This is a genomic window from Cohnella pontilimi, assembly GCF_005049045.1.
GTDB classification, from domain to species: Bacteria; Bacillota; Bacilli; order Paenibacillales; family Paenibacillaceae; genus Cohnella; species Cohnella pontilimi.
In genome coordinates this window covers 403,309-518,651 of sequence record NZ_SUPK01000001.1, presented here as the reverse complement: position 1 = coordinate 518,651, position 115,343 = coordinate 403,309, and the positions used below count along the sequence as shown (strand labels likewise).

Below are 115,343 nucleotides of genomic sequence, written 5' to 3'. Positions count from 1 at the left end.
TGGATCTGATGCTGGAGGATCAGTCCAGCGGGTGGCGCCTGATCGATCGAATGAAGGCTGCCGAGGAACTGCGGAATGTGCCTGTCATCGTGTCCAGCGCTTTGGAAGAGCAGGACAAAGGGAGGGAAAGCGGCGTAGCCGGTTACTTGGTGAAGCCGTATCCACCCGGTAAGCTCGCGGAGATGCTCCTCCGGATTCTCGGGGAGACCGGCCCAAACGGCTCTTTAGAATAAGCCAAGCCGGCCGATCCTTTCGACGGCTTCGACCAGCCGTTCTTCCGGAGCGAGCAGCCCCAGCCTGACGTATCCTTCTCCGGCGGCTCCGAAGCCGCTGCCGGGAGCGACGACGACATCGGCCTGCTCGAGCAGCAGGTTGGCGAACGATATTGACGTGTAGCCTCCCGGAACCGGAAGCCAGCAGAAAAACGAGCCGGCCGGCTTGTCCGCTTTCCAGCCGATCCGCTCCAGCGCAACGAACAGGGCATCGCGACGGTGTTCATACGTCGCGACCAATTCCGCCACCGAGTTCTGCGGGCCGGTGAGCGCTTCGGCCGCCGCTTCTTGAATGCCGCCGAACAGGCTGCAATAGTAATGGTCCTGAATCAAATTCAACATCGACACGACTTCCCGGTTGCCGAGCGCAAAGCCTACGCGCCAGCCGGCCATGTTGTACGTTTTGGACATCGTGTAAAACTCGACTCCGACCTCTTTCGCGCCTGGCGTTTCCAAGAAGCTGACCGGGCGTTTGCCGTCAAAGCCGATGCCGCCGTAAGCGAAATCGCTCGCCACGACGATGCCGTGCTGCCGGGCGAACGCCACGGTTTCTTCGTAGAAGGCGGGAGTCGCCGTCGCCGACGTCGGATTGTTCGGGTAGTTGAGGAACATCAGCTTCGCTCGCCCCAGCTCTTCGCTAGGCAATTGGGAGTAATCCGGCAAAAAGCTGTTCTTCGCCAGCAGCGGCATAAAAACCATTTCGGCCTCCGCCATCGCGACGCCCGACCAGTAATCGGGATAACCGGGATCCGGCACGAGGCACACATCTCCGGGGTTCAGCAGGCACTGGCTGATTTCCACCAAGCCGGTTTTGCCGCCAAAGAGGATCGCTACTTCGGTTTCCGGATCCAACTCCACGCCATAGTCTTCGCCATATCGTTGCGCCACCGCTTGCTTGAGGAACGGAAAACCTCGAAACGGCGGGTATTTGTGATAAGCTGGATTCTCTGCGGCGCGCTGCAGAGATGCGACGATCGGAGCGGGAGTCGGCAGGTCGGGGTTGCCCTGACCCAGGTTAATGACGTCGCGTCCGAGCGCGATCCGTGCGTTCGCTTTGGCCACCAAGGTGGCGAAAAATTGTTCGGGGAGCTTCCGAAGACGCTCTGCGGGTAAGATCGGGAAACTCATGGTTCGGTCACGCTCCGTAAGAAAAAAGACTAGGATGAATGTAGCACAAAGCGGTGGCGACGGCAATGGAAAAGCCCCGGGAAGCCCGTGTTGCCGAGCGATGGCGGATGGAGTACGATGAGAGCATTCAGTCTGATCGATTCGGGAGATGATCGCGTGGCCCATTCACTGCGTCTTGCATTGATTCAAATGAACATCGAAGCCGGAAATCCGGAAAGCAATTTCGCGAAAATGGAACGCCGAATGGAAGAGGTCGTGGCGGGTGAGTTCAAGCCGGATGTGCTCGTGCTGCCGGAAATGTGGAATACCGGCTATGCGCTGGACCGGATCGGAGAACTTGCGGACCCGCGGGGGGAGCGAACGAAAGCGGTAGTCTCGGCGTTTTGCCGCAAGCACAGCGTTACGGTGGTCGCGGGTTCCGTCGCGGAGAAACGGGCGGAAGGCGTGACGAATACGATTCACGTATTTGACAGGAGCGGCACGGAGATTGCGGAATATTCAAAGATCCACTTGTTCCGGCTTATGAACGAGCACCAGCATCTCCTCGCAGGAGAACGGGAAGGACGGTTCGAGCTGGACGGTGTGCCGGCAGCGGCGATGATCTGTTATGACATCCGATTCCCGGAACTGGCGCGGAAACTGGCATTGGGAGGGGCCCAAATCTTGTTCGTGCCGGCCGAATGGCCGCACCCCCGTCTGCATCATTGGCGGACGCTGCTGCAGGCCCGCGCGATCGAGAATCAGATGTTCGTCGTTTCCTGCAACACGGTGGGCGAAAGCGGCGGCTCCAGTTTTTTCGGCCATTCGATGGTCATCGATCCGTGGGGGGAAGTGATCGCGGAGGCGGGAGAAGAAGAGACGATTTTGCGGGCGGAAATCGACATCTCGCTTGTGGAAGAAGTACGCGGCCGTATTCCGGTATTCGAAGATCGCCGTCCGAACTTGTACCTCTAAACGTCGAAACGGCCCAGGCGGCATCCGTGGATGCGCATTGGGCCGTTTATCGTATGCTTCAATCGAGCCAGCCGTTTCGTTCCGCGATCCCGATCGCGTCGATCCGGTTTTTGGAGAGCTCGGCTTTATTTCGGAAACTGCTCCGCATATCGCATGAAGGTTTCGATAAAGGCTTCCGCGGCGTTGGACAAGTAGCGGCCTTTGCGGTAGGCGATCACAAGCGTACGGGTGGGGCGGCCGGCCAAGGACAAAAACATGGGCGAGCGGCCATGCCAATCGCTGCGCGCAATCATCCGGGGCACGAAGGCGATGCCCATGCCGGCGGCAACCAACGCCTGCACCGTGTCGATGTTGCCGCTCTCGAACACGACGTTCGGCACGAAGCCGGCGTCCGAACAAAGCCGGGTGGCGATGGCGCGGAAGCCTTGCCCTTTTTTCAGCAAAATGAACGGCTCATCTCGCAAATCCTCGAGCGGAACGGGCTTTTTGCTGCCGGCAGCAAGCGGGTGGTCCGGCGGAACGGCCAAACAAATTTCCTCTTCAATGATCGGACGATAAGCCAGAGACGGTTCGGTGAGCGGCAAAGAAAGCAGGCTGACGTCTGTGCCTCCCGAGGCGGTGAGCTGTTCCAGCCGTTTGGTCGTTTCCTCCACCAATACGACCTCGATGTCCGGATACGCGTCGCGGAAAGCCGGCAGAACGTTCGGCAGGACATGGGAGCCCGTGATTTGCAGACTGCCCACGACGAGCCGTCCTTTGCGCAGATCGGCCATGTCTTCCATTTCGCGGCGAAGCTGTTCGGTCATATCCACGATTTCCTGCGCTTTGCCCACGAACACCGATCCGGCATGCGTCAGCTCGACGGAATTGGTGCTGCGTTTGAACAGCAGCACGCCCAGTTCCTTTTCCAATTTCGAGATTTGCTGGCTGAGCGACGGCTGGGCGATATGAAGCTTCTCCGCGGCGCGGGAGAAGTTGCGCTCGGCGGCGATTTGTATGGCGTATTGCAATTGTCGGAATTCCATAGACAGCACCCCTCATAGATCAGAACTATTAATATTATAGATATTATATCTTGGATCAATGAACGAGGAAATGCTATGATAAATCCAATTAATAAAGACCTTTTCGGGGTGAAAAACATGAGTAAACAAACGATGTTCGAGAAAATTTGGAACGATCACGTCATCATGGCGGAAGAGGGCAAGCCGAGCATTTTGTATATCGACCTGCACCTCGTTCACGAAGTGACGTCCCCGCAGGCGTTCGAGGGCCTGCGTCTGAGCGGCCGCAAAGTACGCCGTCCGGACCTGACGTTCGCGACGATGGACCACAACGTGCCGACGAAGGACCGCTTCAACATTGCGGATCCGATTTCGAAACAGCAGGTTGACACCTTGACGAAGAACGCCAATGAATTCGGCGTTAAGCTGTACGACCTCAATACCCTCGATCAAGGCGTCGTTCACGTGATGGGACCGGAGCTCGGTTTGACGGCTCCCGGCAAAACGATCGTTTGCGGCGACAGCCATACCTCCACGCACGGCGCGTTCGGAGCACTGGCATTCGGCATCGGGACGAGCGAAGTGGAGCACGTGCTGGCCACCCAATGTCTGCAGCAGGCGAAGCCGAAAACAATGGAAGTCCGTTTCGTCGGCAAGCGCCGTCCGGGCATTACGGCGAAAGACATGATCCTCGGTTTGATCGCCAAGTACGGCACGGACTTCGGAACCGGCTATGTAATGGAGTATACCGGGGAAGCCATTCGCGACTTGTCGATGGAAGAGCGCATGACGGTATGCAATATGTCCATTGAAGCGGGGGCCCGCGCGGGCTTGATCGCTCCGGACGAGAAGACTTACAACTATCTCCGCGGCCGTGAGTATGCGCCGCAGGGAGCCGAGTTCGACCGCGCCGTCGAGCGCTGGAACGCGCTTCGCACGGATGAAGGCGCCGTTTATGACAAAGTCGTGGATTTCGACGTCGATACGCTTGTACCGCAAGTAACCTGGGGTACCAGCCCGGGCATGGGCACCGATATTACGTCGAAAGTTCCGGTGCCGGAACAATTGCCGACCGAGAACGAGCGCAAGGCCGCAGCGGCTGCGCTGGAATACATGGGCCTGAAACCGGGCACTCCCATGACGGAAATTCCGATCGACTATGTGTTCATCGGATCTTGCACGAACGGACGGATTGAGGACCTTCGAGCGGCTGCCGCTGTCGCCAAAGGTTACACGGTCAATCCGAACGTCACCGCCATCGTCGTACCGGGCTCCGGCCGAGTGAAGCTGCAGGCGGAGAAGGAAGGCCTCGACAAAATTTTCACCGAAGCCGGATTTGAATGGCGCGACGCCGGATGCAGCATGTGTCTGGCGATGAACCCCGACGTTCTGCAGCCCGGACAGCGCTGCGCGTCGACCTCCAACCGTAACTTCGAAGGACGTCAAGGCCGCGGAGGCCGCACGCATCTGGTATCGCCGGCTATGGCCGCCGCTGCTGCCGTTGCCGGACGTTTCGTCGACGTACGCGAGTGGGAAATGAAATCCGAAGTAACGGCTTAAGAAAAGGAGGAAACCGAACATGCAGCCTTTTGTGAAAATGACGGGTCTCGTCGCGCCGGTCGACCGGGTGAATGTGGACACCGATGCCATTATTCCGAAACAATTTTTGAAGCGCATCGAGCGGAGCGGCTTCGGCCAATTCCTGTTTTTCGAATGGCGCTGGGATGAGAAGGGGAACGAAATTCCCGAATTCTCCCTGAATCAGCCGCGGTACCAAGGCGCCTCGGTACTGCTTTCCCGCGCCAATTTCGGATGCGGCTCTTCCCGCGAGCACGCGCCTTGGGCGATTTTGGACTACGGCTTCCGCTGCGTGATCGCCCCGTCGTTCGCGGACATTTTTTACAACAACTGCTTTAAAAACGGCATTTTGCCGATCAAGCTCACCGAAGAGCAAGTGGATGAACTGTTCCGGCGTACGGCCGCCAACGAAGGTTATCGTTTGACGGTCGACTTGGAGAGCAAAGTAATCTCCGACGATCAAGGGTTGAGCATTCCGTTCGACCTCGACGAGCACCGTCGTCAGTTCCTGCTGCAAGGCCTTGACGACATCGGCCTGACGCTGAAGCACGAAGAGGCCATCTCGGCATATGAAGCCAAGCGGGCGGCAGCGGGATATTAATCTATCATTTGATTCAAGCGTCATATTTTCGGGTATAAAACAGGCCTTTTGGCACCGAAACGGGAAAATTCGGGCCAAAAGGCCTTTTTTCCCTTTTCTATCGAAACTTTTGCTAGATTCTCACGTCTAAAAATTCGTGGACAAGCCGGAAAGACCGCCGACTTCCGGTACGGTCGACTTAACTCCAACCAACACCGAGGTGAAGCATGAAGAAGTGGATTTCCTTGTTGTCCGTCGCCGTCCTCATTTTATTTGCCAACGTCGGAGGCGCTGCAGCGGCAACTAAGCCGGCCCCGGAACCTAAGCTCTATTTGGACGGGAAGCTGTTAACCGCCAAGGCACCGCCGACCCTGTACAACAGTTCCATGCTGGTGCCGATTCGAATCGTGGCCGAGAATCTGGGTTACAAGGTGAGCTATGACGCCAAGAGCAAAGTGGTGTCTTTGCAGCAAAACTCTTCCTTGATCAAGATGACGGTGAACAACAAGAAAGCGACGGTCAACGGCAAATCCGTCGTGATGAACGAAGTGCCGATTATCCGGTCGGACACCACGCTCATTCCGATCAAATTCGTCGGAGAGCAGCTGGGCCTGCAAATTATTTGGGAAAGTTCGACCAAATCCGCATTTTTGTACACTCCCGCATCGGGCGTGAATACCGGAAGCGGTTCGGGTAACGGCGGTACGGGAGCCGATGCCGGAACAGATTCCGGTAACGTATCGGGCAACGGCGGCAACGGAACCCCGCCGGCAGACGGCGGATTGATCGGCGTCGTCGACCCTGCGGACGGCACGGGCACCAATGGCGGAACAACGCCCGTCGCCGCACAGGCGCATCTGCATCAAATTCGTTATGAGACCGATGCCGTCGTGCTCGGTTATGACGGAATCATCGCTCCGACGACCAACGTGCTGGCCGGTCCCGACCGGATCGTGGTCGATTTGCCGAATACGGAATTCGCGGCGGACTTCACGGCGGACAACGCTCCGGTTTTTGCGAACGGACTTCCGGGCGTCGGCCAAATCGCGGAGCTTGCGGTTGCCGGACATGAAGCGCTGCAAAAGATTCGTTTTTCGAACTACGCGGACAACCCCAAAACGGTTCGCGTCGTTCTCGACCTGAACCAACGGTGGAACTACCAGTTGGCCAACAATGCTTTGAGTGGAGAAATCCGGATCCAGCTCAGCAAACCGGAACCGAAAGACGGCCGTGTGACCATTGTTCTCGACGCCGGCCACGGAGGAAGCGACCCGGGGGCGCCAAGCGTAGTCGGACGGTGGGAGAAGGAATTCAACCTGATCATCGTCAAAAAAGTCAAAGCGCTGCTGGAGAACGATCCGAACATTAATCTCGTGCTCACTCGCGAGTCGGACGTTTATCCTACGCTCGACGACCGGGTGAATTTGGCCAATTCGTTAAATGCGGATTTGTTCCTTTCCGTGCACGCCAACAGCTACTATAAGGCAACGAATGGTACGGAAACGTACTATACACGTGCGGACAGCTTGGCATTTACGAAATTGCTGCACAAGAACGCGGTAGCCGCGACAGGCTTCAAAGATGGCGGAGTACGCACCGCAAATTTCAAAGTGATCAAGTACACGACGATGCCCGCTGCGCTGCTGGAAGTCGGCTATTTGTCCAACGATAACGACGGACCTAAGCTGTTTACGGAAGCTTTACAGGATCGGGTGGCGGCAGCCATCGCGACTTCCTTCAAGCAATACTTCAATTTGCCGTAATACCAACCGGCCCTCTTCGGGGGGCCGGCATATCTGTATCAGGGGAGAGAAACCGGTATGGAAACGAACGCTTCATTCAAAAGAACGGCGATGGTAATCGCGCTCGCGGCATTCGTGTGGACCGGAACGACTTGGTCCGCATCGGGCGTCTCGGCCGCCGCGCCCGTGTTCAGCGACGTGAAGGGTCACTGGGCGGAGAAAGACATGGTGAAGCTCGCGCTTCAAAACATCATTAAAGGCAACGAGGGCAAATTTCGGCCGAACGATTCGATCCGGAGGGAAGACGCGGTCATCGTTGCCTTGAAGTTCATGGGTTTGGCCGACAATATTTCCGTCGGCGGTTCCATCGCTTTCCCGTCGTCGTTTCAGGTCGACGACTATGCCAAGCCATACATAGTAGAAGCATTTAAGCAGAAGATTTTGTTGGCCGACGAAGAATATGCGCTCGCCAATCAGGAGAAGGGCAAGCCTTGGGGCAAAACGAACGCGTCCCGGGAATGGGTGGCCCGGTTGCTCGTTCGCGCCATCGGCAAAGAGTCGGCGGCCGCAGACAACGCCGGCAAAGCCACCGCTTTTTCCGATAACGCGAAAATGGAAGCGAATCTCCGCCCCTACGTGCTGACCGCCGTTGAGCAAGGGCTGGTCAGCGGGGTGACACCGACCACATTCGAGCCGAAATCGCCGATCACAAGAGCCGCGATCGCCAAGCTGTTCAGCAAGGCGGAATCCAAAATCAACGTCGCCTATTCCGGCCAAGTATATGGAACCTTACTCACTTCGGACAGCGGCAAATTGAGCCTGCTGCTCGATAATGGGACCATTGTGGATTATACGATTTCCGCATCCGCGATGATTACCCGCTTCGACTCGGACAAAGCGGTTCCCGCTGCAACATTGAAACCGTACAGTAAAACGATGCTGATTAAAGCGGAGGACGGATCCGTCGGATACGTCGAGCAGCTGGACAATCAAACGTACGTTACCACGTTGGAAGGAACGTTCAGCAAGCTGACGGCTACGACTTCCTCGGTATGGTTATCGGTAGACGATGGATTCAAAGATTACAAATACGACAAAAACTACGAACCCGTCGTGACCGACGCGCAAGGAAAGAAGATTGCGCTGGCGGACATCCCGGCAGACGCCCAGGTGACGCTGATCGTCGACAAGGTGCGTGCCGAGCCGAAGATTCTAGCCATTTCCGTGAAACAGTCCGTCGTCAATAAGAACGGCAGCGGAATCGTGACCGCTTGGAATCCGGCATCCGGAAGCCTGGAAGTGGCCGACACGTCTACATCCGAAACGACGAAGTTGACCGTTTCTCCGACCGCCACGTTTAAACAGGGAGACGTGTTCGTCAAAGCCGACCAGCTGAAAACCGGCGACATGATCTCCTACGAGGTGAAGTCGGGGGTCGTCGTCAGCGTTCAGATGGCCAAACCTGCTCAGACGACCGTCACCGGTACGTTCGACAGCTATGTGAAAGATCGGGATACGATTCTGTTTACCGTGAATGGCAGCTTGAGCGCCAAGTTCCTGGCTTCCGGCGCTGCCGTCCGGATCACCGGCATGCAGGATGCGACCGTCGCGGATCTGCAAAAGGGGGATACGGTCACCCTTACTTTGGACTCAGCCGACAAGGTGTCTCAAATTACGGTTACCGGCCGGAACGTGGAAACGATGATGGGCGCGACTGTCGCCGGTTATGTGGCTGGCACCAAGACGCTTTCGTTGATTGACGCGAGCGGCAAACCGCGCAATTTGATCCTGGTTCCGAATGTCCGATACGACTTAAACGGGCAGTCGCTTTCCGCCGAAACCGCGCTGCCGCTCATCACGGTGCCGGGTAAAAAGCTGATGGTGAGCTTTAGCGGTGAGAATGCGGTATACGTATCGATCGTGGCCAAATATACCGGTACGGTGCTGGAAAACAATACAACCGCCAAAACGCTGAAATTGCAGGTCGGCGCCAATACGGTCACGCTGCCGTACACATATCCTGTTGTGGAGATCTACGGACAAACCTCTTCTTCCTATACGCAAGTGAATGTCGGGGATCAAGTCAGCGCTTTGCTCAACGGCTCGCAGGATCAGGCCTCGGCCATTCAGGTGCACAAGCGCGCGCAATTTGAGGTCGTTTCGGTAGACGCTGCCGCACTCAAGCTTCGGGCCCAAAAAACCGGAACCTCCGTCGTGGAAGAATGGGTGCTCCCGTCCAACGTCGTGCTGCAGGACGAGAACGGCACCGCAAAGCCGCTCTCCCAGTTCTCCGCCGGCATGTTGGTGAACATCTCGTTCCAGGGCAAAACACCGAGCGTGATCAAAAACGCCAGGTTGGCATTCGGCAAAGTCGTTTCCGTAAACGCGTCGGCTTCTACCATCAATATAGAGCTGAGCAACGGAACGACCGTCACCAAGTCCGTGGGCGGATCTCCGGTTATTGTTCGGGATAACGTCTCGCTTGGCTCTCTTTCCGTGATCCAACCGGAAGACCGGGTAGAAATTCGTCAGGACGAGAACGACCGGATCTTCGTGGAGGTCATCCCCGTGCTTCGCAAATACTTCTGGAAATATAGCGCGGGGTCGCAATCGATCGATGTCAAAAGATCGACGCTGGACGAAAATTATACGTATGCGCTGCACGCGCAGGCGTATATCCATCAGGGCGCCGCGCTGCTGAATCCGACGGATTTGAAAGACGACGACGTCATTTCCCTCTATATTCTTCGAGGTAAAGTCGTGGAAATCGCGAAATAATGAACGCGCAAGAGGCCGCCTTCGGGCGGCTATTCTTTTTTGGGGGGAATATTGCCGGGTGGGCGAAGTTTCGTTAAACTTGGGAGGAACGATCAGGATAGGAGAGCCGAAAAAGCATGAATGCCATCAAGATGAGGCACATTTTGGACACGATTGCCGAAATGTTCCCGGATGCGAAGTGCGAGTTGAATCACCGCAACCCGTTCGAACTTGTCATTGCCGTATTGCTGTCGGCCCAATGCACGGACGAGACGGTGAACAAGGTGACCGCTTCGCTATTTGATAAATATAAGACGCCGCAAGACTATTTGAACGTGCCGCTGGAAGAGCTGGAGAACGATATCCGCAGGATCGGCCTGTTCCGCAATAAAGCGGCCAACATCCAGAAGCTGTGCCGTATTTTGCTGGACAAATACGAAGGAGAAGTGCCGCGGGAGCACGAAGCGCTCACCGAGCTGCCCGGCGTCGGGCGAAAGACAGCGAATGTCGTGATGTCGAATGCGTTCGATGTTCCGGCGATCGCCGTGGACACGCATGTCGAACGAGTTTCGAAGCGGCTTGGCGCCGCCAAGCCGGACGATTCCGTGCTGGAAGTCGAGAAGAAGCTGATGAAACTCGTCCCCCGCGACGAATGGACGATTACGCACCATCGGCTTATTTTTTTCGGCCGTTATCATTGCAAGGCGCAAAATCCGAAGTGCGAAGTGTGTCCGCTGCTGGATCATTGTAAGGAAGGCAAGGCCCGAATGAAAGCGGCATTGCGCAAAACACCTGTGAAAAAAACGAAAAGGAGCGCGACATCTTGAATCGACTCGATTGGACCGCTCCAGAGCAAAATAAAACCCCTCAACATACCGAATCCATGCGTTCGGCATTGGACAGAATGGCGGACTATGTCCAAGAGAGAGGCGACGCTGATCTCGCCGTCAAGTTTCGCGAACTCGAGGCCAAATTGGGCAAAGGCCTGCTGACGGTCGCTTTTTGCGGACATTTCTCGGCCGGCAAGTCGACGCTGGTGAACGCGCTGTGCGGTGCGTCGCTGCTGCCGTCGTCCCCGATCCCGACCAGCGCCAATGTCGTGACCGTCGTGAACGGGGAGCCGTCCGCACGGATGACGTTTCGTGACCGAAGCGGCAACGTATCGCTGGAGCGGGAAATTCCGGTGCAAGACTTGCACGGTTTTGCAATAGACGGAGAAGGTGTAGCTTCCATCGACGTTTCGTATCCGGTTTCGATTCTGGGAGACCGGATGGCGATCGTGGATACGCCGGGCGTCGATTCCACCGATTCGGCCCACCGGGCGGCGACGGAATCCGCCCTCCATCTCGCGGACGTCGTGTTCTACGTAACGGACTACAATCATGTCCTCTCGGACGTAAATTTCCGCTTTCTTCGAGCTTTGGCGGAATGGGATAAACCGACTTATGTGATCGTGAACCAAATCGATAAGCACCGGGAAGAGGAAGTCACGTTTGAAGCTTTCCGTGAAGGCCTCCAACAAGCGATGGAAACGTGGCGGATCGAACCGGCCGGATTTCTGTTTTTGTCGTTAAGGCAGCCGGACCACCCGTTGTCACAATGGGAAGAGCTGCTGTCTCTGCTGCGGAAGCTGCAGCCGATGCGCGAGGTGCTGACGGCCCGTTCGGCGGAACGGTCGGCCCGCTATTTGGCGGAGCAGTTCCGGGAAACGCTGTATGTGCGTAACCGGGAAGCGAGAGAGCTGCTGCAGGAGCAGCTGGGCGACGCCGCCGACACGTTGGCCGAGCTTGCCGCCCTGCGGGAGCAATTGAACCGTGAGCTAGAAGCCGTGAGTTCCTCATCGGCCAGAAAGCAGGACACCATCCGCGAGGAGCTTGAACGGCTGCTGTCCAACGCCAACCTCACGCCCGCGGAGACGAGAGACAAAGCGAGAGACGTGCTGGAGAGCTTGCAGCCCGGCTTCAAGGTCGGGTGGCTGGCCGGCGCGGCCAAAAACGAAGCGGAGCGGGAAAGGCGCCTTGCGTTTCTAACGGATGACGTGAACCGGCAAATTACGGCTCATGTGAACGGCCACGCCCGAGAGCTGCTTCGCCATGCGGCGCACGAAGCCGGCTGGGAAGGCGAGGCGATGGAAGCGTCCTTGGAGGAAGCGTTCGAGCCGGTATCTGCCGAATGGCTGCGCAGCCGGGTGAAGCCGGGCATGGGCGCCGACGGGCAAGCGACGCTGCAGTATGCTTCCGAGATCAGTTCCGACATCCGAAGTTATTATCGGAGACAGGCTTTGAAGTGGATGGAAGCGAACCTGGAACCGATGTGGGCGCCGGAACGGGAACGGATGGAAGCGGATTTGCGGCGGAAATTGGCCGAATTGTCCGTACGGGAGCAGGCGGCGGCCGCGCTTTACGAGCTGGAGGCAGCGGAAAGGGCGGAGACGGATCGTTTGCTTACCCTGCTGCCCGCGGATTCTGCAGCTGAATCCGCGGAGCTCCCGAAGCCGGCCGCACTTCAAACGCAACCGGTCTCCGGAATCCGTGCATCCGTCGAAGAAACTTCGATCGAACCAACTCCGCAGCGTCCGATTGCCGGGCCGGAGTTCCGGCTGGGCGCGTCAGGCGGGGCGGCCGAGCTGCTGGAGAGGGCCGCTCGAGTCCTATCGCCGCTGCCGGCGCTCGCGAAAACCGCCGACAGCCTGAAGGCCACGGCCGCCCGTTATCGGAACAAACGGTTCACGATCGCTTTGTTCGGGGCGTTCAGCGCGGGCAAATCGTCTTTCGCGAACGCCTTGGTCGGCGTGCCGGCGCTGCCGGTCTCGCCGAATCCGACGACGGCGACCATCAATCGCATTGTGGCACCGACTGAACAATTTCCGGACGGTTCGGCACTCGTGACGATGAAGACGAAGGAAGCGCTTCTGGATGATATTCGGTTTTCGCTGCGTCGTCTGGGAATTGCACAGACAAATATTGATTCGGCAGGGGATGCCGCAGGCGAACTTCTTTCCTTAGCCGGGAAAATGTCGCCGGATGAAGTGCATCCGCGGGGCAAGCCTCATTTGTCTTTTCTTCGCGCAGCGTTGGACGGCTGGTCCCGCTACGCGGAGCTGCTCGGCACCCGATTCCGGGCGGAAGGGGAAGATTACCGCCGGTACGCGGCGGAAGAACAAGCCTCCTGCTTTGTGGCGGAGATCGACTTATTCGTCGATTCGCCGTTGACGCGCGGAGGCGCCGTTCTCGTGGACACGCCAGGAGCGGACTCGATCAACGCCCGTCATACGGGCGTGGCCTTCGAGTACATCAAGAACGCCGACGCTGTTCTATTCGTGACATATTACAACCACGCGTTCACGGAAGCCGACCGGCAGTTTTTGAACCAGCTCGGCAGTGTGAAGGACGTATTCGAGCTTGATAAAATGTTTTTCGTGATCAACGCAGCCGATCTCGCGGCGTCGGAGAGCGAGCTGCAGGCGGTGAAGGATCACGTGGCGGGGCAGCTTCTCAAGCACGGGATCCGCAGCCCGCGGCTGTTCGGCGTATCCAGCCTGAACGGCTTGCAAGCAAAGCGGGCCGGAAATTCGGAATTGTTGGCATCGTCCGGCCTTGCCGCGTTCGAGCAATCGTTCCGCCGGTTCGCGGAATCCGAATTGGGCGGTCTGGCGACCGCCTCCGCCCGCAAGGAAGTGGAACGCGCCGGCAAACAGCTGGATGCCTGGCTGCAATCGGCTTCCGCGGATGCGGCAACACGCGAGGCACAGGCGAAGCAGCTGCTGCAGCAGGCGGAGCGTTGGCGGGAGCAAGAGGGGGCGGAGCTTCCGGCCGCCGCGGTTCAGCCGCTGCTGCAGGAAGCGGCCGAGCAGCTGTATCACCTAAGACAACGGGTGCGATACCGGTACACGGAACATTTTAAAACCGCTTTTCACCCATCCATCCTGCAGGACGACGGCCGGGATTTGAAAAAAATGCTCGCCGCCTGCTGGGACGATCTGAAGCGAAGCGTCGGCGAGGACTTGCTGCAGGAATTGCGCACCTCGGGCTTGAGACTGGAGCTTCTGCTCCGGCGCACCGTGGAAGAGAAAATCGCGGCTGCCGCTTCCACTTTGGCCGCGCAAGGTTTCATGGCCGAGACACCGGCCCTTCCCGCGATCGAGCTGCCTTATGTAGATCCGTTTGCAGATGGACCGCAGATGGAGATCAAACGGTTGTGGCAGTCGTTTAAGTCGCCGAAACACTTTTTCGAGAATGACGGCAGTACGGCGCTTCGCGACGAAACGGCCGATCTGTTGTTCCGCTTTGCGGATGAACGTCTGGACCGTTTGAAACGGCAGTGGGACGATAAAATCCAAGCTTGGCTGCAATCTTCCTTGACGATGGCGTATGCGGAACTCTCGCGCGATTTGGCATCCTATGCGCAAAGCTTGGGCGAGTCCATGTTCCGGCCGGAAGAGCGGCAGAAGCTGCTTGAGATCCAGGCGGAATGGCGAGACATCGCAACCGAAAAAACAGGCTGAGAAGCCGGTCGGTCAAATAGGTATTCAATCATGCTTTCTTCCTTCGAAATTGCGATGGAAGAAAGCTTTTTTTGTGGCAACTGCATCGATATTCCCGGATTGGAAGCAAATGAAGGATTTTCCGCGGCAAAGCCGACGATTTGGGAGAATTCGCTAGGTCGGCAGCTATTTTGAAGCGTTAATCCTGCTTTACAGGTAAATAAGCGATATTTACACGATTGCCGGAAGGAGCAAATGGGTTTAAACTCCCATGGTAAGCAGCGAGAGGAGGCCCGTTTTTTGGACATTTTTCGTGGTTTGAAGTCGTTTTACTGGCAAGACAAACCGTTTTTACTGGGTTCCGTGCTGGGGCTCGCAGCTGCGACGGCGCTCGGGTTGGTGTATCCGTTGCTGCTGCGCACCTTGATCGACGACATGATTCTGAAAGGCAAGTATGAAGGCGTGCTTCAGCTGGCCCTTCTGGCGGTCGGGATCGTCATCGTCAAAGCTATCTCCCAGTTTGTGTCGGGCTTCAGCGGCAGCAGACTGGGCAACAGGCTGGCGTATCGCATGCGCAACGCTTGTTATGCCAAGCTGCAGGAGTTATCCTTCTCCTTCTACGATACGGCGCGGACGGGCGATCTCATGTCCCGGCTCACCGCCGACATCGAAGGCATTCGCCAATTTCTCGGTTTCGGCTTGGCGCAGCTTTTAAACACGGTTTTTCTTGTTTTATTCGGCTTCGGCATGATGTTTTTCCTCGATTGGAAATTGACGCTGCTCATTGTGATCATTATTCCGGTTCTTTGCTTTGTGGCGATCCGGTTCGAACAGCAAATCCATCCCGTATTCCGCTCCATTCGCAGCGCTGTGGGCCGGCTGACGACCAGCGTTCAGGAAAACGTGACGGGTGTTCGCACGGTCAAATCGTTCGCGCGGGAGCCTTTCGAAGTAGACAAATTTTCTGTAAACAATACCGAATACAGCGAGCGGAACGTGGAAATCGCGGGCGTGTGGGCCCGGTATTTTCCGGCCATGGAGTTCATCGCCAACTTCAGCGTCGTGCTGCTGACGGTCGTCGGCGGCTGGCGGGTGATCGAAGGCCAGATGACGTTGGGCGATTTGGTCGCGATGTCCAGCATGCTGGGCATCATCGTAGCCCCGCTCTGGACGCTGGGCTTCATCATCAACAACTATACGATGTCCAAAGCGTCGGGGGAGCGGCTGCTCGAGCTGCTGAACCAGCCGGTGGCGGTCCGCAACGAGGAATCTTGCCTTATCCTGGACGATGAAGCGGTGAAAGGACATATCCGGTTTGATGATGTCAGCTTCCGGTACGCAAGCCGGGAAGATCAGCCGAGCGCATTGGCCGGATTTGATCTGGACGCTCCGCAAGGATCCGTGATCGGCATATTGGGCGGCACCGGTTCAGGCAAATCGACGGCGGTCGGCTTGCTGCTGAGAGCCTATGATGTGGGAGAAGGTTCCCTTACGCTGGACGGTGTGGACATCCGCCACTTGGAGCTTCAAAGTCTTCGCCGCCAAATCTCGATCGTATTCCAAGAGTCGTTCCTTTTCTCGACCACCATTAAAGAAAATATATCGTACGGCGTCCCGGAAGCCACGATGGAGGAGATCGTGGAAGCGGCCAAATTGGCGATGGCGGACGACTTCATCCGCGAGCTGCCGCAAGGCTACGATACGATTGTGGGCGAGCGGGGAATGGGACTGTCCGGCGGACAAAAACAGCGGATTGCGATCGCCCGCGCTTTTCTCCGCAATCCGAAAGTGCTCATTCTCGACGACTCGACCAGCGCGCTGGATATGGAAACGGAACAAGAAATTCAGCAGTCGCTGCGTCAGGTCATGAAGGGACGCACCACCTTCATCATCGCCCACCGGATCTCTTCGCTCCGCCATGCGGACGAGATTATCGTGCTCGACCGCGGCCGCATCGCACAGCGCGGCAAACACGAGAAGCTTCTCCGGCAGCCGGGCTTATATAGGGAAACCTACCGGATTCAATTCGCCGACCGTCCGGAGGAGCTGGATCAAGCTCCGCTTGACGCAGCGGCGGGCGCGGAAAGGAGAGTGACGGGATGAGCCGCCAATTCGTGTACCAAGACGACGAACTGATCGCCAAGCCGTTTAACTGGACGCAAATGGGCAGATTGCTGGGCTACGTCCGTCCGTATCGTAAGGGAGTCGCGAAGGTCGTTTTCGTCATGACCGCATTCGGTATGATCTCGCGTCTGGCGATCCCGCTGCTCATGAGCATCGCGATCGACCGGGCGATCCGTCCGAAAGACGGTCCGGGCAGCGTCAGCCTGCTGCTGTGGCTCGTCGCCGGCATGCTGTTTCTATACGGTCTTCGTTGGTGGGCGCAGCATTACACGATCCACCATACGAACGTGATCGGCCAGAAAGTCATTTTCGATCTGCGATCCGCGCTGTTCAAGCATATCCAGTCTCTCTCTTTCCGGTTTTTCGATAAAAGACCGGCAGGTTCCGTACTGGTAAGGGTCACCAATGACGTCAATTCGCTGCAGGATATGTTATCAAACGGCGTTGTAAACTCGGTCATCGATATCGCCCAACTGACGGGCATTACGATCATTTTGCTGGCGCTTAATTTCAAACTCGGCTTGGCCGTCATGATCACCGTGCCGATCATGTTTGTCGTATCCTCCTCGCTGCGCAAAAGAATTCGTCATGCGTGGCAGGTTGTGCGGATCAAGCAGTCGCGCATCAATGCCCACTTGAACGAATCGATACAGGGCATGAGAGTGACGCAGGCGTTCGCGCAGGAAAAAGAAAACATGTCGTTCTTCGACGGCATGAACAAGAGCAATATCCGTTCGTGGAACCGGGCTTCGGCCCTGAACCAGACGTTCGGCCCGGTGATCGAAGTGACGTCGGCGATCGGCACGCTGATCCTCATTTTATACGGTTCCTATTTGATCCAGTCGGGCATCATGACCGTCGGCGTATTGGTGGCGTTCGTATCTTATGTGGGCAGCTTCTGGGAGCCGATCACGAGACTCGGCATGATGTATTCGCAGGTGCTGATCTCCATGTCGTCGACGGAACGAATTTTCGAGTTTATGGATGAGAAGCCGGCCGTTCCGGAAAAGGAAAATGCACAGCGCATGCCTGATATACGCGGCGATGTGCGGCTGGAGAACATCACCTTCGGATACGAACTGGATCGTCCCGCGCTCAAGGGCATCGACCTCGACGTAAAAGCGGGTATGTCGGTCGCGCTGGTCGGGCATACGGGATCCGGCAAAAGTACGATCATTAACCTGTTGTGCCGTTTCTACGATACGATAGAGGGACGCGTGATGGTGGACGGCATCGACGTGCGTGACGTGACGCTGGAGAGCCTGCGCTCCCAGATCGGGATCGTGCTGCAGGATACGTTCATTTTCTCGGGTACGATCCGGGATAATATTCGCTACGGCCGTCCCGATGCCACGGATGCCGAAGTAGAAGCCGCCGCCCGGTCGGTGAGGGCGCATGACTTCATCATGCATTTGCCGGACGGCTACGATACGGAAGTGCAGGAGCGGGGCAATGCGCTGTCGGTCGGTCAGCGGCAGTTGATTTCGTTCGCACGTGCGCTGCTTGCGGATCCGAAAATCTTGATCCTGGACGAAGCGACCGCCAGCATCGATACGGAAACGGAGCTGCGCATTCAGGAAGCGCTCGGCACGCTGCTGGAAGGCCGCACCTCGTTCATCGTGGCGCACCGTTTGTCGACGATCCGGAATGCGGACCGCATCATCGTGCTGGATCACGGGGTCATCGTCGAAGAGGGCAATCACGAAGAACTGATGAAGCGCCCGGGCCACTACCGCAACCTGGTGGACGCGCAATACCGCTTTCTAAGCGCATAATTCATCCTTATACACCGCAAAAACCGTCCGGCTGTGCGATTTGGCGCACTCGGACGGTTTTTGCTTTCCTCCTTCGCAGCATTTGAAAAAGAACGAATGAAGAGTTATCGTGAAGAGAAAGCGGAAATTTACGTCTGTATAGGGAGAGAACGGGTCATGAAATCGACTTCCTGGTTATGGCGGGGACTCGGCATCACATCGTTGGTCTGTACCTTGCTCATGATGGCGGGTTTCGGCTGGGCCTTGAAAGATAACTGGTTCCCCCAAGCGGGCATGGCGGTTCCGAAATCCGCGCCGCCGCCTTCCGCTGCACCCGGGAGTCTCGCTTCCAAAAAAGAGCTGAAAATCGTCGCGATGGGAGACTCGCTGACCGTCGGTACGGGCGACGCAACGGGGAGCGGATACGTGAAAACGGCGGCGGACGGCCTTTCGAAAACGATGCATAAACCGGTTCGCGTATTGAACAATTTAGCCCTGAACGGGCTGCGGGCGGATCAGCTGCTGAAGCTCCTCGACGATAAAGGCTATCATAACGCGATCGTGCAGGCCGACATCGTATTTCTCACCATCGGCGCCAACGACCTTTTCCAAATCGCGCAAAACGGAGGATCGATGGCGCAAGGCGGAGATCTGTCCCCGGAACAATTGGAACGGCGGATGCCGGAAGTCCAAACGCGGTTAAAGGACGTCTGGGCCAAGCTTCGCGGCATGAATCCGGCAGCGAGAATCGTTTATGTCGGCTTATATAATCCGTTTTACGACAATCCGAACATGCAGCCGGCAAGCGATCTGCTGCAGGAGTGGAACCGGTTCGCGCACGGGCTGTCCGTCTCGGACGGCAACGCAACGGTCGTTCCGACTTACGATTTGTTCGAATCCGACATAGGCCGGTATTTATCGTCGGATCACTTTCACCCGAACGAGGCCGGTTACGCGAGAATTGCCGACCGGGTCGTACAGGCGCTTCAATAGACGGGAAGGAGACTGCCGCAGTGAGGGATCAGACGTCTCATCATCGGGAAACCGTCCTGTCGGTACAGGGCGTCAAAAAAAAGATCGGAGGCAAGCCGATCATTAAAGGTGTCTCCTTCGACGTGCGGGCCGGGGAAATTTTCGGCTTTCTCGGGCCGAACGGTTCGGGCAAAACAACAACCATCCGCATGCTGGTCGATTTGATCAAGCCGACGGAAGGGCGCATTCTTGTCTGCGGCGAAGACGTAAACCGCACGCCGGAACGCGCGCTTCGGCACGTCGGCTGCATCGTGGAAAATCCGGAGATGTACGGCTATTTGACCGGCTGGGAAAATCTCGAGCATTTTGCCCGCATGCAGGAAGGTATCACGCATGAACGAATCCGGGAAGTCGTGGAGACCGTCGGCATGGACATGCGGATTCACGACAAGGTGAAAACCTACTCGCTCGGCATGCGGCAGCGGCTGGGCATCGCGCAGGCGCTGCTCGGGAAGCCGAAGCTGCTCATTTTGGACGAGCCCACGAACGGCCTGGATCCGCTCGGCATCAAGGAGCTGCGGGAATTCATCCGGCAGCTGGCCGACGGCGGCATGAGCCTGTTCATCTCCAGCCATTTGCTGAGCGAGATTCAGCTCATGTGCGACAGGGTCGCCATCATCGCCCGCGGGGAAGTGATCGCTGTCGGCGATGTGGATGAGCTCGTTTCGCAAGCCGATACGTATACCGTATGGCAGCTGGACAAGCCGGAGGAAGGACACGCCATGCTGGCCGCCGATCCGGAAGTGCGCTTGGTGAAGGAAACCGAGCACCGGATCGATGAAGCGCTGCTGGCGGGCATGCCTGGGGCGATAATTACCGTCATGGACGAAGACCGCATTGCGGAGCGGGTGCGGCGGTTTGTGGAAGCGGGAATCGGCGTGCGGACGGTGCAGCGGGTCGCCCCTTCTTTGGAGGAGTTATTTTTACGGCTGACGGAGGGGGAGCGCATTGGCTAACTTGCTGAACCTGGTGCAGAACGAAACGATCAAGGTATGGAAAAAAAGGCGGTTTGCCGTCGTTCTCCTCATTCTGTTGATCCTAATTCCTGTATTCGTCTATGCGCAAATGAAAATCGCCCAAAACTCCGCGCAAAAATTCAAGGGCGATTGGCGAGCGGAGCTGCAGACGCAGATTACCGACAACACAAGGGCGCTCGGCAGCGACCGCATTCCGGAAGAGTGGAAAAAATGGCGGCGCGCGCTCGTGCAGCAGCTGCAATATTATCTCGACCACGACATTAACCCGCGTACCCCGAACGCCGTCACTTTCACACGCGGATTTATGGATAATGCGGTCACGCTTTTCATTCCGCTTATGGTGCTCGCGATCGCGTCCGATCTTGTGTCGTCCGAACGCTCTTCGGGGACGGTCAAAATGCTGCTCACCCGTCCGGTGCGGCGATGGCGGATTCTTTTGTCAAAGCTGGTTACGCTGACACTATACGTTTCCCTTATTATTGTGGCGACGGTCCTTCTTTGCTACTTGATCTCCGGCCTTGTTTTCGGTTACCGGGGATGGGGGGAGCCGGTCTTCATCGGGTTCCAGGTCTCCGGCGCCGACGTGAACACTTCCGGAGTCCATGCCGTTCCGCAGGTGATTTATGTCCTGATGCAGGCGGGCTTGGCCTGGTTCGCTTCGATGGTGGTGGCCATTTTGGCGCTGATGGTGTCCGTGCTCGTACGAAGCACGGCGGCCAGCTTCGTCACGATGATGGCGGCGATTATCGCCGGCGCGATTTTGACCAATATGGCCTCTTCGTGGCACAGCGCAAAATATTTATTTAACGTCAACCTCGAACTGACGTCTTATTTGCAAGGAACGCCGCCCCCGATTGAGGGTATGACGCTTGGCTTTTCGCTTGCGGTGCTTGCGGTTTGGGCCGCTGCGGGACTGGTCGTGTCTTTTGGCGTCTTTACGAAGCAAGACATCTTGAATTAGAATAAACGAATGATGCGTTAGCAGAATGGATGTTCGGGTGGCGGAAATGCGTGCTGTCATCCGATATCTCCATTCGGCGGCGCCAGACAGGAATTAAGGAGGTCCATCTGTGACCGAACAATTGGATCTGTTCGCGGAAAGCGCGGCGGCGGCGGGAACGGAATATAGCGCGGACGACATCCAGGTACTCGAAGGATTGACAGCGGTTCGCAAAAGACCGGGCATGTATATCGGCAGCACAAGCGCTTCGGGTCTTCACCACCTGGTGTGGGAGATCGTCGACAACGCGGTGGACGAGCATTTGGCCAAACATTGCTCCCGCATCGACGTCATTGTGCACGCGGATCAGTCTGTCACCGTGACCGACAACGGCCGAGGTATCCCGACCGGCATGCATAAATCCGGTATTCCCACACCTCAGGTGGTGTTCACGATTCTTCATGCCGGAGGCAAATTCGGCGGCGGCGGATACAAAAAATCCGGCGGACTGCACGGCGTAGGAGCATCGGTAACCAACGCGCTGTCGGAGTGGCTCGAAGTGGAAGTTTACCGTGACGGTAAAATACATAAAATGCGGTTCGAGACATGGGTCGACAACAAAGGGATCGAACACGTGGGAGAGCCTGTCACCGGACTGGAAGTGACCGGCAATACGGGGAAAACCGGTACCAAGGTGACGTTTAAGCCGGACGTGAAAGTTTTCCACGGCAACATCTCGCTCAACTATGACACTTTGGCCGAACGGCTGCAGGAAATCGCCTTTCTGAACTCCGGATTAAAGGTTACGCTCACGGATAAACGAAGCGGGAAACAGGATGAATTTTATTACGAGGGCGGAGCAAGCCAATTCGTACAATATTTGAATGAGGATAAGACCGTTCTTCATGACGTCGTTCATTTTACGGCGGAGAAAGACGACATTGAGGTGGAAGTCGCCCTTCAATATAACGACGGTTACACCGAAACGCTGGTCTCGTTCGTCAACGCCATCCCGACCCGCGGAGGCGGGACGCATGAGACCGGCTTCAAGACCGCATATACCCGCGTAATGAACGAATATGCACGAAAAACCGGACAGCTCAAGGAAAAAGAGAAAAACCTGGACGGCAACGACTTGCGCGAAGGTATGATGGCGGTTATTAACATCAAAATGGCGGACGTGGAATTTGTGGGCCAGACGAAGGACCAACTCGGCAGCGCATCGGCGCGCAGCGCGGTGGATGCCGTGGTCGCCGAGAAAATGGCGGTTTTTCTGGAGGAAAATCCGCAGGTGGGCGGCATGCTGATCCGCAAAGCCGTGCAAGCGTCCAAAGCCCGCGAAGCGGCCCGCAAAGCGCGCGAGGAAGTGCGCTCCGGCAAGAAGAAGAGCGAGAGCGCGAGCCTCGGCGGCAAGCTCACTCCCGCCCAATCGAAGGACTATACCCGCAACGAGCTGTTCATCGTGGAAGGCGACTCCGCGGGAGGGTCGGCCAAACAGGGCCGCGATTCGAAGTACCAGGCGATCTTGCCGCTCAAAGGAAAACCGATGAACCCCGAGAAGGCGAAGCTAATCGACATTCTGAAAAACGATGAATACAAGGCGATTATCGGGGCAATCGGCGCAGGGATTGGTTCAGAGTTCGACGTAGAAGAATGCAACTATTCCAAAATTATTATTATGACCGATGCCGATACGGACGGCGCGCACATTCAGGTACTGCTGCTCACGTTTTTCTACCGGTATATGAAGCCGTTGATCGACGCGGGCCGTGTGTTCATCGCGCAGCCTCCGTTATATAAAATAACGCGGAAATCCGGCAAACTGGAAACGATCCGGTACGCGTGGACGGATGAGCAGCTGCAGACCTATTTGAAAGAGTTTGGCAAAGGGGCCGAGCTGCAGCGTTACAAAGGACTCGGAGAGATGAACCCGGAACAGCTGTGGGAAACGACAATGAACTACGAAACCCGCACGCTGCTGCAGGTTCATATCGAAGACGCCGCCAAGGCGGAACGTCGGGTGTCCACGCTCATGGGCGACAAAGTCGACCCCCGCAAGCGTTGGATTATTGAAAATGTAGACTTCACTGAGTTCGAGGAATGAATTCCTTCGATCCATCTACCAAACCTTTTGCAAAGGCGTTTCTCCCATCCCCCTAAGTCCCCCTTCCCCGGAAGGGGGATTCCGAGGCGCTGCGCCCTCTGGACACCCGCAATGACAGCTTGGGGAGCATGAAAGACACTGTGTGGATCGAGTGACGTGCGGATTGAACTGTAAGGTTGGGGAAAGAGTTAATGGAGGGACATAATGAGTATACTGGAGAACTTCTTGCCGGCGTTTCTGGAAGAGGTTGTAGGAGACCGGTTCGGGCGGTATTCGAAATACATTATCCAAGACAGGGCTATTCCGGATGTGCGGGATGGCTTGAAGCCGGTTCAGCGCCGGATTCTGTATGCGATGTACGATGCCGGCAATACGCCGGACAAGCAGTACCGGAAATCCGCCAAAACGGTCGGCGACGTGATGGGCAACTATCATCCGCACGGCGACTCGTCCATTTATGAAGGCATGGTGCGGATGGCACAGCCTTGGAAAATGGCGCATCCGCTCGTGGACGGCCACGGCAATTGGGGATCCATGGACGACGATCCGGCTGCGGCCATGCGGTACACAGAGGCACGATTGTCTGCTATCGCGATGGAGCTGCTGCGCGATATCGAGAAACGTACGGTTCTTTTTAAAGACAATTTTGATAATTCCACCAAAGAACCTGTCGTGCTTCCGGCGCGTTACCCCAATCTGCTGGTAAATGGGGTCAGCGGCATTTCGTCCGGTTTTGCCACGGAAATCCCGACGCATAATCTGCGGGAAATCATCGATGCCTGTATTGCCGTCATGAATAAGCCGGACACCACGGTCTCCGAATTGATGGGGATCGTGAAAGGCCCGGACTTTCCGACCGGCGGCATCATCATGGGCGAAGAAGGCATCCGGGAAGCTTATGAGACCGGCAAAGGCCGCATCTATATCCGCGCCAAAACGGCCATCGAGGATGTGCGCGGCGGGAAGCAGCAAATCGTAATCACGGAAATTCCGTACCAGGTCGTGAAATCCAAGCTGACGCTCGCGATCGACAATCTCAGGCTCGAGAAGAAGGTCGAAGGCATTGCCGAAGTGCGAGACGAAAGCGGGCGACAAGGGCTGCGAATTGTGGTCGAGCTGAAGAAGGATGCGGATGCCGAAGGCATACTCGCCTTTTTGCTCAAAAAGACCGATCTTCAGACCACTTATAATTTCAACATGGTCGCGATCGTCAATAAAGCGCCGCGGCAGCTTGGCATCAAACAGATGCTGGACGCCTACATCGATCATCAGAAAGAAGTCGTCACCCACCGGACGAAGTACGATTTGGAGAAGGCGGAAGACCGCGCGCATGTTCTGGAAGGCCTGGTCAAGGCGCTGAACATTTTGGACGAAGTGATCGAGACGATTAAAGCCTCGAAAAACCGCCTAGACGCGCAAAACAACTTGGTCGCCAAATTCGGCTTCTCCGAGCGTCAAGCGGACGCCATTCTGACTTTGCAGCTGTACCGGCTGACGAATTTGGAGATTCACCAGCTGCAAAAAGAGCTGGACGAGGCCAACAAAAAAATCAATCAACTGCGCGCGATCCTCGAAAGCCCGCGCAAGCTGATGGGCGTCATCAAGGATGAGCTGACCGAAATCCGCGATAAATACGGCATCGACCGGCGTTCGGTCATTCAGGGCGAAGTGGAAGAGCTCAAGGTAAACCTTGAAGTGACCGTAGCGGCCGAAGACGTGCTAATCTCGATCAGCCGCGGCGGATACATCAAGCGGACAAGCCTGCTATCCTTCACCCGTTCCGGAGGCGAGCTCGAAAGCGCGGGCGTGAAGGAAGGCGACGTCATCCGGTGGAGTCTTGGGGTGAGCACGCTGGATCCGCTGCTGATTTTCACGCAGAAAGGGCAATATTATTTGCTCCCGGTGCATCAAATTCCTGAATTCAAATGGAAAGACACCGGCACGGCGATCGTGAACGTGCTGCCGATGGCGAAGGATGACCGCATCGTCTCCGTCATTCCCGTGAAGCCGGCAGAGCTCGCCCCGTCCGAAGGCCAAGCGTCGGAAGAGGCGCCGGTGCTCGTCTTCGTCACGAAGCGCGGTCAAGTGAAACGTACGCTGCTTAGAGATTATGCGACCAGCAGAAGCATGGCCATCGCGGCGTGTAAAGTGTCGGACGGCGACGAAGTGCTCACCGTGTTCCGTACGGACGCGTCCGGCGATCTGATGCTGGTCAGCGAGCTCGGCATGGGGATCCGTTTTGCGGAGAACGAAGTGAGCGTACAGGGCCGGGTAGCCGGCGGAGTTCGCGGCATCAACTTGAAGGAGCAAGACATGGTGGCCGCTGCGATGCAGGTTACGGGAGATGAAGGCGAGATACTCGTGCTCAGCGATCACGGATATGCCAAGCGCACGCTGCTGCTCGATTATCCGCTGCAGGGACGCGGCGGCAAAGGGATCCAGTCTTTCGAATTCAAGGAAGGCAAGCGGGTAAAGCCGAACGGCACGAAGCTCATTTCCGCTTTTCACGTTAAAGAAGCCGTCACCATATTAGGCGTGACGGCAGCGGGTACGCATATGGAGTTTGTTTCGGAAAACGCTCCGATCGACGACCGCCGCAGTCAAGGTAAGGCGGTGACCCAGACGGAGCGGGGAGACTTGCTCGCGGAAGCCTTCATCAAGCCGCTTCAATTGCCGTAAAGCTCAATCATACGGTCCGTTCTGCGGGTCCGTGCGGTCGATCCACCTTAACAGTAAATCCAATACGACCCACATGGGCACCGGTTCCTCGAGCCGGTCCAGCCACTGTGGGTCTTCTATTATCCCGGCATCTAATGCCATCTGTCCGATCATGCGAATCCGTTCATTCTGAGAAGCCATGATGATCGCCTCCTTACCGCACGTTGTTCCGGGTTTCTTCATGTTCTGCAACAGTATATGTCATGGGCTGTCGCCCGGTTCTTCTTTTTGCGGATTTATGTCGTAAATATTTAATTGCATTAAACTATCTTTCGACATGGCCCCTCGGTATAATGAAAGAGAAGGCAAGGTTCGGGAGGAGTGAAGGCAATCCGATGGACACGGCGGCGGAATTTGTGAAAATCTGGATGAAGCTTACGAAGGACTGGAACGCGCAGATGGAAGAGGAACTGGCGCCCGGTTTAACGGCCGGTCAGCTGGAAGTGCTGGAGCTGCTTCTTGCCAAGGAGCCGATGAAGCCTTCGGAGCTGCTTCCTTTTTTGCAAACGACTCCTGCTGCGATTACGACATTGCTGGACAGGATGGAGCGGAGCGGATTAGTGGAAAGAAAAAGGGATGAGTCCGACCGCAGAATCGTCTGGATTCATATGACCGATCAGGGACGTTCCGAGGTGGAGAGAGGATTGGCCGTTCGAAACGATGTGGCCAACCGGTCGCTGGACCGGATATCCGGTCATAACCGGAGGCTGCTTGTATATTTGATGAGCAAAGTGGCCGGCACCAGAGAGGGCGGGCAAGCCGAATCGGAGAAGCCGGACGGGCAGGACAAGGGTAAGAACAAGGAAAAAGGCGCATGATAGTAACGATAACGAAGGATGATTTGCCCCGCAGCGGTGAACGGCACCGTCTTACGGGGCATTTTATTTTCTGCCTAGATCAGTCGTTCTCCCACCGGCCGTAAATCCCGCAAGGCAGCACCAGACCGCTTTGGGTAATCGGCAGTCCGATTTCGCCGCAATCGAGCCGACCGCCGAATTTGCGGCCGATCGCCATGTGCAGCAAGTTATGCAATACCGTGGGAGAAAGTCCGGTCGTATAGGAATTCACGAGCACGAATAAGGGACGGTCGGACATGATTTCAACGCAGGATTCCAAGAAAGGGTACAAGTTTTCTTCCAGCTTCCACATTTCACCGTTCGGACCTCTGCCGTAGGAGGGCGGATCCATAATGATCGCCTCATATTGGCGTCCGCGACGCTGTTCGCGCTGCACGAACTTGAATACGTCGTCCGTAATATAGCGGATCGGCGCTTCCGCCAAGCCGGAGAGCTGCGCGTTTTCTTTCGCCCATTGGACCATGCCTTTGGCGGCGTCTACATGCACGACATCCGCTCCTGCCGCCGCAGAAGCCAGTGTCGCGCCTCCCGTATAGGCAAATAAGTTCAGCACACGGATGGGGCGCCCCGCGCTGCGGATTTTGTCCATCATCCAGCTCCAGTTGACGGCCTGCTCGGGGAACAAGCCGGTATGCTTGAAGCTGGTCGGACGGATATGAAACTTAAGAGGGCCGTAAGAGATGTTCCACCGGTCCGGAAGCGTGCGCCGAAAAGTCCAGTTGCCGCCTCCGGAGGAGCTGCGGTGATAGTGGCCGTCGGCTTGTTTCCAGCGGCCCGTTTCGGCCGCGAGCGGCCAAATGATCTGAGGGTCGGGCCGGCGCAGCACCACATCTCCCCAGCGTTCCAGCTTCTCGCCGGCGCCGGTGTCGATCAGTTCGTAATCTTGCCAATCTTTCGCCATTTGCATACTGTCGTTTCGTCCTTTGTCGTTAAATAAGTACGGAAGGGTCGTCCGAATCCGGGACGGCACCGGGTGAAAACCGGTAGCCGAAGCCGCGCACGGTCTGAATCCATTGCGGCCGGGAAGGGTCCGATTCCAGCTTTTTGCGCAGATTGCTGACATGCACCATGAGCGTGCGGGTATCGCCTATGCTGTCGGAATGCCACACGCGCCGGTATAGCTCATCCAAAGGGAATACCCGGTTCGGATGGCGCGCCAGTACGGCGAGCAGCTCGAATTCTTTGACGGAGAGCGGGATCCGTTCTCCACCGCGCCTCACTTCCGAACTGATAAAATCGATTTCCAACCCGGGAAAAGTCAGGTTCGGGACTTGTTCCTCCTGGTTTCTCTCCCGCATCCTGCGGCGCCGGATATGCGCCTGCACACGCGCGGCCAGCTGGCTGGGACTGAACGGCTTCGTGACGTAATCATCTCCGCCTTCGGACAAGCCGGTAATGATGTCCGCGTCTTCGCTTTTCGCGCTCAAGAACAAGATCGGGACGTCCGCGCAAGGGCCAGCACGCAATCTGCGGCATACTTCAATGCCATCGGGACGGCCGAGCAGAACGTCCAGTATGATCAAATCCGGCAGCAGTGTTTCCGCGCTGCGGAGTGCTTCTTCTCCGTTATCCGCCGTATGAACCGTAAAACCTTCTCTTTCGAGATAAAGCTTGATTAAATCGGTGATTTCCCGTTCGTCGTCGACAACCAGGATATCGGCTGACGGCCCCTTCACTAGCCTTCCCCCAAACCCATCTTTCTCAAAAGCTTCAATTCATTATAACGAAAGCGTTGACGTCCAAGCAATGCGCCGTTACAATGACCTTCGACAGAAGAGAGGCAGGGCGCGGTCAGGTTCCGCGGACAAGGAGAGTGGCTATGCCGTTCATGTGTTGGCGCAAGCTTTGGCTCGGATTGGTGCTCGCGATAGCTGCTGGTTTGCTGCTTTCGGGCTGTTCGGTCCATGAAACGAAGAAACCGCCGGAGGCGCGTAACGGAACGATCGATCTCACGGGGTGGGATTGGGCTCATGACCCCTTAGTTCCGCTGAGCGGCGAATGGCGGTTCCAATGGCAAGCCGAGCCGGACATACCTCTTAACGGAACGGAAACCACGATTCGGGTGCCGGGGATGTGGGGGGCCATGCAGGCGGGCGACGGACGTACGTATCCTGATGAAGGCGCGGCGGTTTACCGGCTGACGGTGCTCCATGGCAGTTTGAACGGCACGATGGCGATTCGCGTTCCGAATATATTGACGGCCTATGAACTGTACATCGACGGCAAGAAAGTATTCGGCCGGGGACAATATGGCAGGGACGCAGCGGCGAGCTCGCCTTATCAAACGCCGGGTGTCGTGCAGTTCGTCGTTAAGGACGGCCGCACCGAGCTTGAGCTGAAAATTTCCAATTTCGATCACCGCCGGGGCGGTATCCGCACGGAGTTCATCTTGGGGACGGCGGAGCGGATCGAACTGCTTGAAACGCGGCAGTCTTCCCAAGAGTTGATCGTGATCGGCGCGCTGATCATGATCGGTCTTTATCATATCGGATTATTTGTTTTGCGCAGGAAGGAAGCGGGCAATCTGTTTTTTGCCCTGCTTTGCCTGTTCATGGCGCTGCGTACGGGGGTCATCGGCGAAGGCTTTATCGTACGTTGGTTTCCGTCTCTGACCTGGGAATGGGGGACGCGGCTCGACTATATCGCTCTTGCGCTCAGCGCATGGTTTGGCTTCGCTTATTATCAAAGAATGTATCCTCACGAGATGAGGCGCTTTTGGGTACATGTCTCCGGATCGGTTGCGCTTGGACTATGTGCCGTCACGGTTGCTTTTCCGCCGTTGAAATTCACGTCCTGGCTGATCTATTATCAAGCTTATTTGATGACGATTTGCATCGTGATTCTGGCTGCGCTTATTCTCGCCTGGGTGAGGAGAAGGGAAGGGGCGAGGCTTGCGCTCATCGGCGTCGCGGGCGTTGTGGCGGCCATCGTGAACGATATTTTGTTTTATAACGGTTGGTGGCTTTCTTTTGACTTGGTGCCGTTCGGTCTGCTGTTCCTGATTATCATGAATTCCTTCATCATGGCGCTGCGCGCCTCCCGGACTTTCGAGAAGGCCGAACAATTGTCCGCGGAACTCAAGCAGTGGAACGTCCGGCTGGAGGAGAAAATCGAGGAGAGAACCGAGGAACTCCGGAAATCTTACATGACGCTGGAAGAAGCCAAAACGGGACTGGAACGGATGGAGGCATCGCGTCGTCAGCTGGTCAGCAACATTTCGCACGATTTGCGATCCCCCATCACTTTGCTTCAAGGTTATCTGGAGGCGCTGCGCGACGGGGTCATCAGCGGCGAAGATCAGCGGGATGCGACCATTCGTAAAATGCTTGGCAAAGTGGAAGGTTTGAACGGTCTCATCCATGATTTATTCGAATTGTCGGTATTGGAAGCCGGAAGGGTGGAATTGTCTCTCGAAAAGATCACGCTGGCGAAATGGAAAGACAGGCTGCAGGAGCAATTTGCGATGGACATGCGGGACAAGGGAATGGACTACTCCTGCGTTCTGCCTTCCGCAATGGACGGAAAAACCCAGGTATTCGTGGACCTCCGCCGGATGGACCGCGTTTTCGAGAACCTGCTGTTCAACGCGGTTCGGTATACGCCCAAGGGCGGAGAAATACGCGTTGCGCTGCGGAAGAGGGAAGACTCCCGCGAAGTGGAAATTACGGTGGAAGACAGCGGGACTGGCCTCCATCCCGACGATTTGCCGCACATTTTCGAGCGGTTTTATAAAACGGACAAGTCCCGTCATTCTTCCTCCGGCGGAAGCGGTCTCGGACTCGCCATCTCCAAGGAAATCGTCGAGCTGCACCGCGGTGCGATCGGGGCATACAACCGGCAAGAAGGCGGCGGCGGATTCCGTATCACGCTTCCGATCAGCAAATAGAAGCGATTATCGTACCTCAAACAGAAACCCCCGTTCCGATCCGGAAGACGGGGGTTTCACATTCAGCCGTTGCTGCTTTCGAGCGAATCCGCATGGATCAAGTCGGTCATCAAACGGATCGATTTTTTGCGCTGCTCCTGGTTCATGTGCTTCAGAAGGTTCATAATTTCTCGGGTATCTTGCGCGTCCGAAAACTCGGTTTTGTGTTTGGCGGACGTTCCGCCGATGATGTAATCCAGCGAGACGTCAAAATAAGCGGCCAGCTTAATGAGCGTCTCGTATACGGGCTGCCGGTTGTTGATCTCGTAATGGCTGTATGCGGAACGGGTGATGCCGATCTGACGGGCAACTTCCTCCTGCGATATATTTCGACTAAGACGCAATTCACGCAGGCGTTCTCCCATGCTCATAAATCTTGGCTCCTTGAAACGAGTTCATCGGGTTCTATCCGTAATGTATGATACAAAATGTATCGTGTCAAGATGATACCGTGCGATCCACTGACAAGTCCGAATTTTATTTTCCGAACATTTCCACTTTTAATTGTGTTTTGTTTCGTTTCGACATTGTCATCCGGTGGTAAAGTGTGTTGATTGCGGAAGGAGGAGATACGACAATGGACGAACATTATAAAAGACATACTTCGTTGGACGCAGATTCATTGACGTACTCGGAACAAATGGTTTTGGACGCCGTCAAAAAACGCAAAGTGCCGGTGAATGACGTGTCGGAGATCGCCAAAGTATGCAGACTGTCGGAAATGCAAGCCAGTGTGGCGGTGCAGCTGCTCACCCACAAAAAGCTGATCCCTCCGCAGTAAGGATAGCGCCAATTGCTCTCCCGCCAACCCTTACCGAATAGGTAGGGGTTTCTTTATTTTTGTCCAGGTATGGTACAATCCGGGTATAATCGCAGTCAGAATGGGTGGGACGAAGATGAAGACGAACATTTTACAAGCAATCATGACCCATAGTGAAAAGGACGGGTATTTGGGGCATGTCCGTTTCGAGGTCGAAGGACATAAACAGCCGTACGAATTGACGTTGCAAAGCGACGGCCGGTTGGACTACTGGAACTATTCACTGAATTTCGCGAATCAACCCGGCAGTGAGGAAGAAATTGATACGGTGGAAAGAGCCGTCGAGGAAGATGACGAGCTTTTCGACCGGTTGGTGGAAGCCGCGCTTAACAGTCAGGAACAGCCGTGAATAACCTGTTTGAACGAGAACTCCGCGCCCAGCGCGGTTTTTTCTTTTTATGGATATCATTTCTTGTCGCCTTTCTTGCGTTTAAACGCCTTAAACCCGTTTTATTTGTCCAAATGCCGTGTCCCAACCGGATCCCGATACGTATCTTGAAACCATCTAACCGACTAATCGGAGGAGATATTGTGTTCCATAACCGATTGACCAGCTCAGAATTGATGGACCACGTTCTCAAGGCATTAAATAATCGCGAACCGCTTTCCGTGGTATCTGTCGGAGCAACCGAATCTTATGTCATGGCTCAGTATACCGTTCTTTCGGAGGAAGAATTTATGAGCAATGCGGAAGCGGAAATCGCAAACCTTGGCGAGAAGCGGGGGTTTGCGCATAGAGGAGTCCGTTTTCCGAATGTACGAACGCGAGATGACGCGGTCGAAGCGGTCCGCAAAGCGGATATTGTAGGGTATAACACCCTCGTTCGGTGGCCGAATGCCGGCTTGCTTACCGAGCGGGTGTTCGAAGCTTACGACATCAAGCCAAAATGGATTTTCGACTCCTATTTGCGAAGAGTCATGATGTTCTCGCAAAAAGATAAGTTCGAGGAGATGCTTCGCAATCGCCGCCTTCTGCTCGTCGGTGCACTGGCTGATGACGCCGCGGAGGCTTTGAACCGAAATTTGCGAGACCGTCTCGGATTCACCATAGCAGGAACAATACAAGTGGATGAATACGAGGAAATTCCGGACGCAAAAAGGCAAATTCAATCCTGTGAATTTGATTTGTGTCTGCTCGCGGCAGGGACGAACGCCTTGATCTTAGCCAGCTATATTTCTTCTGAACTTGGCAAGGTGGCGCTTGACTTAGGCTCGGGCATGAATAGTCTCATCACCGGGCAAGTCTTTACAGACCCTTGGCTGGATTCTGTCATTGGCTTGGACAACTTGATGAAAATGTAGGAGATGTTCCGAGAAACGGAGGTTGGGCGGGATGAAGAAGTTAAAAATCTTGTTTATGACCCGAGATTTCAGCCGGTATGTGGAACGCAACACCTATTATTTGTCGAAAGAGCTTGAACAAATCGTTGATTTGATGCCGTGGCATTCGGCCGGCGATATTCACGAAATCTTGAAGCAGCTGCCGGAGCAGCCGGACTTTATTCTCATGAATGAAGACGTGTATCCCTACATGACGGGATTACGGAGCTTAAACGTACCTTATGCGATCATCATGTACGACATCCATGCTTATCAGCTGGAACGCAAGCAATTTATTCTCGATAACGGCATTCCGCATATATTCTCTCATTACCGTGATAAGTTCCATGAGTGGTATCCGGAGCTCTCAGACCGGATGAAATGGCTGCCTATTTTCGTCAATACGGAAATATTTAAGGATTACCAGCTTCCGAAAGAGATTGATTGGCTCATGATGGGCATTATCGGCTGGGGCTGCTATCCCCTGCGAAACAGGATGTACGACGCCATGAAGGATAAACCGGGATTTGTGTATCATCCCCATCCCGGTTACCGAAATATTGAGGACCAAGAAGAGAAGCAAGTTTTTGTCGGGGAGCGTTATGCTCAGGAGATCAACCGCGCGAAAATGTTTCTCACTTGCGGACTTTCCTTCAACTATCCCATCATTAAATATTACGAGGTGCTCGCTTGCAACACTTTGCTGTTAGCCCCATCCTCACAGGAATTGACTGACCTCGGATTTGTGCCGGACGAAAATTACATCGCGGTGGACGAAAACGACTTTATGGAGAAAACCCATTATTATTTGTCCGAGGAACAACTGCGAATCGAAATCGCCGAACGTGGTTACCGCATGGTGCACGAACGTCATTCCGTAAAAAAACGTGCCGGAGAACTCGTTTATATGATCGAGGACCTCTTGAAGGCGGGAGGGTAACATGTTCCATTTTGGAATAATACCGGCAGCAGGCAAAGGAACACGTTTACGGCCTCTGCCGTTCTCCAAGGAGCTCTTCCCGATCGGTTATCAGCAATACGAAGATCGAATCGCTCCCGCCCCCGTTTCCCAGCACTTGATTCTTGCGATGAAGGCGGCCGGAATTCGAAAGCTGTATTTGATCATCCATCCCGATAAGACGGATATCCTTAAGTATTACACGGATGGAGCTGCTTACGGGATGGAGATTTGTTATTTGCTTCAAAACGAACAGAAAGGCATGGTACAGGCATTATCGCAAGTTACGCCTTGGCTCCCGGCAGGAGAAGACGGACTTATTAGCTTCGGCATGCCGGACACGCTTTTTCGGCCGCATAGGCTGTTTGCAGCGTTACATGACGAAATGCGAACGAATTCGTCCATCGATGTATTGCTCGGTATTTTCCCGACGAATTCGTGGCATAAACTTGGCATGACTTTTTATGGCGATCAAGAGGCGGGATCGATGGAGGTTTTGGACATTCAGGATAAGCCGGCAGAGAAGCCCGCAACGGACTATGCCTGGGGGGTCGCCGTTTGGAAAAAAACATTTCAATTATTTCTAACCGAACAGGCAAAGCGTCATACCGGATCCCATGAACTGGTATTAGGCAACGTATTCCTGTCAGCCAAAGCACAAGGGATGAATGTTCGTTGCATGAAAGGGGACGCTTATCTCGATATTGGCACGATTGAAGATCTCCAGAATGTCATCCGGGAAATGAATCAAATCATCAAGATCAAGGAGTGATCAAGCTTGAAATAAATACTCGCGGCTCTTGTCTCCACAATTGAAGAGCAGATCCAGCACGGACAGATGGGAATGAAAACCGGTTTGGTTGATTTGGGGATATGAGGGATGTATAAAGTCGTGATAGCTCACGAGGATACCCTGGGCTGTAAACAACATTTCGTCGAGGTAGTCTCTTCCTGAAGGTCCCGACAAATAGGTGTCTGCCTTTAACTTCTGACAGATGGACAGCAAAAGCTGTGATTTGGAGCCGTTCACTTCCAGGTCAGAGGCGAGGTGCCATGTTGTTTCTATCTGCAGGGTCTGCATAAAAAAAAGGATCAAGGCGAGATTCAGTGCCGACAAGTTCTGGTGCTCTTCTAAAATGATTCGTTCGACTTCCGGGTAGTAGAGGTCAAAAAAAGGATGTTCGCTGTAAGCACTCCGTATCGCCCTCAAATATTTACGCTTATTGAAGTTTTTCGCGATGCGGACATCCTTGATCACTTTCGACTCCGTTATCGAAACAGGAATGGTTAAATACATAGGACCGGAACCGGACATAATCCGGTTCCGGTTCTGGAAATAGTTTTTTCTGAAAGGCACGTTATCCAAAAAGACAACACAATCCGAATGCCCAATCTTATCGAAAAAACCTAACCAAGGCATATGTTCAGGCTGATGAATGGTGACGATCATGATGGCAAGCCTCCCACCGGACGCGATCCCGTTGATGCGGCACTTTTCCATCATATGTGCGGATCCGCTTTTGGTTGATGGTACCCCTGTGCGAACGACTGTTTTTCACAAAATGGGAGCCCGTCTATTTCTCATTTGCCCCCCCACACGTAAGATACACCAAGACTTCGACAACCGGGCGGGGGGCTAACATGAAAGTGCTCATAACGGGTGGAGCCGGCTTCATCGGTTCACACCTTGCCGAAGCCATGTCGGCAATAGGCGCCGAGGTTCACATCCTGGATAATCTATCGACGGGAACGGCAGACCGAATCCCGGCAAAGGCCGTCTTTCATCAAGGGGATATTGCCAATTCAAGCGATGTTACCCGAGTTATGGCGCTCCGGCCGGATTTCGTGTTCCACCTGGCTGCACAGACCGATGTGCGTCGATCGCTGCTCGACCCCGTGTCGGATGCAGATATTAACATCATAGGAACGATCAACGTTCTCCAAGCCTCCCGGCAATCCGGCGTAAAAAAAATCATTTTTTCCTCAAGCTGCGCGGTGTACGGCGATACGGGTTCCAACACGATTGATGAAGGGTCCGCGGCCAAACCGATATCCTTTTACGGCATTTCCAAACTGGCCAGCGAACACTATATACAGGCATTCCATGATCTGTACGGACTTCCCTATACGATACTCCGATATGCGAACGTCTATGGTCCCGGACAAAAAACGAACGGTGAGGCGGGAGTTGTGTCGGTCTTCTTACAACGGATCAAGAATCACTTGCCCTTGATCATTTACGGTAATGGGGAGCAAACACGGGATTTCCTCTATGTGGAGGACGTTGTGAAAGCGAATCTTCTGTCACTGTTTAAAGGAAACAACCAAATCATCCAGCTTGGAACCTCGGTACGAACCTCCATAGAACAATTAGCCGGCTGCCTTCAAGAACTGCACGGTGATGAGGTACGGATTTTGCATGAGGCGGAGAAACCCGGGGAAATTCGGCACAGTTGTTTGGATTATACTTACGCACGTTCATCACTGGGATGGGAGCCCAGCTGTCCAATCCGGTCCGGACTCAAAATGACCTACGACGATGTAATGGGAGATTGAACGGACTGGAGGACAAAGATGAAAATTTTGTTGGCTACCTGCTTGATTCAACCGCATATCGGCGGGGTCGGAAGCTATATCAACGCGCTCCGCAAAAAACTGTCGGATGAGGGGCACGAGGTTGACGTTTTGGCCCAATCTCCCGACTATAAGTCCTACTACGTGGTGGGCACGAACCGGGTGTTCGAGAAGTCGCTGGTCAGCCGCCTCATCGACCATAATATACAGCAAATCTACAAACAAACATTGGCTCTTAAAAGCGGTTATTTATTCAGTTTTGAAATCGAACGCTACACGCTGGAACTTGCAGCGGCTTATTTGGGCTTGAACGGCTATAATTTGATCCATACGCAGGACATCATCTCCACCCGCGCTTTGTATCGTGTAAAACCGAAGCATACCCCTTTGGTTGCGACCATTCACGGCTGCCTGGCCATTGCCCACGAATTCATGGAATTTTACACGCCCGGCAGTCTGCCGGCCAAGTATAATCGAATGCAGGAATACTTAGGTACGATTTCCTCCGACGCCGCGATTGTCCCCACCGTTTGGTTGAAAAATTTGTTAATGGAAATGGGAGTGCCGGAAGAGCAGCTGACGACCGTGGCTAACGGGCTCGATATCACGCAATTCATGGCAGATTTCAACGCGGAATCGAATGTGGATTTTCCGGTGGGGAAAACCGTTTTCCTCTATCCAGCAAGGCTCGACTCTCTGAAAGGCGGCCATATTCTGATGCAGGCTTTAGGGAAGCTGCTGGCTGTTCGAGGGGATTGGGTCTGCTGGATCGCTGGAAAAGGCCCTTTGTTGGACAGTATGGTGAAACAATGTCAGGAGTACGGGCTGAACGAGCACGTCCTTTTTTTGGGAGAAAGGCACGATGTCCCCGCTTTATTGCGAAAAGCGACAATTTTTGTGCATCCGAGCATTCAGGAAAATCATCCGTATTCGGTTATGGAGGCGCAGCTGGCAGGAAAGCCGGTTCTTGTTACCAATGCGGGAGGCTTACCTGAAATGGTGTCGCACGGGATAACGGGATTGGTATCGGAAGCGGGAGATATGGATTCCTTATATCTAAACATGTTGATGATGCTGGAGAATCCCGGTCTTGGGCAGGAATTGGGCGAGCGAGCCCGGAGCTTTGCCATGCGGCATTGGTCGGTCGATCGCATGTACAGGGACACTTGGGCTGTCTATCAACAAGCACGGATGAAGCACAAGTACGGGAGGGACTTACATGCTGAGCGCCGGCAATGAACGAATCCTGATCATTGCGCCGCATGCTGATGATGAAGTCTTGGGCTGCGGTGGACTGATCGAAAAAGCGTGCCGGTATCAAAATAAAGTAAAGGTTGTTGTAGGAGCGGTAGGGGATACGTTCTTCTGGCATACTCAGCAACCGGTCGCAGCGGACATCCGGAAGCAAGAGTTATCGCAGGCCATGCATTATTTGGGATGCGACGATTATGAAGTTTTATACGACGATAAAGAATCTTGGATGGATACGATTCCGCAACGGGAACTGATTACCGAAATCGATCATCTATTGATCGGATTCCAGCCTACCATGGTGTTTATCCCCTACCCCAGTTTTCACCAAGACCATCAAGCGCTGTTTAACGCTTGTATGGCCGGCCTTCGCCCGAAGCCGTCTTCGAATATCAAGCTGATCGCCATGTTTGAGTATCCGTTTATTATTTGGCAATTCCCCAAAATAACCAATGTGGGCGAGTTGTACCTGGATATCAGCGATACGATCGATCGCAAGGTGGAGGCCTTCTGCAAACATCAATCGCAGATCCGGAGCGATCAATCGCTGCTTTCACCGCAGGTCGTCAAAGAATGGGCAAGATTTCGCGGCCTGGAGTTCGGCGTACCTTTTGCAGAAAAATATCATGTTCTGCGTGCTGCTCTGTTATGAATCTGTATTCTGATAAAGAATCTGTTTCCGTCATCCCTCTGGGACTGGATGAAATAAAGCATTACATGACAGATTTATTGGAAATCGAAGGATTGATCCATCAACGAATGGGACCTCGTTATTCCGTTGAGCAATGGAACGAGGAAAACTTTTGTCGCCGATTAACGGCTAAACATGAATGCAGCTGGGGAATTCTCGGAAGTGACTCTAACTGTGTTCGCGCTTTTTTAATCGGTTCCCGGCCATCCCCCGATCTTCAGCATATACACCGAATCGCAACCCACCCGGATTTTACTCGCAGGGGCTATTCCAGCATGTTGCTAGAGCAAGCCCTTACCCAATGGATGCTTCATGAAAGTACAAGGATGATCACCGCAATCGTAAACGTTCAAAATTTAGCCTCAATATTCATGTTTCGGAAGTCGGGATTTGAAATCTTGAAGGGAGAGGCGTTGAACCATTATTTAACTGAAAAATCTGCTGTCCATCCCAGTATTTCTCATGATGGGTTTGAGGACGTTCACGGGATCCGGTATGTCGTTTTATTTCGTCGAAAAGCAGATGAATTCTACCGATGAGGAGGGATGTCCTGTGTCTCGACTGTCGGTTAACAAAAAACACCGCAAGCTGCGTAAACCGCTCAAACGCGGTAATCGAAAAAGAGCAGCTGTGAAGAGCTGGTTTCGCAAGTTGAACTTATCCCGAAAGAAAATGCCGCATAACCGGCGAAAGGCGACGAAAAGCAAGCCCGTTTCCCAACAAAACTCTTCCCTTGTATCGGGCAGCTTGTACGATCGTTTGTTTCAGACGGACGATCATTCGGATGTGAAGTTGAATGCAAATCAGCATATGGTGGACAGAGGGGTCTGGGAGCGCATATGTCAAGCTTTACCTGAAGGTTATACGCTGCCCGATCCGGATTTCTATCGCCTCATCAAGACGAACATTCGGCTGCCGCAACTCTAGAAAGGTGGTTCACGAATGACCGTTTGTTTCGCCATATTAGCCCATGAAAAGGAAGATGTGCTGGCCAACCAGGTGGACAATTTAACCAAGTTTGTACCCGGATGCAAAATCGTTTTGTACAACAGCTCGCCCGATCCTGACTTCGGCAAAAACTTGAACCTTATCGTATACCCGGACAGCCGTCCGCTGGAGTATGGGAAATTCGGTATGTTTTTTCTGGAAATCATGAGTTGGCTGAAGAAAATCGGACTTTCTTATGATTATCTCGTGAATTTGGACTCGGATATTATGTATATCCGTTCGGGATACGAATACTACTTGGATTTTCTTATGCAGGGCTATGAAGCGATGGGCATAGGAATGGGAACAATCCGCTCGCCGGAGGAGCATTCAGGCTGGTATCCCGTCCAAACGATGTGGAAGGAATTGAGAAGTTGGCAGCCTTATTTTCAGACGGACTATTTCGGGTTTGCGCTGAATTCCAATCAGGTTTACAGAAAAGACCTCGTCGACAAAATGGTGGAAATGATGAATATCCCGGTATTGAAAAAGCTGATTGAAGCCACTGAGGTATTCGCACTTGAAGAAATTTTATGGCCGACATTGGCGATGAAATGCGGCGCGAAAACAAGACCCTATTTGCAGGAAAGCATTCTGGATGTTGTCCGAATCGGTGCTCCTCTGTCGCTTCATGAGGCTCAGGATGCCTTGACACGTCCTCAAGTATATTTCATTCATCCGGTCCGCAGGGACATGCTGGATCCGGTTAGACAATGGATTTCTTCAATCCCCGCAACAACAGGGGGGCAGGAATAGGGGGAGTCCCATGATTTGTTTTGTCATCCTTGCAAGCGAAGACAAAGAGGAAACGTTGCTCAACCAAATAGAGAATCTCCGAGCCTTTCATCCGGAATGTAAAATTGTTCTATACAACGGCTCGAGTAACAAACATTTCGGCCGGTCGGCTGAGGTTCACGTTTGTCCGGACAGCCGGCCGCTGCAGCGGGGCAAGCAAGCCAGATTTTATATGGATATCATGAGATGGTTGGAACAAATCGATTTGGATTATGAGTATCTCGTGAATTTGGATTCGGAGACGTTGTTTATTCGATCCGGCTACGAGAAGTACCTTCAGTTTATTATGAGAGGGTACGACTATATGGGAATTGCGACCGAAACGATCTCATCTCCCGAACAGTACCCGCAGTGGGTTGCAGGGCAAATGATGTGGAAAGAATGGGGACTTTGGAAACCCGTTTTACAGGCGGATTCCTTCTGTGTCTCCTACCATACGAATCAAGTGTTTAAGAAATCGTTGGTCCGAAGCATTGTTCGAAAATGGGACTGGAACGCGTTGGAAAGATTGATGGAATCGACAGAAGTTCCTTCCTTGGAAAAAATCCTCTGGCCGACGATTGCCAGCCTGAGCGGGGCCAGGCTGCGGCCATACTTGTGGGAAAGCGTAGAGAGGACATTTAAAGTAGGAGAACATCTTGATCTGGAAGAGGTGCGAATGGCGGTTTTACGTCCACACGTCTATTTTGTCCATCCCGTTCATGGGGATATGGCGGATCCGGCAAGAAAGTGGATTTCCGAAATCGTGCTGGAAAAGGCACGTTAATGGTTAGCTTGTCGTGGAAGGGGGTTCGCGAAAATAAAACCTAATAAACCGTGGGTGTCTGTAATCATTCCCTGCTTCAATGAAGGCCGGTATTTGGAAGAAGCCATAGTTTGTTGTTCGGCTTCTACTTTCCAGGATTATGAAATTATTGTGGTCGATGGCGGTTCTACGGATGAGCATACCTTGGACGTCTTGCGTCAGTTGAGCAGGCAGCAAATGAAAATCGTACGGCATACAAATCGCGAACCATCAGAAGCAAGGAATATAGGGATTCGAGAAGCGCAGGGGAAATACATTTTGCCGCTCGACGCGCATGACCGGATTCACCCCACGATGCTGGAAAAAAGTGTTTGGATTCTTGAAACACGGCCGCAGGTCGGATTTGTGTACAGCTGGCTTCAAGCTTTTGGACAGGAGCACTTCGTCCGGCGAGGACGGCCATTCAACTTTTATCATTTGTTGTTTGAGAATATTATCCCGAGCTGCTCACTTTTTCGTAAGGCCGCCTGGGAACAGGCCGGAGGGTACAATGAGCGGATCGTTGGCGGGTACGAAGACTGGGACTTCTGGATTCGGCTTGCCGGTAACGGTTGGATAGGGTATCAGATACCCGAAAAACTGTCTTACTATCGAAACGGTAAGCCCAATCAGTTTTGCACGCGTATCACGCCATCGATTAGAAAGCAGTATCCTGATCTGTACCTTTCCTCTAATTTGAGAATGATGAGAAAAAAGTGGATCGAAAATGAAGGCTTGCCGCCGATCATCCATGGATGGCATAACCCATCAGCGTATCGTGTCAGACCATCTGCACCAGGGAAGAAGCAAGTCTTGTTTATTATGGCGTGGATGGTGATTGGCGGGGCTGAGAAGGTGATGCTGCAAATCTTGGAGGCGCTGCCCAAGGACGAGTATGAGGTAATCGTTGTCACCACTTTGCCCGGGGAGCAACCCTGGCATGACCTTTTTAGCCGATTTACCGACCAAATTTTTCATCTGCCGCATTATTTCACAGATTCAAATCAAATGCAGCAAATGCTGTTTCATATCATGCAAACTCGTGACATTCAAATGGTTCACATCAACAATAGTAAACTGGCGTACGATTTGCTGCCGGAGTTGAAACGCCGTTTTCCTCCTACAAAAACAGTCGCGCTGCTGCACGGCTACGTTCCTGAAGCATCCTGGGATTACGTACGATATTCTTCCCAATACGATCCCTATATTGATCGTTTTGTCGTCGTTAAAAAATCTCTGCAAGAGGTGCTGACCTGTACATTCGGCATTGATTCTCATAAGGTGGCGTTGATCCCCAACGGTGTGGACCCCGATCAATTTCAACCCGGCGATGAGGAAGAAACAAGCCGTATAAAGAAATGGCTTCGAATCAGACCGGATAAGCGAATTGTCAGTTTCATCGGAAGGTTATCCCATGACAAGGACCCCGTGAAATTCGTTTCCGTTTGCGCGAGTCTGGCGAGAAAGGACAGGGCGGATCAATTACGATTTCTTATGGTAGGCGAAGGCCATTTGAGGCGCCGGGTCATAGCGGAAATTCGAAAACGCGGGCTGCAAAAAAAAGTAAAGCTATTGGGGTATCGGGAAGATGTACATGAAATTTTAAAAGTAACGGATGTACTGGTGTCCACTTCACCGGCAGAAGGGCATCCGTTAATCGGGCTGGAAGCGATGGCCGCAGGTGTGCCGATCGTCACATTCGAGGTGTCGGGATGGAGGGAATTGCTCCAAGAGGGAAGGAGCGGGATATTCGTTTCACGTTCCCCGAAGGAAGAGTCCGTGATGGCGCGGAAAATCGCAGAATTACTGAATGACCCAATCCTGCGCCGGGAGATCGGAAAACAGGCAAGAGAATTCGTGACGGAGCATTACACGCAAAGTCGATTCTCTCAACGATACCGGGAGCTCTACCGCCTCATTGCGCCCTCGGAAACCACGGTTATTCATGAGCATGTACAACCCTCCTTGGACTGTCCTTGTGCGCTCATTACCGTAGCGATCCCGTCCTATAATCCAGGCCCATTTCTTTCACATGCCGTTGGAAGCATATTTGCACAGTCGTTCACCCGCTGGAGGATGGTCATCGTCGACGATGCCTCCACCGATAATAGCTTGAGATGCATAGAACCGTACTTACATGACAAACGTGTGACCGTCATCCGAAATGAACGAAACCAAGGGCAGTCCAGATGCTTGAATACGGCTCTCGCTGCTTCCGACACGCCCTATTTTATTCAACTTGATGCCGATGATTGGCTCGAGCCGGATACACTGGAAGCTTTGTATGCGGAGGCGCAAGCTTTGCCGGACGAAGTGGCCGTCATAGGCGGAAACCTGCAGATTGTGGATGAAACGACTGGAAATACCTTTGTGAAAAAAGGCCGCCCTTTTGCGGGCAAAGCTGAATTTTTGTTTGCCAACCAATCCGTGTGGCCCAGGTTTTACAGAACTTCCGCTCTCAAGAGCATAGAAGGCTGGCGGGTGGATGATCCGTTAGAAGGGCGATACGTTGAAGATTTGGGCATTTTATACCGATTGATCGAGAAGTATCGTTTTCACTGGATGGATCAAGTGTTCTATATTCATCGCAGACATGATCGTAATTTAACGAACGATGTTGCGAAGACCGGCAGCTCATTCAGGCGAAATATCAGCGAAGTATTCAAACGTTGGTTTCCATCGCTGGAGCCGGTGTTCTTGAAACATTCGAACGGTTATTACTCCCTTGTGTGTGCAGCTCCTGCCGGTATGGTGGAAAAATTGGAAAAGCGGTTGTTGGAAGCTTCGGTTCGTTCATCAAGAACAAAGAAAAGAAAGAGCACGCAGCGATTTACTCCTTAAGGAAGCGGGTCGTTTCGACACATTCGGAAGCGCGACTCAGGAGCAATTCACGCTCACGCTCGTTGCGGGTAAGCGATGCCGCACGTTTAAACTCCTCACAAGCTTCGTTCTTTCGCTCCAGCTTCATGAGGAGGTCGCCGCGAACACTCGGCAAAAGGTGATAGTTTTTTAGCGACGGTTCCGACATCAGCGCATCAACGATTTCGAGTCCAACTGCCGGACCGAACGCCATCGACAGTGCAACCGCACGGTTCAACTCCACGACAGGCGAAGGCGCCAGTTGCGCAAGCGCATCGTAGAGCGCCGAGATCCTCGCCCAGTCCGTTTCATCGGCGGTACGCGCCCTTGCGTGACAAGCGGCTATCGCGGCTTGCAGCGAGTACGGACCGAGTGTGCCGCCGATCCGTTCGGCACGTTCGAGCGCGACGAGACCGCGGTGGATCAGAAGATGGTCCCAGAGCGCCCGGTTTTGATCCAGGAGAAGGACAGGTTCCCCGGAAGGGCTGAGCCTCGCCTTAAACCGCGAAGACTGAATTTCCATAAGCGCCACAAGACCGTGAACCTCCGGTTCCAGAGGGGCGATTTCCGCGAGTATGCGGCCGAGACGGAGCGCTTCCTCGCATAACATGGGCCGGATCCAGCTCCCGCCGGAAGTTGCGGCATACCCCTCGTTGAACATGAGATAGAGGACCTCGAGCACCGAGGAAAGCCGAGCGGGGAGTTCAGCCTTCTCAGGAACCTCGAAAGGGACGCGTGCCGCCGCGAGGGTCCGCTTGGCCCGAACGATTCGCTGTGCGACTGTGGGTTCCGAGACGAGGAAAGCGCGCGCGATTTCCTCAGTCGTCAAACCCCCGAGCAGCCGAAGCGTCAGCGCAACGCGTGCCTCCTGCGACAGAACGGGATGGCAGGTCGTGAAAATAAGCCGAAGAAGATCGTCGCCGACATTGCCGTCCAAGGCCGCATCGAAGTCGGGTTCGTGCACCGGATCCATATCGCGGCCAATCTCTTCATACTTGCGCTCCCGAAGCTTGTTCCTGCGCAGCAGGTCGATGGCGCGGCGTTTCGCCGCCGCCATCAACCACGCACCCGGGTTGGCCGGTATACCCGACTCCGGCCACCGTTCGAGCGCGATCACAAGCGCGTCCTGCGCAAGATCTTCCGCGAGCCCGATATCGCGCACCATCCGCGCCAGCACGGCGATAATCTTTGCCGATTCGATTCTCCAGATCGCGTCGATGGTGCGCTTCGTCTCCGCAGTTGTCACGCCTTCTTCAGCCTCTCGGATTGCTCCCGCAATTCAGCCTCTTTGGCCAACAATTCCTCGTCCTGCGTCAATTCCGGCGCTTCGAACACTTGACGAAGCTCGATCTGGCCTTCGCCGAAACCGTGCGGATCCGGCATGCGCATTGCCCACTCGATGGCTTCTTCTCTGGATTTGACGTCAAGGAGATAGAAACCGGCAATCAATTCCTTCGCTTCCGCGAAGGGGCCGTCCTTCACGACAGGCTCACCACCGGGGACGGGATACGAGATCCGGATCCCATTCGAGCTCGGATGAAGTCCTTCGCCCGCAACCAGCACACCGGCCTTCACCAATTCCTCGTTGTACTTCATCATCGCGCCAATCAGCTCTGTACTTGGCATTTTGCCCGCTTCAGAGTCTTTCGAGGCTTTCACAATCATCATAAATCGCATTGTGCTTCTCCTCCTGATTTGAAATTGAAGGCAAGTTTCCAGAGTGGTTGAACTTTGCCTCTATTAACACGACGAATGTAACAAGACCAAATCGACAAATCGGACAAAAAAATTTTTAAATCTGCAGTTTTCTTAGATATGCTCATTATAGTTTTACATTCAGAATGGAAACAAGCCAGCCAGTGTTCATATTCACAGAGAAATAAAAAAGGCGTCTCCCGAGAAGGGAGCGCCTTGATGTCCGTTTATTCCGCGATGTCCGCCCAAATTTCGTCTTCCACGTCCAGTTGAATTTGGGAAGGGTAGACGCGTCTGCCATATTGGGTTTCCATGTAACGCATGATCGCTTCTTTCAAATTGGCTTCCACCAAAAACCGGCTTCGGTTATTCACCCAAACTTCGGCGGAAAAGCCTTGATCTTCATCATACAGCAATTCGACTTGCACGGACTCGACCGGAACTTCGTGCCGCTCGGCCATGTTCAGACAGACGGCGTTGACGATTTCATCCATGGACAATCTTTGAACCATATCGGTTTACCAGCGCCGCTCATTCGGGTAATTCGGCCGCTGCGAATCCCGTCGTCTGCGAATGGCGGAGAATATCGTGCGGATGACCCAGAACAGCGCGATCAAGGCCAGCAGGTTCACCATGAAGCCGAGCATATTGGCCATGAATCCCGTACCGAACATGCTGCCGAACAACATGCCGGCGAGTCCGCCGATCATCATGCCTTTCAGGAAGCTGCCTCCGCCGAACAAGCCGGGTTTGGTCGTGCCGTTCGCGGTGGAGCCGGTCGTGGCTTTCGTCGTGCTGCTTTTATACGTGTTATTGGATTGTGCCGGGGTTTTGGAGAACGATTTCGTCCCGGAACGAAAAGATTTCGGTCTGGCGTCGGCGCTGTCGTAAAGCGGAGCCGTTACGGCAACGGTAAAGGTAAAGAGACTGAAAAGAAGCAATGCTTTTTTCCACATGAAGCGTTCATTCCTCCTGGATGAGCTGGTTTTGTTGGTCTGTAGGGTAATACGTATACCCGCAGCCTTGGTTTCAAATCATTTTGATGCCGGAACGTTTCTCTTCCTGTATGCTGAAAGCAGAAAATCATTCAGAGGAGCAAAGAACCGAATGACCGAGCCGTTTCCTTATCCGCAACAGTATACCGAATTTATGACGGAATATCACGGTACCCGCGATTTTTTCGAATGCCACGAAATTATGGAGGAATACTGGAAGCAGGAAAAAGGTACCCGGCACGAAGGGTGCTGGCTCGTGTTCGTCCGGATCTCCGTGGCCTGTTACCATGGCCGTCGCGGCAATTGGGCCGGCGCTCGAAAATTGATGGCCAAAGCCGCCGAAGAAGTGGACGCCGTGAAGATGTCCGAGCTCGGATTGGATGGAAACCAGCTGGCGGAATTGGTGGTGGAAACAAGCCGGTTATGGAACGGTACGGATGAGCCGGTGTACCGCGATCTCGATTTGCCGATTGCCGATCCCCGGTTAACCGAAAAATGCATGCGGATTTGCGAGCACAAAGGCTGGGAATGGAGAATGCCTTCGTCACGCGCCGGCGAGTTCATTGTTCACAAGCATCTTTTGAGGGACCGGACCGAAGTGGAGGAAGCGCGCAAACTTTCCGCGGAGCGGAAAAGACGCAGCCGCGCCCAATAGAAGAAAAGGACCGAGCCGATGACGGCCGGTCCTTCTTCCTAATTATTGGGCCTGCTGCTCCAAATAAGCGTACCCGTCAACCACCAGCTCCAGATGCCCGGTGTCCGGTGTGATAATGAGCCCATGTACGGGAGTGCCGGTCGGCAGCAGAGGATGGTTGCGCACGATGTCGACGCTGTTTTCCACACTCTCCTCGACGTTATCGAAGCCTTGCAGCCAGCGGTTTAAATGGATGCCGGAATTGCGCAGCGTCCGAACCACTTCGTCCGACACCCCTCGTTCGGACATGTGGCGGACGACCTGTTCCGGATCGATGCCGGTCATTCCGCAGTCTCGATGCCCGATGATGACGACCTCGTTCGCGTCTAATTCATACAAAGCGACCAGTATGCTCCGCATGATGTTCCCGAAAGGAGCGGTGATAATGGCTCCGGCGTTTTTGATGATTTTCGCGTCTCCGTTGCGCAGGTTCATCGCTCTTGGCAGAAGCTCGGTGAGCCTGGTGTCCATGCACGTGACGATGACAAGCTTTTTGTTCGGGAATTTCGTGGTTAAAAATTTCTCGTATTTCTTATCCTCTACAAACTGCCGGTTAAAATCTAAAATTTCCTGGATCCGTTGCATGTTTTCTTCCTCCCTGCGTTATCTTGCGGCCGGCTCGGCTTGCTCTCGGCGGTCTGCAAGGACCATACGGCTCGTATAAATTTGGTTGTCGCTCGCCAGTCGGAAGCTGTTCGTGTCTGCACGAAAATCGATGCGCAGCGTCTCGTCGAAATAGAGGGCATGGCGAGGATCGTGCCATAGAACGAACGGTTCGCTGTCCGCACGGATTTCTCCCGGAGCCGATTCCGTCACGGCCCATAATGCCGGGACACCGTTCACCGCGCAGCCGCAGCCCTCCGTATCGTACACTAGCCTGAATGCCTCAATATCGCTGCCGTAGCGGGCTCGCAACTCCTGAACGGCATCGGGACTCCAAACGATCTTCATATGTTCCCCTCCTTGTTATCACGGGGAGGTCAGCCTCGTGTAAGGTAAGTTGATTATAGAATTTAAGGGAGTTATGATCAAGGAGTCTCAAATGATGGAAAGGACGGATCGGCGTGTCTGAAACGAAAATGCCGGCAACCGAAACGCTGAAGCGGTTCCGGGAAATCACCCGGCTTATGAAGCAATATGAAGAAATTTTGGGTGTCGCATACTGGGATATGAGAACCGGAGCGCCGCGCAAAGGAATCCCGCTGCGGTCCGAAGCGGTCGGCGCCTTGTCCGCCGAATCGTTCCGTTTGTCCGTTTCCGACGAAATGGGAGAGCTGCTGGAGAAGCTGTCGTCTCCTGGCGAAGCGTTAAGCCGGATCGACCGCCGACTTGTGGAAGAAGTCAAGAAAGATTACGACCGCAACCGTAAACTGCCTCCGGAGCTGTACCGCGAATATGTCGTTCTCACGACCCAAGCGGAAGCCGTATGGGAAGAAGCGAAGGAAAACAACGATTTTCCCGCTTTCGCGCCATACCTGGAGAAGATCATCGATTATAATCGCCGGTTCATTGAGCTGTGGGGAGTCAAAGGCACGCCTTATGATACGCTGCTCGATTTATATGAACCCGGAATGTCCGCGGCGGAGCTGGACCGTTTGTTCGGGGAGCTCAGAAGCCGGCTGGTGCCGCTGGCCGAAGCGATCGCGCAAAGCGGAAACAAGCCGGATACCTCGTTCCTGGAAGGAACGTTCGATAAAGAAGCGCAAAAGGCTTTCAGTAAGTTCATCCTGAATGAGATGGGATATGACTTCGAGGCCGGCAGGCTGGACGAAAGCGTGCACCCGTTCATGACGGGGTTGAATCTCGGTGATGCGCGGATCACGACCCGCTATTTGTCGAACGATCTGACGTTTGCGCTGTTCGGCACCATTCATGAAGGCGGTCATGCGCTGTACGAGCAAAATATCGATCCCGAGCTGGGGGGTACTCTTCTGGCCGGCGGGACGTCGATGGGCATACACGAATCGCAATCCCGCTTGTGGGAGAACATGATCGGACGAAGACGCGGCTTCTGGCAGCGTTATTTTCCGGAGCTGAGCAAACATTTCCCCGGCAGGCTCGACAATATTACGGCAGAAGATTTTTACCGCGGCATCAACGTGGTGCAGCCCGGCTTGATTCGGATCGAAGCCGACGAGCTTACGTACAATCTGCATATCATGATCCGGTACGAGATCGAGAAAATGCTCTTTAACGAAGGGCTGACCGTACGCGAGTTGCCGGAAGTCTGGAATGCCAAATACAAGGAAGCCCTCGGAATCGAGCCTCCGAACGACTCGGCTGGCGTACTGCAGGATACGCACTGGTCGGGCGGGGCTTTCGGTTATTTCCCTTCGTATTCGCTCGGCAATATGTACGCGGCGCAGATGATGGATGTCGCCAATCGGGAGCTGCCGAAGCTTGAAGAACAAATCGGAGCGGGACAATTGCATCCGCTGAAAGATTGGTTGAAGGAGAAGGTGTACCGTCACGGCAAACTGCTGCAGCCCGCCGAGATTATTCAAAGTGTCAGCGGCCGGCCGCTTCAGTCTTCTTATCTGTGCGACTATCTCGAAGCCAAATATCAAGACATCTACCGTTTATAAGCCGAACTGCCGTAAGCCCCTACGACGAAGGGGCTTTTTTTGCTTTTCCGGAGGTCTCTTGATACGATCGAAGGAAAAATAGGCGGAAAAAAGGGGCGTCGGCGTTTGAGCTTTAGTGAGATCGAGAGATGGCTTAGAGGTTACTTCGGCTTCCGCGTCGTCAAAACTTCCGTGGCTGCACTTGCTGCCATCGCGACCGCGATTTTGCTGCAGGTTCCCAATCCGCTGTCTGCGGGACTGCTCGGCATTCTCGGCGTAGAAACGACCCGTCAGAGAGGACTTCGCATCGTGTTTGCCCGTTTTTCGGCATCGGTGGTCGGTCTGCTCGTGGCATCCGCACTTTTTTTGTTGATCGGTTTTCATATTTGGGTGCTGTCGCTTTATATATTGCTGGCGTTTCCGCTTCTGGCCCGCTTCGGACTCAAGGACGGCATCATAACCGGATCCGTTGTCGTTTTCCATTTGTACGCAAAGCAGGAAGTTTCGGCGGACGCGCTGATTGGCGAATTGGAGCTGCTTGTGATCGGCCTTGGGTGGGCGACGATTTTGAACTTGAGCTATATGCCGGAGGAAAGCAAGAAGCTGGGGAAGCTGCGTGACATGACCGAGGATTCGCTATCCGCCATATTTACGCACGTGGCAGCAAGCTTGAGAAATCCCGAAACCGTGTGGAGCGGAGTTGAGCTGCTGCAGGCGGAAGACGCAATCGAACAAGGGATCGCCGTATCCGCGCGGGCGCGCGAAAACCGGTTCATCCCCCAATCCGAGCCTTGGCAGCTCTATTTTCATATGAGAAGAGACCAGCTCGACTCGGTCAAGCTGATGATGGAATCGGCCGCCTTCGTATCGAGGAAAGTACCGCAGGCTGACCAGATCGCGGCGCTGTTCGACCGGCTGGCGGTAGATGTGAAGTCGGAATTTTACGAGGGGGAGACGGAGAGGGAGCTGCTGCGCCTGGAAAATAGCTTCCCGAATATGCCGCTGCCGCTAACCCGGGACGAGTTCGAAACCCGCGCCGCCCTGCTGCAGCTGTCGAGGGAATTAAAGCGTTGTCTCTCGATCGCCAGGCGCGCCAAAAGACGGAAGGCATCTTCCGAACCTGCGGTCATACAATGAAACTTGAGGGCTGCATGCACGGATACATTTTTGTCACTCTAGACGAATGTCCTGCATAGACTTTAAGTGAATTGATCGCATGGAGGAGGTCTACCGAATGGCTATTACGGATAGACGGCTGCAGCGGAGGGAAATCATTACGAAAGCGATATGCGGCAAAGGCCGGAAGTTTTCGACGATTACCCATACCGTAAAGCCGCCGCACCATCCTTCCAGCATTCTGGGGGCGTGGATCATCAATCACCAGTACGAATCGGTAAGATCGGGGGACGGAGTAGAAGTCATCGGATCCTACGATATTAACATCTGGTATTCGTACAACAAAAACTCTCAAACGGACGTGGCGAAGGAGACGATTACGTATGTCGATCTCGTGCCGCTTTCGTATGTGGATCCGAGACACCGTGCCAACACCGAAGAAGTATCCGCCGACGCGACCCAGGAGCCGAACTGCGTGGAAGCCACGATCGGAGGAGGGGGCACTTCCGTCGTGATCAAGGTGGAACGCGAGTTCGCCGTGGAAATGGTGGCGGAGACGAAAGTTTGTGTTCTGGTAGACCCGAGCGGATACGACGACGATGGCAAGGACTATGAGTACGGCCGCGATGAGGATGGCGATTACGAGGATCTGGACTCCGACTTGTTGGAAGATGATCTGTAATGCCGCGGTCCGGAACCGATACTTAAGCCTATGCAGAAGCTGGAGCGAAGTCGAGGGCGGGTGCCCTTTCGGGTCGTCAGGATGAGCCCAATTACGGCGGCCGGCGCCGCGGGGCGGAATCCGGTCGGGATGCAAAAAGGGAAGGGTCATTCGGCTTCGGCGTACACGCGCCGGCGGGACGGCCCTTCCCGTGTTTTTTCGGAGGGAGGCACGCGGAGTGAGCGGGGGCGAAGGGCACGTATGGCTCTCGGACGGAGGGAGCTTTCCGGCATGGATCCGAGCGGCGGGTTTGCCCGTGCTTCGAGAAGGGTTGCAGCCGGAGGAGAGCGATTACGTGCTGCACTTGGACCGGGGAGAACGGAACAGAAGCAGCGCGCTGTCGGACTGGAAACACAGGCTGGAGCGGGAAGGCTTGCTTGTGGGACGGACAGTTGATGAACCTGGAAAAAAGGGACAAGCAACGCGCAGATTTACGGTGACGGTATTCGACCTCGAAGCGACGGATATGCGCCGGGTACGGCTGGGACCGGAGGGCAGCCGGCGGTTCGTGGAACGGGCGGAGCCGGATGACCGGCTTCGGCGTATTGTCGGCAAAGCGGCGGTTCGCGCCGTCTATTCGCTCGGAATGGATTTCGGTCAAGTGGAAGTTGAGACGGATAGCGGAGGCAAACCTTCGATCATTGGATTGTCGGCGAAGATGAGGCCAAGTTTCGCCGATGGACAGCTTCGAACCGTGCAGGCGATTCGTGCGTTTGCTGAGCGTTGGGCGGCGGAAACGGCGAACCGTCCCGCCGTGAAGCTGGGGGCCGATCCGGAGTTTGTGCTGATGTCGCCGGAAGGAAAAGTAGTGCCCGCGTCGCGGTTTTTGACGCCGGACGGTGCTGCGGGCTGCGACTCCTTGGTGATCCGGGGAGTCAAAGTATGGCCGCTCGCGGAGCTGCGGCCGGAGCCGGCGGAGGAGCCTCGCGCCGTGGCCGCGGATTTGCGCCGGCTGCTGGGCGCCGCAGCCAGGCGGTTTCGCGGTGCGCCGCCGTTGGCTTGGCGCGCGGGCGCCTGGCCCGTGCGCGGACTGCCGTTGGGCGGCCACGTGCATGTGAGCGGCGCCGCACTCACCGGCGAGCGGCTGCGCGCGCTCGATAATGCGGTAGCGCTGCCGCTGAGGCTGCTCGAGCCGCCGGGTGCGGCGGCGCGGCGCCCCCGGTATGGCGCGCTGGGCGATTTTCGGCGGCAGCCGCATGGCGGCTTTGAGTATCGCACGCCGCCGAGCTGGCTCGTATCGCCGCGACTGACCGTCGGCGTGCTGGCGCTGGCGAAAATCGCAGTGGAGCATGCCCGCGAGCTGGCGGGATCCCGTCCGCTGGACGACGACTCCATGCGAGATGCATTTTACGGGGACGGGAACGAAAACGACGACCGTCTGCGCGAGAGGGCATTGACGTACTTGGAGTCCCTCTCCTATACGGACGGGTACCGGAAATATGCGGCGGATATAGAACCGATTGTCCGTTCGATACGGGATCGCCGGCATTGGGATGAAACCGCCGATATCCGCTTGAAGTGGGGGATACCGGTAAGCTGACGGCACGATGTCCAGATATCGTAAGAGGGCGAAAAGTTTGCGTACTCGCCGAGGACGGTGCCCGCTGCCCGGGGATTTTTGTTATAATAGGAATCTAGTCTATTGATCTACTATATCCCCGGTTCACTGGAGGACGACATGGCCGGTTATACCCCGATGATGGAGCAATATCTCGCCGTCAAGGCGGAGGCGCGCGACGCGCTGCTGTTTTTCCGCCTCGGCGATTTCTATGAAATGTTTTTCGAAGATGCCCTTACCGCGGCGCGCGAGCTGGACATTACGCTGACCGGGCGCGGCGCCGGACAGGAAGAGCGGGTGCCGATGTGCGGGGTCCCGTATCATGCCGCCGAAGGATACATAGCCAAACTGATCGAAAAAGGTTACAAAGTCGCGATTTGCGAGCAGGTTGAAGATCCCAAGGCGTCCAAAGGCGTCGTGCGGCGCGAAATCGTCCGCATTGTGACCCCGGGAACCGTTATGGAGTCGAGACAGGTCGGAGAGGCCTTGAACAATTTCATAGTCGGCGTGGCCGAGTTGGACGGCCGCTTCGGCGTGTCGGCTTGCGACCTGACCACCGGCGAGCTGTACGTCACCTCGTTCGCCACCGTGCGCGAAGCGGTGAAAAACGTCTTGAATGTCTACAAGCCGGTTGAAGCGGTGGGCGATCCTGCGGCTCTTGCCATCGTGGAACAAGAGACACGGGGATCGGGACGATCCGTTCTCTGCACCGAGCGAACCTCTCCGGAAGATTTGGCATGGCTCGGGCGGCAATTTCCCGACGAGCCTTGGCCTCATCATGAAGAAGTGCGGCGGTTGGCCGTGGCACGGCTCATCGGTTATTTAAGCGAAACCCAGAAACGCTCGCTTGCCCACCTGCGGACCGTGAAAGCCTATGATCCGCAAGCTTATATGGCGCTGGATGCGTTCACCCGCCGCAACCTGGAGTTGACCGAGACGGTAAGGGACCGGTCGCGCAAAGGCTCGCTCCTTTGGCTGCTGGACCGCACGCGGACGGCCATGGGAGCCAGGCTGCTGAAGCGATGGATCGACCAGCCGCTGCTCGACCGCGATGCGGTGGAACAACGGCTGGAGGCCGTCGAAGCGCTGCACCGCGACTGGATGAGACGCGAAGAGCTGCGAACCGAGCTTGGCGAGGTGTACGACTTGGAGCGGCTCGTCGGCCGAATCGCTTACGGGACGGCCAACGCACGCGATCTTAACGCGCTGAAAGCGTCGCTTCAGCGTGTGCCCGCTGTCCAAAGCCTGTGCCGCGAGATCGGTTCGGATCCGTTGACTCACTTGGCGGACCGGCTGGACACGTGCTCGGATATTTCCGATGCGATCGAACAGGCGATTGCCGAAGACCCTCCCGTTTCCGTGCGGGAAGGCGGGCTGATTCGTTCCGGATTCGACCACAAGCTCGATGAGCTGCGGGAAGCGAGCCGGAACGGCAAACGCTGGATCGCGGAGCTGGAACGGCAGGAGCGGGAAGCGACGGGCATCAAATCACTGAAAATCGGCTTTAACAAAGTATTCGGCTATTATCTGGAAGTGACGAAAGCCAACTTGGGCTCGCTTCCGGAAGGCCGTTACGAGCGCAAACAGACGCTGGCCAATGCCGAACGGTTCGTGACTCCTGAATTGAAAGAGAAAGAAGCGCTCATTCTGGAGGCGGAAGACCGGATGGTCGACCTCGAATACGAGACGTTCGTCCGCCTGCGCGACGAAATCGCCGGCAAAATTCCCCGTCTTCAGCAATTGGCCGAAGGCCTTTCGGCGCTGGATGTCCTGCAGTCGTTCGCGGAAGTGTCGGCGGAACGCCGGTATACCCGTCCTGAGTGGAGCTGCGGATACGAGATGCGCATCGAGGACGGCCGTCATCCCGTTGTAGAAGCCGTAACCGAGAACGGCGTTTTCATTGCCAACGACACGGAGCTCACGCCGGAAAGCGCCATCCTGCTCATTACCGGACCGAACATGGCGGGAAAAAGTACTTATATGCGTCAAGTGGCAATTATCAGCATCATGGCGCAAATCGGCTGCTTCGTGCCCGCCAAACGGGCCGAGCTTCCGTTTATCGACCGCATTTTCACGCGGATCGGTGCGGCGGATGACCTGGTCGGCGGCCAAAGCACGTTTATGGTGGAGATGAAGGACATTCAGGTGATGACCGAACAAGCGACCGAACGCAGTCTCGTCATCATCGACGAGCTCGGCAGAGGCACCTCCACCGATGAAGGGATGGCCATCGCGCAAGCGGTGATCGAATACGTACACCATCACATTAAATGCAAGGCGTTGGTTTCGACCCATTTTCATGAGCTGGCCCATCTGGAAACTTCTCTCTCTTCTCTTCGGAACGGATGCATGGCGGTGAAGGAAAGCGCGGACGGCGTTACTTTTTTGCGGAAACTGGTCCCTGGAGCGGCAGACTCGAGTTACGGCATATACTGCGCGCAGCTAGCCGGATTGCCAGACGACATCGTTTCCCGCGCCTATTCGCTGCTCGACGGCCGCACCTCCGCGATACGAGAAACGGCCGCCGCTTACTCGGAGGCTCCGTCCAAACCGCCAGCCGCGGAATCGCAGCAAGTGGTGCAATTGTCTATGTTTGCCGAATCCAAGCCGGATGTGAAACCGGTAAAACCCGCTTCTGCGGCGCAGCAGAAGCTTATGGAGAAGATTCGTAAGCTGGATGTGATGCGGATGACTCCTCTTCAGGCGTTGGAGTGGCTGAACGACGCGAAAATCCAATTGAATGAGAATGGGGAAACGTTATGAAAATGAAAAAACGGCCCGGTATTCGTTACGTACTCGCCCTTCTTCTGTCCGTCGCGCTCAGCGGTATTTTCACAATTTCCAACGCAGGGGCCGCCACGACCGAGCAGGTTAATGAAGTCCGCAATTTGCTCGAACAGTATCACCTGAACAAGCCGGACAACTCCAATCTGAACGATGCCGTGATCGACGCGATGGTCGAATCGCTGCATGATCCTTATACGGAATATTTCAACGAAGAGGAATGGAAACGGTTTTCCGACAGTCTGGAGCAGACGTTCGTCGGAATCGGCATCGTGATGGCGGAAGAAGCGGGAGGCATTTATATTGAGGATGTCATCCTCGGAAGTCCGGCGGAAAAAGCGGGATTGCTCCCCGGCGACCAAATCGTGTCGGCGGAAGGTAAAAGCGTGAAAGGACTTGCGCTGCCGGAGGTGCAGCAAAAACTGCGCGGCGAGGAAGGAACGTTGTTGAAAATCGGCATTTCCCGCAACGGCAAAACCCTCACCTTCACGATTACACGCAAATCCATCCAACTGCCGGTCGCGACCGGTCAAATGATGGGGGACGGCATCGGCTATTTGTCCTTGTCGGGATTCACCTCCGACGCGGGAGAATTGTTCCGGAATCAGCTCGTCCGACTGGAGCAGGCCGGCATGAAATCGCTGATCATCGACCTGCGCAACAACGGCGGGGGTTATGTGAACGCCGCGCAGCAAATTGCCGCCCTGTTCCTGAAGGACGGGGTGCTTGCTCATATGAAGGATCGGGACGGCAAAGACATCCCGCTTCCGGTTCAAGGTGAAGGCCGAAAATACCCGGTAACCATTCTCGTCAACGGAGGCACCGCCAGCGCGTCCGAGCTGCTGGCAGGGGCGCTGCAAGATTACGGCGTGGCGAAGCTTACCGGCACGCAGACGTTCGGCAAAGGCGTCGTACAATCCATCATCCCGCTGGAAAGCGGCGGTGTGTTAAAGGTAACGGTGCAAGAATATTTCACGCCCAAAGGCCGCACGGTGAATAAAAAAGGTCTCACGCCCAACCATGTCGTCGAAGGTTCCGGCGAGCAGCTGATCCGGGGTTTTCGCGACGCCGGCGGTCGTGCGCTTACGCTGAAGGCGGGCAAAGGCTCTGTCGTCGTCAACGGGATCCGGGCAGCCGAGCGGGAGCCTGCGATCCAGCAAGGCAAAGTATGGTACGTTAACCTGCGTCTGGCGGCCGCGATGGCAGGCGCTGAACTGACGTATGACCTGAAAAACCGCAAGATTACGGTAAAAAGCAAAACAAAGAGTTATACCCTGAACATCAATGACAAACGCCTGTTGATCCGAAACGGCTGGAGCTTGATCGATACGCGCGCGTTAAACAGCTTGTTTGCGAACGTTACAGCCCAAACTACCGGAGGACAGCTGCAGCTAACCTCCCGATAACGGGCAAGGGGGAGAACGCATGGGCATCATTCGTCCGCTCGACGAACATTTGGCCAACCAAATTGCCGCCGGCGAAGTGGTGGAGCGGCCGGCATCGGTGTTGAAGGAATTGATCGAAAATGCGGTGGATGCCGGAAGCACGCGGATTGACATTTCCGCGGAAGAAGGCGGTCTCACGCTGCTTCGCGTGGCCGATGACGGCTTGGGCATGGCGGCCGACGATTTGATGACGGCCTTTCAACGCCATGCCACGAGCAAAATTTCGACTGCCAAAGATTTGTTTCAAATCGCGACGCTCGGTTTCCGGGGCGAAGCGCTGCCCAGTATTGCCGCCGTGGCGAAAATCCGATGCGTGAGCGCTCTCGACGGCAGCGGCTTGGCACGCTTCTTGGAGATCGAGGGTGGCGTCGTCAAGGGCGAAGGGGAAACCAATGCACCGCAAGGAACGGAAATGACCGTGCGAGATTTGTTTTATAACACGCCGGCTCGCTTGAAATATATGAAAACGATCCAGACCGAGCTCGGACATTTGTCCGATGTCGTGTACCGGCAAGCGCTCTCGCGGCCTGACATCGCTTTTACGTTCCGACATAACGGCAGCGTGCTGCTGCGCACGGCCGGGACGGGCGATTTGAAGCAAGTTGTAGCCGGCATTTACGGGACGGCTGCGGCCAAAGCGATGCTCGAGGTGAAAGCGGAGCATCTGGACTATTCGTTAACCGGCGTCACGGCGCTACCGGTCGAGACGCGGGCGAACCGCAATGCCGTCACGGTGCTGGTGAACGGAAGATACGTGCGGAGCCAGGCGGTCGTTCAGCCGCTGCTCCAGGCTTATCACACGCTGCTGCCGCTTCACCGGTTCCCGTTGTCCGTCCTTCATCTCCGCATGCACCCGACATTGGTCGACGTGAACGTGCATCCTGCGAAGCTGGAAGTGCGTTTCAGCAAAGAAAACGAGCTGCGCACCTTCATCGAACAGACAGTAAAGGAAGCGCTGGGCGGAAGGGCTTATATTCCGTCCGCAACCGCGGTTCGCACGGCGAAGCAGCCTTCTTACGTTCAAGATCAAATTCGCTTTCAGGTTCCGGTGTCCAATCCCATGGAGGCCGTAACCGGTGCGGCAGCGGAAACCGCGTCGACTGCCGAAGCGGCTGCTGTCTCCGAATCGACGACTCCACGCGAGACCATCGCCGAGACGAGGATCGCGTATCCGTCTCCTTCAGTCCGTACGCCGAGTGGAAATCCGCAGGCCGCGTCCGCTTCGGGGCGACCGAGTGCGTTCGCAGGCACGGGAGCGAAGCCCGATTTTGGACGATCCGCGACCCCGGAGAAGGTGCCGGATTCCGTATGGCAGGCGGCATTCGCCGCACCGCCGGAGGACAAGCAGGCGGAACCAAAGGAGTTTCCGGACCTTCACTGGATCGGTCAATTACATGGGACGTATATCGTGGCGCAAAACGAGACCGGATTGTACTTAATTGACCAGCATGCGGCGCATGAACGCATTAACTACGAATTTTACTACGATAAATTCGGACGGCCGGAAGAAGCAAGTCAAGAGCTGCTGCTCCCGGTTACGCTGGCATTTGCTCCAGACGAATATGCGGTGCTTCGCGAACGGCTGCCGATGTTCGAAAGCGCGGGTGTATATTTGGAGGAATTCGGTGGCAATACCTTTATCGTGAGGGCGGTGCCTCATTGGTTCCCGCAAGGAGACGAAGCGGATATCGTCCGAGAAATCGCCGATTGGGTGCTGACGGAGAGGAAAATCGATCTTCATGCGCTCCGCGAAAAAGCGGCGATCTTATGCTCCTGCAAAGCTTCCATTAAAGCGAATCAGGCGCAGACCCGTGAAGCCGGCGAACGGCTGCTGGCCCGGCTGGGACAGTGCCGCCAGCCCTACACCTGCCCACACGGAAGGCCGATCGTGGTCAGCTTCAGCACCTATGAGCTGGAAAAAATGTTCAAGCGGGTGATGTAGTGATCGTCACGACAGCGGAACGGCCGGCCGCGGAGCTGGTCGATAAGGCGGTGCAGCTGGCCGGGGAACTCGGGGTCCGGTTTGTGCCGCGTCGTCAAAATACGCTTCGCGGTCTGGAACGTAAATACGGGCCGGGAGAAGGCGTGCTCGTCGTGTCCGCAGCCGGCTTGCGTTATGTGTCGGAGGACGGGTCTCCGTTGTTTTTCCATCCGAGTATGGCGCTTGTCCGGCTGAAACGGCTGGTGAAGGGCGGTTCGGACAACATGTTGTCCGTGTCCGGTGCGGCAAAGGGCGACATGATTCTCGATTGCACAGCCGGATTGGGATCGGACGCGATCGTATTCAGCTACGCGGTAGGTTCCGAGGGACAGGTGACCGCGCTGGAAGCGTCGCCGCTGCTTTATACGGTGGTGAGAGAAGGGCTGCGCGAGGCCGACACGGGGTTGGCGGAGGCAGACGCCGCTTGCCGCCGGATCGAGCTGAAGCTTGCCGATCATTATGAAACGCTTTGCGCCATGCCGGATCGCAGCATGGATATCATCTATTTCGATCCGATGTTCGAACGGGCGGTATCGGCGTCTTCTTCTTTACGCCCGCTCCGCAGCCATGCCCGCCATGAATCGTTAACGGAGGAAGCCGTCTGCGAAGCCGTGCGCGTGGCACGGAAAGCGGTCGTGCTGAAAAATTCAAGCGGCAGCGGCGAATTCGAACGGCTGGGGTTCTCCCCGGCACGTCTGTCCTCGTCAACGGTCGCATACGGGGTGATCCGGATTGAACCACATCCTTGACGACAACCGGCCGCCTCTTCTCGTGCTGGTCGGGCCGACGGCGGTCGGCAAAACCGCGCTCAGCCTGCAGCTTGCACGCGCTTTCGATTGCGAAATCATCAGCGGCGATTCCATGCAGGTGTACCGCCGAATGGATATCGGAACGGCCAAATTGCCGCTCTCGGAAAGAGAGGGCATACCGCATCATTTGATCGATATTTTGGAGCCGGACGAGCCATTTTCCGCCTCTATGTTTCAGCAGCTGTGCACGGAAAAGATTCAGGAAATCCATTCGCGCGGCAAAATGCCTTTCATCGTGGGAGGAACCGGCTTGTATGTCGAGTCGGTCTGTTATGGGTATAACTTTCAGGGAGATACCGGCGATGAAGCGTTTCGGGAACGAATGGCCGCTTATGCAGAGGAGCACGGGGCCGAATTGCTTCACGCGCGGCTGGCTGTAGTGGATCCGGCAACGGCGGATCGGCTGCATCCGAACGATATCCGGCGGGTGATCCGCGCGCTGGAAGTATGGGAGACGACGGGGAAAACGTTGTCCGAAACGCAGGCGCAGTCGCGCGGAGACGATAAAGCTTCGCCTTACCGGTTATGTCTGCTGGGCCTCACGATGGACCGAGCGGAGCTGTACCGGCGAATCAACCGACGGGTCGACGCCATGCTGGCGGACGGGCTGGTGGAAGAAGTGCGGCAGCTGCTGGAGTCCGGTGTGCCTCGCAGCGCCGTATCCATGCAAGGACTCGGTTACAAGGAGGTTGCCGCCTGCCTGCGCGGAGAAACCGATTACGATACCGCCGTCGAATGGCTGAAGCGGGATACCCGTCATTTTGCCAAGCGGCAGCTGTCGTGGTTTCGGCATATGAAAGACCTGGTTTGGATCGACATGGACGACGCGGAAAATAACGCCGATCATTTCCGTTCGATTTGTGCTATAATAGCAGGAAAGTTTTCTTTAGGTCTTGAATATATTCCTTGAGAAAAACTGCTTCATGCTCCTTAACTTTTGGCGACGGGGGTTTTTGGCTAATGAACAAGTCCATTAACATCCAGGATACGTTTCTGAATCAACTTCGCAAAGACAGCATTCCGGTCACCGTGTACTTGACCAACGGATTTCAAATCCGCGGCGTGGTTCGCGCCTTTGACAACTTCACCATCGTGATCGACAGCGAAGGCCGGCAGCAGATGGTGTACAAACATGCGATCAGCACCTTCATGCCGCAGCGCAACGTGTCGCTCATGCAGCAGGACAACGGCGCCGACGCCTGAAGGAGGCAGAGGCGGAATCGGACATACGGAACCTTTTCCCCATGCCAATCGTCTAACGGAATAATAGCGGACCGGAGCAACCCTGAGAACGGGTTGTTCTGCATTTTTAAGGGTATTTTCATTTTGATGGGATATGCTCGCTAACAGAGAGAGAGTTACAGGATTAAAGGGGGAGAACGATTTGAAAGAGCAACCGAACAACGTCCGGCCGGCGGCTGCCCGTCAGCCGCAGCAGCGTCCGACCAAGGCGCCCCGCAAAAGAAGCAAGAGAAGAGGGCTGATTTGGCTCTTCTTCGTGGCTTTGCTGGGTGTCGTGTGCGCGGTTGTCGCGTATTTGCTCGTCATTTTGAACGGGGAACGCGTTCTGGCGAAAAATATTGATAAATTGAACTTGGACAATGCCACCGTAGTTACGGATCGCAACGATAAAGAGATTGCAAAGCTGAAAGTTTCCGGCGGCAACCGTGAATTTGTGCCGATCAACCAAATCCCGGATTTGGTCAAAAAAGCTTTTGTGGCGACGGAAGACAAACGCTTCTACGAACACAGCGGCGTCGACCTGCTCGGGATCGGGCGTGCGATTGTGAAAGACGTCATTTCCCGCAGTACGGCGGAAGGCGCAAGCACCATCACCCAACAGGTGGCGCGAAACCTGTTCCTGAACGCGGACAAAACGCTGTTCCGTAAAGGCACCGAAGCGTCCATCGCACTGGCGCTCGAGCGGCATAAGAGCAAGGATGAAATTTTGGAGCTGTATTTGAACCGGATATATTTCGGCAAAGGCCAATATGGAATCAAAACGGCCGCCAAATACTATTTCAACAAGGACATTACGAGCAAGGATCCGAAACAGCAGTTAAAGCTTTGGGAAATCGCGACGCTTGCCGGCATGCCGAAAGCGCCGAGCACCTACAATCCGGTCCAAAATCCGGAGAAATCGAAGGAACGGCGCGCGGTCGTGTTGAGCTTAATGCAGGATCAGGGCTTGATTACGGCTCAGGAAGCGGAAGAGGCGAAACAGGTCGAGTACGATCCGAAGGTTGTGCCGAAACAAAACCAGCAATACTTGACCTACATTGATTATGTGGTGAATGAAGCGAAAGATTTGACGGGATTCAGCGAAGAAGAGCTGCTCAGCGGCGGGTTCACGGTCAAAGCCGCCATTGACACCAAAACCCAGAAGATTATGGAAGACGCGTTCAACAACGACGCGCTGTTCGAAAAAAGCAAGGATGACGTGCAAATTCAAGGCTCGATGGTCATCATGGACCAGCACGACGGTTCCCTGATCGCCATGGTCGGCGGACGGGATTATGCGACGAAGGGCTGGAACCGCGTCACCAAAACACGGCAGCCGGGGTCGTCGTTCAAGCCGATTGCGAGCTACGGTCCGGCCATTGAAACGGGCAAATACTTCCCTTGGTCGACGCTGCGTGACGACAAAATCTGTTACGACAACGGAAAATATTGTCCGGCCGACTCCAACAGAGTGAAATATATCGGTCCGGTCAGCATGGAACAGGCGATCAAAGAATCGCGCAACCAGTCGGCCGTCTGGCTTTTGAACGAAATCGGCGTAAGCAAAGGGATTTCTTTCGCGAACAAGCTCGGCATTGACCTGGGCAAAGAAGACCGCAACCTGGCGATTGCGCTCGGAGGTCTGAGCCGCGGGGTTTCGCCGCTGCAAATGGCGCGTGCGTACGGCACCTTCGCCAACGGCGGGACGCTGCAAGACCCGCATAGTATTTTGTCCATTACGGATTTGCGGGGAAATAAGGTATATGAATTCAAGGAACCGAAACAGAAAAAAGCGATTTCTCCGGAAACGGCCTATTATGTGACACAGCTGCTTCAAGGCGTCGTGGAGCCTGGAGGCACCGGCGTCCGCGCCAAAATACCGGGGCGCATCGTAGCCGGTAAGACGGGCACCACGCAGCACGGCATCAAGGGTTTGAATTCAAGCGCCAACCGGGACGTATGGTTCGTCGGCTATACGCCGGAATGGACCGCAGCCGTCTGGATGGGCTATGACAAGGTCGACAAGAACCACCTGGTGAGACAGAGCAGCGGTCAAGCCGCAACGATGTTTTCGACCGTCATGTCCAAGGCGCTGGAAGGGAAAAAGAAGCTTTCGTTCCCGAAACCGGAAGGAGTCGTCGATCAAAAGCCTGCCGATGCCGTGACGGGGTTGACGGGGGTATATTCGCCGGAAAATGTTGCTGTACATCTGGCATGGAACCCTGTCGGGGACAATAGCGGCAACATCAGCTACAAGGTATATCGGAAAGCGGCTGCGGACGCGAGCTTCGCACAGGTTGCGGAAACGGCGGATCCCGTGTTCGACGATTTCGCGATTTTGCCGGATCAGACGTACACCTATTATGTGACGGCTTACGATGCGAATACCAAGGTAGAGAGCACACCGTCCAATCAAGTTTCCGTTCAAATTACGAGCGGCATGGACATTTCACCGTTACCGTCCGATCAGCCTTCTCCGAACGATCCCGGACAGCAGCCGGGAGATGGCGACAACGGCGGAGATAACGGCGGAAACGGCAATGGCGGAGGAGATAACGGCGGCCAGCCTCCAGCAAGTCCTTCGCCTTCGGACTCGCCTTCTCCGAGCCCGTCGCCAAGCCCGTCGCCGTCACCGTCGCCGAGTCCGTCGCCGTCACCCAGCCAAAAAGTGCATCCGCCGGTTGAAAGTCCGTCACCGAGCCCGAGCGCCAGTCCAAGCACGGATGTAACGGCAAGTGCGAGCCCAAGCGCCAGCCCGTCGGCATCGCTGACGTCGGGCGGCTGACTTACGTTCCGACCGGCCTCCTGTGGAGGCCGGTTTTTTCTTTGCTCCCACCGCCGGCCGCGGCCAAGGTCAGGACGGCTTTACTGGTGGGAGCCGTCAACTTGTGGTAAGCTTTGGATACAATGTTGAGACTCCCCCCGGCATATGTTCGCTATGAAACCGGACGGAAAGGAACGCCATGCGCATGAAACGAAAATTTTCCGACAGAGCCAATTGGCGCCGGATTTTAAAAAAAAGCTACGCCTGTTTTCCGACGGATGAGCCCGATTTCCGCGGATTCGTCACGTTATACCGCATTCACGAGCTTCGGGATCCTTTGTGGAAAGAGTACAACGGACGCCGGATGTGTTTGGCGGATAAAGGCTATTTATGGATGCAGCACTTTCCGAAAGGCGAGCATTTTGTCGTGACGACCATGTTCGATCCTCAAGGCCATGTGGTGCAGTGGTACATCGACATTTGCAAAACGCAGGGACTCACCGATCAACAAGTGCCTTGGTTCGACGATTTGTATTTGGATATCGTGGTGCTGCCGACGGGGGAAACGCTGCTGCTTGACGAGGACGAACTGGAAGAAGCGCTGGATGACGGCCTGATCACGGTAAAAGATTCGGATTTGGCGCAGCGAACGGCTTCCGGATTGTTGGAGTTGATTCAAAACCGACAATTCCCATACTTCGACATGAGCATTCATCACCGTAAAGCACTGCTGGAAAAGCTGGGTTGGGAGAAGGGAATGCCCGGATGAACGACATCGTGAATGCGAAGACGGGGGTCCGGTCTTCCGGACGCGCTCGTCCCCGACGGCTTCGGATCTTGCTGCGATTTGCAGCAGGGCTGTTCATTTTGCTCGCGATTTGGTGCGGATTGTTGTATTACAAAATTGTATCATTTGATGGCGTCCCCGCAGACGCAAATCAGATACGGGCCGATGCCGGCATTGTGCTCGGGGCTTCCTTGCGGAACGATGAACCCAGTCCGGGCCTCCGGGAGCGGCTCGATCATGCGCTTGCCTTATACAGGAACGGAGTGTTTGACCATTTCATCGTGACCGGCGGCTTTGATAAAAAGGGAGCCAAGCTCTCGGAGGCCGAAGGGATGCGCGATTACTTAATAAAGAACGGGGTTTCCCCTGACGCGATCGCTCTAGATCCGAAATCTTACAGCACCTACGAAAATTTGCGCAACGCACAGCAGATAATGGGCGAGCAAGGATGGCGGACAGCGGTCATCGTGACCCATCGCTATCACGGCGCAAGAGCTGCCGATATCGCCAAGCTGCTCGGTTATGCTCCCGTGCAGGTCAGTGTCACTGATTCTAAGGTCATGAATATGGCCTACCACGAAGCACGTGAGATTCTCGCGTTTACAAAATGGAAGGCGGACAAGCTTCGTCTTTCTTTGGCCGTTCAGCATTCATAAGCGAAGTCGTTTTTACTTGGATGACTAGGCTTTCGAGTGCCGGAATACATTGGTATGGCGGTGTGATGCGGGGCTTCCTTCGTCACGCTCGCCGACTACGGCTACTTGAGGTGAATCGCGATGAACGCGAGGGCGGGGAAAGAAAGCGTGCGGGAATCGGCTGCGTCCATGCGGCCGTCCCGGCAAATCAACATCGTGCTGCGCCAATCCGAAACGGCAGGCGTTACAGCGCCTGTTCCGGCTGCGGATAGCGCGAATATGAGGGCGCTGCCTCCAACCGGTCCGTGGGCCGATTGGCAAAAAGAGCTGGACCGCATGGTCGGCCTAGAAAATGTCAAGGAACTGGTGTATGAGATATACGCGCTCCTGCAGATCGCCCAAATGAGAAGCGAAGCGGGGCTATTGGCGCAGGCGCACGTGTACCATATGATATTCAAAGGAAATCCAGGCACCGGCAAAACGACGGTTGCCCGGCTGCTCGCCAATCTATTTCAGGGGATGGGACTGCTCGCGAAAGGGCATCTCGTCGAAGTGGAACGGGCTGACCTTGTCGGCGAATACATCGGCCATACGGCGCAAAAGACGCGCGATTTGGTGAAAAAGGCGCTGGGCGGCGTTCTGTTCGTGGACGAGGCGTACAGCCTGGCGCGCGGTGGAGAAAAGGACTTCGGCAAGGAAGCGATCGACACGCTCGTGAAGGCGATGGAGGATCACAAAAATCAATTCGTGCTCATTTTGGCCGGCTACACGCTGGAGATCGAAACCTTTTTGCTGACCAATCCCGGGCTGCCTTCCCGATTCCCGATCCAGATGGAATTCCCGGATTACACGGTCGACCAGCTGATTCAAATCGCGGAAGGAATGACGAAGGAACGGGATTATACGCTGCTGCCCCCGACTTTGTTTAAATTAAGAGAGCTGCTGCTTCAGGAAAAAACGGAAACGATTTATCATTTCAGCAACGCGCGGTTTGTCCGCAATGTGCTGGAGAGGGCGATCCGCAATCAAGCGGTGCGCCTATTGACGGCTTATCCATCCGGCTCACCGGGACGGCAGGAACTCATGTCCCTGCGTCCGGAGGATGTTCGGGGTGTATAATTTGCATACATCACATTTGGGGTAGAGTTAGGGGGATGACGGTTGAGACAAAATGGATATGAAACGGGAGCCGGCGAACGGGAAAGAGCGGTTCTGGTCAGTCTCGTGACGGACGAGGTGAAACGGTCCGGCATCGATCCGGACCTTTCGCTGCAAGAATTGGTCGCGCTGGCGGAGACGGCGGGAGTCGAAGTCGCCGATACGCTGATGCAGCAGCGGGAAGTGCCGGACAGCAAATATTTTATCGGCAAAGGCAAGACGCAGGAACTGAAAGCTTTGGCGGAACAAACCGGCGCGGGGACGGCGATTTTCGACCAGGAGCTCTCCGGGGCGCAAGTGAGGAATCTGGAAGAAGAGCTGGACATGAAAATTATTGACCGTACTCAGCTCATTCTCGATATTTTCGCCGGACGGGCCAAGACGAGAGAAGGGATTCTCCAGGTGGAGCTGGCACAGCTCACCTACTTGCTCCCGAGATTGTCGGGACACGGGAAAAATCTTTCGCGGCTCGGCGGCGGCATCGGTACGCGGGGTCCAGGTGAAACGAAGCTGGAAACCGACAGGCGCCACATCCGCAACCGCATCAGCGAGCTGAAACGCCAGTTGGAGGCGGTGACGCAGCACCGCGCACTGCATCGCGAACGACGCAAAAAAACCGGCGCCATTCAAGTTGCGATTGTCGGCTATACCAATGCCGGCAAATCGACGCTGCTTAGGCAGTTGACCCAAGCGGACGTATTGGCGGAGGACAAGCTGTTCGCTACGCTGGATCCGACGTCCCGCGCGCTTCGGCTGCCCAGCGGCAAAGAAGTGGTGCTGACCGATACGGTCGGCTTCATTCAAAATTTGCCGCACGACCTGGTCGCCGCATTCCGGGCCACGCTCGAAGAAGCGAACGAAGCGGATCTGCTCCTGCATGTTATCGATGCATCTTCTCCCATGAGAGAACGGCAGAAGTCGGTCGTCGATCAGGTGCTCGGCGAACTGGGCGCGGCCGGGAAGCCGACGCTGCTCGTCTGGAACAAAATCGACCAATGCTCGGCGGCATCGCTCTCTCTGCTGGCCGGCGGTTCGGATTCGATTCGCATCAGCGCGCTCAATCCGAACGATTTGGCGCGTTTGCGGGAGAAGATCGAGGATAAGCTGCTTGGCGAAATCGCCCGGCTGCGGATTCCTGCGTCTCGGGGGGATCTCGCATCGTTGGCTTATCGGGTCGGCGAAGTAACCGGGCAGGACACGGATGAAGATTGGCTGCTGCTGACCGTCCGGCTGAATCCGGCGGATATGGAAAAGTGGGGACGGCCGTTGGAGCCGTATCGGATGGAGGATATCAGCAATTGAATCAGCAAGAAATGATGCAGCGTTGGCTAACCTTGTCCCGCGAAGCCGAAGAACGGATCAGCGGCAGACTCCGGATTGTTGACGAAATCGTGGAACGCAACCAGGAAAAAGTGATTCGAGCCTTCCAAAAACATAAAGTGAGCGACTTCCATTTTGCGGGCTCGACCGGATACGGATACAATGACCGGGGCCGGGAAGTGCTGGACTTTGTATACGCCGACGTGTTCGGTGCCGAGGCGGCCATCGTTAGACCGCATCTGGTCTCGGGGACGCATACGATATCGGCGGCGTTATTCGGCTGCTTGCGTCCGGGGGACGAACTTCTTTTCGTGACCGGCAGTCCTTATGACACACTTCATAAGGTGATCGGGCAACCGGGGGACGGCACAGGCTCCCTGTCCGATTGGGGAATTCGGTGCAAAGAAGTCGCGCTGCGGCCGGACGGTTCTGTGGACTGGGACGGTGTGGCGGCAGCCGTGACGGATAAAACGCGTGTATTCGCGATCCAGCGGTCGCGCGGTTATGACTGGCGGCCTTCGTTCACGGTGGAGCAGATCGCCGAGATGGTGCGCCGGATCAAGCGGTTGAAGCCGGACGGCATCGTATTCGTCGATAACTGTTACGGCGAATTTACGGAAGCGCAAGAACCACCAGAGGTCGGCGCGGATTTAATCGCGGGCTCGCTCATTAAAAATCCCGGAGGCGGTCTCGCATCCAGCGGAGGCTATATTGCCGGACGTTCGGATTTGGTTGAGCTGGCTGCCTACCGGATCACGGCTCCCGGGATCGGCGGAGAAGTAGGGGCGATGCTGGGAACGACCCGCTCGATTTATCAAGGGCTGTTCCTCGCTCCACTACTGGTCGGACAAGCGGTGAAAGGAAGCATTTTTGCGGCCGCCGTTTTCGAAGATCTCGGCTTCGAGACGCATCCCCGCTGGGATGATCCGCGGACGGATCTGATCCAGGCCATTCGGTTTCCATCCGCCGATCCGCTCATTACTTTCGTTCAGGCAGTCCAGAAAGCGGCGGCCGTGGATGCGCATGTCGTGCCGGAGCCTTGGGATATGCCGGGGTATGAACATCCCGTAATAATGGCGGCAGGCACTTTCATACAAGGCGGCAGCTTGGAGCTGTCCGCCGATGCGCCAATCCGCGAACCTTACATCGCGTATATGCAAGGCGGATTAACCTATGCCCATGTAAAGCTCGCCGTACGGCAGGCCATCGAGGATTTAGAGTCAAAAGGCTATTTACGCGTCACCTAACTTGACATGCCTTGACATGTTTTCGGCCACTCGATACAATGGAATGGCATTCATACTCGTTCCTATGGAAGGTTGATATGACATGGCTGGCGATGAAATACGGAGGAACATGGCGCTGTTCCCGATCGGAATCGTGATGAAGCTGACCGATTTGACGGCTCGCCAAATCCGCTATTATGAGCAGCATGAATTAATTCAACCGGCTCGTACGGCGGGTAACCAGAGGCTGTTCTCTTTCAACGACGTGGAGCGGCTGCTCGAAATCAAGGCGTTGATCGAGAAAGGCGTCAATATCGCAGGCATCAAACAGGTCATGAATCCGATCGGCCAAAGCTCGGAGGACGTCACGATCATCAATGAACAATCCGAGGTTAAGCGGAAGGAGCTGACGGATTCGCAGCTTCACCGCATTCTCAAGCAGCAGCTGATCACCGCTAAACGTCCGGGCCAAGTGTCTCTCATCCAAGGAGAGCTGTCGCGATTTTTCAAAACGAAATAGGCCGATAGGGGCTAAACCGAGGAGGCTGTCATGGGTTACACACGCGAAGATATTATGCGCATTGCGAAAGAACAAAATGTTCGTTTCATCCGTCTGCAGTTTACGGATTTGCTCGGTACGATCAAAAATGTCGAGATTCCGTTCAGCCAATTGGAGAAAGCGCTCGACAACAAAATGATGTTTGACGGTTCCTCGATCGAAGGCTATGTGCGCATTGAAGAGTCCGACATGTACTTGTATCCGGACCTCGATACATGGGTCGTATTCCCGTGGGTTTCGGAAGACAAAGTCGCACGTTTGATTTGCGACGTCTATATGCCGGACGGCACGCCGTTTGCCGGCGATCCCCGCGGCATTCTGAAGCGTGTGCTGAAAGAAGCGGGAGAGTTGGGCTTCTCGACGATGAACGTGGGTCCGGAGCCGGAGTTTTTCTTGTTTAAAACCGACGAAAAAGGGCTTCCGACGATGGAGCTCAACGATCAGGGCGGTTATTTCGACCTTGCGCCCACCGACCTTGGCGAGAACTGCCGCCGCGACATCGTGCTCACCCTGGAAGAAATGGGCTTCGAAATCGAAGCGTCTCACCACGAGGTGGCACCGGGGCAGCATGAAATCGACTTCAAGTACGCGAAGGCGGTTAAAGCGGCCGACCAGATCCAAACGTTCAAGCTCGTCGTCAAAACGATCGCGCGTCAACACGGTCTTCATGCCACCTTTATGCCAAAACCGCTGTTCGGTGTGAACGGTTCCGGTATGCACGCACACCAATCGTTGTTCCGCGGAAGCGAAAATGCTTTCTATGATCCGAACGATAAGCTTGGACTCAGCACGGTAGCCCGTCAATACATGGCCGGCATTCTGAAGCACGCCCGCGGGTTTGCGGCGATCACCAACCCGACGGTCAATTCCTACAAGCGTCTTGTTCCGGGTTATGAGGCTCCATCTTATGTGGCCTGGTCGGCGAGCAACCGCAGCCCGATGATCCGCATCCCAGCATCGCGCGGCCTGAGCACCCGCATCGAAGTGCGGAATCCGGACCCGGCAGCCAACCCTTACTTGGCGCTGGCCGTCATGCTGAAAGCCGGATTGGACGGCATCAAGAACAAGCTGCCGCTTCCTGAGCCTGTCGACCGCAACATCTATGTGATGAGCGACGAAGAGTTGAAGGAAGCGGGCATTCCGAGCCTTCCGGGCGATCTGGACGAGTCGCTCCAAGAGCTGCTCGCCGACGAAGTGATCAGCGAAGCGCTTGGCGAACACGCGTTGACCCACTTCTACGAGCTTAAAGCAATCGAGTGGGACATGTACCGCACCCAAGTTCACCAATGGGAACGCGACCAATACATCACCATGTATTAATTCGAAAACAGACAGACCTCATCCGGCCACGGATGGGGTCTTTTTTCGTGACTAGATGAAATAAACAGCTGAGAGCTGCTATGCAGATATGCAATACAAAACTCCCAACCGGCAATCCGGTTGGGAGTTTTGTAAGACTTACATAAACGAGCGGATCAAGCCGATGACCTTGCCGAGAATGCTGACGTGCTTCAGACGGAGCGGCTGCATGGAGGAGTTCTCCGGCTGAAGGCGGATGTGATCGGATTCCTTGTAGAACGTCTTCACCGTCGCTTCATTCTCTTCCGTCATGGCGACGACGATGTCGCCGTTGTTGGCGGTAGGCTGCTGACGGACGATTACATAGTCTCCGTCGTGGATGCCGGCTTCTATCATACTTTCGCCCATTACCGAAAGCATGAATACGGGCTGGTCCCCTACCATATGAATAGGTAGAGGGAAGTATTCTTCGATGTTCTCGGTTGCGGTAATCGGCACACCGGCCGTGACTTTGCCGACCAGGGGAACCTGGCGGACAGAAGAGGTGAAGGCCAATGGAATCTCATCGTCGCCCAAAATCTCGATGGCGCGCGGTTTGGTAGGATCTCTGCGGATCAAGCCCTTCTTCTCCAACCGGTCGAGATGGCCGTGAACCGTTGAGCTTGAAGCCAGACCTACGGCTTCGCCGATCTCGCGGACGGAAGGGGGATAACCCTTCTCCCGAACTTCGTTCTTGATAAATTCCAAGATCGCATTCTGGCGATTGGACATCTTGGACACTTGAGCGCCCTCCCTATGTACGATACATGATTACAAATTATAACACAGAACTCGAGTTCGCACAAACATTCGTTCTCCGAACAGATGTTCCAAAAAATATATTTACAGAAACACATGTTCGTGTTACGATAATACCAGAACAAACGTTTGGGGTGGATCACATGGTTCAATCTTGGGTGTTAGGTTCCAATACGTCTCCGGCGGCTTCCGTCCGTACCGGTGCTTCATTTAAAGCGAAATCCGATACTGCAGCATCATCGGGCAATCGTTGGCGGATGGCAAGAATGATATTCTTCGCATTGGCATTTGTACTGTTGTTTACCGGATTTACATTCATGCGAACGTTCGCTTCCCAACAACATGTTCAGCCGGCTTCGGTGACCGAACGGATCATCTCCGTAGATGCCGGAGATACACTATGGACGCTGGCCGCTTCTGTTAAGAAGGCTTCGATGGACACGCGGGAAGCCGTTTATGAACTCCAAAAGCGGAACGGTCTGAAATCCGTTGCTTTGACAAGCGGACAAGTTTTGATCGTACCGGACAGTATTTTGCCATAACCCACCTACATAACCTCTGAAAGACCGGGAATTCCCGGTCTTTTTTGCATGCCGTTTCCTTGACAACGCCAGCTCTCCAATGTCAAAGTAGAAGGGATGTTTGAAAGGAGGGTTCCACATGGATAAATTGATAGCACGGATCAACGAGTTGTCGCGCAAAAGCAAAACCGTTGGCCTCAGCGAGACGGAGCTCGCCGAACGCGATAAATTGCGCAAACAATATCTTGAAGTGTTCAAAGGCAACTTCCGCCGTCAGCTCGACAGCATCGAATTTACGGACGAGAAGCCGAGGAAGCTTCATTAAGATATAGATCATTCAGCAGATTTACGGCCTGCCGGCGGAAAGCCGGCTCGCGAACAGGAGGAACGTCATGTCCCGCTCTTGGGAACGGAAAGTCGAACGCAATGTGAAAACAGTGAACAAACGCCGCAAAAAGGAAGGAAAAACATCCCTTTCGGCTCAAACGCAGAAGGGTGATCGTTTTCTCGGCCGCAATTACATCTTCCCGATTCTTCTCGTGTTGCTGATGGCCTTTTATGTTGTCACTTTCTCTCCTTGGAAGGTCAAGGCGCAAAGCACGACCATGTTTTGGGTGACATTGGGATGCTATTTGCTGCTTGCTTTATTTTACTTTTTGCGTCGGCCTTATTTGTCCGTGACGCGCGACACCTTGGAAACCCGGCGGTTTTCGGGGTATAAAAGGCTGAATGCCGGTGAAATCCGCAAAATTGTGCTGCAGCCCGGTTATGTCGTCATTGAAACGGTGAAGGGCGCGAATTGGGTATTTTCGCGGGTTATCAACCGGTACCCGGTTGACCGGATGGGCGAGAGGCTGAAAGCTTTCGCGGAACTCCATCACGTACAGTTGGAAGTCAAGACGAAGTGAGGGAGAAGCGGCATGACGGTGAAAGCGGTACTGTTCGATCTGGACGACACGCTTCTGTGGGATGAGAGAAGCATAAAAGAAGCGTTTGAATCCACTTGCCGCTTGGGAGCGGAAGAAGCCGGCCTCGATCCGGAGCGTCTGGAGGAAGCCGTTCGCCGGGAAGCGCGGGCGCTTTACGAGACCTATGAGACGTATCCGTTTACGAAAAATATCGGCATCAATCCATTCGAAGCGTTATGGGGACATTTTCGCAAAGGTGATCATCCGATGTTCCGCAAGCTGGAGCAGATCGCCCCGGAATATCGCCGGAATGCCTGGACGAGAGGTCTGGCAGCTCTCGGAGCGGATCGCCCGGAGCTCGGCGCCCGGCTGGCGGAGGCTTTTGCGGCGCAGCGCCGGAAACTGCCCTACGTGTACGATGAAACTTTTACCGTGCTGGATGAGCTGCGCGGCCGATATAAGCTTCTTTTGCTAACAAACGGCTGTCCCGATTTGCAGCAAGAGAAGCTGGACGGTGTCCCGGCGTTAACGCCGTATTTTGATTTCATCCTGATCTCCGGCCATTTTGGAGAAGGCAAACCTTCCGAGCGGTTGTTCGCTCACGCGATGGAGCAGCTCGGCATTTCGCCTGAGGATGGTGTGATGGTGGGAGACAAACTCACCACAGATATCCTCGGAGCAAACCGGGTGGGCATGACTTCCGTCTGGATTAATCGTAATAACGTAAAACGCGGCGATGAAATTGTGCCGAAGCACGAAATCGCCAGCTTGACAGAGCTTCCCGCACTGCTTAAGCACATATAAAATGAAAAATCCGACCCTATCGGCTTGAAGCCGGGGTCGGTTTTTTGTGCGGTTACTCGGATTTAGACGAATGCGGGATCGTCGAACGGCTGAGCCACCCAGCCTGCAGGCTCGATGAAGAGCCGTACGGCGACAATTTGGCGATTTTCCATCAGCGTGAAGAAGTGAGGCTGGCTTTCCGGTACGGAAATGACATCGCCCGCTTCGAGCTCAACATCGAAGTAGCCGGTTTCGTCGTCGCCTTTAATGATAAAGATTCCGCGGCCGGCCGTAATGGCGCGCACTTCGTCTTCCGTATGCGTATGGACTTGTTCGAATTTCTTCAGCAGCTCGTCCAGATTCGGCGTGGACTCGGACAGAGCGATGATGTCCCAGGTCCTGTAGCCGCGGCGCCCGGCGAGATCGTTGATTTCGGTTTCAAATGTGGAGAGGATTTTGCTTTTGTCCTCGTCCGTCAGGGAGAATTTATTGCGCAGTTCCATCGGAAGTTTGGAGGCGTCCCAATGTTCATACAGCACGTTTTGACGTTCAAGGAAGGCGCGGACGTTTGCTTCACCCGCGATGCGTTCGTCGGTTTTGCGAATCCGGATCTCAGCCATGATAAATCCCTCTTTCCCAATAGAAAATTGTATATTTAATTATAGAGCAAGGAGTGGGCGGTGTCACTATCAGAGAACCGTATCTTTTCGGCGTGTTCCGATTCTGTTACTATAGGGGATAAACGATTTCATTTAGACAGGGGAAAAGACCTCGTCATGACGGTAAACATAACGAAACGGCCTCTTCAGGAGGCGTTAAAACAAAAAATATTGGTTTTGGACGGCGCGATGGGCACGATGATCCAACAAGCCGATCTGCATGCTGCGGACTTCGGCGGAGAAGAGCTCGAGGGCTGCAACGAAATGCTCGTACTGACGCGGCCAGACGTCATTAGCGGCATTCATGAGGCTTATTTAAGCGCGGGCTCCGACATTATCGAAACGAATACGTTCGGCGCGACAAGTGTGGTACTGGCCGAATACGACATTCCGGACAAAGCCCGGGAGATCAATTTGGCAGCCGCCCGTTTGGCCCGGGAAGCTTGCGACAAATACTCGACTCCCGACAAACCGAGATATGCGGCAGGTGCGCTTGGCCCGACCACCAAAACTTTATCGGTAACGGGCGGGGTCACATTCGACGAACTGATACGCAGTTATTATGAGCAAGTTGCCGCGTTGATCGAAGGCGGCGTAGACTGCATTCTTATCGAAACGAGCCAGGATACGCTGAACGTGAAAGCGGCGAGTATCGGTGTCCGTCGGGCTTTTGAAGAGCTGGGACGCGAGCTTCCGATCATGATCAGCGGAACGATTGAACCGATGGGCACGACGCTCGCCGGTCAAAACATCGAATCGTTTTACATCTCGCTCGAACATTTGAACCCGGTCTCCGTGGGACTAAACTGCGCGACAGGACCGGAATTTATGCGTGACCACATTCGAACGCTCTCCGGTATTGCGAAGACGGCTGTGAGCTGTTATCCGAATGCCGGCCTGCCGGACGAAAACGGCCATTATCACGAATCGCCCGACTCGCTGGCGAAGAAGCTGCGGGCTTTCGCGGAGCAAGGCTGGATTAACGTGGCCGGCGGCTGCTGCGGCACCACACCCGCCCATATCGCGGCGATCGCTGAAGCGATGAAGGATTTGCCTCCCCGCGCGCAAGCAGGGGAGCATCCTCCAGCGGTTTCCGGGATCGAAACGGTGTACATCGAGAATGAGAACCGTCCTTATATGGTCGGTGAACGCACCAACGTACTGGGCTCGCGCAAATTCAAGCGGCTCATCGCCGAAGGAAAATATGAGGAAGCGTCGGAGATCGCACGCGCACAGGTGAAGAACGGCGCTCATGTCATTGACGTTTGTCTGCAAGATCCGGACCGGGACGAAGTGGCGGATATGCGGGAATTTCTCTCTTTTGTAACCAAAAAGGTGAAGGTTCCCTTCATGATCGACAGCACGGACCACAACGTGGTGGACATGTCGCTGCAGTATATTCAGGGGAAGTCGATCATCAACTCCATTAACCTGGAAGACGGGGAAGAGAAGTTCGAGAAGATCGTTCCAATCATTCGAAAATACGGCGCTGCGGTCGTCGTCGGCACAATCGATGAACGCGGTCAAGCGATCACACGGGAAGATAAGCTTCAAGTGGCCATCCGCTCGCATGACTTGCTCGTGGGCAAGTACGGGCTTCAGCCGGAAGACCTCATTTTCGATCCGCTCGTGTTTCCTGTCGGAACGGGCGACGAACAATACATCGGCTCGGCCAAAGAAACGGTGGAAGGCATTCGACTGATCAAGCAGACGCTGCCGAAGTGTCAGACCATTTTGGGAATCAGCAATATTTCATTCGGTCTTCCCGAAGCCGGACGCGAAGTGTTGAATTCCGTGTTCCTGTACGAGTGCACGAAAGCCGGACTCGATTATGCTATCGTGAACACCGAGAAGCTGGAGCGTTATGCTTCGATTCCCGAGGAAGAACGGCGGCTCGCGGAGGACTTGCTATACCGCACGAATGATGAGACGCTGGCCGCATTTGTGGCGGCATTCCGGGAAAAGAAGGTCGAGAAGAAGCAAAAGGCAGCCAATCTGCCGCTCGAAGAACGGCTTGCCGCGTATGTGGTGGAAGGCAGTAAGGAAGGACTGCTTCCGGATCTGGATGAAGCACTGACGAAATATGCGCCGCTGGAAATCATTAACGGACCTCTAATGGCGGGCATGTCGGAAGTCGGGCGTTTGTTCAACAACAACGAATTGATCGTGGCCGAGGTGCTTCAAAGCGCGGAAGTCATGAAGGCATCCGTGGCTCATCTGGAACCTCATATGGAGAAAGCCGAATCGGCGGTAAAAGGCAAAATCATGCTGGCCACCGTCAAAGGCGACGTTCACGATATCGGCAAAAACCTGGTGGAGATTATTCTGTCCAACAACGGTTACCAGATCGTGAATCTCGGTATTAAGGTTCCACCGGAGCAGCTCATTGAAGCTTATCGCAAGGAAAAACCGGATGTGATCGGGTTGTCGGGATTGCTCGTCAAATCCGCCCAGCAGATGGTCTTGACCGCGCAAGATTTGCGTAATGCGGGCATTGATGCGCCGGTTCTCGTAGGCGGTGCCGCGTTGACGCGAAAGTTCACGAAAACGCGGATTGCGCCGGAGTACGACGGCGTAGTGCTGTATGCGAAGGATGCAATGGACGGCTTGGACTTGGCCAACAAGCTCGCGGATCCGGAGCATCGCAACGTGATCGAGACGGAGCATCGCGAGGCACTCATGAAGCTAGCGGAAGAGGGCGAGACGCCTAAGGATTTGCCTGCTCCGTCGCGTGCTCGTCGGTCCAATATTTCTCAGCATGCTCCGTTATTTGTTCCGCCGGATTACGAGCGTCATGTGCTGCGGGAATATCCTCTCTCCCATGTGCTGCCCTATGTGAATCTGCAAATGTTGATGGGGCATCATCTGGGTTTGAAGGGCAACGTGGAGGAGCTGCTCGCCGCGGGAGACGACCGGACGGTTCAGCTGAAGGCCACGATCGACGACGTCATCCGCCAATCGGAACAACACGGCTGGTTGAAGCCGCAGGCGATGTATCGCTTTTTCCCGGCGCAGTCGGACGGCAACGATATTCTCGTGTACGATCCGAACGATACGAGCCGCGTGCTTCATCGGTTCTCGTTCCCGCGTCAGCAAGTGGAGCCGTTCCTTTGTTTGGCCGACTTCTTGAAATCGGTGGACAGCGGCGTGATGGATTCGGTGGGCTTCCTCGTCGTGACCGCGGGTCAAGGAGCGCGGGAACAGGCGGAGAAATGGAAAGAGAGCGGAGATTATTTGCGTTCGCATACGCTGCTCGCTTCCGCTTTGGAAGTGGCGGAAGGGCTGGCGGAACGCGTGCACCAGATTATGCGCGATAACTGGGGATTCCCGGACCCGGCCGATATGACGATGAAGCAGCGGTTCGGCGCGCGTTATCAAGGAATCCGGGTGTCTTTCGGCTACCCGGCCTGCCCGGATCTCGAAGATCAAGGACCGCTGTTTGCGCTCCTGCATCCGGAAGATATTGGGGTTCATCTAACCGACGGCTTCATGATGGATCCGGAGGCGTCCGTTTCGGCCATGGTGTTCGCTCATCCGGAAGCGCAATATTTTAATGTCGAGAAGGCATAAGGAAAACGGGTTGCATCCGCTTGGGGAGCAACCCGTTCGCCTTTTCACACGCCTTTGTCGTGGGCCTCGTCTTTAATCTCTTCGCGCATGCCTTCGATGCTGGCGCGGCGGTTTTCATTGTTTTGGCGAATCGCTTGCCGCTCCTGCTCTGGCAGCTGATCGGCGAATTCGTTGAGGTACTCTTCCGATTCCTCTAAGTTGCCGATCGTATCCTCCACCATTTCTTGAAGTTTGTCCACGTTATCAGAACGGTCATCTGGTTTTGCCATGGGGCGAATTCTCCTTCCTGCGTGTCTGATTTTTCCATTACCGAGCCATAGGATGGCATGCGCGGCGTGCGTTTATACATCGGAGCGGTATTTTAGATCGGTAATGATTAATGGGATTAATGAGTGTTGGTGGATTTAAGGCTGTGCGACAATCTTATCGTGAGTTTGGCGGTTGGTTGTCCAGCTTTAAGACGTTGATATTCCTTTAAGTCGAGTGTTTGCAGCAAATGGGAATACGGCGGCTCGGATTTCGTTAAAAAGTTTCCCGGGAAAGCGCAGGAGGCGACATTTCGTGTCAGACTCGGGGGAATGAAAGCGATAATTAGCTGCATTAAGCAGTCAGTGTCTGCCGTTTTGTCGAAAAACAGAGCCATTCGGGCATTGATGGGCGAACATATATTCTGTAAAATGAAAACAAATCCTTGAGAGGAGAGAGCGAAACTGAACCGTTTGACGGGTAAAACGGAGTCGATGGAGGAGTGGCTTTCTCAGCTCCGAACGAACAAGGAGATCATGGAGAACGTGACGTACTGGCATACGCAGCCGGCTCGTCCGTCCCGCACCGTGGTTCTCCCGGAAGAGGTGCATCCCAAACTTGCTCAAGCCCTTGCTGCCAAAGGGATTCGAGAATTATATACGCACCAGGCCGCAGCGTTTCGCTCGGTAACCGCAGGACGGCATGTGGTGACGGTTACGCCCACCGCGTCGGGCAAAACATTATGCTACAACCTGCCGGTACTCCAGACGCTGCTGCACGACGACAGTGCCAGGGCGCTGTATTTGTTCCCGACCAAAGCGCTAGCCCAAGATCAGGTCGCCGAGCTGCAAGAGCTGGCGAATCTGATGGAAGCGGACATCAAGACACATACATACGACGGTGATACGCCGCCCACTGTGCGGCAGGCGATCCGCAACGCCGGGCATATCGTGGTGACGAACCCGGACATGCTGCATTCCGCGATTCTGCCGCATCACACCAAATGGGTAAAGTTGTTCGAGAATATCCGCTATATCGTCATAGATGAGCTGCACGCTTACCGGGGCGTATTCGGCAGTCACGTGGCGAACGTCATTCGCAGATTGAAGCGGATCTGCAAGTTTTACGGGAGCAGCCCGCAGTTCTTATGCGCGTCCGCAACGATCCGCAATCCGAAGGAGCACGCAGAGCGGCTCATCGGCGAACCCGTCGATCTCAACGACGACAACGGGGCGCCGGCCGGCGAGAAACATCTCGTTTTCTACAACCCGCCGGTCGTCAATAAGCAATTGGGCATCCGCCGCAGCAGCGTACTGGAGTCGCAAAAGCTCGCCGGATCGCTGCTGAAGGACGGCATCCAGACGATCGTTTTTGCGCGCAGCCGGGTCCGGGTGGAAATATTGCTCACCTACCTGCAGGACCTGGTGAAGAAAGAGTTGGGCACGAAGTCGATCCGGGGGTACCGGGGCGGGTATTTGCCGAAGCTGCGCCGTGAGATCGAACGCGGCCTCCGCAGCGGAGAAATTCGCGGAGTCGTCAGTACGAACGCGCTCGAGCTCGGGATCGACATCGGTCAGCTGCAAGCCTGCGTGCTGAACGGTTATCCGGGATCGATCGCCAGCACGTGGCAGCAGTCGGGGCGCGCAGGACGCCGGCACGGCAGCTCGGTCACGTTCCTCGTGGCCAGTTCCAATCCGTTGGATCAATATTTGATCCAAAACCCGAATTATTTTCTCGGCACCGCCCCCGAAGAGGCCCGTATTCATCCGGATAATCTGCTCATTTTGCTGGATCACGTCAAATGTGCGGCTTATGAGCTGCCGTTCGAGGACGGCGATAAATTCGGCGAGGAGAAGCTGTCCGATTTACTGGAGTTTCTTGCCGAGGAGAAAGTGCTGCATCACGTCGGGACGCGCTGGTACTGGATGGAGCAAGGGTTTCCGGCACACAACATCTCGCTTCGATCGGCAGCGCAGGAAAACTTTATCATCATCGACATGACCGCGGGACATAAAGTGATCGGTGAAGTCGACCGATTCGGTGCTCCCACGCTGATCCACGAGGAAGCGATTTACCTGCATGAAGGTGTACAATACCAGGTAGAGAAGCTGGATTACCCCGAGAAGAAAGCCTACGTGCGCGAGGTGAACGTCGACTACTTCACCGACGCCAATCTGGCGACCGAGCTGAAGGTACTGCACATTGACCAGGAAGCGCAAGAAGGTCCGCTGCTTCGCCAGTATGGAGAAGTGACGGTGACGGCGAAACCGACCATTTTCAAAAAGATACGTCTTCGCACGCACGAAAATATCGGGTCGGGTCCGATTCATTTGCCGGAAGAAGAGTTACAGACGAGCGGATACTGGTTTTCCTTCTCGGAGGAGGAGACCGCCAAACGGTCGGCGAACGACATGCAGATGGCGCTGCTCGGGCTGGCGAACGTGCTCGTCCATCTCGCGCCGCTGCATCTGATGTGCGATCCGCTGGACATCCGCGTGGTGCCGCAAGTGAAGGACATTCACCACAAGCGGCCGACGATTTATTTTTACGACCGGTATCCGGGCGGCATCGGGCTCAGCCAACGCCTTTATGAGCTGCATGGAGAGCTGTTGAAGGAAGCTGGACGGCTCATTCGCGGATGCGGCTGCCAGAGCGGTTGTCCAGCCTGTGTCGGACCGATTGAGGAAGTCGGGCTGCTCGGCAAGCAATTGGCGCTGTCGCTGCTCGACGGTTTGAGGGTTCCGTCATGAGCGGACTTAAGGAACGGCTGGAGAGGCTCCGGGCTTCCGCGATGGCGGCACAGGCCGCTGAGAAGCGGGACGAGGCGGAATCGACGGAATGGTCGGCGAGAGAATCGGCGTCATCCCCAACATCTGCCGAGGAGGCCGCCAAGCTCCATCCCGCATTCCGCAGGTTAGGCGTGGAAGAGTGCACGAATGAGGCGGGGTCGTTTTTGCTCCGGAGAATCGTGTATCCTTATCCGTACCGACACGGCCGGTATGCGTTGGAAGATTTGAGGCTTTGCGCGCCGCATCTGCAGCCGGTCGCTTGGCGGCAAAATCGCTCGGATAAAAAGAAGCGATGGGTGCCCGAAACTGCGGACGAGTTTCCGGCTCCCGAGGCGTCCGGCCTGTTGTTTCTCGACACGGAGACGACAGGTCTTGGCGTCGGAACGGGGAACGTGCCGTTCATGATCGGGATCGGAAGATACCGGCAAGACGCTTTTGTGGTGGAGCAGACGCTCATCCGCCATCCCGGCGAGGAGCGGGCAATGCTGACGTGGCTGCAGGAGCAATTCCGCGGTGTTACGCACTTGGTCACGTACAATGGAAGAACGTTCGACTGGCCTGTGCTTGTCAACCGGTTTATTCTGAACGGCTGGAGAAGGAGCTCGGCGGAGCCCGGGCATTTGGATTTGCTCCACCCCTCACGCGCGCTTTGGAAATATACGCTGCCCACCTGTCGTCTCAGTACGGTGGAAGAGGAGCGTCTCGGCATTATCCGCGAACAGGACGTTCCCGGATCGCTGGCTCCGGAATTGTACGTTCGATATTTGGGAGACGGCAATCCGGAGCATCTTTACGGCGTGTATGTCCATAATGAAAAAGATGTCCTGACGCTTGCCTCGCTCGCCGTTCATTTCGGCCACCTGCTCGGCGGAGGCTTGGGCACGGCCGCCGAGGAGCCGACCGATGCTGAGGAACGGTTTCGCACAGGCGCCTGGCTGGAGCAGCACGGACAACCGTCGGAAGCCGAGCGGTTGTATGATTTGCTTGCTGAAGCGACTGAGCAGGGAGAAGGCGGCGGTGAAATCGGCTGGCGGCTCGCGCTCGCGGCTAAGTACAAGAGGCTCGGCAGTCTGCACCGGGCCGTGCCGATGTGGGAGCAGGCCGCATCACTCGCGGAGGCTTCCCGTCTGCCGAGGCTGGAGGCGCATTTGGAACTCGCCATGTACTATGAGCACCGGCTCAAAGACTTCGCCTCTGCTTTGCGTTATGCCGAGTCCGCGCTTGGGCTTGCTCGCCGCCGGGCTTCACTCGTCCGACTGTCTGCGGCCGGCAGACAGGAAAGGGAACGGCTGGAGCGGCGGGTGAATCGTCTCAAGCGAAAGCTGCTTCGCGAACAGTTGGAGAAGACAGCCGGCTTTGCGGAGTAACAGGATGAGGCAAGTAGAAGGAGCTGGAGACATGTCCGAACAATCGCTATCCGACAACGGCCGGTATTACGGGTCTCCGCGCTTGCGCCTTCCCAAGGCGCTGCTGTTCGATTTGGACGGCACGCTGTACCGCGGAACGGAGTGTGTGCCCGGAGCCGGCCGCTTGATCTCTTCCTTGCAGCAGCGGGACATTCCATGCTGGTATGTGACGAACAACTCTTCCCGCACCCCGGAAGAAGTGTCACAGCATCTCAACGAGATGAACATCCCGGCCGCTCCGCAACAGGTTATTACATCCTCGCTGGCAGCGGCGGATTATGCCAAGCGGCATTTTGCCGCAGCTTCGGCGTATGTCATCGGAGAAAGCGGCCTTCGTCAGGCGTTGACCAAAGCCGGGCTTCATCTTATCTCAGACGCGGATGCAACGCCCGCTTCCGTCGTGGTGTCGGGCATCGATCGTGATTTTACCTATTTGAAACTCGCCAATGCCGTACGGCATATGCTAAACGGTGCCGCTTACCTTTTGACCAATCCAGACAAATTGCTGCCGACGGAAAAAGGGCTGATGCCGGGTGCGGGTACAATCGGAGCCGCATTAACGGCGGCGACGGGCATTTCGCCAACGGTGATCGGTAAACCATCTGCGGTCCTCATGGATTATGCGTTGAAGCGTGCGGGTGTGCTTCCGGAAGAAACGTGGGCTGTTGGAGATAATCCGTTTACCGACATCGCCGCGGCCCGTGCTGCCGGGTGTCCGTCGGTTCTCACGCTGACCGGTCTGTGTACGGCATCCGACTGGGAAGCCAAGTGCCGGGAGGCGGACGCTTTTCCCGACGCCGTTTGCGCCGATTTGGACGAGCTCGACATCTTGCTTCGGACGGCAGCGTCCGACCAATAGAAGGGAAGAAAATGCGAATGCCGGAATGGCCGGAAATGGAAAATTACCGCAGACTGCTTTCTCCGCGGATCAGCGGGCAAAAAATAACCAGGGTCGACGTCAACCGCCCCAAAACCGTGAATGAACCGGAAGCAACGTTCCGCGGAGAGCTGCTTGGCCGCCGGATTTTGTTCGTGGAACGCCGCGGCAAACAGCTGCTGTTCCACTTGGATGACGGATACCGTCTCGTTCTCCATTTGATGCTGGGCGGCTGGCTGGCTTATGGAGCGGAGGGTCCGAAGGAGGACAGCCATTTTCAGGTCATTCTGGGCTTCGAAAATGGACAAAACTTATACTTCGGCGGTCTGAGACTCGGGTACCTGCATCGGCTGAGCGCCAAAACGGTGAATGAGCAGCTGAAGGATTTGGGTCCCGATCCGTTCGACGCCAGGATGAATCCCGAACTGTTCCGGAAAAGACTTTCCGCAAGAAGAGGCAAGCTGAAGCCGGCCATGACCGATCAGCGTCTCGTTTCCGGAATCGGAAACTGTTATGCCGACGAAATCTGCTTCGATGCGTTCATTCATCCCGAAACCCCGATTCCGTCGCTTGATCAGGAAAAATCGGACCGTCTGTATCATTCCATGCGCAAAATTTTGGAGGAAGCGGTGGCTGCCGGAGGATATATGGACCGGCCGTTGTCGGCGAATGATGCGCTGACCGGAGGTTTCGACAACCGATGCCGGGTATATGATAGGGAAGGGGAACCTTGCGTTCGCTGCGGGACTCCGCTCGAGAAAGGAGAAACCGCAGGCCGGAAAATGTTTTTCTGCCCCCATTGCCAAAGGATGGGATGAAGCATGCGGATCGGATCTCACGTCAGCACCCGTAACGGATATCGAGAGGCGGCGCGCAGAGCCGCGGCGATCGGCGGAGACGCCTTTCAATATTTTCCGAAAAACCCCCGGAGCCTGCAGGTGAAAGCGTTCGACCGGCGTGACGCGGAAAGCTGCGCCGAATGGTGCAGGGAGAACGGCGTCGTGTCGATCGCTCACGGTCCGTACGGCGTAAATCCGGCAACGGAAGGGGAAACCGCCGCTGTCTGCGCCCGTTCGACGCTGAACGATCTGGATATTGCGGAGGCATGCGGATCGATCGGCGTTGTCGTGCATTTTGGCGTGTATAAAGGGGAAGATCCGTTACAAGGTTATAAAAATATCATACAATGGATCAATACCGTCACGTCGAATTGGCAAGGAAAAGCGAAGGTGCTGCTCGAAAACCAGGCGGGCGAACATGGCATCATCGGGACGACTCCCGAAGAGCTGGTGCAAATCCGAAATCTATGCGCGGCGCCTGAGAAAGTTGGGTTTTGCCTGGATACTTGCCACTTGTTCGCCAGCGGGCAATGGGAGACGGGAAAATGGGAACCTTTCGCCGACAGGGCCAGGAAGCTTGGGTATTGGGAAGCGCTAGCGGCCGTACATTTCAACGATTCCCGTTATGAGTCGGGTTCGCGGAGAGACCGCCATGCCGTCGTCGGTGAAGGTTATATCGGGGAGGAGAACTTCCGTCAGTTCCTGGCGACACCGGAGCTGCGCGATATTCCGCTGATGCTCGAGACGCCTGAAGAGGAGGACGGCACGCACCGCCGCCAGGTGGCCCTGGTCAGGCGGTGGTCGGAGGAGGTGCTTGAATGATCAATGTATTTTTGGATGATATGCGGGCTTGTCCGCCCGGATTTGTGGCCGCCCGTTCCGCCGAGGAATGTCTGCTGCTGCTTGCGGAGTGCGACGTCGAAGTGCTGTCGCTGGATTACGAGCTCGGATACGGACAGCCGAACGGCTTATCCGTTGCGCACGGTATTATTGTAAGCGGTAAATATCCGCGTGAAATATACGTGCATTCTTCCAGTCTGATGGGTCGGGCGGAAATGGTGCGCGCGCTAAGAGGTTCCGCGCCCGCTGAAGTCCTGATCCACGACGGGCCGATGCCCGATCACGTGCTGAAAGCCGCTGCCGCCGGAGCCGCTCCGGATACGTGGACGGTAGAAGCGGATGCATGAGTGGCGAGAATGGGAGCCGGCCGGCTGGCGAAGAGAATGGACGGCGGCTCCGGGACCGCTTGCAGTGCTGGTGCATACTCCGCTGTGCGGAACCTGCAAGGCGGCCCGGCAGATGCTGAACGTCGTCCGTGAGCTGATGCCGGAGCTTCCGATGACTGCCGCGAACTTAAACGTGATGCCGGATATGGCACAGACGTTTCAGATCGAAAGCGTGCCGTGCTTGCTTGTGAAGAGACCGGACGGGTATGTGGAGAAGCTGTATCGTTTCGGCTCCGTGCCGGAACTGTTGGAGCGATTGCGGTCGCCCCGTTTATGGAGGGGGAAACAGACGCCTTGATTCATTTAAAGGATTTGACGCTGCGCCGTGGGGAGCGGGATATTCTCCGCGGCGTCGATTTGCATGTGGAGCCGGGCCAGCATTGGGTGCTTCTCGGCCGTAACGGCTGCGGCAAAACAACCGTGCTTGAAATGATCACCGGATATTTGTTTCCTACATCCGGTACGGTCGATGTGCTCGGCCATCGATACGGACAAGTGGATGTGCGGGAAGTGCGCAAGAACATCGGATACATAAGTCCGTCCCTAATGGAGAAATTTACGCTTCGCGACCCGGTGTGGGAAATCGTCGCAGGCGGGGCTTTTGCCTATTTGCGCATTTATGAACAACTGCCCGAGGAAATCAAAGAGCGGTCCATTCTGGAATTGGAACGCGTGGGACTGGCTCATACGGCGGAGCAGCCTTTCGGCACGCTATCGCAGGGAGAACGCAAAAAGGTATTGCTCGCGAGAACGATGATGTCCTCGCCGCAGCTGCTCATCCTGGACGAGCCGTGCGCAGGTTTGGACCTGTACGAACGGGAGAAGTTTCTGGACGCATTGGCCGGGTTTGCCGGACGTGAATTATCCATGCTGTATGTAACGCATCATATCGAGGAAATCGTACCGCTGTTCACCCACGTGGCGCTGATGGCCGACGGCCGGATTACCGCACAAGGGGAAAAGAGAGAAGTGCTGACTCCTCGGCAGCTGCAGGAAGTATACGATTTGCCCATTCAGGTGGATTGGGCGGATCATCGTCCCTGGATTCGTGTAGGAGGTGGAAAATAACCCCATGATGACATTCATCGGAACGGCCAACCCCGGTTTTTCCCCTTACGCGATGGAGGAGCTGCGGCGGCGCATTCCGGGCACTTCCGTGTCCGGAGAGGCTGCGGGCGAAACTTTCCGGTTCACGTCCGGCGAACGCGAACCGGCAGAACTGCTGAAGGAGCTTCGCCGGGACGAGCCGGTATTTCTTCGTCATCTGTTCCCGCTCGAGGCGGAATATCCGGTTACGGCAGATCCTGCTGCCACGGTGGAAGCTTTGACCGCTTATGCACGGGCTTTAGAGGAACGGGTGCCAGGACGCAAAGTGGCGGTGCAAATCCGGAAAACGCAAGAAAGTCCGTTTCCGTTCTCCTCGGCGGAAGCCCGGGATATTGTGGCCGAAGTGGTACGCGAGCTGGGCGGTGAATCTGTGGTGCAAGACGCCGATCAAATCGTCTCGGTCTACGCTTCCGGCAAATCCATCCTGTTCGGCTGCTCAGATCCGAAGGACAACTTGTCGGATTGGCCGGGCGGCGCGGTGCGGTTTCGCCGGGAAGAAGGACTGCTGTCCCGCGCGGCGTTTAAACTGCTGGAGGCGGAACGTGCGTTCAAGCTGCCGCTGGACCGCTTCAACCATGCGCTGGATCTGGGAGCAGCGCCGGGCGGCTGGTCGTCGGTGCTGTTGGATCGGGGACTGAAGGTAACGGCTGTGGATCCCGCGGAAATGGATCCTTCTTTGTATAAAAATCCTCGGTTCCGTCACTTGAAGCAGAATGCTTCGGATGTGTCGTTCCCGCCGGGGACGTTCGACTTGCTCGTGTGCGACATGAGCTGGGATCCGCATCGGACATGCCGTCTCGTCTCCGCACTGTCACCCGCGATGACAGCCGGCGCTTCGGGCATCATCACGCTCAAGCTCATGTACCGCAAACCGCTCCAAACGCTTCGCGAGCTGATGGAAGAGTATGCGGATCATTTCGATATTCGCAAAGTGAAGCAGTTGTTTCACAACCGGGAAGAAGTTACAATGTGGGTAAGAAGAAAGCCGTAAGGCGGTCACGGTTCGGGAAAGCATCCCGTATTCGCGGCGCAGCCCCTTGCTGGGGGTATTGCGTTCCGGATACGGGATTTTTACGTTTCCGGACGCCAATCGCCGCGAAGGAGAGAATACATGGAAGACCATCGCAAGCCGGTACCGCAGCTGCCTGCCGGCACACTTTACGCGGACCGCTACCGCATTGTGGCGCCGCTTGGCCGCGGCGGCATGGGCCAGGTGTATTTGGCCGAGGATGTGAGATTGGGCGGCAAACGGCGGGCGCTGAAGTTGACGGCCGCCTCCCAGGAAGAGAGGGCGTCTTTCGTCCTTGAGGCCCGCATGTTATCCGAGCTGCAGCATCCGCACCTGCCGGACATTGTCGATTATTATCCGCCGGACGCCAGCGGTACTGCCGGCATCGTGATGGAATATATCGCGGGCGATACGCTCGCGGATTTGTTCGAGCGCAGCGGCCGCCATTTGCCGTTCGCGCGTATTTTCCGCTATCTGAATCAGCTCTGCGACGTGCTGTGCTACTTACACGGCCGTGAGCCGCAAATCGTGTTCCGCGATTTAAAGCCCGCGAACGTGCTGATCGACCGCCACGACCGGGCGGTGCTCATCGATTTCGGTATCGCGCGCCGGTACCGGCCGGGAGCGGGCTCTGACACCGAGCGGCTCGGCACGCCGGCATTCGCGGCTCCCGAACAAATTCGCGGCGAGCAGACGGACGGGCGCACCGATTTATTCGGCTGGGGTGCGATTGCCTTTTATTTGTTATCCGGCGGTCAGTTTGCCATCCGGCGCGCCGGAAATTTACACCGCACGCTTCAGCCCGACGTTCCGCGTGAATTTACCGATGTGCTTGAACGGGTATTGGCCGACGATCCTGCCGTCCGTCCGGAGAACGCCAACCAGCTCAGGCAGCTGCTTCAACCGATTGCAGGCAGCGCGGAGACGGCAGAAACGAGCAGGAGACATTCCGATGTACGTACGGATGACGGTGTGATCGTCGCCGCCGTTGTTTCCGCCTATCCCGGAGCCGGCGCTACTTTCTGCGCAATCGGGTTGTCCAAGGCGTTATCCGAAGCGGGAGTCGCACACGCTTTGGTGGAATGTCCAGGCCGCGAGCCCGAGTTGTATGAGCTGCTGGACGGTGACCGCCGCAAGCCGAAGCATACCGCATTCGCCGACCCGAGCGGACAGTCCGATCCGGTTCCCGCTTGGCGGCTTGGAACGGCATCGCTGTATACACTGGATCCGAGGCGAGCATCGCCGATGCCGCCCGAAGATGTGTTTGCGGCATGGCTGCGCAAGCTTGGCGTCCCGCTTGTGATTCTGGATGTATCCAGTGGTTGGGACAGCCCCGGCGTCGCCGGCTGGCTGGCGGAACATGCCGGCTGGATATGGTGGGTCGCGGACTGCATGCCCGCCAAATGGTCTGTCCGCCGTCAGGAGGCAGGCGCGGAACTGCACAGGCTCATCCGGAAAAACGGCCACGCCTCCCGCTGGATCGCCAACCGGGATTTGCGGTTCCCCGAGCGGGAACATTGGCTTTCCTGTTTTCCCGAGCGGCCGGTCCTCACGATTCCGCAATATCCGACGGAATCCGTCGTGCAAGCCGTGTGGCGGGGCGAAGGAGTTCCCGGCTCGTCCAAATCCGCATCTCATATGAACCTAGCGTTTCAAAAGTGGGCGGGAGAGGTTATCGAAAGCCAAAGAAGGAAGTTATCTCCTTTTTCCCCAGTCGTATAATCGTGTTACAATAAAGTCATGAGAGAAGAGATCGAAAAACCGGGAAACGTCGGTGCGAAATATGCGAATCCGGGCTGGATGGAAACGGGTTGGACGGCGCTTCGGCTCGGGCTGACCTCATTCGGCGGTCCAATCGCGCATATCGGCTATTTTCGAAACGAATATGTGCATCGCCGGCGGTGGGTCGACGAAGAAACGTTCGCCGATCTCACCTCGATGTGCCAATTCCTGCCCGGACCGGCCAGCAGCCAACTCGGGATGTCCCTCGGGATGAAGCGTGCCGGCGTCGCCGGCGCATTGTCCGCTTGGGTAGGTTTCACCCTCCCGTCAGCCCTTCTCATGACATTCTTCGCCTTCGCAGCCGCTTCGATCGGGAAAGCCGGGGAAGGACTGCTCCACGGGCTGATGCTTGCGGCAGTTGCCGTCGTGGCGCAAGCCGTCTGGAGCATGGCTCGCACATCCGTTACGGACGTCACGCGCGCGGTTTTTGCCGTATGCACCGCTGCTATTGCGCTTTGGCTGCCTGGAACGGCGGGACAACTGCCGCCGCTTGTTCTTTGCGGAGCCGCCGGATGGCTGTTGCTGCGCAAACAGGTGAACATCACAGCTCCGATTCCGGATGTCCCGCGAAACCGCCCGGTTTTGGCGATGACTTGTTTATCGTTATTTTTCATTCTGCTTGCCCTTCTGCCCGTACTTTCGGTCGTTTCGCTCAGTCCGCTGGTTAATCTGGCGGATATCGGTTACCGCGCCGGATCTCTCGTGTTCGGAGGAGGTCACGTCGTGCTGCCGATGCTGGAACACGAATCGGTCCGGTCCGGTTTATTGACCGAGCGGCAGTTTGTAGAGGGTTACGGCGCTGCGCAGGCCGTTCCCGGTCCGCTGTTTACGTTCGCGGCGTACATCGGGGCAGTCTCCTCTCAAGGGCTGCAAGGCTGCATACGTGCCGCCGTGATGTTGATTGCCATATTTCTGCCCTCGTTTTTGCTGGTCGCCGGCGTCATGCCGTTTTGGGAAGGGCTGCGCGCCAACAAGGGAACGAGAGCGGCACTTGCCGGGGTCAACGCTGCCGTTGTCGGGCTGCTTGCCGCCGCACTTTATGATCCTGTATGGACGTCGGCGGTTCGTCAACCGATCGATATTGCCGTCGCCGCAGCGGCATTTGTATGTTTGGTGTTATGGCGATGGCCGTCATGGCTGATCGTCGCCGCAAGCGCTTTAGCAGGATGGATGATCTATGGGTAGAGAAAGGGGATTGAATCGTGAAAGAGAAAGAGAGCATTCTGATTATCGAAGATGAAAACGCCATCGCGCGTATTTTGCAATTGGAGCTCGAGCACGAAGGGTATGAGGTCGGCCGTGCCGCAGACGGCAGAACCGGTCTGGAAATGGCCCAGTCAGGCGAATGGCACCTGATTTTGCTCGACGTGATGCTGCCCGAATTGAACGGCATCGAAGTGCTCCGGCGGCTGCGGCAAAGCGACGCGGCGGTGCCGGTCATTCTCCTGACGGCACGGGATACTGTTCCGGACAAAGTGAGCGGCTTCGAGCACGGCGCCAACGATTACGTCACCAAACCGTTCGCCATGGAAGAGCTGCTCGCACGCGTGCGGAACCTGCTGCGCATTTTCAAAGCTTCCCGGGAAGGCGAAAGCGAAGACGTGCTGCGCATCGGCGATCTGACGATCGAGCTCATCACGCGCAAAGTATTCCGCAAAGACCATTCGATCGAATTGACGCCGAGGGAGTTTGAGCTGCTGCTCTATTTGGCGCGGCACAAAAATGAAGAAAAGACACGTGACGAAATTTTGTCCGACGTATGGGGTTACGAATACATAGGCGACACCAACGTGGTGGACGTGTATATTCGATATTTGCGGCAGAAAATGGACAAGGGTTACCGCCATAAACTGCTGCATACCGTTCGGGGTGTCGGCTATATGCTGAAGGAGCCGGATGCATGACGCTTCGCGCCCGCTTTACCCTTTTTACCGTATTTTGGCTTATTTTTATTTTGATCTTGTACAATATTTTCGTCTATTTCTTCGTCATTCGGGTCACCACGCGCGGCGAATTGCAGCTGCTGGCCAACAAAGCGGATCTGGTGGCGGAGACGATTCGAAAACAAGGCAACAGGGGATATGACGATCCGAAGCTGCTCACCGACATGTACAATGCCAACGAGATGCTCCGGATTGTGATGACGGGCGGCAGGGTTGTCAACAAGGTCGGCACCGACGAGGAGTTGCTGTCGCTTCCGCCTGCCGTGTCGCCGAACATGACGTCCGAGACGCTTCATGTCAACGGACAGCGCGTCATTTACTTCACCATGCCGCTGTATGAGGAGGGGAGCCAGGTCGGAGCGGTCGAAGGAGCCCGGCGGCTCACCGTTCTCGACAGCTATCTGCAAATCATGGTGCTGGCGCTGAGCGTGACGAGTGTGGGTGCCGTCGTGTTCGCCATTTTCGGAACCTATTGGTTCACCTCGCGCATGACCGGTCCTCTGGCCCAAATGGTGCAGACGATGCGGGAAATCGACCGGAGCGGTAAATTGCATCAAGTGCAGCTAAGCGGAAGGGAAGAATCCGTCGAGCTGCAGCAGCTCGTTCGCGCGTTCAACCAGATGATCGAACGTCTGGACCGTACCATCGAGCATCAAAAGCAGTTCGTGGCGGACGCGTCGCATGAACTGAAAACGCCGCTCACCGTCATTTCCAGTTACGCGGATATGTTAAACCGCTGGGGCCGGGGCAACGCGGAAGTACGCGACGAGGCGATCGAGGCGATCGGCAAAGAGACCGAACGGCTTCAGAAACTGATCCGTTCCATGCTGACGCTGGCGGAAGCGGAGCAGGACGAGTGGCTGACCGTCACCCGGTTCGACGTCCCGACCGTCGTGCACGAATTGGCGTCGATGCTGGGCACGACGTTCGGGCGGGAAATCCGCGTTCACTCGTCGAGCCAGTCGGTTCCGATGAGAGCGGACAAGGATAAAATTCGTCAGTTGCTGCTGATCCTGATCGACAACGCGATCAAATACAGCAAAGAGCCGATCGACGTCCGCATCCGTCAGGATAAATCGGGCATCAAGCTCGAAGTGACCGATTACGGAATCGGTATTCCTGAAGCCGAGATTCCGTATTTGTTCGAGCGGTTTTACCGCGTCGATTCGGCTCGCCACCGCTCCACCGGCGGAAGCGGTCTGGGCCTGTCCATCGCCAAACGGATCGTCGTTCTTCATGAAGGTCAGTTGGAAGTGTACAGTAAACCCGGCAGCGGCACCACGATCTCTATTCATTTTCCGAGAACATGATGACGCACGAAAAAAAGGCAGGTTCGGCTTCATGGCCGAATCTGCCTTTTGTCTTTGGCTTCGTCTTATAACACCCGGCGGGCCGTTACATAATTGGTTTTCCAGTAACCGGTCAGGCTCGAATACGCAACGCCTCTGCTGGGATAGGAATGCAAAATTTTGTTGTTACCCAAATATACCGCCACGTGGCCGATTTTGTTTCCCGTGCGCTTGGGAGATTTGAAGAACACGAGATCCCCGCGCTTCAGATTGGCTTTCGTGATTTTACGGCCTTTGGTCGCCTGGGAGCTTGATACCCTTGGGAGCTTGACGCCGTATTTGCCGTATATGTATTGGGTAAAGCTCGAACAGTCGAAGGACGACGTTGCGCCCGAAGGAGCGCCGAAACGATATTTGACTCCCAAATATTTTTTGCCGAGCTTGATAATACTGTCCGCTTTGGTGGCTTTAGCTGCGGACGCTTGAGGGGCTTGTCCCATGGCTAATCCGGCAAACCCGACAATGGCGCAAAGACTGACGGTGACGACTTTGCGGGCGACTGTGCGTTTGAGGCTCATGCTGCGTGGTCCCTCCATGTTACTCTTATTCTGCTAACTTCCTTGGTCAGTATAACAAAAGGAAGGTTACCTATAATTTTCTAAGGAGAAAGCAACCAAGCGTGTCTCATGCGTTTCCAGCACTTTCTTAGAAACCGATTAAAATTTTCTCACCGAACTTGTCGATGTCTCCTTCGTCCATGTTGACCGGCACCCGTTTGGTGTTTCGCGGCGCAAAGTGGTATTTTTAAAAGGTGTATTTTGGAGGGGTAGGGGGTTTGGCCTTATGAAAATGCGGGTATCCGCTGTTCAGTTTGATTTGCGAGATGTGAACTCTTTCGAGGAGTTTCGCCGGCAGGTGGTGCATTATGTCCGCAACGCGGCGGAATATGACGCGCAATTCGTGCTGTTTCCGGAATTCATCACGACGGCGCTGTTATCGATCGGGGGAGAAGGCGAGACGGGTCAGCCGATTGACCGGCTTCCGGACTACACGGAGCAGTATACGTCCTTATTTACCGGACTGGCTGCCGAATACGGGATGTACATCATCGGCGGTACGCATGTGACGCGCAAGGAGGGGCAACTGCGGAACACGGCGTTTCTGTTCGGTCCGGACGGCACCGTTTTTACCCAGGACAAGCTGCATATTACGCCTACGGAGAAAGAAGAATGGAGCGTAAAAGAAGGCGACGGAGTCGAAGTGCTCGATACACCGTTCGGGAAAATCGGACTGCTCACGTGCTATGACATCGAATTTCCCGAAATCGTCCGAATGGTACGGGCCAAAGGCGCGAACGTCATCTTCTGCCCATCGTGCACCGATGACCGGCACGGTTTTTACCGGGTTCGTTACTGCTGCCATGCCCGGGCTGTCGAAAATCAAATCTATATCGTGACCACGGGAACCGTCGGATCGCTGCAGCGCGTCGATTTCATGCGGGCTAACTATGGTCAGGCCGCGGTGATCACGCCGAACGACATTCCGTTTCCGCCGCGAGGCATTATGTGCGAAGGGGAGATCAACGCCGATATGCTCATTACGGCGGACTTGGATCTGTCTCTGCTCGACGAAGTGCGCCAAAAAGGTTCGGTGACGACTTGGCGGGACCGCAGAACCGACCTTTATCCCGACTGGAAATAAGGAGGCGGCGGCAGGCGATGCTGAAGCATCTGAGAGTGACGGATGGAGAGCGGATGCTGCCGGCGGTCATTCGCAACTATGGGCCGGCGGATTTTCAGGGGTTGATCGAAGTTCAGGCGCAAAGCTTTCCGCCCCCGTTTCCTTCCGAGCTGTGGTGGAATGAGGAGCAACTGCGCGAGCACGTTACCCGGTTTCCTGAAGGCGCGCTATGCGTGGAAATTGACGGGGGGATCGTCGGCTCGATGACCGGCTTGCTGCGTACGCTGGACGACAGTCATCCGCATGACTGGGCCCGTGTGACGGACAACGGATACATCCGTAACCACGAACCTGACGGAGATACCTTATACGTAGTGGATATTTGTATAGCGCCGGCTTACCGTAAATTCGGGCTTGGAAAATGGCTGATGCAGTCGATGTACGAGACGGTGGTGTTTCTGGGATGCCGCAGGCTGCTCGGCGGAGGCCGCATGCCCGGTTACCACAAGGTGACCGATGAGATCTCGCCTGAACGTTATGTCGAACAAGTGGTGTCGGGGGAAAGAAAAGATCCCGTCATTACGTTTTTACTGCGGTGCGGCAGGCTGCCCGTCGGCATCGCCGCCAACTATTTGGAAGACGAGGAATCGCGCGGATACGCCGTCTTGATGGAATGGCGAAATCCGTTCCGGTCATTTATTTGAGGAGGTCATATACATATGGCAATGGAATACTTACGTATCCAATCGATTGAGGACGAAAACTTCGCCCAAATGCACCGTTTGATGAGCCGCATTTTCCCGCCGGAAGAAGTGCTGGCTTTCGACTTGTGGAAGGAGCCTCTCGCGGATCCGACGATCAACGTTTATGTGGCCTTACATGAAGGCGAAGTCGTAGGGGCAACGGAATATCGTTACTATCCCGGGATGCGTGTCGCCATGACGGATTTCACCATAATCGGGCAAGCGGATCTGGGCATCGGCCGGTTCCTGTATGTGAACCGGGAGCGCGATTTGCGCCGGCTGGAAGATGAATCCGGTATGAATTCGCTCGGCATGTTCGCGGAAATTTACGATCCCCTACATATCGAGGCTTTGCGTTTCGGCGAAGCGCTGCCCATGCATCCTGCCGTCCGGCGTGAAGTGCTGTCTCACCTCGGGTATCGGAAACTGGATATCGACTACGTTCATCCGTCCTGGGACTTGGAAGGCAAAGCGGTCCGCGGATTGAATCTCGGGTTCCGCCCGGTGGAGGAGAACCTGGATTCGCTTCCTTCTTCGCTGGTGGTAGAGTTTTTGCGCACTTATTACACAGCGATCCCGGAGAAGCCGCAAGAGTGGCTGGATATGATCGCCGGCTTGGAACGCCGCGATCGCATTCCGCTGCTGCCGATTTAACCCATCAGTTCGTCATGTAAGGATAAGGAGTCGCCGACGGATGCAGATTACGTTTTTGGGGAATGGAGATTCCTTGGGTACTCCACGGGTCTATTGTGATTGTGCCGTTTGCTCCGAGGCGAGAACGACCGGAGCAAACCGGCGATTGCGATGCTCGGTGTGGATCGAGTTAGAGGGCGAGAAACCGCTGCTGCTGGATTGCGGTCCCGATTGGCGCGGGCAGATGGAGCGCATCGGGATTCGTGCGGTCGATCAGGCGCTGATCACCCATGCGCATTTCGACCACATTGGAGGTCTCACCGAGTGGGCGGATGCGTGCCGGTGGCGGGAGGTGACGGCGGATTTGTACGCGCCGATGGAGGTGCTGGAAGAAATATCGCAGCGCTTCCCATGGGTTAGTTCGCGCCTTCAATTGAAGAGCAATGACGAGGGGATGAATTACGGAGATTGGCGGATCGATCCTTGGAAGGTGAACCACGGGAAAAACGGATTTTCCTACGCCTACCGTTTTGAACATGTGCTCGACGGACGAACATGGGCCTACTGCTCCGACTCGATCCAATTGACGGAAGAGCAGAAGGCCCCGCTGTATGGAGTGAACCTTCTCGTGCTCGGAACGAGCTTCGCCGAAGAGCCTTATCCGATGGAAACGCGGTCCGTGTACGATTTGAAGGAAGGGATCCGGCTGGCGGAGGAAGTTCGGGCGGAGAACGTGCTGTTCACGCATCTTTCGCACGATATCGACGTGCGCCGCGACTATGGTCTTCCAGCGCATATGAGGTTAGCCCAAGCGGGCATGAAGATTACGGTCTAATCGCGGCTGCGGATCACCAGCAGCTGACCTTCAGATAGGGTAATCCTACCCTGCGCGTCCATGAGCACGTTGCTGACTCCGAGCGACCAGCCCAGTGTCAATGTCGCGTCGGTCAGCGGATATTGAAATCCTTCAAGCGTGACTCCCTTCACGACCATGGAGAGAGGCAGTAAAGACACATACTTATAGCGCGAATCCGCCTCCAGCCGCAATTCACCCTTGCAGAGGCGGATTTCATTATGTTCGTCGATCAGGCGGCCCTCACAACCTTGCTCCGCCAGCTGACGAAGCAAGTGAACGTTCGCCAGACTGTGATCGAAACGGGTTCCCAGACCTCCGACAATTTCGATATGCCGGTAACCGCGGGAAACCGCCTCTCGTATGGCCAGTTCGGTGTCCGTCCAGTCTTTGTCGACCGGGTCGCAGGCGAGACATTCAAGAGAAAATTCGGCAATCTCGTTCCGCTGCTCCGCGGTTACGGAGTCAAAATCCCCTAGTGCCAAATGAGGCCTGACGCCGTGACGTACGAGAAATTCGGCTCCGCGGTCGGCGCCGATCAGGAAAGCTTCCGGCGTCATGCGGTCCATCGCCCATTCGCCGAGGGTGCCCCCCGTAAAAATAACCGCCTTAGAACGGCGGCTGTGCTCGCGATCGCTCATCTATCTTTTTCCTCCGTTGATCTCGGTTGGTTCGTCCACCCCAGTATAACCGGAAATCATCCGTTGCGGAATGTCCCGGCTTGCCGCTACAATTGAAGAGTGCCGATGAGATTCGACATGAAGCGCCGGACAACAAGAGAAAGGCTGCGGGGAAGCGGCCGTTTCGGAGGGTCAACACGTTGGACTTTGACGTCTTTCATGTATTCAGCTTGATCGGCATCATCGCGTTCGCGGCGAGCGGCGCGGTGGTGGCGATGGAAGAGGGCTACGATATTTTGGGCGTTTTCGTGCTCGGCTTGGTCACGGCTTTCGGCGGCGGAGTGGTGCGCAATCTGCTGATCGGGATTCCGGTAACCACTTTGTGGAGTCAAGGCGTCTATTTGAAAACCGCGTTTTTCGCGATTCTGATCGTGTTTTTGATGCCCTCCCGACTGATTTGGCATTGGAAGCGTACGGAGGCGTTTTTCGATGCCATCGGCTTATCCGCATTCGCGATTCAAGGCTCGTTGTTCGCGGTTGATGCCGGATTGCCGCTTAGCGCGGTGATGGTGGCCGGGATGATGACGGGAATCGGGGGCGGCATGATCCGGGACATTATGGTCGGCCGCAAACCGCTCGTGCTACGGGACGAAATTTACGCCGTATGGGCGATTCTCGCCGGATGCGCGGTTGGACTCGGGCCGATGAAACAACCTTGGCAGCTGGTGGTCCTTTTTTCGTTCGTCGTCCTGTTTCGGATGTTATCCGTGCACTACAAATGGAAATTACCCCGCCGTACGCTCTCCGGCGCGCGCGGCCACGCAGACGATAAGGCACAATTGGGAGGCGGACTGTGAGTTATTCCGTATTGTTCGTATGTTTGGGCAACATTTGCCGGTCCCCGATGGCGGAAGCGGTGTTCCGCGATCTGGTTCGCAAGGAAGGGCTCGAGAACGTCGTAGAGATCGACTCGGCCGGAACCGGCGATTGGCATATTGGGAAACCCCCGCATGAAGGAACGAGGAGCATACTGGATGTCTATCGCATTTCCTATGCCGAAATGAAAGCCAGGCAGCTGGCTTCGGTTGACGGGAGCCGGTTTGATTTGATCGTGGCGATGGATACGAAGAATGAACGGGACATCTGGGCGGTGCTCGGCGATAAGGCCGGCGCCGAAGTGATCCGATTTTTGTCCCTGCTCCCGGGCCATGGTTCGGACGATGTTCCGGATCCGTACTACACAGGTAATTTCGAAGAGGTATACGAGCTGGTGAAAGAAGGCTGCGAAAAGCTGCTGATCCGAGTAAAAGAACGGTTGGGTGATCGAGGATGACGACGCAAGGCGAAGGGGGTATGGAGACGGAATTTCCGCTTTCCATCCGCCATTTGAGATTTGTGCCGCAAGATTTGCTGGATGCGCGGATCGTGCCCGTTAAAGGGCTGCGCCAGGAGGAGAATGAGACGTACCGGCTCGTGAAAGATTCGCTCACGGGCGAGCATTATCTGCATTACGGGGTACGGCATGTGAATCTCGCGGCAGGCGGCGCAGAGGAGGAGTTTCATCATCTGATGCCCGTCGAGCATGACGATGTGATCTCTTATGCGCTCGGGGCACAGGATTTTCACTATCCGGAGAACTGGAAAAAGGCCTACTTGCGCAATGGTCCCGCAGGAGGATTTGTGTGGTATGACCCCAACGGCGCCGTCGACAGATCCGCTGAGTACGACGCGATCGCGGCACAAATTCGGGAGAAACTCCATACTTTCCGTCGTGAAGGACGATCAGGCACGGAGGAAATGCAGAAGCTGATTGACGACATGGAACGGCTGTTCCGTCCGGAAACGAACAAAGACCCGTCATCGGAGTAAATCTCCGGTGTGCGGGTCTTTTGTTTGCACGCTTTAAAAAAACGCATCAGGTCCCACGAATGCCGCGAGCGCCTCAGGCAGCTGCTGCTGCCAGAAGCCCCACTTGTGTTCGCCGTCTTTTTCCGAGTAAGACACATGCGCGTTTCTTTCTTCGAGCAGCTGCCGCATTTCACGGTTCAGCTTCACGAAATCGAAGGTTCCGCGGTCGGTGGCGAAGGCCGTCTCCTGCAATCCGACGATCATCCAGACGGAAAGCCAGGACAAGTCGCGAGCCTCCGCCAACTGATTTTGGGCAACTTCATAATAAGCGCCGGAGAGGGATAAGACACGGGAAAACAGCTGCGGATACTGCAGGGCGAGGCTCATACATACCGTTGCGCCCAGAGAGTCGCCGGCCAGCACGCGATCATGGGGAGATCGGCGGACGGAAAATAGTTTTTCGACTTCCGGCAGCAGTTCGTCTGCGAAAAAACGGGTATATACGTCGTGACGGGCTTCACCGGGCTGATACTCGCTTGTCCGGAGTTTTTTGTCGACTTCGACGCCCACGACAATGAAAGGCTCCCAGTCTTCCTCCAAAATGAGGCGCTGGGCGATGGTCGCGATCCGTCCGAAGTTGAAAAAATCTTCGCCGTCCTGACAATAAACGACCGGATAACTGACCGTTTCCAGGTAGCCGGGCGGTAAATAGACCCGTATGACCCGATGCCCCTCCGGCAAAATCCGGCTGGGCACTTCATGTTTTACGACGGTTCGGCGGTAAACGGGGCTGTCGTTCAATGGTATTCCTCCTGATTCGTAAGTATGGAAAAACCCGGCACTGGGCAAACCAAATGAGGGCTGTATTCCGAATAGTGTATTAATGTGTTACACATTAAACGCAAACCTGTTATACAAACAAAATTTCGAGAAGTTGCAGTAAATACAAGGATTTCAGGCGTTTTTCTTTGACCAAATCATTCAAACAGAGATATAATAATTCTATAACAGTAAGCCCTGTTCCACAAATCAAGATGAGGTGAACAGCAATGGCCAAAGTATCCATGGATAGACCGGTCGCGAAAACCGGCGCTTTATCGCACGAAGTGCGGGCGGACGATATCGCTCCGCTGCAAGTATTGTCTCCGGACGGCGAAGTCGTCAACCCGGACCGTATGCCGAAGCTGTCGGACGATCAATTGAAAGAAATTATGTACCGCATGGTATTTACCCGGACATGGGATGAGCGAGCCATCAACCTCGGCCGTCAAGGCCGTCTCGGCTTCTACGCTCCGGTGTCGGGACAGGAAGCGACGATGGTCGGCAGCGAATATGCGCTGAATAAAGACGATTTCATCTGCCCGGGCTACCGCGACATGCCGCAGCTGGTTTGGCACGGTCTGCCGCTTTATCAGGCGTTCCTGTATTCCCGCGGCCACCAGCATGGCGGTCAAATTCCGGAAGGCGTCAACGTGCTGATGCCGCAAATCATCATCGGCGCGCAAATCCTGCATGCCACAGGCATCGGGATGGGCTTCAAGCTGAAGAATGAGCAGCGCGTCGCCATCACGTACACCGGCGACGGCGGTTCCTCGGAAGGCGATTTCTATGAAGGTCTGAACTTCGCAGGATCGTTCAAGCTTCCAGTCATTTATTTCGTTCAAAATAACGGTTATGCCATTACGACGCCTTTCGCCAAGCAAACGGCGGCGCAATCGATTGCGCACAAAGCGCTGGCTGCCGGGATCCGCGGCGTACAAGTCGACGGCATGGACGTATTGGCGGTCATTTCCGCTGTACAGGAAGCCGCCGAAATCGGACGCAACGGCGGAGGAGCCACGTTGATCGAAGGCCTCACCTACCGCTACCGCCCGCACTCCATGGCGGACGATACGACGAAATACCGTACGAAAGAAGAAGAAGCGGAGTGGAGCATCAAGGATCCGCTCGTGCGCTTCGGCAAATATTTGGAGAAAAAAGGACTGTGGTCCGACGAAGATACCGCTCGCGTGAAGGAAGAAGCGAAAAACACGGTCAACGAGCAAATCAAGAAAGCCGAGCAGACGGAAAAAATGACCGTTGCCGGCCTCATTGACTCGATGTTCGAGCAAACGCCGCCACACCTGGAAGAGCAGAAGGCCGATTATCAATAATCGAGATTCGCTAATGGATCCATAGACGGGGGAGTAATCAGCATGGCGCAAATGAATATGAAAGAAGCGATCCGCGATGCAATGCGGGTCGAACTCAAACGCGACCCGAGCGTGCTCGTATTCGGCGAAGACGTCGGCCACGTGGGCGGCGTTTTCCGGGCGACCGAGGGGCTGCAGGGCGAATTCGGCGAGACGCGCGTGTTCGACACGCCGCTGGCGGAATCGGCGATCGGCGGTTTGGCCGTCGGTCTGAGCACACAGGGCTTCCGCCCGGTTGCGGAAATTCAGTTTGTCGGCTTTATTTTTGAAGCACTTGATCAAATGTTCGTGCAGGCGGCACGCATGCGTTATCGCTCCGGCGGCCGCTATCATGCTCCAATCGTTTTCCGTACGCCGTTCGGCGGCGGCGTGAAAGCGGCGGAGCTTCATACGGATTCTCTTGAGGGGCTGGCGGTTCAAACGCCGGGCATTAAGGTCGTCATTCCTTCCAATCCTTACGATGCCAAAGGTCTGTTGATCTCGGCAATCCGCGATAACGATCCGGTCTTTTTCATGGAGCATTTGAACCTTTACCACGCATTCCGCGATGAAGTGCCGGAAGGCGACTATACGGTGCCGATCGGGAAAGCCAAAGTCGTACGCGAAGGCAAAGACGTTACGATCATCGCTTATGGACTGATGGTGCATACGGCCATGAAAGCGGCAGAAGAGCTGGAGAAAGCGGGCGTTCAGGCAGAAGTGATCGACCTTCGTTCGCTTGTACCGCTGGACATCGACACCATCGTGGCGTCGATCCAGAAGACAAACCGCGCGATCGTCGTGCAGGAAGCGCAAAAATCCGCTGGCGTAGCCGCGGAAGTGATCGCTCAAATTAACGAGAAGGCGATTCTGCACCTGGAAGCGCCCGTGTTGCGCTGCGCTCCGCCGGACACGGTATACCCGTTCGCACAAATTGAAGATCAATGGCTGCCGAACGCGGCCCGCATCGTGAAAACCGTCAATCAGGTGCTGGAGTTTTAATAAGCGCAGACAATTCGGGGTCCCCAAAAAGTAATCGGAATAAACTTCGAAGCTTATCGTCACTTTTGGGGGACCTAGCGAACGTCACTTTTTGGGGTATTTAGAGGAGGGTGTCAGGTGGCCAGATTCGAATATCGGTTCCCGGAGCTCGGCGAAGGGCTGCATGAAGGCGAAATCGTCAAAATGCACATCGCCCCGGGCCAAACCGTAACAGACGAAGATATCGTCATGGAAGTGCAAAACGATAAAGCGATCGTGGAAGTACCTTGCCCGGTCAACGGCAAAGTGCTGGAAGTGTTCGCGAAAGACGGCCAGGTCATGCACGTCGGAGAAGTCGTCGCGGTTATTGAAGCGGAAGGCGACGTACCCGAGCAGGCTCCGGCTGCCGAGGGACACGGTCAAGCAACCGGCGGAGCTTCCGGCAACAGCGCGGTCGGCGGAGCGGACACGAAGGGTCAGCCCGCTCAACAGCCGGCTGCCGAACCGGCTGCACCGGATGCAGCTCCCGCTGCTCCTGGTGCGACCGAGGCCAAACCGGCAGCCGGCGGCATGGTGCTGGCAACGCCTAGCGTACGCCGCTTCGCCCGCGAGAAAGGCGTAAATATCGCCGATATTGCAGGCAGCGGCAAAAACGGCCGCATCACGCGGGATGACGTACAAGCATACGCAGCGGGAGGCGCTCCGGCCCAAGCTGCCGCTCCGGCAGCGGATGCCGCAACTCCTGCCGCAGCTGCGGCACGTCCGGCACCGCAAGTCGGTCCCGGCGTAGAAGAGCGTGTACCGTTCAAGGGCATCCGCAAAGCTATCGCCAATGCGATGGTGAAATCGGTGTACACGGCACCGCATGTGACGCTGATGGATGAAGTCGACGTCACCGGGCTCGTCGCCCTGCGCAACCGGGCGAAGCCGTTGGCCGAGAAGAAAGGCGTCAAGCTCACGTATTTGCCGTTCATCGTGAAAGCTCTCGTTGCCGCTTGCCGCGAATTCCCGGCTCTCAACGCGATGATCGACGAATCGGCTAACGAGATCGTGTACAAAAAGTACTACAATATCGGGATCGCGACCGATACGGATAACGGCCTGCTCGTGCCGGTCATTTTCGACGCCGACCGTAAGAACGTCTGGTCCGTCGCATCCGAAATCCGCGATCTGGCGACCCGCGGCCGCGAAGGCAAGCTGGCCCCGAACGAACTGAAGGGCAGCACGATCACCATCACGAACATCGGTTCCGCAGGCGGCATGTTCTTCACGCCGGTCATTAACTTCCCGGAAGTCGCCATTCTCGGCACCGGCCGCATCAGTGAGAAGGCGGTCGTCAAGAACGGCGAAATCGCAGCCGCTCCGGTGATGGCGCTGTCGCTCAGCTTCGACCACCGGATCATCGACGGCGCAACCGCCCAAAATTTCCTGAATTACATCAAGCAGCTTCTCAGCGATCCTGAACTTCTCGTCATGGAGGTGTAAGCGATGGTAGTAGGAGACGCGTCTCTGGATATCGACTTGCTTGTGATCGGTGCCGGCCCCGGCGGTTATGTAGCCGCCATTCGGGCCGCTCAACTCGGACAGAAGGTCATCATCGCGGATAAGGCCAAATGGGGCGGCGTCTGCCTCAACGTCGGCTGCATTCCGTCGAAGGCGCTCATCAACGCCGCTCATCATTACGAAGCCATGCAGCACGCCGAAACTTACGGCTTGAAGGCAGAGAAGGTCGGTGTAGACTTCGGCAAAGTACAGGAGTACAAAACTTCCGTCGTCAACAAAATGACCGGCGGCGTCGAAATGCTGCTTAAGGCGAACAAGGTGCAAATGTTTGCAGGCGAAGTGATGTTCATCAACGAGAACGAAGCACGCCTGTTCAACGATCAGGAAGCTCCGCGTTACCGCTTCAAAAACTGCATTATCGCCACCGGCTCCCGTCCGATCGAGCTGAAGCCTTTCCCGTACGGCGGAAGAATTTTGTCGTCGACCGAAGCCTTGTCGCTCCCGGATGTGCCGAAAAGCCTCGTCGTCATCGGCGGCGGTTACATCGGCATCGAGCTCGGCCAAATGTACAGCAAATTCGGCACGAAAGTGACGATTCTCGAAGGCTTGGACACGATCATGGCCGGCTTCGATAAAGACATGAGCCAGCTCGTCGCGAAGAAGCTGAAGAAAGCGAACGTCGACATCGTGACTGGCGCAAAAGCAAGCAGCGCGGAGCAAACCGACAAAGATGTGACCGTCACCTATGAAGTCGGCGGAGAGACGAAAACCGTTACCGCGGACTACCTGCTCGTCACGGTCGGCCGTCGTCCGAACACTGACGGCGAGCTTGGGCTGGACATGCTCGGCATCAAGATGACCGACCGCGGTCTCATCGAAGTCGACGATCAATGCCGCACGAGCATTCCGCATATTTTCGCCATCGGCGACATTGTGCCGGGACCTGCTCTCGCACATAAAGCTTCCTACGAAGCGAAAGTCGCCGCGGAAGCGATCGCAGGCCTTCCTTCGAAGGTGGATTACAAGTGCATTCCCGCCGTCGCCTTCTCCGATCCCGAGTGCGCAAGCGTCGGTTACACGGAGAAGGAAGCGAAGGAAAGAGGCATGAACGTGAAATCCAGCAAATTCCCGTTCGGCGGCAACGGCCGTGCGGTCACGCTGGGCGGAGCGGACGGCTTCATGAAGATCATCCATGAGGTCGATACCGGCCTCGTCGTCGGTGCGCAAATCGCCGGCGTCGAAGCGTCCAACATGATTGCGGAAATGGGCCTGGCCATCGAGATGGGTGCAACGATTGAAGATATCGCGCTCACGATCCATGCGCACCCGACGCTGGGCGAAATCACAATGGACACGGCGGAGCTCGCCATGGGCCATCCGATTCACACGCTTGCTCCGAAGTGAGCAAACCTCAATACCGTTTATGACAAAACCCGTGCCGCGAGCACGGGTTTTTGTCGTTTTCGATTCGTCTGAACAGCTCCCGGGTATTTTTGTATCACAAGCGACACCTGGAGGGGTAAATATGAAACTGGTTCTGCTGTCCGGCGGTTCAGGCAAACGGCTCTGGCCGTTGTCCAACGATACGAGGTCCAAACAGTTTCTGAAAATACTGGACGACGGAAACGGCGGCATGGAATCGATGGTTCAGCGGGTTTGGAGGCAGCTTACGGCTCACGGCTTGGCCGGGCATGCTTGTATCGTATGCAACCGATCGCAGAGAGAGATTTTGCTGAGCCAGCTGGGAGAGGACGCCAAAATTATTTTTGAACCGGCGAGGCGCGATACGTTCCCGGCGGTCATGTTGGCTGCCATTTATTTATTTGATGTGGAAAAAGTCGACCCGGGAGAGGTGGTTTGCGTGCTGCCGGTCGACCCGTATGTGGAAATGACGTATTTCGATAAAATCATAGAATTGGAGAGCGTGCTGGAGGCCTCCCGTGCCAAATTGGCGCTGATGGGCGTTAAGCCGGACCACCCTTCCGAAAATTACGGTTACATAGTGCCGCGGTTGTCGGGCGGGAAGGACGGCTATTTTGAGGTCGAACGCTTTGTGGAAAAACCGGAGGAGGCGCTGGCGGCCGAATTGATTAGCAAGCAAGCGATGTGGAACTGCGGCGTCTTTGCGTTTCGGCTTCAGTTTATTTTGGATATTTTGCAGAAGCGCGATATTCCCACGCAATACGAATGGATGCTGCAGCATTTCGAGGACCTGCATTCCACCAGCTTTGACTACGAAGTCGTCGAACGCACCTCCCCGATCGTCGTACTGCCTTACGAAGGGACATGGAAGGATCTCGGCACATGGGACTCGCTCACGGAAGAGCTGCATGCGCCGGTCATCGGCAACGGGCAGCAAAGCGAAGACAGCGTAAATACGCATTTGATCAACGAGCTGGACATTCCGGTAACCGTGCTGGGTGTGGCCAACGCGGTCATTGCAGTAAGCCCGGACGGCATTCTGGTGGCGGATAAATCCTCAAGTCCCCGGTTGAAGCAAATGATCAAAGGGATCGACCAGCATCCGATGTATGCGGAGCGCTTGTGGGGCTGGTACCGCATTTTGGATTTCACGAAAAATGAAGACGGCTTCGAGGTGCTGACCAAACGATTCGGGATTCATGCCGGCAAACATTTGAGTTATCAGGTACATGAAGAGCGGACGGAAATTTGGACGGTCATTTCGGGCCGCGGCGAATGCATGCTCGACGGCGAGCGACAGCCTGTCGGGCCCGGCACCTCGCTCAAAATCCCGCCGGGCACGCGCCATGCCATCAAAGCCCATTCCGATCTTGAACTGATCGAGGTGCAAATGGGCAGAGAGCTCATTGAGGAAGATATTCGCCGGGAAGCGCTGGATTGGGAAGAAATCGGGCAAAGCGGGAAAAACGGGGTTGCCCCATAGGCCGATTCATGACCTTTTGGGACAACCCCGTCGCTTGTTTTGCTGCGTGATTTATTGACGCAGAGTTTTCAACGCGCCGCTCCAAGCCAGCACTTGATCCAGCATGCCATTCAGGTTGGTGAGATGGAGATCGGCCGGCTTGAATACCGCGCCGTTCTCAAAATCCGTGAACAGTGACAATGCCGGGTGTACGCGAACGTCCGCGACGGACAATTCGCCTAGGATCCCACGGAGATGTTCCGCCGCGCGGGCGCCGCCCACGGAACCGTAACTGACGATCCCGGCCGCTTTATTGTTCCAAGCATCGCGCGCATAATCGAGCGCGTTCTTCAATGCTCCTGTAATGCTATGGTTGTACTCTTGCACGATAAATACGAAACCGTCCAGGCCGGCCAGCTTGGTATTCCAAGCAGTCGCTTGTTCCGTGGCATCGGCCTCACCAAGCAGCGGAAGCTTATAGTCGGCAATATCCACGATTTCATAATTCGCGTCTCCGCGTTGATCGGCGATTTTCTTTACCCATTCTCCCACCTGCGGGCTTAACCGGCCTTGGCGGGTGCTTCCCAGAATAATTCCGATGTTTAATTTTGTCATCGTTGTCTCCTCCTTAGATGTCCCATTTTTGCCCATGAATTTGTCCCAAAAACCCATAACAACACCGCCTTTTGCTTTCAGAATACAGTTTGGGTTAATGCCGACATTTATAACAATAATAAATTTAATCATGTTTGTAAAGGAACTAACAATTGTTAAGTGTTATATGAACCTGCCCGGTTTATCCGGTTATGTCAGATCATTCATTTTCGGATAAAGAATGGGGATTATGCCAACCTAATCAATATGTAAATATTTCATTGAAGACGGAGGATGGCTAAAATGACGTTTCCTGTATTACAAGATAAGGTGGCGATCGTAACCGGGTCAGCGATGGGGATGGGGGAAGCCACCGCCAAACTGTTTGCGGAGGCCGGCGCTAAGGTGGTCGTTGCCGATTTTAACGAGAAGAAGGGGAGAACGGTAGCCTCTGAAATCGAAGCTTCAGGAGGCGTTGCTTTTTTTATAAAAGTTGATATTTCCAAATCGGACCAAGTCAGAGCGATGATTGACGCCACGGTCAAGCAATACGGGCGGCTCGATGTTGCCGTGAATAACGCTGCGCTTACGCCTGACGACAAGTTGGCTTCGGAATTCGATGAGGATTATTGGGACAGGCTCATGTCCATTGACCTCAAAGGCACCGCATTGTGCATGAAATATGAACTTCAGCAAATGATTAAACAAGGTCATGGCGGTTCGATCATCAATATTTCTTCGGTCAGCGGCTTTCGCCCGCAACCCCAAAACATCGCCTATGTTGCTGCGAAACATGCCGTCGTCGGCATTACCAAAGTAGCGGCTCTGGAAAATGGCGACAAAAATATCCGCGTGAATTCCGTGGCCCCTGGAGCCATTGATACCCCCATGCTGCGCGGGGCGTTGGAGCAATTCGGTTTAACCGAAGCGGAGTACGCCCCCCAGCTGAGTTTGTTGCACCGGTTCGGCAAACCGAGGGAAGTGGCGCAAGCTTCCCTCTGGCTTGCATCGGATCAGTCTTCTTATGTAACGGGAACCACCCTCCACGTCGACGCCGGTTATACCAGCCGCTAATGACCGTAAGATCACCGTACATATGAAAGGAGCTGTCCATGAGGTCACTTATGGGACAGCTCCTTTTTGTCGTTTTCGATTGTGTTAGGGCTTGCTAAAACAGGTAAACTACTAACAGAACCACGCTGACGGGAGGAACGCGGAATGACGCAGGACAGCAGACCGATGAGTCAATCCAGAACGATTATGACGGAAATGGTGTTTCCGTCAGAGACGAACCATCACGGCACGATGTTCGGCGGCACCTTGATGCTGTACATCGATAAGATCGGCGCAATCGCCGCCACAAGGCACTGTAACCGGCCGGTCGTCACTGCCAGCCAGGACAGCCTCGATTTCCTGTCGCCTATTCAGGTGGGAGAAGCGGTCGAGCTGGAGGCCTTCGTCACCTGGACCCGGCGCAGCTCGATGGAAGTGTACTGTGTGGTGCGTGCGGAAAATTTGTTTACCGGAGAGAGAAGGATTACGACAACAGCATTCTCCACTTTCGTGGCCGTGGACGCGAATAACCGCCCTATTCCGGTTCCAGGGGTGTATCCCGAAACCGACGAGGAACGCAAGCTTTACGAGAGCGCTCCCGAACGCTACCAGCAGCGGATGAAGCGTCGCGAACTCCGGTATTCTACTCAGCGTGCGCCGGCACCGGCTTCCACGCCGCCATCGACAGAAAAGACGGGCCAATGATACAATAGGGGACAAAATGGGCGGAGAGGTGTCGATATTTGCGCAACTATTTGGATTTGCTGCAGGATGTGATCGATCACGGAGTGGATAAGCAGGACCGCACCGGTACCGGCACGCGCTCGGTGTTCGGCCGGATGCTGCGATATGATCTGAGCGAAGGATTTCCCCTCGTCACGACCAAACGGATACATCTCAAATCCGTCGTCCACGAGCTGCTATGGTTCTTACGCGGAGATACGAACATTCAATATTTGAAGGAAAACGGCGTCACGATCTGGGATGAGTGGGCGGACGAGAACGGCAACCTGGGTCCCGTGTACGGATCGCAGTGGCGGGCTTGGGAAACGGATGACGGCCGTACGATCGACCAGATTTCGCAAGTGGTCGAGGCGATCAAGCGGAATCCGGATTCCCGCCGTCATCTGGTCAGCGCTTGGAATGTTGGCAAAATCGACCAGATGAAACTGCCGCCCTGTCATATGCTGTTTCAATTTTATGTGGCGAACGGGAAGCTGTCCTGCATGCTGACGATGCGGTCGGTTGATACGTTCCTAGGGCTGCCTTTCAACATCGCGTCCTACGCTTTGCTCACGCATATGATGGCGCAGCAATGCGGACTTGAGCCCGGCGAATTCGTCTTCTCCGGTGGAGACGTGCATATTTACAGCAACCATATGGAGCAGGTGAAGCTGCAGCTTACACGAGAGCCGCTTCCGCTTCCCAAGCTGATCATCAAGCGCAAACCGGACTCCATTTTCGATTACACGTTCGAAGATTTTGAATTTGCCGGCTACCAGCATCATCCCGCCATTAAAGCGCCGGTGGCCGTATGAACAAGCCGTCCGAACGTCCGGCCTCGCTCACGTTTCGATTGGACGGAATCGAACTGCAAATGCTGCGTCAAACGGATGAGAGATTGGCCTGGCTCATTGACAGAGTTGGCGAGCTCACGATTGCGCTCAATCCCGATCCGTTTCAGTCGCTGGCGATGTCGATCGTCGGGCAGCAGCTGTCGGTCAAGGCCGCTGCAACGATCAAAGCGCGGGTTCAAGCGTTGGCGCCGGAGTTTACTCCGGAAGCGCTGCTCGCCATCGATGCGGATACGCTTCGGTCAGCTGGAGTCTCCTACGCCAAGGCAGCTTCCATTCACGATCTGTCCGCCAAGGCGCTCAGCGGGGAGTTGGATCTCGCGCGGCTGGACGGGATGGAGAACGAGGACATTATCCAGATGGTGTCCTCCGTGAAAGGGATCGGCCGATGGACCGCCGAGATGTTCCTCATGTTCTCTCTCGGACGGCCGGATGTGCTGTCAGTCGGGGATTTCGGCCTTCAGCGGTCGGCCAAATGGCTGTACGCGATGGAAGACCGGCCTGACAAAAAATATCTCGAGCAGCACGCCCACAAGTGGGTGCCTTATCGATCCGCCGCATCCTTCTATTTATGGGAAGCGATCAACCGCGGCATCATTAGCGAAGCCTAATCGCTTTCGAGTCCTAACGGGCTCGGAGGCGATTTTTTTGTTTTCAGCTCAAACCGTAACTTCCCGCCCGCCGTTTCCTTGGGTGAAGATGGAAAAACGAAAGGACGGATGCGAATGAAAAACAGGAAAAGAAACAGAGCGCTTTTTGCATGGCTATTGATCGTTGTGATGATGCTTACCCCTCTCGGAGCTTGGGCGGCTGACGAACCGGCCGGCACTTCCGTGCAGCCCGCGGCTTCCACTAAGTTTCAGGCGTCCCACGCCTCAGAAATGGCCGCACAGATCGGCGTGCTTGTGGGGGATGGTCAAGGTGTGAATGACGCGTATTTAGCCAAAACCACAACGAGACTGCAAGCCGCGATTGTTCTGTTGAAACTGTTGGGCAAACATGAAGAGGCCGTCGCTTACAAAGGAGCAGGCATTTTCTCCGATGCTTCATCCGTGGCAGCCTCCATGCGTCCTGTTCTGGCTTATCTCAAAAATCATCCGGAGCTCGGCTGGAAGGGCACGGGCGGCGGCAAGTTCAGTCCGAACGCTCCCGTCACGGCCCAGCAATTATATAAGGTCATGCTGGAATCTTTGTCATACGTCGCCGGCACCGATTTTGATTATGCCGACACCCTTCGATTTGCAGCTTCCAAAGGGCTGTCCCGCGCGGCTGAAGCCGCACCGTTTACGAACCGAAGTCTTGCCTTGGCCTTGCTCGAGACGCTTCAAGCGGCACCCAAAAACGGAACGAAGCCGCTCGGAGACGTTTTAGCCGACAAACGGTTGCTGTCTGCCGAACATGCGGCGCTGCTCAAAGGTCTTCGAATCGACCTTCGAAAAGCGGCTGACGGCTCTACTTATTTCACGGACGGGAAAGGGATGGCGCTATACCTGTTCACCAAAGACATGCTCGAATTGGATTCCTGCGTCGGCGGTTGCTTACAAGCCTGGCCGGTATTTGGAGCAGATCAGCTGCTGCTAGCGGACGAATTGGACAGTAAAGATTTCGGAGCGTTCGTCCGCAAAGACGGATTGAAACAAATCACGTATAAAGGGTGGCCGTTGTATTACTACCAAAAGGATCAGAAGCCCGGAGATGTAACCGGCGAAGGTGTCGGAAAAGTGTGGTATTTGATCAAGCAGCCTTTTTACACCGTGACATTGGGTACCCACGCCGAGCTCGGCAATTACCTCGTAGATTCCAAAGGCTTGGCGCTCTATTACTTCGATAAAGATCCCAAAGGCGCGACCGTTTGTTTCGGCGATTGCTTGAAAAACTGGCCGGTCTTTTATACGGAAAAACCGGTCGTTCCAAGCGGGCTGAAGGCGGAAGATTTCGGAGAAATCGTTCGGCCGGACGGCGGCAAGCAGACCACTTACAAAGGCTACCCGTTGTATTATTGGATCAAAGATACGAAGCGCGGCGATACGACCGGCCAGAACGTAGGCAAAGTATGGTTCGTGGTCAATCCGGAGAAGTTCGACGGAAACGCAGCGGAGAAAGCCGGTGTCACGAGAGAAACGGTCGAAATGAAAAATTACGCGTTTTCGAAAACGGACATTACGGTGAAGGCCGGCACCGTCATCACGTTCGTGAACCGGGATAAAGACCGTCATAACGTTCATTTTGCAGACGAATCCGTGCGGACTCCGCTGCTGGGAGAAGGTGAATCGGTGACCCTCAAGCTGGATAAACCGGGCGTTTATGAGTTTTATTGCGACCCGCACAAAGACCACATGAAAGGGAAGATCACCGTACAATGAACAGCATCAAGATGAAAGGGCTGTCCGTTCTGACGATCCTGCTGACGGTTGTGCTCACGGCAGCCTGCGGAAGCAATGCGGAACCGAAGTCAGCTTCGCAGCTGACGCCGTCCGCTTCTTCGCCAGCTCCATCGCCGACGGTGCCACCGTCCGCCACGATAACCGCAACGCCGGGTGATTCGGCTGCATCTGCCTCTTCGTCTCCGTCCGCCGAACCATCGGTGTCGCCGGGCCCGTCCCAGCTGCCCGAGCCGTCTTCGGACGATCACGGCGGGCATCCGAAACCGAACGAAGAAAGCGGCAAGCCGTCCTCGAAACCGACCGCCCAACCATCGGCAAAGCCGTCAGCAACGCCGTCCGAAAGCGCAAAGCCGGGTCCATCATCGTCTCCTTCTCCCAGCCCTTCTAAACATGCGGAAGATCATATCAAAATCGAAATCGAGAATTTCGCATTTTCGCCTGCCGAAGTCGAGATTACTCCGGGAACCACGGTGGAATTCATCAACAAAGATACAGTCAAGCATACTGCAACAGCTGACGGAGGGGCATTCGACACCGGCTTGCTCGGCAAAGGCGAGTCCAAGATGGTGACCTTCGATAAAGAAGGAACTTACACCTATTACTGTGATCCACACCCGATGATGACCGGGAAAATTGTCGTAAAATCGAAGTAAAATGAGGCGGACGGCGGAGGAGCCCGTCCGCTCGTTTTCTGTTAAGGTAAGGAAAAGCAAGCTATCCGGTGTAAAGGAGAAATTCCGACATGCAGACCCGGACCGATGGAGAGTTGATGCGGGATATCCGGTTGCGGCGCAGGGAGGCGCTGGAACTATTGTACGACCGGTACGCGCGCCTCGTTTATTCCTTTGCCATTCGCGCCTCTGGGAGCGACACGCTTGCGCGTGAAATCGTTCAGCTGGTGTTTACCAGACTGTGGACCTCGAAAGCCGAATATGATGCGGCCAAAGGCTCTTTCGTCAATTGGCTGCTTACGATAACCCGAAACTTGTCCGTAGACGTCATCCGGCGGGAAAGAAAGCATGCCGGCAACGTGCCGATCGAGGATTGGGACGACCGGTTCGCGTTCGCCTCGGAGCATGATCCGGAATCCGACGTGATCAAAAGAGCGGAGCACTCCGAAGTGGCCGCCGCGGCATCCCGTTTAACGGTTCCCCAGCGGCGCGTCATCGAGTTATTATATTGGAAAGGTTACACGCTGCAGGAAATCGCGGAGATGGGCGGAGAGCCGCTCGGCACGGTGAAAAACCGGCTGCATCAGGCGCTCAAAACGCTTCGCCGGCATCTTCAGGGCTTGAGGGAGGAACGGTAACCGATGGAAAACCGGGAAAAAGCGTTATGCGACGGATTCGTGGAATATATGGCCGGGCAAGCGCCGGAAGTCGACCGCAAACGGTTCGAGCGCCATCTCCTCACCTGCGCCGCGTGCCGGGAGGACGCCGCGGAATGGCGCTACGTCTGGGATCGTCTGGCCGAGGATGCGCCTGCGGTTGAACCGCCGGCTGATTTGAAGGCGAACATCATGAACGCGATTTTTGCCGGCGAATCGCAAGAAGCGCATCATCAAACGACGGAGCGTTCCCGCAGCCGGGTACGCCAAACGGTACGGTGGTTGGCCGGAATTGCGGCTGCCGTGCTTCTTTTCATGGCCGGCACTTGGTGGCAGCAATCGATATCGCCGACCAAGCAGGCTGCGGGGCAGATCGGCGCGCCGCCTTCACAGATAGATAAAATCTATCCTCTTGAAGCGGTGATGGACAGCGGCAAGTTCAAACCCGGCGGGCACGCTTACGGGGTCGCCTGCCTGATTCGCTCAAATGGCGATGAGCAGCTCGTGGTTTATGTATTCGGAACACCCCAAACCGAAGACAGCGAAGCCTATCATGTGTGGCTTTTGAAGGAAGGAAAGCGAAGCAGCGCGGGCACCTTTACGGTCGGCAGCTCCGGCATCGGTCTGCTCACCCTTCCTTGGCAGGCCAGTGAGGGAGAGGCTTTCGACTCGGTCGGAATTACGCTCGAGCCGGATGCGAATTCCGAAGAACCGCGAGGTCCGAAGCTGTTCGGTTCTGCCTGAAATTGTTAAACAAACCCTCCAAACGTCCGGGTAGGCAGCGGTTCCGCGCTTATGGTATGATATACGGAATAAACGACAATTTCTGCGCAGGAAGAGGGATCCTCAGCATGACGGTCACTTTGATTGCCGCCGCGGACAAGAACGGCGTGATTGGGGTCAATAATAGTCTGCCGTGGCGGCTGCCAGCCGACATGGCTTTTTTTAAAGCGCAAACGTTGCACAAACCCGTTCTCATGGGGCGTAAAACGTTTGAGTCGATGGGCAAACCGCTCAAGGATCGGACCAATGTCATTTTGTCCCGCTCGATGAACGAAGCGCCCGAGGGATGCTTGGTCGTCCGTTCGGTTGAAGAAGCGCTGGAACGTTTCGGATCCGAACAATTGATGGTCATCGGCGGCGAAGAAGTGTTCCGGCAGACGCTGCCTTTTGCGGACCGGATTGTTCTTACGGAAATTGAACATGAGTATAAAGGAGATACGTTTTTTCCGCCTTTCGACCGGAGCGCCTGGAAGCTGGTCTCGCGTACGCCGGGCGTCCAGGATGAGAAAAATACGGTTCCGTTCTCTTTTTGCGTTTACGAGAAGAAGTAGAGAAATAGTGCAAACAATCGTGGGGAAAATCCATTCAGCCGAATTCCCGCATTTGGTAGGATGTTCTATTATTGCAATACAGTAAAGCGTTGGTGCGAAAGCGCAACACC

Annotated in this window: 108 protein-coding genes (1 of these 108 running past the window's edge); 88 read left to right on the top strand and 20 right to left on the bottom strand. The window is 55.4% G+C overall.

Annotated features, from left to right (window positions below):
* On the top strand, positions 1 to 233 hold the final stretch of the coding sequence (locus tag E5161_RS02565) for an ATP-binding protein (protein WP_136776099.1). Its footprint begins 2,632 nt before the window's first position; only the last 233 of its 2,865 coding nucleotides appear in the window; its start codon lies beyond the left edge, outside the window; it ends in the stop codon at positions 231 to 233.
* Here E5161_RS02565 and E5161_RS02560 read toward each other — a convergent pair.
* Positions 225 to 1,400 (bottom strand): pyridoxal phosphate-dependent aminotransferase, encoded by a 1,176-nt coding sequence (locus E5161_RS02560; RefSeq protein WP_136776098.1) that lies wholly within the window; start codon positions 1,398 to 1,400, stop codon positions 225 to 227. The two genes, E5161_RS02565 and E5161_RS02560, sit on opposite strands and share 9 nt — an antisense overlap.
* A 117-nt stretch (positions 1,401 to 1,517) precedes the next feature.
* Here E5161_RS02560 and E5161_RS02555 point away from each other — a divergent pair, with 117 nt between their 5' ends.
* On the top strand, positions 1,518 to 2,354 hold the full coding sequence (locus E5161_RS02555) for a carbon-nitrogen family hydrolase (RefSeq protein ID WP_136776097.1): 837 nt from the start codon (positions 1,518 to 1,520) through the stop codon (positions 2,352 to 2,354).
* 125 nt (positions 2,355 to 2,479) lie between these two features.
* Here E5161_RS02555 and E5161_RS02550 read toward each other — a convergent pair whose 3' ends face one another.
* Positions 2,480 to 3,379 (bottom strand): LysR family transcriptional regulator, encoded by a 900-nt coding sequence (locus E5161_RS02550; protein WP_136776096.1) that lies wholly within the window; start codon positions 3,377 to 3,379, stop codon positions 2,480 to 2,482.
* Between the two features lie 117 nt (positions 3,380 to 3,496).
* On the opposite strand from E5161_RS02550, the gene leuC reads away from it, so the two are divergent.
* The 13 genes from leuC to gyrA all read left to right on the top strand — a co-directional run bounded on the left by leuC (position 3,497) and on the right by gyrA (position 26,108).
* Complete coding sequence (gene leuC / locus E5161_RS02545) at positions 3,497 to 4,918, top strand: 3-isopropylmalate dehydratase large subunit (RefSeq protein WP_136776094.1); 1,422 nt, start codon at positions 3,497 to 3,499, stop codon at positions 4,916 to 4,918.
* Between the two features lie 19 nt (positions 4,919 to 4,937).
* Positions 4,938 to 5,537: a 3-isopropylmalate dehydratase small subunit gene (gene leuD / locus E5161_RS02540; RefSeq protein WP_136776092.1), complete on the top strand. Its 600-nt coding sequence runs from the start codon at positions 4,938 to 4,940 to the stop codon at positions 5,535 to 5,537.
* A 206-nt stretch (positions 5,538 to 5,743) separates the two neighbouring features.
* Positions 5,744 to 7,279 (top strand): N-acetylmuramoyl-L-alanine amidase family protein, encoded by a 1,536-nt coding sequence (locus E5161_RS02535; RefSeq protein WP_136776090.1) that lies wholly within the window; start codon positions 5,744 to 5,746, stop codon positions 7,277 to 7,279.
* Positions 7,280 to 7,336: 57 nt separating this feature from the next.
* Complete coding sequence (locus tag E5161_RS02530) at positions 7,337 to 10,036, top strand: S-layer homology domain-containing protein (RefSeq protein WP_136776089.1); 2,700 nt, start codon at positions 7,337 to 7,339, stop codon at positions 10,034 to 10,036.
* Between the two features lie 116 nt (positions 10,037 to 10,152).
* A complete protein-coding gene (nth, locus tag E5161_RS02525) occupies positions 10,153 to 10,842 on the top strand; it encodes an endonuclease III (protein WP_136776086.1) in 690 nt (229 codons plus the stop codon).
* On the top strand, positions 10,839 to 14,519 hold the full coding sequence (locus E5161_RS02520; RefSeq protein ID WP_136776084.1) for a dynamin family protein: 3,681 nt from the start codon (positions 10,839 to 10,841) through the stop codon (positions 14,517 to 14,519). Before nth ends, E5161_RS02520 begins: the two co-directional genes overlap by 4 nt.
* Before the next feature lie 279 nt (positions 14,520 to 14,798).
* Positions 14,799 to 16,601: an ABC transporter ATP-binding protein gene (locus tag E5161_RS02515; protein WP_136776082.1), complete on the top strand. Its 1,803-nt coding sequence runs from the start codon at positions 14,799 to 14,801 to the stop codon at positions 16,599 to 16,601.
* Entirely contained in the window at positions 16,598 to 18,397 is a 1,800-nt protein-coding gene (locus E5161_RS02510; RefSeq protein WP_136776080.1) for an ABC transporter ATP-binding protein, read from the top strand. Before E5161_RS02515 ends, E5161_RS02510 begins: the two co-directional genes overlap by 4 nt.
* Positions 18,398 to 18,553: 156 nt before the next feature.
* A complete protein-coding gene (locus E5161_RS02505; protein WP_169306558.1) occupies positions 18,554 to 19,369 on the top strand; it encodes a GDSL-type esterase/lipase family protein in 816 nt (271 codons plus the stop codon).
* Positions 19,366 to 20,364 (top strand): ABC transporter ATP-binding protein, encoded by a 999-nt coding sequence (locus E5161_RS02500; RefSeq protein WP_136776404.1) that lies wholly within the window; start codon positions 19,366 to 19,368, stop codon positions 20,362 to 20,364. Before E5161_RS02505 ends, E5161_RS02500 begins: the two co-directional genes overlap by 4 nt.
* Positions 20,357 to 21,346, top strand: a complete 990-nt coding sequence (locus E5161_RS02495; RefSeq protein WP_136776076.1) for an ABC transporter permease — start codon at positions 20,357 to 20,359, stop codon at positions 21,344 to 21,346. The genes E5161_RS02500 and E5161_RS02495 overlap by 8 nt, the downstream gene beginning before the upstream one ends.
* A gap of 109 nt (positions 21,347 to 21,455) precedes the next feature.
* Positions 21,456 to 23,429 (top strand): DNA topoisomerase IV subunit B, encoded by a 1,974-nt coding sequence (gene parE, locus E5161_RS02490; protein ID WP_136776074.1) that lies wholly within the window; start codon positions 21,456 to 21,458, stop codon positions 23,427 to 23,429.
* Positions 23,430 to 23,633: 204 nt separating this feature from the next.
* On the top strand, positions 23,634 to 26,108 hold the full coding sequence (gene gyrA / locus E5161_RS02485) for a DNA gyrase subunit A (RefSeq protein ID WP_136776072.1): 2,475 nt from the start codon (positions 23,634 to 23,636) through the stop codon (positions 26,106 to 26,108).
* Between the two features lie 3 nt (positions 26,109 to 26,111).
* Here the strand turns inward: gyrA and E5161_RS20650 are convergent, their stop codons facing one another.
* On the bottom strand, positions 26,112 to 26,288 hold the full coding sequence (locus E5161_RS20650) for a hypothetical protein (protein ID WP_169306557.1): 177 nt from the start codon (positions 26,286 to 26,288) through the stop codon (positions 26,112 to 26,114).
* A gap of 194 nt (positions 26,289 to 26,482) precedes the next feature.
* Between E5161_RS20650 and E5161_RS02480 the strand changes: the two genes are divergently transcribed.
* The gene (locus E5161_RS02480) at positions 26,483 to 26,965 is read left to right on the top strand and encodes a MarR family winged helix-turn-helix transcriptional regulator (RefSeq protein ID WP_136776070.1); all 483 of its coding nucleotides are present in this window, start codon (positions 26,483 to 26,485) and stop codon (positions 26,963 to 26,965) included.
* Positions 26,966 to 27,044: 79 nt separating this feature from the next.
* Here the strand turns inward: E5161_RS02480 and E5161_RS02475 are convergent, their stop codons facing one another.
* Positions 27,045 to 27,911 carry a class I SAM-dependent methyltransferase gene (locus E5161_RS02475; protein ID WP_136776068.1) on the bottom strand — a complete coding sequence of 289 codons (867 nt, stop codon included), beginning with the start codon at positions 27,909 to 27,911 and terminating at the stop codon, positions 27,045 to 27,047.
* A gap of 22 nt (positions 27,912 to 27,933) precedes the next feature.
* Entirely contained in the window at positions 27,934 to 28,680 is a 747-nt protein-coding gene (locus E5161_RS02470; RefSeq protein WP_136776066.1) for a response regulator transcription factor, read from the bottom strand.
* Between the two features lie 143 nt (positions 28,681 to 28,823).
* Here E5161_RS02470 and E5161_RS02465 point away from each other — a divergent pair, with 143 nt between their 5' ends.
* A complete protein-coding gene (locus tag E5161_RS02465) occupies positions 28,824 to 30,890 on the top strand; it encodes an ATP-binding protein (RefSeq protein ID WP_169306556.1) in 2,067 nt (688 codons plus the stop codon).
* A gap of 62 nt (positions 30,891 to 30,952) precedes the next feature.
* On the opposite strand, the gene E5161_RS02460 is transcribed toward E5161_RS02465, so the two are convergent.
* Positions 30,953 to 31,300: a helix-turn-helix domain-containing protein gene (locus E5161_RS02460; protein ID WP_136776061.1), complete on the bottom strand. Its 348-nt coding sequence runs from the start codon at positions 31,298 to 31,300 to the stop codon at positions 30,953 to 30,955.
* 206 nt (positions 31,301 to 31,506) lie between these two features.
* On the opposite strand from E5161_RS02460, the gene E5161_RS02455 reads away from it, so the two are divergent.
* The 5 genes from E5161_RS02455 to E5161_RS02435 all read left to right on the top strand — a co-directional run bounded on the left by E5161_RS02455 (position 31,507) and on the right by E5161_RS02435 (position 34,799).
* Positions 31,507 to 31,710, top strand: coding sequence for a hypothetical protein (locus E5161_RS02455; protein ID WP_136776059.1), 204 nt, complete (start codon positions 31,507 to 31,509; stop codon positions 31,708 to 31,710).
* A gap of 115 nt (positions 31,711 to 31,825) precedes the next feature.
* A complete protein-coding gene (locus tag E5161_RS02450; protein WP_136776057.1) occupies positions 31,826 to 32,098 on the top strand; it encodes a hypothetical protein in 273 nt (90 codons plus the stop codon).
* Positions 32,099 to 32,280: 182 nt separating this feature from the next.
* Positions 32,281 to 33,051 carry a GT-D fold domain-containing glycosyltransferase gene (locus E5161_RS02445; RefSeq protein ID WP_136776055.1) on the top strand — a complete coding sequence of 257 codons (771 nt, stop codon included), beginning with the start codon at positions 32,281 to 32,283 and terminating at the stop codon, positions 33,049 to 33,051.
* A 31-nt stretch (positions 33,052 to 33,082) separates the two neighbouring features.
* Complete coding sequence (locus E5161_RS02440) at positions 33,083 to 34,009, top strand: glycosyltransferase (protein WP_136776053.1); 927 nt, start codon at positions 33,083 to 33,085, stop codon at positions 34,007 to 34,009.
* Position 34,010: 1 nt separating this feature from the next.
* Positions 34,011 to 34,799 (top strand): sugar phosphate nucleotidyltransferase, encoded by a 789-nt coding sequence (locus E5161_RS02435; RefSeq protein ID WP_136776051.1) that lies wholly within the window; start codon positions 34,011 to 34,013, stop codon positions 34,797 to 34,799.
* Here the strand turns inward: E5161_RS02435 and E5161_RS02430 are convergent, their stop codons facing one another.
* Positions 34,800 to 35,477 carry a WbqC family protein gene (locus E5161_RS02430; RefSeq protein ID WP_169306555.1) on the bottom strand — a complete coding sequence of 226 codons (678 nt, stop codon included), beginning with the start codon at positions 35,475 to 35,477 and terminating at the stop codon, positions 34,800 to 34,802.
* Between the two features lie 191 nt (positions 35,478 to 35,668).
* Between E5161_RS02430 and E5161_RS02425 the strand changes: the two genes are divergently transcribed.
* Genes E5161_RS02425 through E5161_RS02390 form a run of 8 tightly spaced genes read left to right on the top strand, consistent with a single transcriptional unit; the run spans position 35,669 to position 43,950 of the window.
* A complete protein-coding gene (locus E5161_RS02425) occupies positions 35,669 to 36,583 on the top strand; it encodes an NAD-dependent epimerase/dehydratase family protein (RefSeq protein ID WP_136776048.1) in 915 nt (304 codons plus the stop codon).
* Positions 36,584 to 36,601: 18 nt separating this feature from the next.
* Positions 36,602 to 37,840 carry a glycosyltransferase family 4 protein gene (locus E5161_RS02420; RefSeq protein WP_136776046.1) on the top strand — a complete coding sequence of 413 codons (1,239 nt, stop codon included), beginning with the start codon at positions 36,602 to 36,604 and terminating at the stop codon, positions 37,838 to 37,840.
* A complete protein-coding gene (locus E5161_RS02415; protein WP_136776044.1) occupies positions 37,821 to 38,504 on the top strand; it encodes a PIG-L deacetylase family protein in 684 nt (227 codons plus the stop codon). Before E5161_RS02420 ends, E5161_RS02415 begins: the two co-directional genes overlap by 20 nt.
* Positions 38,501 to 39,082, top strand: a complete 582-nt coding sequence (locus tag E5161_RS02410) for a GNAT family N-acetyltransferase (protein ID WP_169306554.1) — start codon at positions 38,501 to 38,503, stop codon at positions 39,080 to 39,082. The genes E5161_RS02415 and E5161_RS02410 overlap by 4 nt, the downstream gene beginning before the upstream one ends.
* Before the next feature lie 13 nt (positions 39,083 to 39,095).
* A complete protein-coding gene (locus tag E5161_RS02405; RefSeq protein WP_136776041.1) occupies positions 39,096 to 39,470 on the top strand; it encodes a hypothetical protein in 375 nt (124 codons plus the stop codon).
* 15 nt (positions 39,471 to 39,485) lie between these two features.
* Entirely contained in the window at positions 39,486 to 40,286 is an 801-nt protein-coding gene (locus E5161_RS02400) for a hypothetical protein (protein WP_136776039.1), read from the top strand.
* A 10-nt stretch (positions 40,287 to 40,296) separates the two neighbouring features.
* Complete coding sequence (locus E5161_RS02395) at positions 40,297 to 41,091, top strand: hypothetical protein (RefSeq protein ID WP_136776037.1); 795 nt, start codon at positions 40,297 to 40,299, stop codon at positions 41,089 to 41,091.
* Positions 41,092 to 41,145: 54 nt separating this feature from the next.
* Positions 41,146 to 43,950 (top strand): glycosyltransferase, encoded by a 2,805-nt coding sequence (locus tag E5161_RS02390; RefSeq protein WP_246042068.1) that lies wholly within the window; start codon positions 41,146 to 41,148, stop codon positions 43,948 to 43,950.
* On the opposite strand, the gene E5161_RS02385 is transcribed toward E5161_RS02390, so the two are convergent.
* The 4 genes from E5161_RS02385 to E5161_RS02370 form a co-directional block, all read right to left on the bottom strand.
* A complete protein-coding gene (locus E5161_RS02385) occupies positions 43,940 to 45,214 on the bottom strand; it encodes an RNA polymerase sigma factor (RefSeq protein ID WP_136776033.1) in 1,275 nt (424 codons plus the stop codon). The two genes, E5161_RS02390 and E5161_RS02385, sit on opposite strands and share 11 nt — an antisense overlap.
* The gene (locus tag E5161_RS02380) at positions 45,211 to 45,645 is read right to left on the bottom strand and encodes a YciI family protein (RefSeq protein ID WP_136776031.1); all 435 of its coding nucleotides are present in this window, start codon (positions 45,643 to 45,645) and stop codon (positions 45,211 to 45,213) included. Before E5161_RS02380 ends, E5161_RS02385 begins: the two co-directional genes overlap by 4 nt.
* 245 nt (positions 45,646 to 45,890) lie before the next feature.
* The gene (locus E5161_RS02375; RefSeq protein ID WP_136776028.1) at positions 45,891 to 46,175 is read right to left on the bottom strand and encodes a DUF2653 family protein; all 285 of its coding nucleotides are present in this window, start codon (positions 46,173 to 46,175) and stop codon (positions 45,891 to 45,893) included.
* Positions 46,176 to 46,181: 6 nt separating this feature from the next.
* A complete protein-coding gene (locus E5161_RS02370; protein WP_136776027.1) occupies positions 46,182 to 46,619 on the bottom strand; it encodes a hypothetical protein in 438 nt (145 codons plus the stop codon).
* A gap of 151 nt (positions 46,620 to 46,770) precedes the next feature.
* On the opposite strand from E5161_RS02370, the gene E5161_RS02365 reads away from it, so the two are divergent.
* Positions 46,771 to 47,313, top strand: coding sequence for a DUF309 domain-containing protein (locus E5161_RS02365; RefSeq protein ID WP_169306553.1), 543 nt, complete (start codon positions 46,771 to 46,773; stop codon positions 47,311 to 47,313).
* Positions 47,314 to 47,355: 42 nt separating this feature from the next.
* Here E5161_RS02365 and E5161_RS02360 read toward each other — a convergent pair whose 3' ends face one another.
* Together E5161_RS02360 and E5161_RS02355 are read right to left on the bottom strand one after the other, a co-directional pair.
* A complete protein-coding gene (locus E5161_RS02360; RefSeq protein ID WP_136776023.1) occupies positions 47,356 to 47,937 on the bottom strand; it encodes a beta-class carbonic anhydrase in 582 nt (193 codons plus the stop codon).
* An 18-nt stretch (positions 47,938 to 47,955) separates the two neighbouring features.
* A complete protein-coding gene (locus tag E5161_RS02355; RefSeq protein ID WP_136776021.1) occupies positions 47,956 to 48,303 on the bottom strand; it encodes an iron-sulfur cluster biosynthesis family protein in 348 nt (115 codons plus the stop codon).
* Positions 48,304 to 48,431: 128 nt separating this feature from the next.
* On the opposite strand from E5161_RS02355, the gene E5161_RS02350 reads away from it, so the two are divergent.
* The 18 genes from E5161_RS02350 (at position 48,432) to glnA (ending at position 71,320) form a co-directional block, all read left to right on the top strand.
* Positions 48,432 to 49,937 carry a carboxypeptidase M32 gene (locus E5161_RS02350; RefSeq protein ID WP_136776403.1) on the top strand — a complete coding sequence of 502 codons (1,506 nt, stop codon included), beginning with the start codon at positions 48,432 to 48,434 and terminating at the stop codon, positions 49,935 to 49,937.
* A 105-nt stretch (positions 49,938 to 50,042) separates the two neighbouring features.
* Positions 50,043 to 51,053 carry an aromatic acid exporter family protein gene (locus tag E5161_RS02345; RefSeq protein ID WP_246042067.1) on the top strand — a complete coding sequence of 337 codons (1,011 nt, stop codon included), beginning with the start codon at positions 50,043 to 50,045 and terminating at the stop codon, positions 51,051 to 51,053.
* 97 nt (positions 51,054 to 51,150) lie between these two features.
* Positions 51,151 to 51,714 carry an outer spore coat protein CotE gene (locus E5161_RS02340; RefSeq protein WP_136776019.1) on the top strand — a complete coding sequence of 188 codons (564 nt, stop codon included), beginning with the start codon at positions 51,151 to 51,153 and terminating at the stop codon, positions 51,712 to 51,714.
* A gap of 217 nt (positions 51,715 to 51,931) precedes the next feature.
* Entirely contained in the window at positions 51,932 to 53,293 is a 1,362-nt protein-coding gene (locus E5161_RS02335; protein ID WP_136776018.1) for a putative amidoligase domain-containing protein, read from the top strand.
* Positions 53,294 to 53,431: 138 nt separating this feature from the next.
* The gene (mutS, locus tag E5161_RS02330; RefSeq protein ID WP_136776016.1) at positions 53,432 to 56,074 is read left to right on the top strand and encodes a DNA mismatch repair protein MutS; all 2,643 of its coding nucleotides are present in this window, start codon (positions 53,432 to 53,434) and stop codon (positions 56,072 to 56,074) included.
* Positions 56,071 to 57,501, top strand: a complete 1,431-nt coding sequence (locus E5161_RS02325) for a S41 family peptidase (RefSeq protein ID WP_136776014.1) — start codon at positions 56,071 to 56,073, stop codon at positions 57,499 to 57,501. Before mutS ends, E5161_RS02325 begins: the two co-directional genes overlap by 4 nt.
* A gap of 19 nt (positions 57,502 to 57,520) precedes the next feature.
* The gene (mutL, locus tag E5161_RS02320; RefSeq protein WP_136776012.1) at positions 57,521 to 59,482 is read left to right on the top strand and encodes a DNA mismatch repair endonuclease MutL; all 1,962 of its coding nucleotides are present in this window, start codon (positions 57,521 to 57,523) and stop codon (positions 59,480 to 59,482) included.
* Positions 59,482 to 60,270: a class I SAM-dependent methyltransferase gene (locus E5161_RS02315; RefSeq protein ID WP_136776010.1), complete on the top strand. Its 789-nt coding sequence runs from the start codon at positions 59,482 to 59,484 to the stop codon at positions 60,268 to 60,270. The genes mutL and E5161_RS02315 overlap by 1 nt, the downstream gene beginning before the upstream one ends.
* Positions 60,263 to 61,240, top strand: a complete 978-nt coding sequence (miaA, locus tag E5161_RS02310) for a tRNA (adenosine(37)-N6)-dimethylallyltransferase MiaA (protein WP_211246683.1) — start codon at positions 60,263 to 60,265, stop codon at positions 61,238 to 61,240. Before E5161_RS02315 ends, miaA begins: the two co-directional genes overlap by 8 nt.
* 50 nt (positions 61,241 to 61,290) lie before the next feature.
* A complete protein-coding gene (gene hfq / locus E5161_RS02305) occupies positions 61,291 to 61,533 on the top strand; it encodes an RNA chaperone Hfq (RefSeq protein ID WP_136776008.1) in 243 nt (80 codons plus the stop codon).
* Between the two features lie 181 nt (positions 61,534 to 61,714).
* On the top strand, positions 61,715 to 64,336 hold the full coding sequence (locus E5161_RS02300) for a transglycosylase domain-containing protein (protein WP_246042066.1): 2,622 nt from the start codon (positions 61,715 to 61,717) through the stop codon (positions 64,334 to 64,336).
* A gap of 184 nt (positions 64,337 to 64,520) precedes the next feature.
* Complete coding sequence (locus tag E5161_RS02295) at positions 64,521 to 65,084, top strand: ribonuclease FAU-1 family protein (protein ID WP_136776005.1); 564 nt, start codon at positions 64,521 to 64,523, stop codon at positions 65,082 to 65,084.
* Entirely contained in the window at positions 65,081 to 65,758 is a 678-nt protein-coding gene (locus tag E5161_RS02290; protein ID WP_136776003.1) for a SanA/YdcF family protein, read from the top strand. Before E5161_RS02295 ends, E5161_RS02290 begins: the two co-directional genes overlap by 4 nt.
* 120 nt (positions 65,759 to 65,878) lie before the next feature.
* Complete coding sequence (locus E5161_RS02285; protein WP_136776001.1) at positions 65,879 to 66,856, top strand: AAA family ATPase; 978 nt, start codon at positions 65,879 to 65,881, stop codon at positions 66,854 to 66,856.
* Positions 66,857 to 66,898: 42 nt separating this feature from the next.
* Complete coding sequence (gene hflX / locus E5161_RS02280) at positions 66,899 to 68,197, top strand: GTPase HflX (RefSeq protein ID WP_136776000.1); 1,299 nt, start codon at positions 66,899 to 66,901, stop codon at positions 68,195 to 68,197.
* Between the two features lie 11 nt (positions 68,198 to 68,208).
* Positions 68,209 to 69,462, top strand: a complete 1,254-nt coding sequence (locus E5161_RS02275) for a methionine gamma-lyase family protein (protein WP_136776400.1) — start codon at positions 68,209 to 68,211, stop codon at positions 69,460 to 69,462.
* Between the two features lie 82 nt (positions 69,463 to 69,544).
* The gene (locus E5161_RS02270) at positions 69,545 to 69,961 is read left to right on the top strand and encodes a MerR family transcriptional regulator (RefSeq protein WP_136775998.1); all 417 of its coding nucleotides are present in this window, start codon (positions 69,545 to 69,547) and stop codon (positions 69,959 to 69,961) included.
* Positions 69,962 to 69,991: 30 nt separating this feature from the next.
* The gene (gene glnA, locus E5161_RS02265) at positions 69,992 to 71,320 is read left to right on the top strand and encodes a type I glutamate--ammonia ligase (protein ID WP_136775996.1); all 1,329 of its coding nucleotides are present in this window, start codon (positions 69,992 to 69,994) and stop codon (positions 71,318 to 71,320) included.
* 138 nt (positions 71,321 to 71,458) lie between these two features.
* Here glnA and lexA read toward each other — a convergent pair whose 3' ends face one another.
* Positions 71,459 to 72,079: a transcriptional repressor LexA gene (gene lexA, locus E5161_RS02260; RefSeq protein WP_136775994.1), complete on the bottom strand. Its 621-nt coding sequence runs from the start codon at positions 72,077 to 72,079 to the stop codon at positions 71,459 to 71,461.
* Between the two features lie 161 nt (positions 72,080 to 72,240).
* On the opposite strand from lexA, the gene E5161_RS02255 reads away from it, so the two are divergent.
* The 4 genes from E5161_RS02255 to E5161_RS02240 all read left to right on the top strand — a co-directional run bounded on the left by E5161_RS02255 (position 72,241) and on the right by E5161_RS02240 (position 74,330).
* Positions 72,241 to 72,639, top strand: coding sequence for a LysM peptidoglycan-binding domain-containing protein (locus E5161_RS02255; RefSeq protein WP_169306552.1), 399 nt, complete (start codon positions 72,241 to 72,243; stop codon positions 72,637 to 72,639).
* Between the two features lie 118 nt (positions 72,640 to 72,757).
* The gene (locus E5161_RS02250) at positions 72,758 to 72,943 is read left to right on the top strand and encodes a DUF896 domain-containing protein (protein ID WP_136775991.1); all 186 of its coding nucleotides are present in this window, start codon (positions 72,758 to 72,760) and stop codon (positions 72,941 to 72,943) included.
* A gap of 67 nt (positions 72,944 to 73,010) precedes the next feature.
* Complete coding sequence (locus E5161_RS02245) at positions 73,011 to 73,526, top strand: hypothetical protein (RefSeq protein WP_136775989.1); 516 nt, start codon at positions 73,011 to 73,013, stop codon at positions 73,524 to 73,526.
* 12 nt (positions 73,527 to 73,538) lie between these two features.
* Positions 73,539 to 74,330 (top strand): HAD family hydrolase, encoded by a 792-nt coding sequence (locus E5161_RS02240; RefSeq protein WP_136775987.1) that lies wholly within the window; start codon positions 73,539 to 73,541, stop codon positions 74,328 to 74,330.
* 62 nt (positions 74,331 to 74,392) lie between these two features.
* On the opposite strand, the gene E5161_RS02235 is transcribed toward E5161_RS02240, so the two are convergent.
* Positions 74,393 to 74,929, bottom strand: coding sequence for a 1,2-dihydroxy-3-keto-5-methylthiopentene dioxygenase (locus tag E5161_RS02235; protein ID WP_136775985.1), 537 nt, complete (start codon positions 74,927 to 74,929; stop codon positions 74,393 to 74,395).
* Positions 74,930 to 75,097: 168 nt separating this feature from the next.
* Between E5161_RS02235 and metH the strand changes: the two genes are divergently transcribed.
* The gene (gene metH / locus E5161_RS02230) at positions 75,098 to 78,538 is read left to right on the top strand and encodes a methionine synthase (protein ID WP_136776399.1); all 3,441 of its coding nucleotides are present in this window, start codon (positions 75,098 to 75,100) and stop codon (positions 78,536 to 78,538) included.
* A 44-nt stretch (positions 78,539 to 78,582) separates the two neighbouring features.
* Here metH and tlp read toward each other — a convergent pair whose 3' ends face one another.
* Positions 78,583 to 78,807, bottom strand: a complete 225-nt coding sequence (gene tlp, locus E5161_RS02225; RefSeq protein ID WP_136775983.1) for a small acid-soluble spore protein Tlp — start codon at positions 78,805 to 78,807, stop codon at positions 78,583 to 78,585.
* A gap of 441 nt (positions 78,808 to 79,248) precedes the next feature.
* Between tlp and E5161_RS02220 the strand changes: the two genes are divergently transcribed.
* The 13 genes from E5161_RS02220 (at position 79,249) to E5161_RS02165 (ending at position 93,072) form a co-directional block, all read left to right on the top strand.
* Positions 79,249 to 81,534, top strand: coding sequence for a DEAD/DEAH box helicase (locus tag E5161_RS02220; protein ID WP_136775982.1), 2,286 nt, complete (start codon positions 79,249 to 79,251; stop codon positions 81,532 to 81,534).
* Positions 81,531 to 82,940: a ribonuclease H-like domain-containing protein gene (locus E5161_RS02215; RefSeq protein WP_136775980.1), complete on the top strand. Its 1,410-nt coding sequence runs from the start codon at positions 81,531 to 81,533 to the stop codon at positions 82,938 to 82,940. The genes E5161_RS02220 and E5161_RS02215 overlap by 4 nt, the downstream gene beginning before the upstream one ends.
* 31 nt (positions 82,941 to 82,971) lie before the next feature.
* Positions 82,972 to 83,838 (top strand): HAD-IIA family hydrolase, encoded by an 867-nt coding sequence (locus tag E5161_RS02210; RefSeq protein ID WP_246042065.1) that lies wholly within the window; start codon positions 82,972 to 82,974, stop codon positions 83,836 to 83,838.
* A gap of 17 nt (positions 83,839 to 83,855) precedes the next feature.
* Positions 83,856 to 84,674 carry a bifunctional DNA-formamidopyrimidine glycosylase/DNA-(apurinic or apyrimidinic site) lyase gene (gene mutM, locus E5161_RS20940; protein WP_211246670.1) on the top strand — a complete coding sequence of 273 codons (819 nt, stop codon included), beginning with the start codon at positions 83,856 to 83,858 and terminating at the stop codon, positions 84,672 to 84,674.
* Between the two features lie 3 nt (positions 84,675 to 84,677).
* The gene (locus tag E5161_RS20935; protein ID WP_211246669.1) at positions 84,678 to 85,517 is read left to right on the top strand and encodes a deoxyribonuclease IV; all 840 of its coding nucleotides are present in this window, start codon (positions 84,678 to 84,680) and stop codon (positions 85,515 to 85,517) included.
* Entirely contained in the window at positions 85,514 to 85,882 is a 369-nt protein-coding gene (locus E5161_RS02200) for a cyclic-phosphate processing receiver domain-containing protein (RefSeq protein ID WP_136775978.1), read from the top strand. The genes E5161_RS20935 and E5161_RS02200 overlap by 4 nt, the downstream gene beginning before the upstream one ends.
* Entirely contained in the window at positions 85,875 to 86,219 is a 345-nt protein-coding gene (locus E5161_RS02195) for a thioredoxin family protein (protein ID WP_136775977.1), read from the top strand. The genes E5161_RS02200 and E5161_RS02195 overlap by 8 nt, the downstream gene beginning before the upstream one ends.
* Positions 86,216 to 86,989, top strand: a complete 774-nt coding sequence (locus E5161_RS02190) for an ABC transporter ATP-binding protein (protein WP_136775976.1) — start codon at positions 86,216 to 86,218, stop codon at positions 86,987 to 86,989. Before E5161_RS02195 ends, E5161_RS02190 begins: the two co-directional genes overlap by 4 nt.
* A gap of 4 nt (positions 86,990 to 86,993) precedes the next feature.
* Positions 86,994 to 88,019, top strand: coding sequence for a 23S rRNA (cytidine(2498)-2'-O)-methyltransferase RlmM (locus E5161_RS02185; protein ID WP_136775974.1), 1,026 nt, complete (start codon positions 86,994 to 86,996; stop codon positions 88,017 to 88,019).
* Positions 88,020 to 88,139: 120 nt separating this feature from the next.
* Positions 88,140 to 89,759: a serine/threonine protein kinase gene (locus tag E5161_RS02180; protein WP_136775973.1), complete on the top strand. Its 1,620-nt coding sequence runs from the start codon at positions 88,140 to 88,142 to the stop codon at positions 89,757 to 89,759.
* 18 nt (positions 89,760 to 89,777) lie between these two features.
* Positions 89,778 to 91,004, top strand: coding sequence for a chromate efflux transporter (chrA, locus tag E5161_RS02175; protein WP_425456428.1), 1,227 nt, complete (start codon positions 89,778 to 89,780; stop codon positions 91,002 to 91,004).
* 17 nt (positions 91,005 to 91,021) lie between these two features.
* Positions 91,022 to 91,723, top strand: coding sequence for a response regulator transcription factor (locus E5161_RS02170; RefSeq protein ID WP_136775971.1), 702 nt, complete (start codon positions 91,022 to 91,024; stop codon positions 91,721 to 91,723).
* Positions 91,720 to 93,072: a sensor histidine kinase gene (locus tag E5161_RS02165; protein WP_136775969.1), complete on the top strand. Its 1,353-nt coding sequence runs from the start codon at positions 91,720 to 91,722 to the stop codon at positions 93,070 to 93,072. The genes E5161_RS02170 and E5161_RS02165 overlap by 4 nt, the downstream gene beginning before the upstream one ends.
* Before the next feature lie 65 nt (positions 93,073 to 93,137).
* Here the strand turns inward: E5161_RS02165 and E5161_RS02160 are convergent, their stop codons facing one another.
* Positions 93,138 to 93,629 (bottom strand): C40 family peptidase, encoded by a 492-nt coding sequence (locus E5161_RS02160; RefSeq protein ID WP_136775967.1) that lies wholly within the window; start codon positions 93,627 to 93,629, stop codon positions 93,138 to 93,140.
* A gap of 265 nt (positions 93,630 to 93,894) precedes the next feature.
* On the opposite strand from E5161_RS02160, the gene E5161_RS02155 reads away from it, so the two are divergent.
* The 4 genes from E5161_RS02155 to E5161_RS02140 are packed head-to-tail and all read left to right on the top strand — an operon-like array spanning position 93,895 to position 96,942.
* A complete protein-coding gene (locus E5161_RS02155) occupies positions 93,895 to 94,752 on the top strand; it encodes a carbon-nitrogen hydrolase family protein (RefSeq protein ID WP_136775965.1) in 858 nt (285 codons plus the stop codon).
* Between the two features lie 17 nt (positions 94,753 to 94,769).
* Entirely contained in the window at positions 94,770 to 95,435 is a 666-nt protein-coding gene (locus E5161_RS02150) for a GNAT family N-acetyltransferase (protein ID WP_136775963.1), read from the top strand.
* 21 nt (positions 95,436 to 95,456) lie between these two features.
* The gene (locus tag E5161_RS02145; protein ID WP_136776396.1) at positions 95,457 to 96,128 is read left to right on the top strand and encodes a GNAT family N-acetyltransferase; all 672 of its coding nucleotides are present in this window, start codon (positions 95,457 to 95,459) and stop codon (positions 96,126 to 96,128) included.
* A 40-nt stretch (positions 96,129 to 96,168) separates the two neighbouring features.
* A complete protein-coding gene (locus tag E5161_RS02140; protein ID WP_136775962.1) occupies positions 96,169 to 96,942 on the top strand; it encodes an MBL fold metallo-hydrolase in 774 nt (257 codons plus the stop codon).
* On the opposite strand, the gene E5161_RS02135 is transcribed toward E5161_RS02140, so the two are convergent.
* Positions 96,939 to 97,601: a thiamine diphosphokinase gene (locus E5161_RS02135; RefSeq protein WP_136775960.1), complete on the bottom strand. Its 663-nt coding sequence runs from the start codon at positions 97,599 to 97,601 to the stop codon at positions 96,939 to 96,941. The genes E5161_RS02140 and E5161_RS02135 overlap by 4 nt on opposite strands.
* A 179-nt stretch (positions 97,602 to 97,780) precedes the next feature.
* Here E5161_RS02135 and E5161_RS02130 point away from each other — a divergent pair, with 179 nt between their 5' ends.
* From E5161_RS02130 to E5161_RS02120, 3 genes are read left to right on the top strand one after another with little or no spacing between them, the layout of a single operon-like run.
* Positions 97,781 to 98,437 (top strand): trimeric intracellular cation channel family protein, encoded by a 657-nt coding sequence (locus tag E5161_RS02130; RefSeq protein ID WP_136775959.1) that lies wholly within the window; start codon positions 97,781 to 97,783, stop codon positions 98,435 to 98,437.
* Complete coding sequence (locus E5161_RS02125) at positions 98,434 to 98,913, top strand: low molecular weight protein-tyrosine-phosphatase (protein ID WP_281279835.1); 480 nt, start codon at positions 98,434 to 98,436, stop codon at positions 98,911 to 98,913. The genes E5161_RS02130 and E5161_RS02125 overlap by 4 nt, the downstream gene beginning before the upstream one ends.
* Entirely contained in the window at positions 98,910 to 99,449 is a 540-nt protein-coding gene (locus E5161_RS02120; protein WP_136775957.1) for a hypothetical protein, read from the top strand. Before E5161_RS02125 ends, E5161_RS02120 begins: the two co-directional genes overlap by 4 nt.
* Positions 99,450 to 99,482: 33 nt before the next feature.
* Here E5161_RS02120 and E5161_RS02115 read toward each other — a convergent pair whose 3' ends face one another.
* Entirely contained in the window at positions 99,483 to 100,229 is a 747-nt protein-coding gene (locus tag E5161_RS02115) for an alpha/beta hydrolase (protein ID WP_136775955.1), read from the bottom strand.
* Between the two features lie 248 nt (positions 100,230 to 100,477).
* Here E5161_RS02115 and pdhA point away from each other — a divergent pair, with 248 nt between their 5' ends.
* The 5 genes from pdhA (at position 100,478) to E5161_RS02090 (ending at position 106,988) form a co-directional block, all read left to right on the top strand.
* Positions 100,478 to 101,581 (top strand): pyruvate dehydrogenase (acetyl-transferring) E1 component subunit alpha, encoded by a 1,104-nt coding sequence (gene pdhA / locus E5161_RS02110; protein WP_246042064.1) that lies wholly within the window; start codon positions 100,478 to 100,480, stop codon positions 101,579 to 101,581.
* 42 nt (positions 101,582 to 101,623) lie between these two features.
* Positions 101,624 to 102,601 carry an alpha-ketoacid dehydrogenase subunit beta gene (locus E5161_RS02105; protein WP_136775953.1) on the top strand — a complete coding sequence of 326 codons (978 nt, stop codon included), beginning with the start codon at positions 101,624 to 101,626 and terminating at the stop codon, positions 102,599 to 102,601.
* Between the two features lie 117 nt (positions 102,602 to 102,718).
* Positions 102,719 to 104,065, top strand: coding sequence for a dihydrolipoamide acetyltransferase family protein (locus E5161_RS02100; RefSeq protein ID WP_136775951.1), 1,347 nt, complete (start codon positions 102,719 to 102,721; stop codon positions 104,063 to 104,065).
* Positions 104,066 to 104,068: 3 nt separating this feature from the next.
* Complete coding sequence (gene lpdA / locus E5161_RS02095; RefSeq protein ID WP_136775949.1) at positions 104,069 to 105,487, top strand: dihydrolipoyl dehydrogenase; 1,419 nt, start codon at positions 104,069 to 104,071, stop codon at positions 105,485 to 105,487.
* Between the two features lie 121 nt (positions 105,488 to 105,608).
* The gene (locus E5161_RS02090; protein ID WP_136775947.1) at positions 105,609 to 106,988 is read left to right on the top strand and encodes a sugar phosphate nucleotidyltransferase; all 1,380 of its coding nucleotides are present in this window, start codon (positions 105,609 to 105,611) and stop codon (positions 106,986 to 106,988) included.
* 51 nt (positions 106,989 to 107,039) lie between these two features.
* Here the strand turns inward: E5161_RS02090 and E5161_RS02085 are convergent, their stop codons facing one another.
* Positions 107,040 to 107,582 carry an NADPH-dependent FMN reductase gene (locus E5161_RS02085; RefSeq protein ID WP_136775946.1) on the bottom strand — a complete coding sequence of 181 codons (543 nt, stop codon included), beginning with the start codon at positions 107,580 to 107,582 and terminating at the stop codon, positions 107,040 to 107,042.
* A gap of 282 nt (positions 107,583 to 107,864) precedes the next feature.
* Here E5161_RS02085 and E5161_RS02080 point away from each other — a divergent pair, with 282 nt between their 5' ends.
* The 9 genes from E5161_RS02080 (at position 107,865) to E5161_RS02040 (ending at position 115,233) form a co-directional block, all read left to right on the top strand.
* The gene (locus tag E5161_RS02080; RefSeq protein ID WP_136775944.1) at positions 107,865 to 108,635 is read left to right on the top strand and encodes an SDR family NAD(P)-dependent oxidoreductase; all 771 of its coding nucleotides are present in this window, start codon (positions 107,865 to 107,867) and stop codon (positions 108,633 to 108,635) included.
* Positions 108,636 to 108,779: 144 nt separating this feature from the next.
* A complete protein-coding gene (locus tag E5161_RS02075) occupies positions 108,780 to 109,319 on the top strand; it encodes an acyl-CoA thioesterase (RefSeq protein ID WP_136775942.1) in 540 nt (179 codons plus the stop codon).
* Between the two features lie 38 nt (positions 109,320 to 109,357).
* Positions 109,358 to 110,152, top strand: a complete 795-nt coding sequence (gene thyA, locus E5161_RS02070) for a thymidylate synthase (RefSeq protein ID WP_136775940.1) — start codon at positions 109,358 to 109,360, stop codon at positions 110,150 to 110,152.
* Entirely contained in the window at positions 110,149 to 110,799 is a 651-nt protein-coding gene (locus tag E5161_RS02065) for a DNA-3-methyladenine glycosylase family protein (protein ID WP_136775938.1), read from the top strand. Before thyA ends, E5161_RS02065 begins: the two co-directional genes overlap by 4 nt.
* A 114-nt stretch (positions 110,800 to 110,913) precedes the next feature.
* Complete coding sequence (locus tag E5161_RS02060) at positions 110,914 to 112,551, top strand: plastocyanin/azurin family copper-binding protein (protein WP_169306551.1); 1,638 nt, start codon at positions 110,914 to 110,916, stop codon at positions 112,549 to 112,551.
* Complete coding sequence (locus E5161_RS02055; RefSeq protein WP_136775936.1) at positions 112,548 to 113,225, top strand: cupredoxin domain-containing protein; 678 nt, start codon at positions 112,548 to 112,550, stop codon at positions 113,223 to 113,225. The genes E5161_RS02060 and E5161_RS02055 overlap by 4 nt, the downstream gene beginning before the upstream one ends.
* A gap of 89 nt (positions 113,226 to 113,314) precedes the next feature.
* The gene (locus E5161_RS02050; RefSeq protein WP_136775934.1) at positions 113,315 to 113,881 is read left to right on the top strand and encodes a sigma-70 family RNA polymerase sigma factor; all 567 of its coding nucleotides are present in this window, start codon (positions 113,315 to 113,317) and stop codon (positions 113,879 to 113,881) included.
* A 3-nt stretch (positions 113,882 to 113,884) separates the two neighbouring features.
* Positions 113,885 to 114,643 (top strand): anti-sigma factor, encoded by a 759-nt coding sequence (locus E5161_RS02045; protein WP_136775932.1) that lies wholly within the window; start codon positions 113,885 to 113,887, stop codon positions 114,641 to 114,643.
* 107 nt (positions 114,644 to 114,750) lie between these two features.
* Entirely contained in the window at positions 114,751 to 115,233 is a 483-nt protein-coding gene (locus E5161_RS02040; protein ID WP_136775930.1) for a dihydrofolate reductase, read from the top strand.
* The last annotated feature ends 110 nt before the right edge of the window (positions 115,234 to 115,343 follow it).

Excerpts from the sequence above, each read along its gene's own strand:
- E5161_RS02560 (WP_136776098.1), bottom strand. The coding sequence starts at position 1,400 with ATGAGTTTCCCGATCTTACCCGCAGAGCGTCTTCGGAAGCTCCCCGAA.
- E5161_RS02555 (WP_136776097.1), top strand. The coding sequence starts at position 1,518 with ATGAGAGCATTCAGTCTGATCGATTCGGGAGATGATCGCGTGGCCCAT.
- E5161_RS02550 (WP_136776096.1), bottom strand. The coding sequence starts at position 3,379 with ATGGAATTCCGACAATTGCAATACGCCATACAAATCGCCGCCGAGCGC.
- leuC (WP_136776094.1), top strand. The coding sequence starts at position 3,497 with ATGAGTAAACAAACGATGTTCGAGAAAATTTGGAACGATCACGTCATC.
- leuD (WP_136776092.1), top strand. The coding sequence starts at position 4,938 with ATGCAGCCTTTTGTGAAAATGACGGGTCTCGTCGCGCCGGTCGACCGG.
- E5161_RS02535 (WP_136776090.1), top strand. The coding sequence starts at position 5,744 with ATGAAGAAGTGGATTTCCTTGTTGTCCGTCGCCGTCCTCATTTTATTT.
- E5161_RS02530 (WP_136776089.1), top strand. The coding sequence starts at position 7,337 with ATGGAAACGAACGCTTCATTCAAAAGAACGGCGATGGTAATCGCGCTC.
- nth (WP_136776086.1), top strand. The coding sequence starts at position 10,153 with ATGAATGCCATCAAGATGAGGCACATTTTGGACACGATTGCCGAAATG.
- E5161_RS02510 (WP_136776080.1), top strand. The coding sequence starts at position 16,598 with ATGAGCCGCCAATTCGTGTACCAAGACGACGAACTGATCGCCAAGCCG.
- E5161_RS02505 (WP_169306558.1), top strand. The coding sequence starts at position 18,554 with ATGAAATCGACTTCCTGGTTATGGCGGGGACTCGGCATCACATCGTTG.
- gyrA (WP_136776072.1), top strand. The coding sequence starts at position 23,634 with ATGAGTATACTGGAGAACTTCTTGCCGGCGTTTCTGGAAGAGGTTGTA.
- E5161_RS20650 (WP_169306557.1), bottom strand. The coding sequence starts at position 26,288 with ATGGCTTCTCAGAATGAACGGATTCGCATGATCGGACAGATGGCATTA.
- E5161_RS02480 (WP_136776070.1), top strand. The coding sequence starts at position 26,483 with ATGGACACGGCGGCGGAATTTGTGAAAATCTGGATGAAGCTTACGAAG.
- E5161_RS02475 (WP_136776068.1), bottom strand. The coding sequence starts at position 27,911 with ATGCAAATGGCGAAAGATTGGCAAGATTACGAACTGATCGACACCGGC.
- E5161_RS02465 (WP_169306556.1), top strand. The coding sequence starts at position 28,824 with ATGCCGTTCATGTGTTGGCGCAAGCTTTGGCTCGGATTGGTGCTCGCG.
- E5161_RS02460 (WP_136776061.1), bottom strand. The coding sequence starts at position 31,300 with ATGAGCATGGGAGAACGCCTGCGTGAATTGCGTCTTAGTCGAAATATA.
- E5161_RS02455 (WP_136776059.1), top strand. The coding sequence starts at position 31,507 with ATGGACGAACATTATAAAAGACATACTTCGTTGGACGCAGATTCATTG.
- E5161_RS02450 (WP_136776057.1), top strand. The coding sequence starts at position 31,826 with ATGAAGACGAACATTTTACAAGCAATCATGACCCATAGTGAAAAGGAC.
- E5161_RS02440 (WP_136776053.1), top strand. The coding sequence starts at position 33,083 with ATGAAGAAGTTAAAAATCTTGTTTATGACCCGAGATTTCAGCCGGTAT.
- E5161_RS02435 (WP_136776051.1), top strand. The coding sequence starts at position 34,011 with ATGTTCCATTTTGGAATAATACCGGCAGCAGGCAAAGGAACACGTTTA.
- E5161_RS02430 (WP_169306555.1), bottom strand. The coding sequence starts at position 35,477 with ATGATCGTCACCATTCATCAGCCTGAACATATGCCTTGGTTAGGTTTT.
- E5161_RS02425 (WP_136776048.1), top strand. The coding sequence starts at position 35,669 with ATGAAAGTGCTCATAACGGGTGGAGCCGGCTTCATCGGTTCACACCTT.
- E5161_RS02420 (WP_136776046.1), top strand. The coding sequence starts at position 36,602 with ATGAAAATTTTGTTGGCTACCTGCTTGATTCAACCGCATATCGGCGGG.
- E5161_RS02415 (WP_136776044.1), top strand. The coding sequence starts at position 37,821 with ATGCTGAGCGCCGGCAATGAACGAATCCTGATCATTGCGCCGCATGCT.
- E5161_RS02410 (WP_169306554.1), top strand. The coding sequence starts at position 38,501 with ATGAATCTGTATTCTGATAAAGAATCTGTTTCCGTCATCCCTCTGGGA.
- E5161_RS02400 (WP_136776039.1), top strand. The coding sequence starts at position 39,486 with ATGACCGTTTGTTTCGCCATATTAGCCCATGAAAAGGAAGATGTGCTG.
- E5161_RS02395 (WP_136776037.1), top strand. The coding sequence starts at position 40,297 with ATGATTTGTTTTGTCATCCTTGCAAGCGAAGACAAAGAGGAAACGTTG.
- E5161_RS02380 (WP_136776031.1), bottom strand. The coding sequence starts at position 45,645 with ATGCGATTTATGATGATTGTGAAAGCCTCGAAAGACTCTGAAGCGGGC.
- E5161_RS02375 (WP_136776028.1), bottom strand. The coding sequence starts at position 46,175 with ATGGTTCAAAGATTGTCCATGGATGAAATCGTCAACGCCGTCTGTCTG.
- E5161_RS02370 (WP_136776027.1), bottom strand. The coding sequence starts at position 46,619 with ATGTGGAAAAAAGCATTGCTTCTTTTCAGTCTCTTTACCTTTACCGTT.
- E5161_RS02365 (WP_169306553.1), top strand. The coding sequence starts at position 46,771 with ATGACCGAGCCGTTTCCTTATCCGCAACAGTATACCGAATTTATGACG.
- E5161_RS02360 (WP_136776023.1), bottom strand. The coding sequence starts at position 47,937 with ATGCAACGGATCCAGGAAATTTTAGATTTTAACCGGCAGTTTGTAGAG.
- E5161_RS02355 (WP_136776021.1), bottom strand. The coding sequence starts at position 48,303 with ATGAAGATCGTTTGGAGTCCCGATGCCGTTCAGGAGTTGCGAGCCCGC.
- E5161_RS02350 (WP_136776403.1), top strand. The coding sequence starts at position 48,432 with ATGCCGGCAACCGAAACGCTGAAGCGGTTCCGGGAAATCACCCGGCTT.
- E5161_RS02340 (WP_136776019.1), top strand. The coding sequence starts at position 51,151 with ATGGCTATTACGGATAGACGGCTGCAGCGGAGGGAAATCATTACGAAA.
- mutS (WP_136776016.1), top strand. The coding sequence starts at position 53,432 with ATGGCCGGTTATACCCCGATGATGGAGCAATATCTCGCCGTCAAGGCG.
- E5161_RS02325 (WP_136776014.1), top strand. The coding sequence starts at position 56,071 with ATGAAAATGAAAAAACGGCCCGGTATTCGTTACGTACTCGCCCTTCTT.
- mutL (WP_136776012.1), top strand. The coding sequence starts at position 57,521 with ATGGGCATCATTCGTCCGCTCGACGAACATTTGGCCAACCAAATTGCC.
- hfq (WP_136776008.1), top strand. The coding sequence starts at position 61,291 with ATGAACAAGTCCATTAACATCCAGGATACGTTTCTGAATCAACTTCGC.
- E5161_RS02295 (WP_136776005.1), top strand. The coding sequence starts at position 64,521 with ATGAAACGAAAATTTTCCGACAGAGCCAATTGGCGCCGGATTTTAAAA.
- E5161_RS02290 (WP_136776003.1), top strand. The coding sequence starts at position 65,081 with ATGAACGACATCGTGAATGCGAAGACGGGGGTCCGGTCTTCCGGACGC.
- E5161_RS02285 (WP_136776001.1), top strand. The coding sequence starts at position 65,879 with ATGAACGCGAGGGCGGGGAAAGAAAGCGTGCGGGAATCGGCTGCGTCC.
- E5161_RS02275 (WP_136776400.1), top strand. The coding sequence starts at position 68,209 with ATGATGCAGCGTTGGCTAACCTTGTCCCGCGAAGCCGAAGAACGGATC.
- E5161_RS02270 (WP_136775998.1), top strand. The coding sequence starts at position 69,545 with ATGGCTGGCGATGAAATACGGAGGAACATGGCGCTGTTCCCGATCGGA.
- glnA (WP_136775996.1), top strand. The coding sequence starts at position 69,992 with ATGGGTTACACACGCGAAGATATTATGCGCATTGCGAAAGAACAAAAT.
- E5161_RS02255 (WP_169306552.1), top strand. The coding sequence starts at position 72,241 with ATGGTTCAATCTTGGGTGTTAGGTTCCAATACGTCTCCGGCGGCTTCC.
- E5161_RS02250 (WP_136775991.1), top strand. The coding sequence starts at position 72,758 with ATGGATAAATTGATAGCACGGATCAACGAGTTGTCGCGCAAAAGCAAA.
- E5161_RS02245 (WP_136775989.1), top strand. The coding sequence starts at position 73,011 with ATGTCCCGCTCTTGGGAACGGAAAGTCGAACGCAATGTGAAAACAGTG.
- E5161_RS02240 (WP_136775987.1), top strand. The coding sequence starts at position 73,539 with ATGACGGTGAAAGCGGTACTGTTCGATCTGGACGACACGCTTCTGTGG.
- E5161_RS02235 (WP_136775985.1), bottom strand. The coding sequence starts at position 74,929 with ATGGCTGAGATCCGGATTCGCAAAACCGACGAACGCATCGCGGGTGAA.
- tlp (WP_136775983.1), bottom strand. The coding sequence starts at position 78,807 with ATGGCAAAACCAGATGACCGTTCTGATAACGTGGACAAACTTCAAGAA.
- E5161_RS02215 (WP_136775980.1), top strand. The coding sequence starts at position 81,531 with ATGAGCGGACTTAAGGAACGGCTGGAGAGGCTCCGGGCTTCCGCGATG.
- E5161_RS02210 (WP_246042065.1), top strand. The coding sequence starts at position 82,972 with ATGTCCGAACAATCGCTATCCGACAACGGCCGGTATTACGGGTCTCCG.
- mutM (WP_211246670.1), top strand. The coding sequence starts at position 83,856 with ATGCCGGAATGGCCGGAAATGGAAAATTACCGCAGACTGCTTTCTCCG.
- E5161_RS20935 (WP_211246669.1), top strand. The coding sequence starts at position 84,678 with ATGCGGATCGGATCTCACGTCAGCACCCGTAACGGATATCGAGAGGCG.
- E5161_RS02200 (WP_136775978.1), top strand. The coding sequence starts at position 85,514 with ATGATCAATGTATTTTTGGATGATATGCGGGCTTGTCCGCCCGGATTT.
- E5161_RS02195 (WP_136775977.1), top strand. The coding sequence starts at position 85,875 with ATGCATGAGTGGCGAGAATGGGAGCCGGCCGGCTGGCGAAGAGAATGG.
- E5161_RS02185 (WP_136775974.1), top strand. The coding sequence starts at position 86,994 with ATGATGACATTCATCGGAACGGCCAACCCCGGTTTTTCCCCTTACGCG.
- E5161_RS02180 (WP_136775973.1), top strand. The coding sequence starts at position 88,140 with ATGGAAGACCATCGCAAGCCGGTACCGCAGCTGCCTGCCGGCACACTT.
- chrA (WP_425456428.1), top strand. The coding sequence starts at position 89,778 with ATGAGAGAAGAGATCGAAAAACCGGGAAACGTCGGTGCGAAATATGCG.
- E5161_RS02165 (WP_136775969.1), top strand. The coding sequence starts at position 91,720 with ATGACGCTTCGCGCCCGCTTTACCCTTTTTACCGTATTTTGGCTTATT.
- E5161_RS02160 (WP_136775967.1), bottom strand. The coding sequence starts at position 93,629 with ATGAGCCTCAAACGCACAGTCGCCCGCAAAGTCGTCACCGTCAGTCTT.
- E5161_RS02155 (WP_136775965.1), top strand. The coding sequence starts at position 93,895 with ATGAAAATGCGGGTATCCGCTGTTCAGTTTGATTTGCGAGATGTGAAC.
- E5161_RS02150 (WP_136775963.1), top strand. The coding sequence starts at position 94,770 with ATGCTGAAGCATCTGAGAGTGACGGATGGAGAGCGGATGCTGCCGGCG.
- E5161_RS02145 (WP_136776396.1), top strand. The coding sequence starts at position 95,457 with ATGGAATACTTACGTATCCAATCGATTGAGGACGAAAACTTCGCCCAA.
- E5161_RS02140 (WP_136775962.1), top strand. The coding sequence starts at position 96,169 with ATGCAGATTACGTTTTTGGGGAATGGAGATTCCTTGGGTACTCCACGG.
- E5161_RS02135 (WP_136775960.1), bottom strand. The coding sequence starts at position 97,601 with ATGAGCGATCGCGAGCACAGCCGCCGTTCTAAGGCGGTTATTTTTACG.
- E5161_RS02120 (WP_136775957.1), top strand. The coding sequence starts at position 98,910 with ATGACGACGCAAGGCGAAGGGGGTATGGAGACGGAATTTCCGCTTTCC.
- pdhA (WP_246042064.1), top strand. The coding sequence starts at position 100,478 with ATGGCCAAAGTATCCATGGATAGACCGGTCGCGAAAACCGGCGCTTTA.
- E5161_RS02105 (WP_136775953.1), top strand. The coding sequence starts at position 101,624 with ATGGCGCAAATGAATATGAAAGAAGCGATCCGCGATGCAATGCGGGTC.
- lpdA (WP_136775949.1), top strand. The coding sequence starts at position 104,069 with ATGGTAGTAGGAGACGCGTCTCTGGATATCGACTTGCTTGTGATCGGT.
- E5161_RS02090 (WP_136775947.1), top strand. The coding sequence starts at position 105,609 with ATGAAACTGGTTCTGCTGTCCGGCGGTTCAGGCAAACGGCTCTGGCCG.
- E5161_RS02085 (WP_136775946.1), bottom strand. The coding sequence starts at position 107,582 with ATGACAAAATTAAACATCGGAATTATTCTGGGAAGCACCCGCCAAGGC.
- E5161_RS02080 (WP_136775944.1), top strand. The coding sequence starts at position 107,865 with ATGACGTTTCCTGTATTACAAGATAAGGTGGCGATCGTAACCGGGTCA.
- E5161_RS02075 (WP_136775942.1), top strand. The coding sequence starts at position 108,780 with ATGACGCAGGACAGCAGACCGATGAGTCAATCCAGAACGATTATGACG.
- E5161_RS02065 (WP_136775938.1), top strand. The coding sequence starts at position 110,149 with ATGAACAAGCCGTCCGAACGTCCGGCCTCGCTCACGTTTCGATTGGAC.
- E5161_RS02060 (WP_169306551.1), top strand. The coding sequence starts at position 110,914 with ATGAAAAACAGGAAAAGAAACAGAGCGCTTTTTGCATGGCTATTGATC.
- E5161_RS02055 (WP_136775936.1), top strand. The coding sequence starts at position 112,548 with ATGAACAGCATCAAGATGAAAGGGCTGTCCGTTCTGACGATCCTGCTG.
- E5161_RS02050 (WP_136775934.1), top strand. The coding sequence starts at position 113,315 with ATGCAGACCCGGACCGATGGAGAGTTGATGCGGGATATCCGGTTGCGG.
- E5161_RS02045 (WP_136775932.1), top strand. The coding sequence starts at position 113,885 with ATGGAAAACCGGGAAAAAGCGTTATGCGACGGATTCGTGGAATATATG.
- E5161_RS02040 (WP_136775930.1), top strand. The coding sequence starts at position 114,751 with ATGACGGTCACTTTGATTGCCGCCGCGGACAAGAACGGCGTGATTGGG.